The organism is Sphingomonas sp. TX0543, assembly GCF_048565505.1.
GTDB lineage: Bacteria > Pseudomonadota > Alphaproteobacteria > Sphingomonadales > Sphingomonadaceae > Sphingomonas.
The window spans coordinates 2,904,631-3,017,896 of record NZ_JBLZUS010000002.1; the positions used below are offsets into that span (position 1 = coordinate 2,904,631).

Annotated in this window: 111 protein-coding genes, 2 tRNA genes and 2 pseudogenes (2 of these 115 running past the window's edge); 53 read left to right on the forward strand and 62 right to left on the reverse strand. The window is 64.5% G+C overall.

Going from position 1 to position 113,266, the window contains the following annotated elements:
* The 22 genes from ACM61V_RS14555 to ACM61V_RS14660 all read right to left on the reverse strand — a co-directional run.
* On the reverse strand, positions 1-418 hold the 5' portion of the coding sequence (locus tag ACM61V_RS14555; RefSeq protein ID WP_137786379.1) for a type III pantothenate kinase. It extends 365 nt beyond the left edge of the window; 418 of the gene's 783 nt are visible here — the first part of the coding sequence; its start codon is at positions 416-418; the stop codon falls past the left edge of the window.
* A gap of 11 nt (positions 419-429) precedes the next feature.
* On the reverse strand, positions 430-1,125 hold the full coding sequence (locus ACM61V_RS14560) for a biotin--[acetyl-CoA-carboxylase] ligase (RefSeq protein WP_137786380.1): 696 nt from the start codon (positions 1,123-1,125) through the stop codon (positions 430-432).
* 5 nt (positions 1,126-1,130) lie between these two features.
* Complete coding sequence (nuoN, locus tag ACM61V_RS14565; protein WP_137786381.1) at positions 1,131-2,591, reverse strand: NADH-quinone oxidoreductase subunit NuoN; 1,461 nt, start codon at positions 2,589-2,591, stop codon at positions 1,131-1,133.
* Positions 2,591-4,132, reverse strand: coding sequence for an NADH-quinone oxidoreductase subunit M (locus ACM61V_RS14570; protein WP_137786382.1), 1,542 nt, complete (start codon positions 4,130-4,132; stop codon positions 2,591-2,593). Before ACM61V_RS14570 ends, nuoN begins: the two co-directional genes overlap by 1 nt.
* A gap of 10 nt (positions 4,133-4,142) precedes the next feature.
* On the reverse strand, positions 4,143-6,176 hold the full coding sequence (gene nuoL / locus ACM61V_RS14575; protein ID WP_137786383.1) for an NADH-quinone oxidoreductase subunit L: 2,034 nt from the start codon (positions 6,174-6,176) through the stop codon (positions 4,143-4,145).
* Between the two features lie 3 nt (positions 6,177-6,179).
* Entirely contained in the window at positions 6,180-6,482 is a 303-nt protein-coding gene (nuoK, locus tag ACM61V_RS14580; protein WP_137786492.1) for an NADH-quinone oxidoreductase subunit NuoK, read from the reverse strand.
* Between the two features lie 8 nt (positions 6,483-6,490).
* A complete protein-coding gene (locus ACM61V_RS14585) occupies positions 6,491-7,105 on the reverse strand; it encodes an NADH-quinone oxidoreductase subunit J (RefSeq protein ID WP_137786384.1) in 615 nt (204 codons plus the stop codon).
* Positions 7,106-7,153: 48 nt separating this feature from the next.
* On the reverse strand, positions 7,154-7,639 hold the full coding sequence (gene nuoI, locus ACM61V_RS14590; protein WP_137786385.1) for an NADH-quinone oxidoreductase subunit NuoI: 486 nt from the start codon (positions 7,637-7,639) through the stop codon (positions 7,154-7,156).
* 2 nt (positions 7,640-7,641) lie between these two features.
* The gene (gene nuoH / locus ACM61V_RS14595; protein WP_419714269.1) at positions 7,642-8,661 is read right to left on the reverse strand and encodes an NADH-quinone oxidoreductase subunit NuoH; all 1,020 of its coding nucleotides are present in this window, start codon (positions 8,659-8,661) and stop codon (positions 7,642-7,644) included.
* A 53-nt stretch (positions 8,662-8,714) separates the two neighbouring features.
* A complete protein-coding gene (nuoG, locus tag ACM61V_RS14600; RefSeq protein WP_137786387.1) occupies positions 8,715-10,715 on the reverse strand; it encodes an NADH-quinone oxidoreductase subunit NuoG in 2,001 nt (666 codons plus the stop codon).
* Complete coding sequence (gene nuoF / locus ACM61V_RS14605) at positions 10,715-12,034, reverse strand: NADH-quinone oxidoreductase subunit NuoF (RefSeq protein WP_137786388.1); 1,320 nt, start codon at positions 12,032-12,034, stop codon at positions 10,715-10,717. The genes nuoG and nuoF overlap by 1 nt, the downstream gene beginning before the upstream one ends.
* Complete coding sequence (locus ACM61V_RS14610) at positions 12,031-12,711, reverse strand: complex I 24 kDa subunit family protein (protein ID WP_419714088.1); 681 nt, start codon at positions 12,709-12,711, stop codon at positions 12,031-12,033. The genes nuoF and ACM61V_RS14610 overlap by 4 nt, the downstream gene beginning before the upstream one ends.
* Positions 12,711-13,925, reverse strand: a complete 1,215-nt coding sequence (locus ACM61V_RS14615) for an NADH-quinone oxidoreductase subunit D (RefSeq protein WP_137786493.1) — start codon at positions 13,923-13,925, stop codon at positions 12,711-12,713. Before ACM61V_RS14615 ends, ACM61V_RS14610 begins: the two co-directional genes overlap by 1 nt.
* Before the next feature lie 35 nt (positions 13,926-13,960).
* Positions 13,961-14,761 (reverse strand): NADH-quinone oxidoreductase subunit C, encoded by an 801-nt coding sequence (locus tag ACM61V_RS14620; RefSeq protein WP_419714089.1) that lies wholly within the window; start codon positions 14,759-14,761, stop codon positions 13,961-13,963.
* Positions 14,758-15,315 carry a NuoB/complex I 20 kDa subunit family protein gene (locus tag ACM61V_RS14625; protein WP_137786391.1) on the reverse strand — a complete coding sequence of 186 codons (558 nt, stop codon included), beginning with the start codon at positions 15,313-15,315 and terminating at the stop codon, positions 14,758-14,760. The genes ACM61V_RS14620 and ACM61V_RS14625 overlap by 4 nt, the downstream gene beginning before the upstream one ends.
* Positions 15,312-15,686 (reverse strand): NADH-quinone oxidoreductase subunit A, encoded by a 375-nt coding sequence (locus ACM61V_RS14630; protein ID WP_137786392.1) that lies wholly within the window; start codon positions 15,684-15,686, stop codon positions 15,312-15,314. The genes ACM61V_RS14625 and ACM61V_RS14630 overlap by 4 nt, the downstream gene beginning before the upstream one ends.
* A gap of 156 nt (positions 15,687-15,842) precedes the next feature.
* Positions 15,843-16,655, reverse strand: a complete 813-nt coding sequence (locus tag ACM61V_RS14635) for an inositol monophosphatase family protein (protein WP_419714090.1) — start codon at positions 16,653-16,655, stop codon at positions 15,843-15,845.
* 46 nt (positions 16,656-16,701) lie between these two features.
* Positions 16,702-17,265: an elongation factor P gene (gene efp, locus ACM61V_RS14640; RefSeq protein ID WP_137786394.1), complete on the reverse strand. Its 564-nt coding sequence runs from the start codon at positions 17,263-17,265 to the stop codon at positions 16,702-16,704.
* Between the two features lie 97 nt (positions 17,266-17,362).
* Positions 17,363-18,049, reverse strand: a complete 687-nt coding sequence (gene thiE / locus ACM61V_RS14645) for a thiamine phosphate synthase (protein ID WP_137786395.1) — start codon at positions 18,047-18,049, stop codon at positions 17,363-17,365.
* Between the two features lie 124 nt (positions 18,050-18,173).
* Positions 18,174-18,836 (reverse strand): DsbA family oxidoreductase, encoded by a 663-nt coding sequence (locus ACM61V_RS14650; protein ID WP_137786396.1) that lies wholly within the window; start codon positions 18,834-18,836, stop codon positions 18,174-18,176.
* Positions 18,833-19,279 (reverse strand): DUF488 family protein, encoded by a 447-nt coding sequence (locus ACM61V_RS14655; RefSeq protein WP_137786397.1) that lies wholly within the window; start codon positions 19,277-19,279, stop codon positions 18,833-18,835. Before ACM61V_RS14655 ends, ACM61V_RS14650 begins: the two co-directional genes overlap by 4 nt.
* A complete protein-coding gene (locus tag ACM61V_RS14660) occupies positions 19,251-19,880 on the reverse strand; it encodes a lysoplasmalogenase family protein (protein ID WP_137786398.1) in 630 nt (209 codons plus the stop codon). The genes ACM61V_RS14655 and ACM61V_RS14660 overlap by 29 nt, the downstream gene beginning before the upstream one ends.
* A 74-nt stretch (positions 19,881-19,954) precedes the next feature.
* Here ACM61V_RS14660 and trmFO point away from each other — a divergent pair, with 74 nt between their 5' ends.
* A complete protein-coding gene (gene trmFO / locus ACM61V_RS14665) occupies positions 19,955-21,262 on the forward strand; it encodes a methylenetetrahydrofolate--tRNA-(uracil(54)-C(5))-methyltransferase (FADH(2)-oxidizing) TrmFO (protein WP_137786399.1) in 1,308 nt (435 codons plus the stop codon).
* Here trmFO and ACM61V_RS14670 read toward each other — a convergent pair.
* A complete protein-coding gene (locus ACM61V_RS14670; RefSeq protein WP_137786494.1) occupies positions 21,259-21,717 on the reverse strand; it encodes an EF-hand domain-containing protein in 459 nt (152 codons plus the stop codon). The genes trmFO and ACM61V_RS14670 overlap by 4 nt on opposite strands.
* Before the next feature lie 68 nt (positions 21,718-21,785).
* Positions 21,786-22,430, reverse strand: a complete 645-nt coding sequence (locus tag ACM61V_RS14675; protein WP_137786400.1) for a hypothetical protein — start codon at positions 22,428-22,430, stop codon at positions 21,786-21,788.
* Positions 22,431-22,510: 80 nt separating this feature from the next.
* Between ACM61V_RS14675 and ACM61V_RS14680 the strand changes: the two genes are divergently transcribed.
* Genes ACM61V_RS14680 through ACM61V_RS14690 form a run of 3 tightly spaced genes read left to right on the forward strand, consistent with a single transcriptional unit; the run spans position 22,511 to position 25,694 of the window.
* Positions 22,511-24,385 (forward strand): TadE/TadG family type IV pilus assembly protein, encoded by a 1,875-nt coding sequence (locus ACM61V_RS14680; RefSeq protein ID WP_137786401.1) that lies wholly within the window; start codon positions 22,511-22,513, stop codon positions 24,383-24,385.
* Positions 24,382-24,969: a TadE/TadG family type IV pilus assembly protein gene (locus tag ACM61V_RS14685; RefSeq protein WP_137786402.1), complete on the forward strand. Its 588-nt coding sequence runs from the start codon at positions 24,382-24,384 to the stop codon at positions 24,967-24,969. Before ACM61V_RS14680 ends, ACM61V_RS14685 begins: the two co-directional genes overlap by 4 nt.
* Positions 24,960-25,694, forward strand: a complete 735-nt coding sequence (locus tag ACM61V_RS14690; protein ID WP_137786403.1) for a TadE/TadG family type IV pilus assembly protein — start codon at positions 24,960-24,962, stop codon at positions 25,692-25,694. The genes ACM61V_RS14685 and ACM61V_RS14690 overlap by 10 nt, the downstream gene beginning before the upstream one ends.
* A 31-nt stretch (positions 25,695-25,725) precedes the next feature.
* Here the strand turns inward: ACM61V_RS14690 and ACM61V_RS14695 are convergent, their stop codons facing one another.
* The 3 genes from ACM61V_RS14695 to ACM61V_RS14705 are packed head-to-tail and all read right to left on the reverse strand — an operon-like array spanning position 25,726 to position 29,176.
* On the reverse strand, positions 25,726-26,961 hold the full coding sequence (locus ACM61V_RS14695; RefSeq protein ID WP_137786404.1) for a cell wall hydrolase: 1,236 nt from the start codon (positions 26,959-26,961) through the stop codon (positions 25,726-25,728).
* An 11-nt stretch (positions 26,962-26,972) separates the two neighbouring features.
* Positions 26,973-27,893, reverse strand: coding sequence for a cysteine synthase A (gene cysK / locus ACM61V_RS14700; protein ID WP_137786405.1), 921 nt, complete (start codon positions 27,891-27,893; stop codon positions 26,973-26,975).
* Positions 27,890-29,176: an MFS transporter gene (locus tag ACM61V_RS14705; RefSeq protein ID WP_137786406.1), complete on the reverse strand. Its 1,287-nt coding sequence runs from the start codon at positions 29,174-29,176 to the stop codon at positions 27,890-27,892. Before ACM61V_RS14705 ends, cysK begins: the two co-directional genes overlap by 4 nt.
* Before the next feature lie 179 nt (positions 29,177-29,355).
* On the opposite strand from ACM61V_RS14705, the gene pdhA reads away from it, so the two are divergent.
* Together pdhA and ACM61V_RS14715 are read left to right on the forward strand one after the other, a co-directional pair.
* On the forward strand, positions 29,356-30,387 hold the full coding sequence (gene pdhA, locus ACM61V_RS14710; protein WP_137786407.1) for a pyruvate dehydrogenase (acetyl-transferring) E1 component subunit alpha: 1,032 nt from the start codon (positions 29,356-29,358) through the stop codon (positions 30,385-30,387).
* Position 30,388: 1 nt separating this feature from the next.
* On the forward strand, positions 30,389-31,831 hold the full coding sequence (locus ACM61V_RS14715; RefSeq protein WP_137786408.1) for a pyruvate dehydrogenase complex E1 component subunit beta: 1,443 nt from the start codon (positions 30,389-30,391) through the stop codon (positions 31,829-31,831).
* Between the two features lie 179 nt (positions 31,832-32,010).
* Here the strand turns inward: ACM61V_RS14715 and ACM61V_RS14720 are convergent.
* The 8 genes and pseudogenes from ACM61V_RS14720 to ACM61V_RS14755 form a co-directional block, all read right to left on the reverse strand.
* Positions 32,011-32,364 (reverse strand): annotated as a pseudogene (locus tag ACM61V_RS14720) (glutathione binding-like protein); the annotation flags it as partial.
* Positions 32,365-32,377: 13 nt separating this feature from the next.
* A protein-coding gene (locus tag ACM61V_RS14725; RefSeq protein WP_419714091.1) for an IS5 family transposase occupies positions 32,378-33,135 on the reverse strand; the annotation gives its coding sequence in 2 pieces (ribosomal slippage) (positions 32,378-32,793 and positions 32,793-33,135; 759 coding nt in all).
* A 78-nt stretch (positions 33,136-33,213) separates the two neighbouring features.
* Positions 33,214-33,498 (reverse strand): annotated as a pseudogene (locus ACM61V_RS14730) (glutathione S-transferase N-terminal domain-containing protein); the annotation flags it as partial.
* Entirely contained in the window at positions 33,495-34,406 is a 912-nt protein-coding gene (locus ACM61V_RS14735) for a class I SAM-dependent methyltransferase (RefSeq protein ID WP_137786410.1), read from the reverse strand. The gene ACM61V_RS14735 and the pseudogene ACM61V_RS14730, both read right to left, overlap by 4 nt.
* Positions 34,407-34,711: 305 nt before the next feature.
* Complete coding sequence (recA, locus tag ACM61V_RS14740; RefSeq protein ID WP_137786411.1) at positions 34,712-35,785, reverse strand: recombinase RecA; 1,074 nt, start codon at positions 35,783-35,785, stop codon at positions 34,712-34,714.
* Between the two features lie 109 nt (positions 35,786-35,894).
* Positions 35,895-36,734, reverse strand: a complete 840-nt coding sequence (locus ACM61V_RS14745; RefSeq protein ID WP_249341503.1) for a 4-(cytidine 5'-diphospho)-2-C-methyl-D-erythritol kinase — start codon at positions 36,732-36,734, stop codon at positions 35,895-35,897.
* Positions 36,731-38,302 (reverse strand): tetratricopeptide repeat protein, encoded by a 1,572-nt coding sequence (locus ACM61V_RS14750; RefSeq protein ID WP_171007544.1) that lies wholly within the window; start codon positions 38,300-38,302, stop codon positions 36,731-36,733. Before ACM61V_RS14750 ends, ACM61V_RS14745 begins: the two co-directional genes overlap by 4 nt.
* A gap of 22 nt (positions 38,303-38,324) precedes the next feature.
* The gene (locus ACM61V_RS14755) at positions 38,325-39,986 is read right to left on the reverse strand and encodes an electron transfer flavoprotein-ubiquinone oxidoreductase (RefSeq protein WP_137786413.1); all 1,662 of its coding nucleotides are present in this window, start codon (positions 39,984-39,986) and stop codon (positions 38,325-38,327) included.
* A 108-nt stretch (positions 39,987-40,094) separates the two neighbouring features.
* Between ACM61V_RS14755 and ACM61V_RS14760 the strand changes: the two genes are divergently transcribed.
* Both ACM61V_RS14760 and ACM61V_RS14765 read left to right on the forward strand, forming a co-directional pair.
* On the forward strand, positions 40,095-40,856 hold the full coding sequence (locus ACM61V_RS14760) for a uracil-DNA glycosylase family protein (protein ID WP_137786414.1): 762 nt from the start codon (positions 40,095-40,097) through the stop codon (positions 40,854-40,856).
* Complete coding sequence (locus ACM61V_RS14765; RefSeq protein WP_249341504.1) at positions 40,853-42,688, forward strand: lytic transglycosylase domain-containing protein; 1,836 nt, start codon at positions 40,853-40,855, stop codon at positions 42,686-42,688. Before ACM61V_RS14760 ends, ACM61V_RS14765 begins: the two co-directional genes overlap by 4 nt.
* A 78-nt stretch (positions 42,689-42,766) precedes the next feature.
* Here the strand turns inward: ACM61V_RS14765 and ACM61V_RS14770 are convergent, their stop codons facing one another.
* The 7 genes from ACM61V_RS14770 to ACM61V_RS14800 form a co-directional block, all read right to left on the reverse strand.
* A complete protein-coding gene (locus ACM61V_RS14770) occupies positions 42,767-43,873 on the reverse strand; it encodes a helix-turn-helix transcriptional regulator (protein ID WP_419714092.1) in 1,107 nt (368 codons plus the stop codon).
* A 186-nt stretch (positions 43,874-44,059) separates the two neighbouring features.
* Positions 44,060-44,200 carry an entericidin A/B family lipoprotein gene (locus ACM61V_RS14775; protein WP_137786416.1) on the reverse strand — a complete coding sequence of 47 codons (141 nt, stop codon included), beginning with the start codon at positions 44,198-44,200 and terminating at the stop codon, positions 44,060-44,062.
* A 62-nt stretch (positions 44,201-44,262) separates the two neighbouring features.
* Complete coding sequence (locus tag ACM61V_RS14780; protein WP_137786417.1) at positions 44,263-45,144, reverse strand: hypothetical protein; 882 nt, start codon at positions 45,142-45,144, stop codon at positions 44,263-44,265.
* Positions 45,145-45,180: 36 nt separating this feature from the next.
* Positions 45,181-45,375 (reverse strand): CsbD family protein, encoded by a 195-nt coding sequence (locus ACM61V_RS14785; protein ID WP_137786418.1) that lies wholly within the window; start codon positions 45,373-45,375, stop codon positions 45,181-45,183.
* Positions 45,372-46,892, reverse strand: a complete 1,521-nt coding sequence (locus ACM61V_RS14790) for a PAS domain S-box protein (RefSeq protein ID WP_137786419.1) — start codon at positions 46,890-46,892, stop codon at positions 45,372-45,374. The genes ACM61V_RS14785 and ACM61V_RS14790 overlap by 4 nt, the downstream gene beginning before the upstream one ends.
* 10 nt (positions 46,893-46,902) lie before the next feature.
* Positions 46,903-47,268 (reverse strand): CsbD family protein, encoded by a 366-nt coding sequence (locus tag ACM61V_RS14795; protein ID WP_137786420.1) that lies wholly within the window; start codon positions 47,266-47,268, stop codon positions 46,903-46,905.
* A 171-nt stretch (positions 47,269-47,439) separates the two neighbouring features.
* The gene (locus tag ACM61V_RS14800) at positions 47,440-47,631 is read right to left on the reverse strand and encodes a hypothetical protein (RefSeq protein WP_137786421.1); all 192 of its coding nucleotides are present in this window, start codon (positions 47,629-47,631) and stop codon (positions 47,440-47,442) included.
* Between the two features lie 265 nt (positions 47,632-47,896).
* Here ACM61V_RS14800 and moaB point away from each other — a divergent pair, with 265 nt between their 5' ends.
* Positions 47,897-48,424: a molybdenum cofactor biosynthesis protein B gene (gene moaB / locus ACM61V_RS14805; RefSeq protein ID WP_419714093.1), complete on the forward strand. Its 528-nt coding sequence runs from the start codon at positions 47,897-47,899 to the stop codon at positions 48,422-48,424.
* Positions 48,425-48,431: 7 nt separating this feature from the next.
* Here moaB and gatB read toward each other — a convergent pair whose 3' ends face one another.
* Genes gatB through gatC form a run of 3 tightly spaced genes read right to left on the reverse strand, consistent with a single transcriptional unit; the run spans position 48,432 to position 51,672 of the window.
* The gene (gene gatB / locus ACM61V_RS14810) at positions 48,432-49,889 is read right to left on the reverse strand and encodes an Asp-tRNA(Asn)/Glu-tRNA(Gln) amidotransferase subunit GatB (protein WP_137786423.1); all 1,458 of its coding nucleotides are present in this window, start codon (positions 49,887-49,889) and stop codon (positions 48,432-48,434) included.
* Between the two features lie 11 nt (positions 49,890-49,900).
* Positions 49,901-51,385, reverse strand: coding sequence for an Asp-tRNA(Asn)/Glu-tRNA(Gln) amidotransferase subunit GatA (gene gatA / locus ACM61V_RS14815; protein WP_137786424.1), 1,485 nt, complete (start codon positions 51,383-51,385; stop codon positions 49,901-49,903).
* A complete protein-coding gene (gene gatC, locus ACM61V_RS14820; protein ID WP_137786425.1) occupies positions 51,385-51,672 on the reverse strand; it encodes an Asp-tRNA(Asn)/Glu-tRNA(Gln) amidotransferase subunit GatC in 288 nt (95 codons plus the stop codon). Before gatC ends, gatA begins: the two co-directional genes overlap by 1 nt.
* Before the next feature lie 82 nt (positions 51,673-51,754).
* On the opposite strand from gatC, the gene ACM61V_RS14825 reads away from it, so the two are divergent.
* The 5 genes from ACM61V_RS14825 to ACM61V_RS14845 all read left to right on the forward strand — a co-directional run bounded on the left by ACM61V_RS14825 (position 51,755) and on the right by ACM61V_RS14845 (position 56,349).
* Positions 51,755-52,849, forward strand: a complete 1,095-nt coding sequence (locus ACM61V_RS14825; RefSeq protein ID WP_137786426.1) for a DUF3089 domain-containing protein — start codon at positions 51,755-51,757, stop codon at positions 52,847-52,849.
* Positions 52,846-53,304 (forward strand): Holliday junction resolvase RuvX, encoded by a 459-nt coding sequence (ruvX, locus tag ACM61V_RS14830; RefSeq protein ID WP_137786427.1) that lies wholly within the window; start codon positions 52,846-52,848, stop codon positions 53,302-53,304. Before ACM61V_RS14825 ends, ruvX begins: the two co-directional genes overlap by 4 nt.
* Positions 53,305-53,421: 117 nt before the next feature.
* Positions 53,422-54,093: a DUF4893 domain-containing protein gene (locus ACM61V_RS14835; protein WP_137786428.1), complete on the forward strand. Its 672-nt coding sequence runs from the start codon at positions 53,422-53,424 to the stop codon at positions 54,091-54,093.
* Positions 54,094-54,145: 52 nt separating this feature from the next.
* Complete coding sequence (locus ACM61V_RS14840; protein WP_137786429.1) at positions 54,146-55,138, forward strand: aspartate carbamoyltransferase catalytic subunit; 993 nt, start codon at positions 54,146-54,148, stop codon at positions 55,136-55,138.
* Entirely contained in the window at positions 55,135-56,349 is a 1,215-nt protein-coding gene (locus ACM61V_RS14845) for a dihydroorotase (protein WP_137786430.1), read from the forward strand. The genes ACM61V_RS14840 and ACM61V_RS14845 overlap by 4 nt, the downstream gene beginning before the upstream one ends.
* Positions 56,350-56,376: 27 nt before the next feature.
* On the opposite strand, the gene ACM61V_RS14850 is transcribed toward ACM61V_RS14845, so the two are convergent.
* From ACM61V_RS14850 to ACM61V_RS14860, 3 genes are read right to left on the reverse strand one after another with little or no spacing between them, the layout of a single operon-like run.
* The gene (locus ACM61V_RS14850; protein WP_137786431.1) at positions 56,377-57,735 is read right to left on the reverse strand and encodes an SPOR domain-containing protein; all 1,359 of its coding nucleotides are present in this window, start codon (positions 57,733-57,735) and stop codon (positions 56,377-56,379) included.
* Between the two features lie 22 nt (positions 57,736-57,757).
* Positions 57,758-58,306, reverse strand: a complete 549-nt coding sequence (locus ACM61V_RS14855) for a hypothetical protein (RefSeq protein WP_137786432.1) — start codon at positions 58,304-58,306, stop codon at positions 57,758-57,760.
* A complete protein-coding gene (locus ACM61V_RS14860) occupies positions 58,306-59,022 on the reverse strand; it encodes a ParA family protein (RefSeq protein WP_137786433.1) in 717 nt (238 codons plus the stop codon). The genes ACM61V_RS14855 and ACM61V_RS14860 overlap by 1 nt, the downstream gene beginning before the upstream one ends.
* A gap of 213 nt (positions 59,023-59,235) precedes the next feature.
* Between ACM61V_RS14860 and ACM61V_RS14865 the strand changes: the two genes are divergently transcribed.
* Positions 59,236-60,243, forward strand: coding sequence for an SPOR domain-containing protein (locus ACM61V_RS14865; RefSeq protein ID WP_137786434.1), 1,008 nt, complete (start codon positions 59,236-59,238; stop codon positions 60,241-60,243).
* A 592-nt stretch (positions 60,244-60,835) separates the two neighbouring features.
* Here the strand turns inward: ACM61V_RS14865 and serB are convergent.
* Entirely contained in the window at positions 60,836-61,717 is an 882-nt protein-coding gene (gene serB / locus ACM61V_RS14870; protein WP_137786497.1) for a phosphoserine phosphatase SerB, read from the reverse strand.
* A gap of 65 nt (positions 61,718-61,782) precedes the next feature.
* Between serB and miaA the strand changes: the two genes are divergently transcribed.
* The 11 genes from miaA to ACM61V_RS14925 all read left to right on the forward strand — a co-directional run bounded on the left by miaA (position 61,783) and on the right by ACM61V_RS14925 (position 72,450).
* Positions 61,783-62,706: a tRNA (adenosine(37)-N6)-dimethylallyltransferase MiaA gene (gene miaA / locus ACM61V_RS14875; protein ID WP_137786435.1), complete on the forward strand. Its 924-nt coding sequence runs from the start codon at positions 61,783-61,785 to the stop codon at positions 62,704-62,706.
* Between the two features lie 78 nt (positions 62,707-62,784).
* Entirely contained in the window at positions 62,785-64,530 is a 1,746-nt protein-coding gene (locus ACM61V_RS14880) for an acetolactate synthase 3 large subunit (protein WP_137786436.1), read from the forward strand.
* 64 nt (positions 64,531-64,594) lie between these two features.
* Entirely contained in the window at positions 64,595-65,110 is a 516-nt protein-coding gene (gene ilvN, locus ACM61V_RS14885; RefSeq protein WP_137786437.1) for an acetolactate synthase small subunit, read from the forward strand.
* Between the two features lie 69 nt (positions 65,111-65,179).
* The gene (ilvC, locus tag ACM61V_RS14890) at positions 65,180-66,199 is read left to right on the forward strand and encodes a ketol-acid reductoisomerase (protein WP_137786438.1); all 1,020 of its coding nucleotides are present in this window, start codon (positions 65,180-65,182) and stop codon (positions 66,197-66,199) included.
* 92 nt (positions 66,200-66,291) lie between these two features.
* Complete coding sequence (locus tag ACM61V_RS14895) at positions 66,292-67,065, forward strand: hypothetical protein (protein WP_249341505.1); 774 nt, start codon at positions 66,292-66,294, stop codon at positions 67,063-67,065.
* Positions 66,966-67,775: a YceI family protein gene (locus ACM61V_RS14900; protein WP_349290318.1), complete on the forward strand. Its 810-nt coding sequence runs from the start codon at positions 66,966-66,968 to the stop codon at positions 67,773-67,775. The genes ACM61V_RS14895 and ACM61V_RS14900 overlap by 100 nt, the downstream gene beginning before the upstream one ends.
* Before the next feature lie 7 nt (positions 67,776-67,782).
* Positions 67,783-68,394 carry a TMEM175 family protein gene (locus ACM61V_RS14905; RefSeq protein ID WP_249341506.1) on the forward strand — a complete coding sequence of 204 codons (612 nt, stop codon included), beginning with the start codon at positions 67,783-67,785 and terminating at the stop codon, positions 68,392-68,394.
* Between the two features lie 168 nt (positions 68,395-68,562).
* Positions 68,563-70,221, forward strand: coding sequence for a 2-isopropylmalate synthase (gene leuA, locus ACM61V_RS14910; protein ID WP_137786439.1), 1,659 nt, complete (start codon positions 68,563-68,565; stop codon positions 70,219-70,221).
* 81 nt (positions 70,222-70,302) lie between these two features.
* The gene (locus tag ACM61V_RS14915; RefSeq protein ID WP_137786440.1) at positions 70,303-71,709 is read left to right on the forward strand and encodes a M20/M25/M40 family metallo-hydrolase; all 1,407 of its coding nucleotides are present in this window, start codon (positions 70,303-70,305) and stop codon (positions 71,707-71,709) included.
* 135 nt (positions 71,710-71,844) lie between these two features.
* Positions 71,845-72,093 (forward strand): hypothetical protein, encoded by a 249-nt coding sequence (locus ACM61V_RS14920; protein WP_137786441.1) that lies wholly within the window; start codon positions 71,845-71,847, stop codon positions 72,091-72,093.
* Positions 72,094-72,374: 281 nt separating this feature from the next.
* Positions 72,375-72,450 (forward strand) — tRNA-Ile (locus ACM61V_RS14925).
* Between the two features lie 99 nt (positions 72,451-72,549).
* Here ACM61V_RS14925 and ACM61V_RS14930 read toward each other — a convergent pair.
* The 3 genes from ACM61V_RS14930 to ACM61V_RS14940 are packed head-to-tail and all read right to left on the reverse strand — an operon-like array spanning position 72,550 to position 75,070.
* Complete coding sequence (locus ACM61V_RS14930; protein WP_137786442.1) at positions 72,550-72,927, reverse strand: reverse transcriptase-like protein; 378 nt, start codon at positions 72,925-72,927, stop codon at positions 72,550-72,552.
* Positions 72,912-73,460, reverse strand: coding sequence for an rRNA large subunit pseudouridine synthase E (locus ACM61V_RS14935; protein ID WP_137786443.1), 549 nt, complete (start codon positions 73,458-73,460; stop codon positions 72,912-72,914). Before ACM61V_RS14935 ends, ACM61V_RS14930 begins: the two co-directional genes overlap by 16 nt.
* A complete protein-coding gene (locus ACM61V_RS14940) occupies positions 73,457-75,070 on the reverse strand; it encodes an NAD(P)/FAD-dependent oxidoreductase (RefSeq protein WP_419714094.1) in 1,614 nt (537 codons plus the stop codon). The genes ACM61V_RS14935 and ACM61V_RS14940 overlap by 4 nt, the downstream gene beginning before the upstream one ends.
* Positions 75,071-75,279: 209 nt before the next feature.
* Between ACM61V_RS14940 and kynU the strand changes: the two genes are divergently transcribed.
* The 9 genes from kynU (at position 75,280) to ACM61V_RS14985 (ending at position 85,663) form a co-directional block, all read left to right on the forward strand.
* A complete protein-coding gene (gene kynU, locus ACM61V_RS14945) occupies positions 75,280-76,473 on the forward strand; it encodes a kynureninase (protein WP_137786445.1) in 1,194 nt (397 codons plus the stop codon).
* A complete protein-coding gene (gene kynA, locus ACM61V_RS14950; protein WP_137786446.1) occupies positions 76,470-77,288 on the forward strand; it encodes a tryptophan 2,3-dioxygenase in 819 nt (272 codons plus the stop codon). Before kynU ends, kynA begins: the two co-directional genes overlap by 4 nt.
* A 159-nt stretch (positions 77,289-77,447) precedes the next feature.
* On the forward strand, positions 77,448-79,688 hold the full coding sequence (locus tag ACM61V_RS14955) for a TonB-dependent receptor (protein WP_137786447.1): 2,241 nt from the start codon (positions 77,448-77,450) through the stop codon (positions 79,686-79,688).
* A complete protein-coding gene (locus ACM61V_RS14960) occupies positions 79,688-80,917 on the forward strand; it encodes a cytochrome P450 (RefSeq protein ID WP_137786448.1) in 1,230 nt (409 codons plus the stop codon). The genes ACM61V_RS14955 and ACM61V_RS14960 overlap by 1 nt, the downstream gene beginning before the upstream one ends.
* 13 nt (positions 80,918-80,930) lie before the next feature.
* Positions 80,931-81,797: a helix-turn-helix transcriptional regulator gene (locus tag ACM61V_RS14965; protein ID WP_137786449.1), complete on the forward strand. Its 867-nt coding sequence runs from the start codon at positions 80,931-80,933 to the stop codon at positions 81,795-81,797.
* Positions 81,798-81,946: 149 nt separating this feature from the next.
* The gene (locus ACM61V_RS14970) at positions 81,947-82,600 is read left to right on the forward strand and encodes a hypothetical protein (protein ID WP_137786450.1); all 654 of its coding nucleotides are present in this window, start codon (positions 81,947-81,949) and stop codon (positions 82,598-82,600) included.
* Positions 82,601-82,775: 175 nt separating this feature from the next.
* Positions 82,776-83,096 (forward strand): DMT family transporter, encoded by a 321-nt coding sequence (locus ACM61V_RS14975; protein ID WP_137786451.1) that lies wholly within the window; start codon positions 82,776-82,778, stop codon positions 83,094-83,096.
* Between the two features lie 282 nt (positions 83,097-83,378).
* Positions 83,379-84,824 carry a glycosyltransferase gene (locus tag ACM61V_RS14980; RefSeq protein WP_137786452.1) on the forward strand — a complete coding sequence of 482 codons (1,446 nt, stop codon included), beginning with the start codon at positions 83,379-83,381 and terminating at the stop codon, positions 84,822-84,824.
* A gap of 32 nt (positions 84,825-84,856) precedes the next feature.
* Entirely contained in the window at positions 84,857-85,663 is an 807-nt protein-coding gene (locus ACM61V_RS14985) for a transporter (protein ID WP_137786453.1), read from the forward strand.
* 148 nt (positions 85,664-85,811) lie between these two features.
* On the opposite strand, the gene ACM61V_RS14990 is transcribed toward ACM61V_RS14985, so the two are convergent.
* Positions 85,812-85,885 (reverse strand) — tRNA-Gly (locus ACM61V_RS14990).
* Positions 85,886-85,954: 69 nt separating this feature from the next.
* Between ACM61V_RS14990 and ACM61V_RS14995 the strand changes: the two genes are divergently transcribed.
* Complete coding sequence (locus tag ACM61V_RS14995; RefSeq protein WP_137786454.1) at positions 85,955-87,091, forward strand: epoxide hydrolase family protein; 1,137 nt, start codon at positions 85,955-85,957, stop codon at positions 87,089-87,091.
* A 56-nt stretch (positions 87,092-87,147) separates the two neighbouring features.
* A complete protein-coding gene (locus tag ACM61V_RS15000; protein ID WP_137786455.1) occupies positions 87,148-88,425 on the forward strand; it encodes a methyltransferase family protein in 1,278 nt (425 codons plus the stop codon).
* Here the strand turns inward: ACM61V_RS15000 and ACM61V_RS15005 are convergent.
* The 3 genes from ACM61V_RS15005 to ACM61V_RS15015 all read right to left on the reverse strand — a co-directional run bounded on the left by ACM61V_RS15005 (position 88,422) and on the right by ACM61V_RS15015 (position 91,151).
* On the reverse strand, positions 88,422-89,795 hold the full coding sequence (locus ACM61V_RS15005; protein ID WP_137786456.1) for a glutamate--cysteine ligase: 1,374 nt from the start codon (positions 89,793-89,795) through the stop codon (positions 88,422-88,424). The genes ACM61V_RS15000 and ACM61V_RS15005 overlap by 4 nt on opposite strands.
* Positions 89,796-89,851: 56 nt before the next feature.
* Positions 89,852-90,589 carry a 16S rRNA (uracil(1498)-N(3))-methyltransferase gene (locus ACM61V_RS15010; RefSeq protein WP_137786457.1) on the reverse strand — a complete coding sequence of 246 codons (738 nt, stop codon included), beginning with the start codon at positions 90,587-90,589 and terminating at the stop codon, positions 89,852-89,854.
* Between the two features lie 154 nt (positions 90,590-90,743).
* Positions 90,744-91,151, reverse strand: coding sequence for a DUF2147 domain-containing protein (locus ACM61V_RS15015; protein WP_171007545.1), 408 nt, complete (start codon positions 91,149-91,151; stop codon positions 90,744-90,746).
* Between the two features lie 109 nt (positions 91,152-91,260).
* Between ACM61V_RS15015 and ubiA the strand changes: the two genes are divergently transcribed.
* Positions 91,261-92,175, forward strand: coding sequence for a 4-hydroxybenzoate octaprenyltransferase (gene ubiA, locus ACM61V_RS15020; RefSeq protein ID WP_249341507.1), 915 nt, complete (start codon positions 91,261-91,263; stop codon positions 92,173-92,175).
* A gap of 9 nt (positions 92,176-92,184) precedes the next feature.
* On the opposite strand, the gene ACM61V_RS15025 is transcribed toward ubiA, so the two are convergent.
* The gene (locus ACM61V_RS15025; protein ID WP_137786460.1) at positions 92,185-94,185 is read right to left on the reverse strand and encodes a TonB-dependent receptor; all 2,001 of its coding nucleotides are present in this window, start codon (positions 94,183-94,185) and stop codon (positions 92,185-92,187) included.
* A gap of 131 nt (positions 94,186-94,316) precedes the next feature.
* Between ACM61V_RS15025 and ACM61V_RS15030 the strand changes: the two genes are divergently transcribed.
* Entirely contained in the window at positions 94,317-95,240 is a 924-nt protein-coding gene (locus ACM61V_RS15030) for a pirin family protein (RefSeq protein ID WP_249341508.1), read from the forward strand.
* A 431-nt stretch (positions 95,241-95,671) separates the two neighbouring features.
* Here the strand turns inward: ACM61V_RS15030 and ACM61V_RS15035 are convergent, their stop codons facing one another.
* The 4 genes from ACM61V_RS15035 to ACM61V_RS15050 form a co-directional block, all read right to left on the reverse strand.
* The gene (locus ACM61V_RS15035) at positions 95,672-95,938 is read right to left on the reverse strand and encodes a hypothetical protein (RefSeq protein ID WP_419714095.1); all 267 of its coding nucleotides are present in this window, start codon (positions 95,936-95,938) and stop codon (positions 95,672-95,674) included.
* Positions 95,939-96,008: 70 nt separating this feature from the next.
* Positions 96,009-97,442, reverse strand: a complete 1,434-nt coding sequence (locus ACM61V_RS15040; RefSeq protein WP_137786463.1) for an efflux transporter outer membrane subunit — start codon at positions 97,440-97,442, stop codon at positions 96,009-96,011.
* Entirely contained in the window at positions 97,439-100,606 is a 3,168-nt protein-coding gene (locus ACM61V_RS15045; protein WP_137786464.1) for an efflux RND transporter permease subunit, read from the reverse strand. Before ACM61V_RS15045 ends, ACM61V_RS15040 begins: the two co-directional genes overlap by 4 nt.
* Before the next feature lie 6 nt (positions 100,607-100,612).
* Complete coding sequence (locus tag ACM61V_RS15050) at positions 100,613-101,776, reverse strand: efflux RND transporter periplasmic adaptor subunit (RefSeq protein WP_137786465.1); 1,164 nt, start codon at positions 101,774-101,776, stop codon at positions 100,613-100,615.
* Between the two features lie 95 nt (positions 101,777-101,871).
* Here ACM61V_RS15050 and ACM61V_RS15055 point away from each other — a divergent pair, with 95 nt between their 5' ends.
* The 10 genes from ACM61V_RS15055 (at position 101,872) to pal (ending at position 110,227) form a co-directional block, all read left to right on the forward strand.
* Complete coding sequence (locus ACM61V_RS15055) at positions 101,872-102,543, forward strand: TetR/AcrR family transcriptional regulator (protein ID WP_137786466.1); 672 nt, start codon at positions 101,872-101,874, stop codon at positions 102,541-102,543.
* Positions 102,544-102,658: 115 nt separating this feature from the next.
* Positions 102,659-103,654 carry a threonine aldolase family protein gene (locus tag ACM61V_RS15060; protein WP_137786467.1) on the forward strand — a complete coding sequence of 332 codons (996 nt, stop codon included), beginning with the start codon at positions 102,659-102,661 and terminating at the stop codon, positions 103,652-103,654.
* Positions 103,655-103,734: 80 nt separating this feature from the next.
* Complete coding sequence (locus ACM61V_RS15065; RefSeq protein WP_137786501.1) at positions 103,735-104,721, forward strand: NAD(P)H-dependent flavin oxidoreductase; 987 nt, start codon at positions 103,735-103,737, stop codon at positions 104,719-104,721.
* A 108-nt stretch (positions 104,722-104,829) separates the two neighbouring features.
* Positions 104,830-105,603 (forward strand): hypothetical protein, encoded by a 774-nt coding sequence (locus ACM61V_RS15070; protein ID WP_137786468.1) that lies wholly within the window; start codon positions 104,830-104,832, stop codon positions 105,601-105,603.
* Between the two features lie 54 nt (positions 105,604-105,657).
* Complete coding sequence (gene ybgC, locus ACM61V_RS15075) at positions 105,658-106,125, forward strand: tol-pal system-associated acyl-CoA thioesterase (protein WP_137786469.1); 468 nt, start codon at positions 105,658-105,660, stop codon at positions 106,123-106,125.
* A complete protein-coding gene (tolQ, locus tag ACM61V_RS15080; RefSeq protein ID WP_137786470.1) occupies positions 106,122-106,814 on the forward strand; it encodes a protein TolQ in 693 nt (230 codons plus the stop codon). The genes ybgC and tolQ overlap by 4 nt, the downstream gene beginning before the upstream one ends.
* A 4-nt stretch (positions 106,815-106,818) precedes the next feature.
* Entirely contained in the window at positions 106,819-107,253 is a 435-nt protein-coding gene (tolR, locus tag ACM61V_RS15085; protein WP_137786471.1) for a protein TolR, read from the forward strand.
* Between the two features lie 4 nt (positions 107,254-107,257).
* Positions 107,258-108,202, forward strand: a complete 945-nt coding sequence (locus ACM61V_RS15090; protein ID WP_137786472.1) for a cell envelope biogenesis protein TolA — start codon at positions 107,258-107,260, stop codon at positions 108,200-108,202.
* A gap of 128 nt (positions 108,203-108,330) precedes the next feature.
* On the forward strand, positions 108,331-109,659 hold the full coding sequence (tolB, locus tag ACM61V_RS15095) for a Tol-Pal system beta propeller repeat protein TolB (RefSeq protein ID WP_137786502.1): 1,329 nt from the start codon (positions 108,331-108,333) through the stop codon (positions 109,657-109,659).
* A 43-nt stretch (positions 109,660-109,702) separates the two neighbouring features.
* Positions 109,703-110,227, forward strand: coding sequence for a peptidoglycan-associated lipoprotein Pal (gene pal / locus ACM61V_RS15100; protein WP_137786473.1), 525 nt, complete (start codon positions 109,703-109,705; stop codon positions 110,225-110,227).
* A 730-nt stretch (positions 110,228-110,957) separates the two neighbouring features.
* Here pal and ACM61V_RS15105 read toward each other — a convergent pair.
* A complete protein-coding gene (locus tag ACM61V_RS15105; protein ID WP_137786474.1) occupies positions 110,958-111,251 on the reverse strand; it encodes a 4a-hydroxytetrahydrobiopterin dehydratase in 294 nt (97 codons plus the stop codon).
* Between the two features lie 47 nt (positions 111,252-111,298).
* Between ACM61V_RS15105 and ACM61V_RS15110 the strand changes: the two genes are divergently transcribed.
* The 4 genes in view from ACM61V_RS15110 to ACM61V_RS15125 are tightly spaced (each overlapping or abutting the next) and all read left to right on the forward strand, a layout consistent with a single transcriptional unit that may run on beyond the window.
* Positions 111,299-111,709 (forward strand): metallopeptidase family protein, encoded by a 411-nt coding sequence (locus tag ACM61V_RS15110; RefSeq protein ID WP_419714096.1) that lies wholly within the window; start codon positions 111,299-111,301, stop codon positions 111,707-111,709.
* Positions 111,706-112,284, forward strand: coding sequence for a heme ABC exporter ATP-binding protein CcmA (gene ccmA / locus ACM61V_RS15115; protein WP_137787431.1), 579 nt, complete (start codon positions 111,706-111,708; stop codon positions 112,282-112,284). Before ACM61V_RS15110 ends, ccmA begins: the two co-directional genes overlap by 4 nt.
* Positions 112,281-112,916, forward strand: a complete 636-nt coding sequence (locus ACM61V_RS15120) for a heme exporter protein CcmB (RefSeq protein WP_137787432.1) — start codon at positions 112,281-112,283, stop codon at positions 112,914-112,916. The genes ccmA and ACM61V_RS15120 overlap by 4 nt, the downstream gene beginning before the upstream one ends.
* A protein-coding gene (locus ACM61V_RS15125) for a sulfite exporter TauE/SafE family protein (protein ID WP_137787433.1) crosses the window boundary here: on the forward strand, positions 112,913-113,266 show its 5' end (the start). Its footprint extends 405 nt past the window's final position; only the first 354 of its 759 coding nucleotides appear in the window; it begins with the start codon at positions 112,913-112,915; its stop codon lies off the right edge, out of view. The genes ACM61V_RS15120 and ACM61V_RS15125 overlap by 4 nt, the downstream gene beginning before the upstream one ends.

Consider the following 113,266-nt stretch of genomic DNA (forward strand, 5'->3'; position numbering starts at 1 on the left):
AATAGTCGAAAGTAGTAGCGGTACCGAAATCGATGACGATCAGGTCACCCTGATGCAATGCATGGGCCGCGATCGTATTCACCGCGCGATCCGCACCCAGCGACTGGGGTTCGTCAACGTCGATCGCGATACCCCATTCTACCGGGGGACGGCCGGCGATCATCGCCTCACGCCCGAAATACTTTGTCGACAGCACCTGAAGGTTATGAAGCGCGCGCGGAACCACAGTGGAGATGATGACCGCGTCGATCACCTTGCGGTCATAACCCTCAAGCATCAGCAACTGATTGAGCCATACAGCATATTCGTCTGCCGTTCGGCGGGCATCGGTGGCGATCCGCCAGCGAGCTCTGATCGCGCGATCCTCGACCAGGGCGAACACGACATTGGTGTTCCCGGCATCGATCGCGAGCAGCATCCTCTTTCCTTTCAAACCAGAAACACGTCGCCGGCGTGGATGACACGGGTCGAGCCATCCGCCAAGCGCAGGACGAGCGCGCCGTCGCTTGCCATGGTCTCGAACGTGCCATCCATGGCAGAACCATCTGCCAGCCGCGCGATCAGCGGCGTGCCGGTCGCGTGCGCGCGTTCCAGCCACCGCGTGACAACCGGCGCCAGCCCCTGCGCGCGCCAGATGCCGAGCCACGCGGCAAACATCCCCGTCAGACGCTCCAGCAGTGCCATCGGCGTGATCGCCACCCCCTCTGCCGCAAGACTGGTGGCGGCGCGGTCGGCAAGATCGGGATGGTGCGCGACATTCACACCGATCCCCACCACCACATTATCGCCCATCCGCTCCAGCAGAATACCGGAAAGCTTCGCACCGGAAACGAGCAGGTCGTTCGGCCATTTTAGCATGGTGACACGTGGCGCAAGCCGCGCAATCACCTCTTCCAGTGCCACGGCCGCGACCAAAGCCAGCGAGGCGGCCGCAGGATCGCCGGGGCGAAGCCTGACCAGCGAGGACGCGTAAAGATTGCCAACCGGGGATTCCCATGACCGCCCCTGACGCCCGCGGCCGGCGAGTTGCCGCTCTGCACGAAGCCAAAGGCCCTCCTCAGCCCCGTTCGCGGCGAGATCGAGGAGGTCGGTGTTGGTGGACCCCGTTTCAGAAACGGTAATGATATGCGTCAGAACAGCGCCTTCGCCGCCGCCGTCGTCCAGCCGCCGAGTAGCGGGATGGCGAGATACCCGAGCGGCGATACCAGCGCGGCCGTTAGCGCGATTAGCCCGCCCTCCAATCTGTCGCCGGGGCCGAACTCACCGACGGGCTCGTCGAAATACATCGTCTTGACGACGCGCAGATAATAATAAGCGCCGATCACGCTCATCGCGATGCCGACCACAGCCAACGGGAACAGGCCAGCGGCCACCGCCGCGTAGAATACCGCGAACTTCGCGTAGAAGCCGAATAGCGGCGGAATGCCCGCCAGGCTAAACATGAACACGGCGAGCGCAAACGCGAGGCCAGGCCGTGTTCGTGACAGACCAGCCAGCGATGCGATCGTCTCGACCGGCTGGCCGTCCGCATCCCGCATCTGGAGCACGACGAGGAAGGAGCCGAGCGTCATGACGATATAGATCGCCATGTAGGTAAGCACGGCGGAAACGCCTTCGGGCGTACCGGCGGCCAGGCCGACAAGCGCGAAACCGACGTTGTTGATCGAGGAGTACGCCAGCAGCCGCTTGATGTTCTTCTGTCCGATCGCCGCTACCGCCCCGAGCAGGATCGAGAGAAGCGCGGCGACGATCACGATCTGGCGCCACTGCGTATCCGCGGGGCCCATCGCCTCCACCGCAACGCGCACGGCAAGGCTCATGCCGGCCACTTTCGGTGCGGAGGCGAAGAAAGCCGTAACCGGCGTTGGCGCGCCCTCATACACGTCGGGCGTCCACATGTGGAACGGCACCGCGGATATCTTGAAGGCCAGACCCGAGAATACAAATACCAACCCGAACAGCAGCCCCAATGACTTGCCGCTGCCGGTGAGCGGCGCAGCCGCATATGCGCCCGCAATCTCATCGAACAGGGTCGATCCGGTGAAGCCGTAGACCAGGCTGATGCCATACAATAGAATGCCGCTCGCCAGCGCGCCGAGCACGAAATACTTGAGCCCAGCTTCGGCCGATCGTGCATCGCGCCGCATGAAACTGGCCAGAACATAAGCCGCCAGGCTCTGCAATTCGAGGCCGACGTACAGGGTAAGCATATCCGCGGCGGATACCATGATACCCATCCCGACCGCCGAAAGCAGGATCAGCACCGGATATTCTGGCCGCAAGTCGTCCCCGACCGTCCTCTGGAAGAAGCCCGGCGCAAGCAGGATCGCGACAGCGGCCGCCACGTAGATCAGCGCCTTGGAGAAGGCCGCGAAAGCATCAGCGCGATACATGCCGTCGAACGCGCTGCCCCCCGCCGAGGCGGGCCCGACCAGCGCAATGCCCGCGCCTGCGAGCACCGCCACCGCGGTCCACGAGATCGCGCGCGTCGCGTTCGGACCTGTCCAGGCGGCGACCATCATCAGCGCGAGGGCGCCCAGCGACAGCACCACCTCCGGCAATGTCATCGAGAGTTGAGCGGCGTAATTCATCAGTGCGCCTCCCCACGCGCGGCGGATTCGGCATGAGCGGCGGGAATTGCAACCTTCCCCCTGGTCGGCAGTGAGTCACCGGCGGGCCTAGCACGATCGATCCGCGCAAGCAGGGCCTGCGTGTCCTTGCGCATCGGCGCGAGGAAGCTTTCCGGATAGACGCCCATCCACATCACCACCGCCGCTATTGGCGCCAGCAACCACAGCTCGCGCTTCGACAGATCCGGCATGGCGCGCACATCATCAGACTTGATCTCGCCAAACACTACGCGGCGATAGAGATAGAGCATGTAGGCAGCGCCCAGAATGATGCCGGTGGTGCAGAGCAGCGTGATCGTGGTGGATACCTGATAGGTGCCCATAAGGCTGAGCAACTCGCCGACGAAGTTCGAAGTGCCCGGCAAACCGATCGACGCCATGGTGAACAGCAGGAACAGTACCGCATACCGCGGCATGTTGATCGCAAGCCCACCGTAGCGGGAGATCTCTCGCGTATGCAGCCGATCGTAGATCACGCCGACGCAGAGGAAGAGCGCGCCGGAAACCAGGCCGTGGCCCAGCATCACCATCATGGCGCCTTCGATGCCCTGCGCGTTGAACGCGAACAGACCGATCGTGACGATCGCCATATGCGCCACCGACGAATAGGCGATCAGCTTCTTCATGTCCGACTGCACCAGCGCCACCAGGCTCGTGTAGATCACCGCCACCGCGGACAATCCGAAAACAAGCCAGACGAGCTGCGCCGATGCCTCCGGAAACATCGGCAGGGAGAAACGCAAAAAGCCGTATCCGCCGAGCTTCAATAGCACACCGGCCAGGATCACCGACCCGGCGGTGGGCGCCTGAACGTGCGCATCGGGCAACCAGGTGTGAACGGGCCACATCGGCATTTTCACCGCAAAGGATGCGAAGAAGGCCAGCCACAACCAGGTCTGTATATGCGGCGGGAAATCATATGCCATCAGCGCCGGGATCGAAGTCGTGCCCGCGGTGATGCTCATGTAGAGCATCGCGATGAACATCACGACCGAGCCAAGCAGCGTATACAGAAAGAACTTGTACGACGCGTAGATCCGGTTCGCGCCCCCCCAGATCCCGATGATCAGATACATCGGGATCAGGCCCGCCTCGAAGAAGATGTAGAACAGGAACAGATCCTGCGCCGCGAAAGTGCCGATCATCAGCACTTCGGTGAACAGGAACAGGCTCATATATTCCGGGACGCGCTTTTCGATCGCCTCCCACGACGCTCCGATGCAGATCGGCATCAGAAAAACCGAAAGTTCGATCAGCAGCAGCGCGAAGCCGTCGATACCAAGCGACCAGCCAAACCGGCCGAACACCTGCGCATGCTCGACAAACTGCCACTGCGCCCCACCGACATCAAAGTTCAGCCAAAGCAGCACGCCCAGTGCGAGATTGACGAGCGTTGCCCCCAGCGCAAGCAGACGCGCCTGCGGTGCGGACAGGAACAGGCACGCGACCGCCGCCAGCGCGGGCACCAGCAGCATAACGGAGAGGATTGGAAAGCCGTTCATCTGCCCCACCTCAACCCGCAACGACCCAGGTGACCGCGGCGGTAAGCCCGATCAGCATGACGAACGCATAAGTATACAAATACCCTGTCTGAACACGGGAGGCGACGCGACTTCCTATCTGAACCACCCATGCCGAGCCATTCGGCCCGAAGCGATCGATCGTTCCCTCATCGCCCTTGTGCCACAGCAGGCGGCCGATGGCGAAAGCGGGGCGGACGAAAAGCAGATTGTACAGCTCGTCGAAATACCATTTGTGATAGATGAAATCGTACAGCACCTCGAACGTGGCGGTGAAGCGCGCCGGGATGTCCGTGCGGACGATGTACGCCAGGAGCGCGCCCGAGAAGCCGAGCAGCATCACAACCGTGGCCGCCAGCTTCACCCAGATTGGCACGCCATGCATCGCGTGCATCAGATGCTCGTTGAACGCGATCGCGCCGCGCCAGAAATGCTCGCCAGCCGTCGGCTCGATGAACCAGCCGTGGAACACGAAGCCCGCCGCCACCGCGCCCATCGACAGCACGATCAGCGGGATAAGCATGTTGAGGGGGCTTTCATGCGGGTGATAGCCGGCCGTGCCGTCGCCGTCGCTGTGGACATGCGCATCGTGGTGGGCATGATTGTGGCCATGCCCGTGCCCGTGCGCATCATGCACCGCGTGCTGGATATGCTCCGACTGCGCCCAGCGCGGCTTGCCCCAGAAGGTCAGGAACATCAGCCGCCACGAATAGAAACTGGTCAGCAGCGCCGCGAAGATTCCAGTCCAGAATGCACCCGGCTGGCCGGCCGCCCAGGCAGCTTCAAGGATACCGTCCTTGGAATGATAGCCGGCGAACCCGCCTACGCCGTAGATACCGACCCCGGTTATCGCCAGCGTACCCAGCAGCATCGCCAAGAAAGTAACCGGAATGTGCCTGCGCAGCCCACCGTAATAGCGCATGTCCTGCTCATGGTGCATCGCGTGGATCACCGAGCCAGCGCCGAGGAACAGCAGCGCCTTGAAGAAAGCATGCGTGAACAGGTGAAACATCGCCGCACCGTAGGCGCCGACGCCAGCCGCGAAGAACATGTAGCCGAGCTGAGAGCAGGTCGAGTAAGCGATGACGCGCTTGATGTCGGTCTGCGTCGTGCCGATCGTCGCAGCGAAGATACAGGTCGCGGCTCCAACAGCGGTGACCACATGCAGCGCAGTCTGCGACGTTTCGAACATCGGCGACAGGCGGCAAACCATGAACACGCCCGCCGTCACCATCGTTGCGGCATGGATCAGCGCGGAGACCGGCGTCGGGCCTTCCATCGCGTCCGGCAGCCAGGTGTGCAGGCCGAGCTGCGCCGACTTGCCCATCGCACCAACGAACAGCAACAGGCAGAGCACTGTCATCGTATCGAAGCGGTGCCCCAGAAAGCCGATCGTCGAACCGGCCATGCCAGGCGCGGCGTGGAGAATTTCCGGGATCGAGACGGTGTTGAACACCAGATAGGTGCCAAAGATACCGAGCATGAAACCCAGATCGCCCACCCTGTTCACGACAAACGCCTTGATCGCCGCGGCATTGGCGCTGGGCTTCTTGAACCAGAAGCCGATAAGCAGGTAGCTGGCGAGACCTACGCCTTCCCAGCCGAAGAACATCTGGATCAGATTGTCCGCGGTCACGAGCATGAGCATCGCGAAGGTGAACAGCGAGAGATAAGCGAAAAAGCGCGGCTGATCCGGGTCATCCGCCATATAGCCCCAGCTATACAGGTGGACGAGTGCCGACACGGTTGTGATGACGACCAGCATCACCGCCGTCAGCGCGTCCACGCGCAGCGCCCAGCTCGCATCGAACGAACCGGAAGTAATGAAGTGCAACACCGGGGTGACGCTCGCGCTCAGGCCGCCGGTCATGAAGCCGATGAAAATCGGCCAAGACAAAGCGCACGAGGCAAAAAGCGCGCCCGTCGTCAGCGATTTGGCGACGGTGTTGCCGAGCGCACGGTTGCCCAGCCCGGCAATCGCCGCCGCCAGCAGCGGCAGGAAAACGATGAAGAGGATCGAAGTCACGCTTTATCCCTTCATCCGGCTGGGATCATCGACCGAGATCGACCCGCGGCCGCGGAAGAAGATGACGAGGATCGCCAGACCGATCGCGGCTTCGCCAGCAGCGACGGTCAGCACGAACATCGCGAACACCTGCCCGACAAGATCGTGCAACGCTGCAGAAAAAGCCACGAGATTGATGTTCACCGCGAGCAGTATCAGCTCGATCGCCATCAGGATGACGATGATGTTCTTGCGGTTGAGAAAAATGCCCAGCACGCCCATCGTGAAAAGGATAGCCGCCACGACAAGATAGTGGATGAGGCCGATAGAGCCGCTCACAATTGCACCCCCCGCCCCACGTCGGGCCGAACATTACGCGTCGCTTCGTCTGGCCGTCGCGCGATCTGGCGCGCGACATTCTGCACCCTCACGCCCTTGCGCTCGCGATGGGTCAGCACGATCGCACCGATCATCGCTACCAACAGCACCAGGCCGGCGCCCTCGAACACGAACAGATAGCGCGTGTACAGCAGATTGCCGATTGCCTGGATGTTGGGGATCGTCGATCCCTCCACCGGCGCAGCGCGGCGTGCGAGATCGATCCCCCCGGCGCTCCACGCGCCGATGCCGATCAGTATCTCGCAAACCAGCGCCACCGCGAGCGCCAGCCCGATCGCCGCATAACGGACGAACCCGGCGCGCAGCTCGGTGAAATCGATATCGAGCATCATCACGACGAACAGGAACAGCACCGCGACCGCGCCGACATAGACGATGACGAGCAGCATCGCGATAAACTCGGCGCCGACCAGCACCATCAGCCCCGCCGCGTTGAAGAACGCGAGGATCAGCCAGAGCACCGAATGGACCGGGTTGCGCGACGAGATCGTCATCGCGCCCGAAAGCAGCACGACGATCGCAAAAAGATAGAAGGCGAAGGCCTGTATCACCGGCCGTTCTCCGTCAGAATCATGAAAGCCCCCGAATGCACTGCGCGCCTACCTGTATGCCGCATCGGCGGCAAGATTGGCCGCGATCGCGCGCTCCCAACGGTCACCGTTGTCGAGCAGCTTGGCCTTGTCGTAGATCAGTTCCTCGCGCGTCTCGGTCGCGAACTCATAGTTCGGCCCCTCGACGATCGCGTCGACCGGGCACGCCTCCTGGCAGAGGCCGCAATAGATGCACTTCGTCATATCGATGTCGTAGCGCGTGGTGCGGCGGCTGCCGTCGTCGCGCGGCTCGGCCTCGATGGTGATCGCCTGCGCGGGGCAGACCGCCTCGCACAATTTGCACGCGATGCAACGCTCCTCGCCGTTCGGATAGCGGCGCAGCGCATGTTCGCCACGGAAGCGCGGGGAAACCGGATTGCGCTCGAACGGATAGTTGATCGTGGCCTTCGCCTTGAAAAAATACCTCAAGGTCAAGGCGTGCGCCTTCACGAACTCCCAGAGCGTGAAGGCCTTGATCGTCGACGCGATACCCATCGTCAAAACCCTACCCGCTGCCACATCAGGACACCGGAAACGAGGAACACCCAGAACAGCGAAACCGGCAGGAAAACCTTCCAGCCCAGCCGCATCAGCTGGTCGTAGCGATAGCGCGGAACCGTCGCCTTCACCCAGCTGAACACGAAGAAGAAGAACAGGATCTTGGCGAACAACCAGATGATCCCCGGCACGGCATATAGCGGCGCCCAATCCAGCGGCGGCAGATACCCGCCCCAGAACAGGGTGGCGTTCAGCGTGCACATCAGGATCACGTTGGCATATTCACCGAGCCAATAGAGCGCGAAGCTCATCGACGAATATTCGGTCTGATAGCCTGCGACCAGTTCGCTTTCCGCCTCGGTCAGATCGAACGGCGCGCGCTGCGTCTCCGCCAGCGAGGAGATGAGGAACATCACCGCCATCGGGAACAGCAAGGGATTGAGGAAGAAGCCGTTGATCGGCGTCCCCAATACGCCTCGCTGCGCCTCAACGATGCCGGTCAGGTTGAACGTACCCGCCCACATCACGATCGAGATCAGGATAAAGCCGATTGCGACTTCGTAGCTAACCATCTGCGCCGCCGCGCGGATCGCCGAGAAGAACGGATATTTCGAGTTGGACGACCAGCCGGCCAGGATGATGCCGTATACCCCCAGCGACGACGCTGCGAGCACATAGAGCAATCCGACATTGATATCGGCCAGCACCACGCCAACCTGAAACGGCACCACCGCCCACACGATCAGCGCCACCGTGAACGTGATGATCGGCGCCAGAATGAATAGGCCGCGATTGGCCGCCGCCGGAACGATCGTTTCCTGAAGGAAGACTTTCAACCCGTCCGCGAACGACTGGAGCAGACCGAACGGCCCCACCACGTTCGGGCCACGCCGCAGCGCCATCGCCGCCCAGATCTTGCGATCGGCGTAGATGATCATCGCCACGGCCAACATCAGCGGAAGCGCGATGACGAGAATTCCGATGATGGTCGCGAGAAACCATGCCCACTCGTAGCTCATCGCCACGTGCAATGCCGGGATTCCGAGAAAATTGAAGTTCTGGAAAAACTCGGTCACTCCGCCGCCTCCGCGAAGGTCTCGCCATGCACAAGCTCGGCCGAGCAGCGCTGCATCGTCGGTGACGCCCGGCAGATGGCGTTGGTGAGGTAGAAATCCTTTATCGGATAACCGGCCAGCACGCCTTCCGCCTGTGCCGTCAGCGCGGGCGGGTTCCACGGGAATGTCACCAGGCCAGTGTTCGCCAGATCGGGGCAGTCCACGGCCATCGCCGCCCGAAGTTCTTCCAGCGTGTCAAACGGCAGTGTCTTGCCGAGCTTCTCGGAAAGAGCGCGCAGGATCGTCCAATCCTCACGCGCATCGCCGGGCGGAAACACCGCACGCTCGCCGCGCTGCACGCGACCTTCGAGGTTAACCCAAGTACCCGACTTCTCGGCGTAGCTTGCGCCCGGCAGCACGACATCCGCATGATGCGCACCGGCGTCACCATGGTGACCGATATAGACCTTGAACCCCCCGAACCTGCCGAAGTCGCACTCATCCGCACCGAGGAAGAAGGAGAGCTTCGCGCCATAAAGGTCGGAGATTCCGCCCTTCTGCGCATAACCAAGCATCAGCCCGCCCATCCGGCTGGCTGCCATATGGACGACGTTGAAACCATTCCAGCCATCCTTGATGAGACCAAGCGGCTCGATCAACGCCAGCGCGGCGCCATGCGCGCCCTTCATCGCGCCGCCGCCAACGATTACCATCGGCCGAGCGGCCTTCGCGAACGTCTGGGTCAGTGTTTCGGGCAACTTGCCCAGCACACCCAGATCATCTCCCAGCCATTCGACCTTGTAGGTAAGGTCGGTTTCAGGCCCGACCGCAAACACCTTCGCGCCTTTCTTGATCGCCTTGCGAACACGGGTGTTCACGAGGCTGGCTTCCCAGCGCAGGTTGGTGCCGACCAGCAGGATCGCGTCCGCCGTCTCGACTCCCGCGATCGTGCTGTTGAAATTCACCGCCGCGAGGCTGGACGTATCGTAGTCCATTCCCGTTTGTCGGCCTTCGAGCAGCGACGAACCCAACGACTTCGCCAGCGCCTTGGCCGCGAACATCGTCTCGCAATCGATCAGATCGCCGGCAACGATCGCTATGCTGTCGCCTGCTTCCTTCGTCACGTCTGCGATTGCCGCGAACGCCTGGTCCCAGCTCGCCTCCACGAGCTTGCCGTCGCGCCGCACGAACGGGCGATCGAGCCGGCGACGCACAAGCCCATCGACCGCATGGCGCGTCTTGTCGGTCGCCCACTCCTCGTTCACGTCCTCGTTGATACGCGGCACGCAGCGCAGCACCTGCCGGCCACGGCTGTCGAGGCGGACGTTGGTGCCGACCGCATCCATGACGTCGATGGTAAGCGTCTTCCTCAGTTCCCAAGGGCGCGCCTCGAACGCGTAGGGCTTCGAGGTGAGCGCGCCGACAGGGCACAGATCGACCACATTGCCGGAAAGCTCGCTGGTGACAGCCTCCTCCAGATAGGAGGTGATCTGCATGTTTTCGCCGCGGTAAAGCGCGCCGATTTCCTCGACGCCGGCCACTTCCTCCGCAAAACGGATGCAGCGTGTGCACTGGATACAACGGGTCATCACCGTCTTGACGATCGGCCCCATGTATTTCTCAGTAACCGCGCGCTTGTTTTCATGAAAGCGCGAGGATCCACGGCCATAAGCGATCGATTGATCCTGCAGATCGCACTCGCCGCCCTGATCGCAGATCGGGCAATCGAGCGGGTGGTTGATAAGCAGAAATTCCATCACGCCCTCGCGGGCGTTCTTCACCATCGGCGTGTTGGTGAAAATTTCCTGATTGTCCGCCGCCGGCAGCGCGCAAGAGGCCTGCGGCTTGGGCGGCCCGGGCTTCACCTCGACCAGGCACATGCGACAATTGCCCGCGATCGAGAGCCGTTCATGATAGCAGAAGCGCGGGATCTCCTTGCCGGCAAGCTCACACGCCTGCAGCACGGTGGCGCCCTGCGGCACCTCGATCTCTACGCCGTCGACTTTGACCTTGGGCATTATTCGGCAGCTTCCTGCATGCGGACGGCATCGCCGCCCTTACGCTCGTTGATGCGACGTTCCAGTTCGGGGCGGAAATGGCGGATAAGACCTTGGATCGGCCACGCGGCAGCATCGCCCAGCGCGCAGATCGTGTGGCCCTCCACCTGCTTGGTCACTTGCTGAAGCATGTCGATTTCGCCGATGTCGGCATCGCCGGTGCGCAGGCGCTCCATCACGCGCCACATCCAGCCGGTCCCTTCACGGCACGGCGTGCACTGGCCGCAGCTTTCATGCTTGTAGAAATACGAAAGCCGGCTGATCGCGCGAATCACGTCGGTGGATTTGTCCATGACGATGATAGCGGCGGTGCCGAGGCCGGAGCCGACCGCTTTCAGCCCATCGAAATCCATCGGGCAGTCCATGATCTCCTTCGCCGGCACCAACGGCACCGAGGAGCCGCCGGGGATCACCGCGAGAAGATTATCCCACCCGCCGCGGATGCCGCCGCAATGCTTCTCGATCAGTTCGCGGAAGGAGACGCTCATCGCCTCCTCCACCACGCATGGCTTTTCGACATGGCCGCTGATCTGGAAGAGCTTGGTGCCCTTGTTGTTCTCGTTTCCGAAACTGGAGAACCATTCCGCCCCGCGTCGCAGGATCGTCGGCGCGACCGCGATGCTCTCCACGTTATTCACCGTTGTGGGGCAGCCATAAAGGCCCGCGCCGGCCGGGAACGGCGGCTTCAGGCGAGGCTGGCCCTTCTTGCCCTCCAGGCTTTCCAGCATCGCGGTTTCCTCACCGCAGATATAGGCGCCTGCACCGCGATGGACGAACACGTCGAAATCATAGCCGGAGCCGGCCGCGTTCTTGCCGATCAGCCCGGCGTCATAAGCCTCTGCCACGGCGGCGAACAGCGTCTCAGCCTCGCGGATATATTCGCCGCGGATGTAGATATAGGCCGCCCGCGCGCGCATCGCGAAGCCAGCGACCAATGCGCCCTCGATCAGCTTGTGCGGATCGTGGCGGATGATTTCGCGATCCTTGCACGATCCAGGCTCGGATTCGTCGGCGTTGATGACGAGGAAACTCGGGCGATCGGCGCGCGGCTCCTTTGGCATGAACGACCATTTCATGCCCGTGGGGAAGCCCGCCCCGCCGCGCCCGCGCAGGCCGGACGCCTTGATGACGTCGATGATCTTGTCCTGCCCGAGGTCGAGCAGCGCCTTGGTATTGTCCCAATCCCCACGCACCCGCGCGGCATCGAGCCGCCACGACTGATAGCCGTAGAGATTGGTGAAGATGCGATCCTTGTCGGTCAGCGAGGTGATCGCGCTCATGCGGCATTCCCCCACTCGGGCCGGTAATCGTGGTTCTCGCTCACCATCGCGGTCAGCGTGGTCGGGCCGCCCAGCGGCTCCACGGTATGGCGGCCCGGCTCCTGCGTTCCGGTCTTTGGCTGTTCGCCACGCTCCAGCGCCTCGAGAATGGCGATCGTGCGATCGTAATCCAGATCTTCGTAATTGTCGTCATTGACCTGCACCATCGGGGCGGACGAGCAATTGCCCATGCATTCCACCTCGGTTAGCGTGAACAGGCCATCGGGCGTGGTCTTGCCCTTGATGAGCCCCTTGTTCTTGCAAGCCCCAAACACATCGTCCGAGCCACGCAACATGCAGGGCGTAGTGCCGCACACCTGCACATGGAACCGGCCAACCGGCGCCAGGTTGAACATCGTGTAGAAGCTGGCGACCTCCAGCACGCGCATGTAAGGCACGCCGATCTCGCGCGCGACGAACTCGATCACCGGGATCGGCAGCCACCCTTGCGTATCAGTCTCCGCGCCGACCTGTCGCTGAGCGAGATCGAGCAGCGGGATCGAGCCGGATTGTTCGCGCCCCTTGGGGTAGCGCGCGAGGATCTCGTCCCGCTTCTTCGCATTCTCCTCGGTCCAGGCGAACGCGCCCCAGCGCGCGCGGACCTCTGCCTCATCTGGAATTTCTGGTGCGTCAGCCATTAACGATCACATTCACCAAAGACGATATCCATCGCGCCGAGAATGGCGGTCGTATCCGCAAGCATGTGGCCCTTGCACATCATGTCCATCGCCTGGAGATGGCTGAACGCGGTCGGGCGGATCTTGCAGCGATAGGGTTTGTTCGATCCGTCGGAAACGAGATATACGCCGAACTCGCCCTTCGGGCTTTCGGTCGCGACATACACTTCGCCGGCGGGGACGTGATAGCCCTCGGTATAGAGCTTGAAGTGGTGGATGAGCGCTTCCATCGAGCTTTTCATCTCGGCGCGCTTCGGCGGCACCACTTTGCGATCCAAACTCGCGACCGGCCCGTCCGGCATATCGTTGAGGCACTGCCGCATGATCCGCGCGGACTGGCGCACTTCCTCAACACGGACCATGAACCGGTCATAGCAATCGCCGCGCGTGCCGACCGGCACCTCGAAATCCATCTTCGCATAGGCATCGTAGGGCTGCGACTTGCGCAGATCCCACGGGATGCCGGAGCCCCGGATCATCGGGCCGGAGAAGCCCCATTTGATCGCATCGTCACGGCTGACCGTCGCGATATCGACGTTGCGCTGCTTGAAGATGCGATTGTCCGCGACGAGGCTGATCGCATCCTCGAACAGGCGCGGCAGGCGCGTGTCGAGCCAGTCCGCGATGTCGGTCAGCAGCTTGAGCGGCACATCCTGATGGACGCCGCCGGGCCGGAAATAGTTCGAGTGCATCCGGGCGCCGGACGCTCGCTCGAAGAAGTTCAGGCAATCCTCGCGGATTTCGAACAGCCACAGGTTCGGCGTCATCGCGCCGACGTCCATCACATGCGAACCCAGGTTCAGCATATGGTTAGAGATGCGGGTCAGTTCGGCGAAGAAGGTCCGCAGATACTGCGCGCGGGCCGGCACCTCCAGATCGAGCAGCTTTTCTACCGCGAGCACGAAGCTGTGCTCCATGCCCAGCGGGGAGCAATAATCGAGCCGGTCGAAATAAGGCAGCGCCTGGGCGTAAGTCTTGTATTCGATCAGCTTTTCCGTGCCGCGATGGAGCAGACCGATATGCGGATCGACACGTTCGACGATCTCGCCGTCCAGTTCCATGACAAGACGCAGCACGCCGTGCGCCGCCGGATGCTGTGGGCCGAAGTTGATCGTGTAATTCTGGATCGCGACATCGCCCGCGTCGGGGTGCGCGGCATCCGTTTCGTGCAGCATCTTTTCGAGCGCGGGATCGGTCGTCAGGGTGTCGGTCACTTCTCCGCTCCCTTGTCTTCGGCCGCATTCGGATGCGGCTTGCCTGCCCCCGTTTCGGCGGGCCACTGGGTGGATTTCGGCGTGGCCGCCGGTTGCGCCTTGCCGGATTCGGCGGCGTCAGCCTTGGCGATCTGGTCGGCATTCAGCGCCGTGGGCGCGCCCTTGGCTTCTGGCAGCCTGCCCTTCTCGTCGCCCGGCAGCACATATTCCGCGCCCTCCCATGGGCTCATGAAATCGAACGTCCGGAAATCCTGCGCCAGTTGAACGGGCTCATAGACGACGCGCTTCGCCTCTTCGGAATATCGCAGCTCGACGAAGCCCGAGAGCGGAAAATCCTTGCGCTGGGGATGGCCACGGAAACCATAGTCGGTAAGGATGCGGCGCAGATCGCGATTCCCCGCGAACAGCACACCGTACATGTCGTACACTTCCCGCTCGAGCCAGCCGGCGACCGGCCAGATGTCGGTGACCGACGGCACAGGCGCGTCTTCGGTCGCTGAAACATGTATTTGGATGCGGTGATTGCGCGTCAGCGAGAGCAGGCAGTAGACGACTTCGAACCGCTCCTCACGGTCCGGAAAATCAACCCCGGCGATTTCCATGAGCTGCTGATATTCTAGCCCCGTCGTGTCGCGCAGCGCGATCATTGCGTCGACAAGCCCCTCGCGTGTCACGAAAAGCGAAACCTCGCCCACCGCGTCGCGCGCATCGAGCAGCGCGGAACCGAGCGCCGCCCGCGCCGCATCAATCGTCGCGCCGTTCAGATCGGCCGCAAATGCCGGCGCCGGCGCCCTCATCGCTCGATGCTCCCGCTGCGGCGGATCTTCCGCTGGAGCTGCATGATGCCATAGAGCAGCGCTTCAGCGGTCGGCGGGCAGCCGGGGACATATATGTCCACCGGCACGATCCTGTCGCAGCCGCGGACTACGCTGTAGCTGTAGTGATAATAGCCGCCGCCGTTGGCGCAGCTGCCCATCGAGATGACGTATTTCGGCTCCGACATCTGATCGTAGACCTTGCGGAGCGCCGGCGCCATCTTGTTGCAGAGCGTGCCCGCCACGATCATCACGTCCGACTGGCGCGGCGACGCGCGCGGCGCGGCGCCGAACCGCTCCAGATCGTAACGCGGCATGTTGACATGGATCATCTCGACCGCGCAGCACGCGAGGCCGAACGTCATCCACCACAGGCTGCCGGTCCGCGCCCACTGGAACAGCTCCTCCGTCGAGGTGACGAGAAACCCCTTGTCGGTGAGTTCGCCGTTCAGGCCATCGAAGAACCCCTGATCGGGCGGCACGACGGCCTGCCCGCTGGGATCACGCAGCAGTTCGACCGGGCTGGAGATGCTCATTCCCAATCCAACGCCCCCTTCTTCCAGGCATAGGCAAGGCCGAGCGCAAGCTCGCCAATGAAGATCATCATGCTGATCCACGCCGTCCAGCCGAGCGAGAACACGCTCACCGCCCACGGATAGAGGAACGCGGCCTCCAGATCGAAGATGATGAACAGGATCGCGACGAGATAGAAACGCACGTCGAACTGCGCGCGCGAATCCTCAAACGCAGGAAAGCCGCACTCATATTCCGAAAGCTTTTCGGGCGTCGGATTATGCGCGCCCGTCAGGCGTGCGACGATCATCGGCAGGAACACGAACGCGCTGGAAAGCACGAGCGCGACGCCGAGAAACAGAAGGATCGGCAGATATTGTGACAGGTCGACCACGGGCATCTCGCATGTGCGAAAACTAATGGAGGCGCTTTAGGCGGATGGGTTCGCCCCGGCAAGCGCCGCAGCGGTGAGAATGAATCGCAACTACACGGTTTTCCCGCGATTTCCGCCACATGCTCCGCGCACGGAACGAAAAATTCGCGACCGATCCTAGCGCAGCGCGCCGGCAACCAGCTTGTGCAGCTTCGAATGAAGCGCATCATTGGCGGCAAGATATTCGTTGCGTTCGATCGGGCGATCACCCCCGCGGAAATCCGTGACGAAGCCGCCCGCTTCCTTCACCAGCAACATCCCGGCGGCGACATCCCAGATATTGAGATCACTTTCCCAATAAGCGTCGAACCGCCCGGCCGCCACCCAGGCAAGATCCAGCGCGGCCGAGCCGAGCCGGCGGATGCCGGCCACCTGCGGCGCGACCGCGCCGAAGATGCGCGTCCACTGGACGAAATCGCCATGCCCCATGAACGGGATGCCGGTGGCGACCAGCGCGTCGGACAGATCCCGCCGCGCCGAAACGCGCAGCCGCTCGGACTGCACCCAGGCGCCGCGCCCCTTCTCCGCCCAGAAGCTCTCATCGGTCAGCGGCTGATAGACGAGCGCCGTCGTCACCTCCCGCTTGCCATTCGTTATCGGCTCCTCGACCGCGATCGAGATGGCGAAATGCGGGATGCCGTGGAGAAAGTTAGAGGTGCCGTCGAGCGGATCGACGATGAAGCGCGGCTTGTTCGGATCGCCGGCGATCTCGCCGCGCTCCTCCATCACGAAGCCCCAGTCGGGCCGCGCCTTGGACAGCTCCTCATAAATGGTCTGCTCGGCACGCTGATCGGCCATCGAGACGAAGTCGGCCGGCCCTTTGCGGCTCACCTGAAGCTGCTGCACCTCGTTGAAATCGCGGCGCAGGCGCGGCGCGGCCTTGCGCGCGGCGCGCTCGACCACAGTGAACAGACCGGAATGGGATGGCATTGTAACTTACTCCCCCCTCCCGCCGGCGGGAGGGGCAAACTTCAAATCAGTCGGCGCGGCGGACGTAGGTCTGCTCGTACACGTCGACCACGATGCGGGTGCCGCTGGCGATATGCGGCGGCACCATGATGCGCACGCCATTGTCGAGGATCGCGGGCTTGTAGCTGGACGAGGCGGTCTGCCCCTTCACCACCGCATCGGCCTCGACGATCGTCGCCTCGATCGTATCGGGCAATTGCACGCTGATCGGCTCTTCGTCGTAAAGCTCCATCACCACGTCCATCCCGTCCTGCAGGAAGGCGGCGGCATCGCCGAGCAGATCACGCGGCAGCGTCACCTGATCGTAGGTGTCCTTGTCCATGAAGACGAGCCCGTCGCCCTCGGCGAACAGGAACTGGAAATCCTTGGTATCGAGCCGCACGCGCTCGACCGTCTCGGCGGAGCGGAAGCGGACGTTGTTCTTGCGCCCGTCGCGCAGGTTTTTCAGCTCCACCTGCATATAGGCGCCGCCCTTGCCGGGCTGGGTGTGCTGAATCTTCACGGCGCGCCAGATGCCGCCTTCATATTCGATGATATTGCCGGGACGGATGTCCACGCCGCTGATCTTCATGGATCTTGACCTGTTTGAAAGAGCGCGAGGAGCCGTTGCCGGCTCCGATGCCGCGCGATCTAGCGTGACAAGCGTCGTCCGGCAAGACGGCGGAAGGTCAGGCCGCGCCCAGCACCCCGGCGAACGCGCGCACCGCCGCCGCCTCGTCTCCGCCCCATATGGCGTTGCTGACCGCCACGAAGTCAGCGCCCGCCGCCACCAGCGGCGCCGCGTTCGCCGGGGTGATCCCGCCGATCGCGACGCATGGCAGCTCGAACAGGGCGGACCACCAGGAGAGGATCACCGGCTCCGGGTGATGCCGGACCTCCTTGGTATTCGTGGGATAGAAGGCGCCGAACGCCACATAATCGGCCCCCGCCTCGCCCGCCTCCATCGCGAGATGGCGACTGTCGTGGCAGGTCACGCCGATCTGCGCATTCGGGCCAAGTGCCGTGCGCGCCTCACGCGGATCGCCATCGTCCTGCCCGAGATGCACCCCGTCCGCGCCCAGCCGCCTGGCGAGGCTGATCGAATCGTTGACGATGAACGCCACCTCCCGATCCGCGCAGATGCGCTGAAGCGGCTCGGCCAGCTTCGCCGCCTGATGCTGGTCCACGTCCTTCACGCGGAACTGGAAGGCCGCCACCGGCCCGGCATCTAGCGCGCGCGCCAGCCGGTCGCCGAACCCGCCCGACACATCGGGCGGCGAGATGAGGTAAAGCTGGCATGGCGGCCGGCGCAGATCGCGCACGAACGCGGCGGCGAAATCGGGGTCGAGCGGGCCGAGCGGGTCTTCTTCGTCCATGCGCACGCCCTAGGGTCAGCGCGGCGCGGCTGCAACCACGCGGCGCATCGGCCCGCACCGCGCGCGGCTTCCAGCTGACCGGGGCCGAACGTCCCGAGCGCGATCGGGACAATCCCGCAGCTCCTCAGCCAACCGGCGTCGGCTGCTCCGCCGCGATGCGACGAATGGCGCGCTCATAGGCGGCGGGCTCCTGCGCGCCCTGGATGACATAGCGTTTGTCGACGATGATCGTCGGCACCGAGGTGATGCCGTTGTCGCGCCACTCATCCTCGGCGATGCGCACCTCGGCGGCATAGGTGCCGCTTTCGATCACCCCGCGCGCGGCGCCCGCGTCCAGCCCCGCCGTGCGCGCCGCATCCATCAGTACCGACGGGTCGCCCGGATCACGGCCCTCGGTGAAATACGCGCGGAACAGCAGGTGCGCGACCGCCAACCCGTGGCCCTCGCGCTGCGCATGCTCGATCAGGCGATGCGCGTCGAACGTGTTGTAGATACGCGCGCCCGGCCGCCGGACCATCTCGAACCCCAGCGCGGCGGCCATCGAGCGGATACGCTCCCGCACCTCGCCGCCACCGTCCGCGCGCGGGCCATATTTCTCGCGCAGATGCTCGCCGATATCCTGGCCGCCCGGCGGCATGTGCGGGTTCAGCTCGAACGGCTGGAGACGGATCACCGGCGCCACGACGTCGCCGGTCGCGTCGAGCGCGCGCTCCAGCCCCAGCAGCCCGATCACGCACCACGGGCAGACCACGTCGGAGATCACGTCGAAGGTCATCGTGCGGGTCATTGCATCACTCCGGGAACGAGGTGGACCACGGCGAAATCCCTTCCCTCGGCAGCGAGGAGCAAGGTGCGGTGGCAATGGCATGGATCGCGTTCAAAGCACAGCAGTGCGGACGGCGCTTCCCGAATCAGCGCGCGCATCTGCGCCGCGGCGGCTTGCGCTTCGGGCAGGGCGAGCTGGCCTTCATAGACCTCGCGCAGTGTTTCCACGTCACCCCTCTTCGCCGCATCGCGGCCGCGCTTGGGCGTGCCCAGCGCCTTCAGATGCACATAGCCGATCCCGACGCCCGCCAGTTCGGCGCTCAGCGGGGATTTCGAGAAACCGGGCCGGCGGGACAGCGGCAGCGCGCGCACGTCGATAACCCGCCGCACGCCGGCGCCTTGCAGGGCGGCGAGGAATTCGGCCATGGTCGTGGCCTCATAGCCGATGGTGAACGCGGTGGTCATGTCGATCACCCGTCAAGGTCGTGACGACGCCCCAGGCGATCAATGCCTGCCCGGCGAAATAGGTCGGCCAGACCAGCAGATGCGGCAGCATGCTGTGCGCCAGCACGCCCCGCCGCGCAAAGATCAGCAGATCGGACACGACGAACAGCCACGCGCCCAGCGCGACGATGGCGCGAGGGAAACGCGCGCTGCTCGCGCCGCCGGCCATCGCGCCAAGGCCAAGCGCATAGGCCACGACGCCCGGATCGGGCAGGATCATCGACGCCGCGCCCGCCACCGCGATTCCGCCCGCGAGGATCGCAAGCCACGGCGCACCGTTGCGGCGATAGAGAACGACTGCGATCAGATGCCCCGCGAGGAAGGCGAGCGCGCCCGTCTCCAGCCCCGCGACCTCCAGCAGCACGTCCCCCGCCGCGCCGAGCGCCATGACCGCGGCGATCAGGCGGCCGTCGGGGCCGGCGGCCCGGCGCGCTGCCCATAAGGCGAGCAGGGCGACGCCCGCCCCCTTCCACGCCACGATCGCCGGCCCGCTCCATCCCATGAGCACCGGCACCATGAAGCTGACACCGGCGACCAGCGCCGCGGCGAATCCTCTCCCCATAGCGATGTTGTAACGCGCAGCGACCGAAGCGCCAGCGGCTGGCGATCCGAGCCGTGCGGCGCTAACGCGCCCCGATGACCCACGACATTCACATCATCGGCGGCGGCCTCGCCGGATCGGAAGCGGCATGGCAGCTCGCCGAAGCCGGCTTGCGCGTCCGCCTGTCCGAAATGCGCGGCGGCGGCGACATGACCCCGGCGCATCAGGGCGACGCGCTGGCCGAGCTCGTCTGTTCGAACAGCTTCCGTTCCGACGATGCCGAGAGCAACGCGGTGGGGCTGCTGCATCAGGAGATGCGCGCGCTCGGCTCGCTCGTGATGCGTGAGGGCGATGCGCATCGTGTTCCCGCCGGGTCCGCGCTGGCGGTGGACCGCGACGGCTTTTCCGCCGGCGTCACCGCCGCGCTCGAGGCGCATGACAACATCACGATCGTGCGCGAGCGCATCGATACCCTGCCGGACGGACCGGCGATCATCGCCACCGGGCCGCTCACCGCACCGGCACTCGCCGAGGCGATCGGCGCGGAAACGGGCAAGGACGCGCTCGCTTTCTTCGACGCGATCGCGCCGATCGTCCACCGCGACTCGATCGACATGGACGTGGCATGGTTCCAGAGCCGCTGGGACAAGGGCGACGGCAAGGATTACATCAACTGCCCGCTCGACAAGGAGCAGTATGAAGCCTTCGTCGCCGGGCTGATCGCGGGCGAGAAGACGGAATATCGCGGCTGGGAGAACGTCCCCTATTTCGAGGGCTGCATGCCGATCGAGGTGATGGCCGAACGCGGGGCGGAAACGCTGCGCTTCGGCCCGATGAAGCCGGTCGGCCTCGATGATCCGCGCACCGGGCGCTGGCCCTATGCCGTCGTCCAGCTCCGGCAGGACAATGCCAGCGGAACATTGTGGAACATCGTCGGCTTTCAGACCAAGCTGAAGCACGCCGAGCAGGTGCGCCTGTTCCGCACCATCCCGGGCCTGGAACAGGCCGAGTTCGCGCGGCTGGGCGGGCTGCACCGCAACACCTTCCTGCGCTCGCCCGAATTGCTCGATGGCGAGCTGCGGCTGAAATCGCGCCCGAACATCCGCTTCGCCGGGCAGGTGACAGGCTGCGAGGGCTATATCGAGAGCGCGAGCATCGGGCTGCTCGCGGGGCGGTTCGCGGCGGCGGAACTGCGCGGGCGGCCGATCGCCGCGCCGCCGGTTGAAACCGCGCTCGGCGCGCTGCTGCATCACATCACCGGCGCCGCGGTCGCGGAGACCTATCAGCCGATGAACGTCAACTTCGGCCTGTTCCCGCCGATCGAGGGCCGGACCAAAAAAGCCGATCGCAAGCGCCTCTACACCGGGCGCGCCCGCACCGCGCTGGCGGACTGGCTGGCCTAGTCCTCGGGCGGGGCAGCAGGCGCCGCCGCGCACACGCACTTCGGCTTCGGATGGCGTTTGGGCGCGGTGGTGGCGAATTCGGCGCGATCGAGCGCGCCGGACCGATCACGATCCGCGCCGCCGAACCGGGTCGTCGTCTTGATCGCCCATTCGTCGAACGAGAGCTTGCCGTCGCCATTGGTGTCGAGCCTGGCGAAGGCCTTGCGACGCGAGGCGAGATATTCCTCCCGCGTGACCTTGCCGTCGCGATCCTTGTCGTAGCGATCGAAGCGCTTCTGCTCGCGCGTGCGCGCGCTGGCCTCCGGCACATCGGGCAAGGCATCGTCCTGCGGCAATGCCGCCAGCGCAGGCTGCGGCGGCAGCACCGCCTCGCGCGCCGCATCACCATGAAAGAGCACCCAGCCCGCCGCGACCATCAACAACGCCGCCACGCCGCCCACCGCATATCGCCACATATCGAAACCCCCCGGTGCCGGGGATGGTAAAGCCTCGCGCGCCAGACGCAACGGGCGGCGGCCTGCGATCAGCGCCCGGTCAGCCGATGCCACGCAAGCCGGGCGACACGCCTCGCGCCACCTTCGTGGGGCGGCACATCGAGATCGATACGCGCGAGATGCGCCAGCGCGCCAAGCGCACGGCCGCTGGCGCTCCAGTGCTGCGCTGTCGCCTGCGCCAGCAACGGTGCCGCCGCCGCGCGCGCGCGGCGCGCCAGCGCGGGATCGGCGGTGAGCAGCGCGAGATCGGCGAGCGCCCAGCCGCGGCCCGCCGCATCCACCGGGTCGTCGGCATGGATCGCGGCGGCGGCCAGCACGAACAGGCCACCGCGCGCGTGCGCAAACCCGGCGAGCGCGGCATCGTCGGGAGCATCGAGCAACAGCTGCCAGCCATCGACCATCGCCGCCGCCCGCGCGCCGTCCACCGCCGAAAGCGCGCGCAGGATCGGATTCGCGGGTGGCTGCGCCGATCGCAGCGCATCGTGCCACCAGGTGAGCCGCATCTGCGCCACCAGCGGCTCCTTCGTGCCGAGCGCGAGCCGCGCCAGCGTCACGTCCAGCGCGAACAGCGCGTGAAGCGTCTCGCCGCCCGTGCGGGCGTAGCCGAGCGCGAGCGCGCGATCGGGGCGATCGGCGGCAGGGTTAACGCCAAAGATTTCTGTCGCGTTTACCATTTCATTTGAGCCGCCATTAGCCGTGCCCGGTCCATGGCGTCGGTCCCGGATACCGGGAGGGACAGCTTAAGGTCGGGCGAATGCGTGCTGAAGAAGCAGATCGAGGGACATTTCTCAACCGCTTACGGCGTGATCGACGCGGCAACACGCTCGCGTTGATGGCGGCGATGCTGGTGCCGATGGCGGGCCTCGCAGGCTCCGCGGTCGATACCGCGCGGCTCTATCTCGTCAAGGTCCGGCTCCAGCAGGCATGCGATGCGGGGGTGCTCGCCGGGCGCAAGGCGATGATCTCGTCCCCGAACAATCTCTATGATAGCAACGCGCAGGCGCAGGCGGCCTCATTCTTCACGAATAATTTCACGTCCGGCTGGATGACGACGAACAATGTCTCCTTCAGCGCATCGCCGACCAGCGACAACCAGCTTGCCGGCACCGCCTCCGCGACGGTGCCGATGGCGCTGATGGGCATGTTCGGCATTGCGCCTTCCGCCCTGACGGTGAACTGCACCGCCCGCTACGACACCGCCGATACCGACGTGATGTTCGTGCTCGACAACACCGGATCGATGGCGTGTCCGCCGAACCAGCCCGATTCCTGCGGCCAGCCCACCCTTTCCTATACGCGGCCTGACGGCACGACCGGCTATTACGTTCAGCCGGCGAGCGGATCGCGCATCGCCGCGCTGCAAAGCGCGGTGATGACCTTCTACGATACGGTGGCGTCGACCATGGATCCGTCGAGCCACATCCGATATGGCTTCGTCACATACACTTCCACGGTGAATGCGGGCGGCGCGGTGACCTCGCTGTCGCCCGATTATATCGTGAACAACTGGACGTACGACACGCGGACGCCCGCACCGTCGCCATCCGGTGATGTGAACAACGGCAGCTCTTCGTCGGTCACGACGAGCGGCGTGTCGCAAACGACGTGCAACAACCAGGCGGGCCGCAGCCCGGCAAGCGGCTACAACGCCGGCACCGCGACCGTCTATACCACCTCCTGGAACAGCAACGGCAGCAAGTGCACCGTAACGACCCAGCCGGTCCGCATGTCGTGGATCTATGGCTATCAGTCGCTGGATACGAGCCAGTTGAAGCTCGGGAACACGATCACCGATCCGACGAAGATCACCGGCGCGCAGGTGAAATGGCAGGGCTGCCTGGAAGAACGTGACACGACCGTGTCGTCCACCTTCGACCCGACCAACCCGACGCCCGACATCGATCCGGATCTCGTCCCCACCAGCGACAGCACGCGCTGGCGGCCGATGTGGCCCGACGTGATCTATGCCCGCAACGGCGTGAGCGGAAACATCACCAAAAGCGGCAGCGGCCCGCCGGTGGGCGATACGGCCGCGCCCGGCAACAGCAGCACGGGTTATTATGCCTATGCCGACACGAAGCTGACCTACCTGTCGAGCGGCTTCATGGTCTGCGGCAAGCCTGTGTCGCGCATCAAGCCGATGAGCCGCAGCGATGTATCCAATTACGTCTATGCGTCGGATTTCGTGCCGTGGGGCGGCACGTATCACGATACCGGCATGATCTGGGGCCTGCGCCTGATATCACCGACCGGCCTGTTCGCGTCGGACACCACCGCATGGCCGAACCGCAATCCGCCGAACCGCTACATCGTGTTCATGACGGACGGCAACATGGCGACCAATTCCAGCATCTACGGGATGTGGGGATGGGAGCAATATGACAAGCGGACGACCGGCGGCACGCTGAACGGCGATACCGTTCACAACGCGCGCTTCCTTGCCACGTGTCAGGAGGCGAAGAACCGCAACGTCACGATCTTCGTCGTCAGCGTGAAGACGGCGCCCGATGCGAACCTCAATGCCTGCGCCTCGTCCGGCTCCGCCTATTTCGCCACCGATGCGGCGTCGCTGACGGCGGCGTTCCAGACCATCGCCAAGCAGGTGGCCATGCTGAGGCTTTCGCAATGATCGCGCTGTTCCGCCGCCTGAGCCGGGACCGGCGCGGCGTGACCATCGTGGAATTCGCGCTGGTCGCGCCGGTCATGCTGATCCTGCTGATGGGCCTGGGGGACATGCTCTATCAGGGCTACGTCCAGTCGGTGCTGACCGGCGCGGTACAGAAGGCCGCGCGTGACGCGACGATCCAGGGCAATGCGCAGAACACCGCCGCGCTCGATGCCAAAGTGACGTCGATGGTGCAATATATCGCGCCCGCGGCGACATTCGCCTCGTCCCGCAAGAGCTACGCCTATTTCGGCGCAGCGGCGCCTGAGCCGTTCATCGACACGAACGGCAACGGCGTGCGCGATCCCGGCGAATGCTATACCGACATCAACGGCAACAAGGCGTGGGATGCCGATCCCGGCGCGACGGGCCAGGGCGGCGCGAACGACGCCACGATGTATACGATGACCGTCACCTATCCACGGCTGTTTCCGGTCGCTTCGCTGATCGGCTGGCCGTCTACGCTGACGATCAGCGCGATGACGTTCCTGAAGAACCAGCCCTACGCCACCCAGGTTCAACCGACACAGGCCACCATATGCATCTGACCGCTCCCCGACCGCGCGGCGCCCGCGCGCTGCTTCACCGCCTTGCCAGCGATACCAGCGGGCTGGCGCTGCTCGAGTTCGCATTTTCGATGCCGCTCGTTCTCGGCATGGGGATGTATGCGCTCGAGGCGGGGAATCTCGCGCTGGCGAACCTGCGGGTCAACCAGATCGCACTGAATCTGGCGGACAACGCCTCACGCGTCGGCCTTACCAGCCCGCTCTCGATCCAGCAGATCCGCGAGTGGGACATCAACGACGTGCTGCAGGCGGCACGCGTGCAGGGCTCCGGCATCGGCCTGACGAGCAACGGGCGGATCATCATCTCCAGCCTCGAAAACGTCCAGCAGAGCTATGATAGCGCCCCCACGCAGCGTATCCACTGGCAACGCTGTGTCGGGTTAATGAGCGGCACCGGATACGATTCATCCTACGGCACCACCTCGGCCGCCGCCGGGACCGATGCGACGAGCGGCAACCAGGGAACACCGGCGCCCTCCGGGATGGGCGATCCCACCGCGCTGGTCAACGCGCCGTCCGGCGCCGGCGTGATGTTCGTCGAGCTGAATTTCAAATACAAGCCGCTCGTCACCGCGTATTTCGTCGGCATCCCGCGTATCCATTATGTCGCTTCATTCGTCGTGCGCAGCGACAAGCGCGATTATGCGCAGATCTACAACCCGACACCGGCCGCGCCGCGCTCTACCTGCGACAAATATTCCGCCTGAACGCCCGCGGGGGGGCTTCCCGATCGGGCGCTCAATGCTGGTTGGCAAGCGCGCCGTCGTCGATCGCTGGCGCCTTGCGCCGGACGCCGCTCAACTCCGCCACTCCCCATAGCGGTGGCGCGGCCTCCGCTGGCGCGACCGCGGGCAGCCGCAGCGACTGCCGCTTCATGCACGGCGTACGGCCCTCGAACTCCTCACAATTCCACAGCGCGCGATCAAGCCCGGAGGGCGTGTCCCGGATATAACTGAAAGACATCGCCGCTATTTCCGCAAGTGTCAGCGGCAACGCATGACCCGCCTTGGCCGGATCGGTCCACAGCATTACGCGGCATTTCGCCCGATCGCCGCAGGCCGCGCGCGCGATCACGGGGAATTGCGCTGACTGGTCCGCCGCGAACCGCACAAGGAACACGTCAGGATCGTCGGCGAGCGGCGGCGGAATGCGGCCGGTGTAGCGCGCGGCATCCCCCGCCGCCCCGTCTTCAGGCGGCCCCGCTCCCGCGCGGTGCGCCTCGGACAAATCCGCGAGCTTTATGATAAGTGGTTCGTTGCCGCTCCAGGCGCGGCCGAACGCCGGGGGTGTGCCCCACCAGCCGGTCCAGCGGAAGAACAGGTGAGTGTGTACGGCGGCGATCTTGTCCAGGCTGGCACTCCAGTAAGGGACCACCCAGTCAGTGTGATAATGCGTGGCATATCCGACCGGACGATAGACCGCGCCGTGCAGCGCGGCGGTCGCCAGTTGCCGCGCCCGGCGCCACGCACTTTCAGACGGCACGCGCCCCAGCGCGCCATCGCAGGTGAAGGTGAACTGGCAGCCGGTCGAACGCTCCGCTCCCTGGAAGACGACGCCGCAGACCGTCTTTGGAAAGGCGGGATGGCGCAGCCGGTTGAGCACCACCTGCACCACCGCGCGCTCGCCGACGGCATCGTCGCCCGCCTCGTAATAGGCGGCGGCGGCGAGGCAATCGGTCGCGCGCGCAAGATCGGCGGCAAGGCCGACGAACGCGAAGGGGCGCGCCGCGGGCTTCGGCCCGCTGGCGAACGGAATAGCCGAGTTATAGGCGCGCGCGTCGTCTGGCGAGAGCGCCTGCAGCTTTACCGGCTCGACCGGAGGCAATTCGGTCGGAGTCATCACGCGACGCGGGGCCTTCGCATGACGACAGGAAGCTGGCGCACGCGTGCCGATCACCACCGCCAGCGGCAGCACGAGCGCCCCCACCGCGATCAGCGCCAGGATCGCGTGAAGCAGCGGTGGGCGGCGGGTCATGGAGGCTGGCGTCAGGCTTCCGGCAGGAAATCCGGCACGGAAAGATAGCGCTCGCCGGTATCGTAGTTGAAGCCGAGCACGCGCGATCCTGCGGGCAGCTCGGTCAGTTTCTGCGCGATCGCCGCCAGCGTCGCGCCCGAGGAAATGCCGACCAGCAGGCCTTCCTCGCGCGCGGAGCGACGAGCCATGTTCTTCGCGGCATCCGCCTCCACCGCGATCACCCCATCGATCGACTGGGTATGGAGGTTGGTGGGAATGAAGCCGGCCCCGATGCCCTGGATCGGGTGCGGCCCCGGCTGACCGCCGCCGATCACCGGCGAGGCGCTCGGCTCGACCGCGAACACCTTCAGCTTCGGCCATGTTTTCTTCAGCGTTTCCGCAACGCCGGTGATGTGGCCGCCCGTGCCGACGCCCGTGACGATCACGTCGATCGGCGCATCGGCAAAATCCTTCAGGATTTCCTGGGCGGTGGTGCGGACGTGCACGTCGATGTTCGCCGGATTGTCGAACTGTTGCGGCATCCACGCGCCAGGTGTCTGCTGGACGAGTTCCAGCGCGCGCTCGATCGCCCCCTTCATGCCCTTTTCGCGCGGGGTGAGATCGAACGTCGCGCCGTAGGCAAGCATCAGGCGGCGGCGCTCGATGCTCATGCTCTCCGGCATCACCAGCACCAGCTTGTAGCCCTTGACCGCCGCAACCATCGCCAGCCCGATACCAGTGTTGCCGCTGGTCGGCTCGATGATCGTGCCGCCAGGCTTGAGCAGCCCGTCCTGCTCGGCCGCCTCGATCATCGCGAGCGCGATACGATCCTTGATCGAGCCGCCGGGGTTGGAGCGTTCGGACTTGATCCACACCTCGGCATCCGGGAACAGCCGCTGCATGCGGACATGCGGAGTGTTGCCGATCGTCTCCAGGATCGTATTGGCTTTCATGACTGCGCTACTCCATGGGGCCGCGGCACATCCTGTCCCGCAGCGTCAGGTGGATCAAACGTCTTGGCGAGCTTCAGTTCCGGATACAGCCGGGACCATAACAGGGTGATGACTATCGCGCTGATACCGCCGAACACCACGGCACCAACCGGCCCGAGGATAGAAGCCATCAGCCCGCTCTCCGCCTCCCCAAGCTCGTTAGACGCCGAGATCGTGAGTTGGCTGACCGCATTCACCCGCCCACGCATCGCATCCGGCGTGTGGAGCTGGATCAGCGACGAGCGGACATAGACCGACACCATATCCGCACCCCCGGCGACGATCAGCGCGAGGAAGCTGATGATGAAGCTCGTCGAGATGCCGAAGATCAGGATCGCCAGCGCGAACACCATAACGGCCAACAGCATCTTTCGGCCGACATCATGGCGCATCGGGCGGAAAGAGAACCAGATCGCCGTCACCGCCGCGCCGATGCCCATTCCCGCCGCAAGCACGCCCAGACCGGTTGCGCCGACGTGCAGGATATCGCGAGCGTAGATCGGCAGCAGCGCCGTCGCTCCAGCCAGCAGCACGACGAAGAGATCGAGCGTGATCGTCGCCTGAACCAGCCGATTGCGCTTCACATAGGCGAAGCCGTCCAGCACGCGCGCGATCGGGTGCCGATCGGTCTGCGCCGGCGGTTGCGGGACGCGGCCGATCAGGAAGATGCCGATCAGCGCCACGAGGTACAGGATCGAGACGCAGCCATAGGCGACATCAGGATGGATCGCATAAAGCAGGCCGCCAAGGCTCGGGCCCGCGATCGTGCCCACCTGCCATGCGATCGAGGAAATCGCGATCGCGGTGGGCAGGGTTTCTCGCGGCACGAGGTTCGGGGCGAGCGCCGAATAGGCCGGCCCCGAAAAGGCGCGCGCCACGCCCAGCAGCACGGCGGCAAAGAACAGCGCTGGCAGTGTCAGCGCCCCCAGCCAGGTCAGCATACCCAGCATCGCCGAAACGAAGATCAGCAGCAATGTGGTGAAGCGCACGACCCAGCGCCGGTCGAACGTATCGGCGACCAGCCCTACCACCGGCGTGAGGAAGAACAGCGGCAGAAACTGTGCCAACCCCATCATTCCGAGCAGGAACGCGGCCCGCTTGATATCCATGGTTTCACGCGCGATGCCATAGACTTGCCAGCCGATGATGATCGCCTGCGCACTGGTGCCGATCGTGCCGGCGAGGCGCGAACACCAATAAGCGCGAAAATTGGCGATGCGCAGCGGATGGGTCGGGACGGCCATTACCTGTCGATTAAGGCGCACGATCCCGCCGCGCAACGATGCTTCGCCTGAACCGGGCGATAGCCAACCTTCTCGGCACGGCGCGGATTGCGCGCGCGGGGCCTGCGAGACTATAGGCGTCGCTCTTCCCCAAGGAAAACGAGGTCTTTTCAAACGTGGCAAAAGCCCCCGCACGGAGCATGAAAGCCCGCAGCGCCCCGCCCGCGACGCCGAACCGCGAACGCCCGGCAGAGCCGCAGCCATACAAGGCTTCGAAGGACGAACTGCTCCAATTCTATCACGACATGCTGCTGATCCGCCGGTTCGAGGAGAAGGCCGGGCAGCTTTACGGCCTCGGCCTGATCGGTGGTTTCTGCCACCTGTATATCGGCCAGGAGGCGGTCGCCGTCGGGCTGCAATCGGCGCTGACCGACAAGGACAGCGTCATCACCGGCTACCGCGATCATGGCCACATGCTGTTGTGCGGCATCCCGCCAAAGGATGTGATGGCCGAGCTTACCGGTCGTGCCGCCGGCATTTCCAAGGGCAAGGGCGGCTCGATGCACATGTTCAGCGTGGAGCATAAGTTCTACGGCGGGCACGGCATCGTGGGCGCGCAGGTGTCGCTCGGCGCCGGCCTTGGCTTCGCGCACAAATATAATGACGACGGCGGCGTCTGCCTTGCCTATTTCGGTGACGGCGCGGCAAATCAGGGCCAGGTTTACGAAGCCTTCAACATGGCCGAGCTGTGGAAGCTGCCGGTGATCTTCGTGATCGAAAACAACCAATATGCCATGGGCACCTCGGTCAACCGCGCTTCATCCGAGGACCAACTCTTCCGCCGCGGCGAAAGCTTCCGCATCCCCGGTCTCCAGATCGACGGAATGGACGTGCTAGCCGCACGCGGGGCGGCGGAGGAAGCGCTCGCCTGGGTGCGCGCGGGCAAGGGGCCGATCATCCTCGAAATGAAGACCTATCGCTATCGTGGTCATTCCATGTCCGATCCGGCCAAGTATCGCAGCCGCGAGGAAGTGCAGTCGGTGCGGGACAAGTCCGACCCGATCGAACACGTCAAGAAGCTGCTCGAGGCGGAGGGGGTGAAGGAAGACGAGCTGAAGGCGGTCGAGAGCGAGATCCGCCGGCAGGTGAACGAGGCGGCCGATTTCGCCGAGAACACACCCGAACCCGAACCCGAAGAGCTTTATACCGACGTGCTGGTGGAGAAATATTGAGATGGCGATCGACATCAAGATGCCGGCGCTGTCGCCCACGATGGAAGAAGGCACGCTGGCCAAGTGGCTGGTCAAGGAAGGCGACACCGTGAAGTCCGGCGACATCCTCGCCGAGATCGAGACGGACAAGGCAACGATGGAATTCGAGGCGGTCGATGAAGGCACCGTCGCGCACATCCTGGTCGCCGAAGGAACCGATGGCGTAAAGGTCGGCACCGTCATCATGCAGATCGCTGGCGAAGGCGAGGACGTATCTTCCACGACCAAGCCTCGGGCTGAGCCGAAGCCGGCGCCGGAATCGAAGCCGGTCGCCTCCGCCGAGCAGCCCGAGACTCAGGAACAGGCCGCCGAAAGCGAGGCACCCACGCCGCACAAGGTGGAAACCGGGGCGCGCCAGATGTTCGAGGCGGCGAAACATGACGCCGAGATCAGCGACCCGGCTGTGCCCGAAGGCACCGAGATGGTGAAGGTTACGCTGCGCGAGGCGCTGCGCGACGCCATGGCCGAGGAAATGCGCGCCGATGATCGTGTCTTCGTGATGGGCGAGGAGGTTGCGCAATATCAGGGCGCATACAAGGTGACGCAGGGATTGCTCGACGAATTCGGCGAGCGCCGCGTGATCGATACGCCGATCACCGAATATGGCTTTGCCGGCGTTGGCACGGGCGCGGCGATGGGCGGGCTGCGCCCGATCGTCGAGTTCATGACGTTCAATTTCGCGATGCAGGCGATCGACCATATCGTGAACTCAGCCGCCAAGACGAACTATATGTCCGGCGGCCAGATGCGCTGCCCGATCGTATTTCGCGGCCCCAACGGCGCCGCGAGCCGCGTCGCGGCGCAGCACAGCCAGAATTACGGCCCGTGGTACGCCAGTGTCCCCGGCCTGATCGTTATCGCGCCGTATGATGCGGCCGATGCGAAGGGCCTTTTGAAGGCGGCGATCCGCTCGAACGATCCGGTGGTGTTCCTCGAGAACGAGCTGCTTTATGGCCGCTCGTTCGAGGTGCCGAAGCTGGACGATTGGGTACTTCCCATCGGCAAGGCGCGGATCATGCGTGAGGGCAAGGATGTCACGATCGTCAGCTATTCGATCGGCGTCGGCCTGGCGCTCGAAGCTGCCGACAAGCTGGCCGAAGAAGGCGTGGACGCCGAGGTGATCGATCTGCGCACGCTGCGCCCGCTCGACAAGCAGGCGGTGTTGACGTCGCTCGCGAAGACCAATCGACTGGTGGTGGCCGAGGAAGGCTGGCCGACCTGCTCGATCGCCAGCGAGATCGTCGCGATCTGCATGGAGGAAGGGTTCGACGATCTCGACGCGCCGGTCGTGCGCGTGTGCAACGAGGATGTGCCCCTCCCTTATGCGGCTAACCTCGAGAAGCTGGCACTGATCTCAGCGGACAAGATCATCGCCGCGGTGAAAAAGGTCACCTACCGCGCGTGATCCAGACGAGCGGTTGAAACGGGGCGCGCCGATCGGATCGGATCGTCCCGTTTCTGCTGAAAAACGGATCGGCGCGGCCGCTGCGCGATTACTGTCCGCCCTCCGCGTGCTCCGCAACGAAGGCTTGCGATTATGATCGTCGGGGACCGCGTTCAGGCCGAACACCGCCCTCCCCATTGTCACGCATAGGCATAGGGTCCGCCCGCCTCCAGCGCGCGGCGATAGGCGGGGCGAGCATGGACCCGATCAAGCCACGCGATCGTATGTGGCCGGCTCTCATCCAGCCCAGCGCGCGCTCGGGCGGCCTCCAGCGGGAAGCTCATCATGATATCCGCGGCGCTGATCACATCGCCCGCGAACCATTGGCTGCCAGCGAGCGTCCGCTCGACATAGTCGAGATGGATGTCGATCATCGGCTGGAGCCGCTTCGCCACCCGTCCCCCGATCAGCGGTATCCGCGTCAGGACGAGCTTTACGAGCAGCGGCGGCATCATCGATCCCTCCGCGTAATGCAGCCAGAAACGATACGCTAGGACGGATCGACATTCATCGTAGCCATATCATGGCGGCGGCGAGGTGTATGAAGCCTGCGAAGTGGGCGGTGCGTCGGTCATAGCGCGTGGCGAAGCGCCGGAAGTGCTTGAGGCGGGCAAAACATCGCTCGATGCAGTTGCGGTGTTTGTAGATGGTGGCGTTGTGAGGGATGGCGACCTTGCGGTGGCGGTTCGATGGGATGACCGCTTCAGCCCCCATGTCGGCGATGATGGCCCGTAAGGCATTGCTGTCATAGGCTTTGTCGGCGAGTACGGCGCCGCCCTCCTGGCCGTGGAGCAGGGCCGGCGCCTGGGTGATATCTCCGGTCTGGCCGGGCGTGACGATGAAGCGCAGCGGCCGGCCGAGCGCGTCCGCCAGCATGTGGACCTTGGTGGTCAGTCCGCCTCGGGAACGCCCCAGCGCCTGATCGCACGCCCCCCTTTTCCAGTCGCCGCCTGCTGGTGCGCCCGAACGATGGTACTGTCGATCATCAGATATTGGTTATTCCGGTCGATCGTCAGCGCTGCGAACACCCGCTCCCAGACACCGGCATGGCACCAGCGACTGAAGCGGCGATGCACGGTCTTCCACTTGCCGTAGCGCTCCGGCAGGTCGCTCCAATGCGCCCCAGACCGCAGCACCCACAAACATCCGTTCACGAACAAGCGGTTATCGGATCCAGTTCGCCCCGGATCCGTCGCCTTGCCCGGCAACAGCAGCGCGATCCTCGACCACTGTGCATCATTCAGTTCATACCGCTTGGCCACCATCATCCGCTCCGCGTCTCAACACGGATACCTATGAATCAGCGATCACTCCCCTTGGGAATCCTGAATGTCGATCCGTCCTAGGGCACGATCGCGGTTGGCAGGCGGACCAAACCGGCCGTCCGCTTTGTCGACCAGATATTCGACGATCGCGCCCGTCTCCGCGATGACGCGGCCGGGTTCGTCTGTATCTTCGATAACGGGGGACTTGCCGAGCGGATGGATCGCGCGCAATGCAGGCGGTGCAAGCATGGTGCGGGGGTCGCGCTGATACCGGCGAATTTCGTACGGAAGCTCCACCTCCTCCAGCATCCACAGGATGCGCTGCGACCGCGAGTTTTCCAGATGGTGTACGATGATCGTCATTGTGCCTCCGCCCTTGCCGTCCATATCCAGGCCGCAGCCGGAAATTCCACCGCTCCTTCGCGCGCCCGATGCGCGAGCAGCGCACGAAGCCGCTCAAGCGCGGCTGTCCGCGCCGCCGGTTCGATCATCGCAAGCGCCCGCGCCGCCGGCCCGATGCGCTGAAAAAAATGCAGTGCCTGCGCCACTGCGTCCGCCCCCTCGCCCGCGCGATAGCGGTAGTTCACAAGTTCCGGCTTACCCGGAACGAAGCCGCTCCGCTCCAGCACGCCCCGGACGAATGCCGGGTCGCCAAATCCGAACGGACCAGGAACGTACGACAGCGCGCGCGATTCCGCCGGGCCGGCCTCCGCCATCGGCATGGTATCGGGGGACGTGCCGGCGCCCGGGGGGATGACCTCCGAGGTGCCCGCGATGACGTTGACGAGTTGAGCGGCCCAGGGATTGCGGTCGACATCCGCGAAGCAGGAGAAGACAAGCCTTGCTTCATCGGCAAGCAAGCGTCGAATGGCGCGAAATCCCGCGACCGGATCATCGAAGAACATCACGCCGTGCCGCGAAAACGCGAGGTCAAAACGGGCGGCGGGCATCGCGCTGTCCGTCATTTTCGTGACGTCTGCCACGAAGAAACGAAGATTCGGCGACTGCTTGCCACGAGAATTTGCCACGTCGACGAGGCTCTGAGAAAGATCCACCCCGGTTATCTCAAGATCCGGGCGAGCAGCGGCCAGCGCGAGGCTGGTGACCCCCGCCCCGCACCCGATATCCAGGGCCGCGCCTTGCGCGGGCGCAGCCTCCACGATCGCGGCATCAAACGGCGCAGCAAGGCCCGCGAAGCTCATATCGGTAAGGCGCCAGTCCTGCGCCCATGCGTTGCCCACCGACCCCTGCCACTCGAACGACCCAGTCATCCGGGAACCCCTTTCGTGGCGCGAGCGGTTCGCTTCGACGCCCTCGCGAGAATACACATCGACGCGTAAACGGAAATACGAACCTTCCGAATCCAACGGTGTCAACACGCGTGCAGACGCGCCCCGCGCGCACCGTCACCTTGCCCAACGACCCACAGCGCTCGTCGGATTCGACATATCACCGGACGATGATGTGAATTGAACGCGCAGAACATAACGAAAGGCCCGCTCCTTTACGGAACGGGCCTTCGCGATTGTTGCGACGGTCGCCCCGCCGCATTGAAACGAATGCACCGGGCTAACGATCAAAGATCGTCCTGCTCCGATTCGCCGACCATCAGTTCCTCGCTCAGCCCTTCCGTGCGGGCACGAATCGCGCGCTCCAGTCGCTCGGCCAGCTCGGGATTGTCGCGCAAAAACTGCTTAGCATTCTCGCGTCCCTGGCCGATCCGAACGCTATCGTAGCTGAACCACGAGCCCGATTTCTCGACCAGCCCGGCCTTCACGCCCAGATCGATCATCTCGCCGAGCTTCGAAATGCCCTGTCCGAACATGATGTCGAATTCGACCTGTTTGAACGGCGGCGCGACCTTGTTTTTCACCACCTTCACTCGCACGGTATTGCCGATTGCCTCGTCGCGATCCTTGATCGAGCCGGTCCGCCGGATATCGAGCCGGACCGAGGCGTAGAACTTCAACGCATTGCCGCCCGTCGTCGTCTCCGGCGATCCATACATCACGCCGATCTTCATGCGGATCTGGTTGATGAAGATGACGAGGCAGCGCGAGCGGCTGATCGTGCCGGTCAGCTTGCGCAGCGCCTGGCTCATCAACCGCGCCTGCAGGCCGACGTGGCTGTCGCCCATTTCCCCCTCGATCTCCGCGCGGGGGACCAGCGCCGCAACCGAATCCACGACCAGCACATCGATCGCGTTTGAGCGGACCAACGTATCAACGATCTCAAGTGCCTGCTCGCCCGTATCGGGCTGCGAAATAATCAAATCGTTGATGTCGACGCCGAGCTTCTTGGCATAGACCGGATCGAGGGCGTGTTCGGCATCGACGAAAGCCGCGGTGCCACCGACCCGCTGCGCCTCCGCGATGGCATGAAGCGCCAGCGTCGTCTTACCCGAGCTTTCCGGCCCGTAAATCTCGACGATGCGTCCGCGCGGCAATCCACCAACGCCGAGCGCTATATCCAGCCCGAGGCTGCCGGTGGAGACAGTTTCCACCTTCATCGTCTCGCGCTGCCCAAGCTTCATCGCCGAGCCTTTGCCGAAAGCCCGGTCGATCTGTGCCAATGCGGCGTCAAGCGCCTTCTGACGGTCTGCGTTCGCGATTGCCATGCCGTTATCGATCACCTTGAGGTTGGCGGCCATTGTCTGCCCTCGTCGCTAGACCATGCGCGTGAACCATTCAACGCGTTCCGCCGTAAGTATCCCATTTGTTCTCATCGAACAAGAGGGGAACAAAATTTCCATGCACTCGTCACGTCAGAGAGGTGGCCAGCGTCCACCAGTCTGGATATCTGGCCGTTATCGCGGCGGCTGAGGACTGTGCGGCGCTGGCGGTGTCAAACAATCCAAAGCACGTCGCGCCCGAGCCTGACATGCGGGCAAGCGAAACGCCGGGCTGGCGATCGAGCACCGCCAGCACCTCTGCGATCATCGGCACGGCGGCGATCGCAGGGAGAGAGAGATCGTTGCGGTCATCGGCGGGATCGCCGGAAATCGGCCCGCGATCCTCGCCGTCCCAACCGGAAAAAACCCGCGCGGTCGAAATTGCGACGCCAGGGTTTACCAGCAGCACCGGCGTTCCGGCATAGCCTGTGACCTGATGCAGATCGTCGCCCCGACCATGGCCAACGGCGCTCATGCCCAGCAGACACGCAGGAACGTCAGCACCGAGGCCGGCCGCGATTTCGAACAGGCGCGCATCATCGGCCGCGATGCCATGCAACCGCGCGAGCGCGCGCAACGTCGCCGCCGCATCGGCAGAGCCCCCGCCGATCCCCGAGGCCACCGGCAGATTTTTTTCAAGCACGATTGCGCATGGCGTCGGTAAATCGAAAGCGGCGCGGAAGTGGTCACGCGCGCGCGTGACGAGATTGTCTTTCTCGCCAGACAAGGTGGCACCGAAAGGCCCCTCGATCGCAAAACTATCCTGCGCCGCTGGGGACAGGGAGATCAGATCGCCATCACGACAGAATACGAACAATGTCTCGATATCGTGATAGCCGTCCGGCCGCCGGCGCCGGACATGCAGCGCTAGATTGAGTTTGGCGGGCGCGTGCTCGACGATCACGGCGCCATTTTCCGCAGTCGTCACAGGCCGTCAGTAACCTTCTTTGCGAGGCGATCGCGATCCTTCGCATCCGCCGCCACCTGAGCCGCGCGCCATGCGTAGCGCGCTTCGTAACGGCGGCCGGCACGCCAATAGGCATCGCCAAGATGTTCGCCGATTTCGGGATTTTCCGGCGCCGCCTGCGCCGCTCGCTCCAGCAGCGGCAGGGCGTTCGCTAGATCGCCGTTACGGAAATAGGCCCAGCCAAGCGAATCAACGATCGCCGGATCATCCGGGCGCAGCATCATCGCACGCTGCAGCATCGCCAGCGCCTTTGGCACATCACCACCATGGGTTATATCACCATAACCGAGATAGTTGAGGACAGACGGCTCGTCGGGCGCGATAGCCAGGGCGCGCAACAGTGCCTCGCGCGCTGCCGGCCAGTCGTCGCCCTGATCGAGCGCAGCCGCATAATGCAGCCACACGTCCCATTTCGCGGCGCCTGAGGGTCGCTCTACCAAGCGGCGATAGACTGGCACCGCCAGTTTCGCGCGGTTCGCGGTGAATAGCAGGTCGCCGAGCGTCGCCAGCGATTGGTCCGACGCATCGCGCGACTGCGCGAGCGGAGCGGCAATGGCAATCGCTTCGTCATATCGCTCCGCGCTCGCCAGGATCGCGATCCGCGCCGACGCCACCGTCGCGCCGTAGGGGCCAGCCTTGTCGACGCCCGCCAAAACGACCAGCGCACGATCGGTGCGATCGAGCCGCGCGAGCGTTCCGGCGAGCAGCAACCGTGCACGATCGTTGCCCGGCTCCGCACGTAACGCCCCGCGGGTCAACGTGATCGATAGCGGCCCGGGATCGCCCGCCGCAAGATCATCCGCCAGCCGAACGAAAAGGCGCGTGGCGCCGAACGCCAGCGTAGGCTTCATTCCCTGCGGCCGCTCGCGGAGGGCAACCACTGGCGCGATATCGCCGTCCAGCAATGCCCGGGCGCGCTCGACCTGCCCCGCTCCGATCAACAATTGCGCCGCCGCGATGCGCAGATCGACGGCCGCCTGATCGTTGCCCAGAACAGCGCGTAACGCGGCCAGGCCGTCGTCGTAGCGCCCCCGCGCGATCAGGATCAGCGCGCGGGTTTCATCGTTCAGGCGCTTCGCCACGGCATCGCGGGGACGCTGCGCGAGAATGGCGAGCGGATCGCCGCCCCGCTCCTGCGCGGCCCAGGCCCGGAGCGGCCCGGCCAGGATCGCGAGCTGCCCGCTGGAAAGCCGCGCGATCGCAGCGTCGGCGGTGGTGAAATCACGCGCGTGCGCTGCCGAGGCGACCGAGATCAAGGCGCTGTCCGGTGGCGCGTCGCCGATCGCGAGCAGGGCCGCGATCGCACGATCCGTAAGCGCGTCGTCGCCAACGATCAGCGCCTCGCGATAGGCGCTTTGGGCAACCTCGGCATTGCCCGGCGCATCGGCAAGCGCGGCGACATAACGGCGCACGGACTCGTCACCACTGCCGTTCGCGGCATCGGCGCGCGCAGCGAGATAGGCAAGCAGCGCCGACGATGCCGTCGCGCGGCTGGCGGCGGCCACGGGCGCCGCCAGCGTCAGGCTCACACCGCTTATCAGCAGTATTGCCTTACATATTGGGATAATTCGGCCCACCGCCACCTTCCGGCACGACCCAGGTGATATTCTGGGTCGGATCCTTGATATCACACGTCTTGCAATGGACGCAGTTCTGCGCGTTGATGACGAAGCGCGGATTGCCTTCCTCCTCACCGACGATCTCATACACACCGGCCGGGCAATAACGCTGCGCCGGCTCGTCGAACATCGGCAGGTCGTAATCCACCGGGATCGACGGATCCTTGAGCGTGAGATGGACCGGCTGATCTTCCTCATGATTGGTGTTCGAAAGGAACACAGACGAAAGCCGGTCGAACGTCAGCACGCCGTCCGGTTTGGGATAGTCGATCTTCCTGACGAGATCCTTGCGCCACAGCGTTTCGTTATCCGGGTGATGGTGCAGCGTGAAGGGCACCTTGATGCCTAGATGCTCCAGCCACATCGTGATGCCGGCGAGGCCGGAACCGAGGAAATCGCCGAACTTCTTCACAAGCGGAACGACATTGCGGACGACCGACAATTCTTTCTTCACCCAGCCTGCTTCGAATGCAGCCGGATATGCCGCGAGTTCATCGCCCTCGCGCTGCGACAGGATCGCATCGACCGCCGCTTCCGCCGCCATCATGCCGGATTTCATCGCTGTGTGCGTGCCCTTGATACGCGGCACGTTAAGGAAGCCCGCCGTGTCGCCTATCAGCGCCCCGCCCGGGAACACCAGCTTCGGGATCGACTGCAATCCGCCATCGCTGATCGCGCGCGCGCCATAGCTGACGCGATTGCCGCCCTTTAACAGCTTCGCGATCTCAGGGTGCGTCTTCCACCGCTGCATCTCCTGAAACGGCGAGAGATGCGGATTGGTATAGTTGAGCCAGGTGACGAAGCCGATGCTGACCTGCCCGTTCGCCTGATGATAGATCCAGCCGCCGCCGTTCGATCCGTCCGTCTCCGAAAGCGGCCACCCCTGCGTATGGATTACACGGCCGGGCTCGTGCAATTCGGGATCGATATCCCACAATTCCTTGACACCGATACCATAGACCTGCGGATCGCTTTCCGCATCAAGATCGAATTGGCGGATAAGCTGTTTTGTCAAATGTCCGCGACACCCCTCTGAAAAGAAAGTGTATTTCGCATGCAGCTCCAGCCCCGGCTGATAATCGGGCTTGCGCGTGCCATCCCGCGCGACGCCCATGTCGCCGGTCGCCACGCCCTTCACCCGACCCTGATCGTCATAGAGAATTTCCGCAGCTGCAAAGCCAGGGAAAATCTCCACGCCGAGTTCGCCCGCCTTCTCCGCCAGCCAGCGACACAGGTTCCCCAGCGAGCCGGTGTAGGTGCCCTTGTTGTGCATGAAAGGCGGCGTGAGGAAATGCGGCATGTCGAACTTGCCGCCGCGCGACAGCACCCAATGCTCGTTCTTCTTCACCGGCACTTCCGCCAGCGGGCAGCCATCGTCGCGCCACGTGGGCAGCAGTTCATCAAGACTGCGCGGATCGATCACCGCGCCCGACAGGATGTGCGCGCCGACTTCTGAGCCCTTTTCGAGCACACATACCGAAATCTCCGCCTCTTTTTCAGCGGCGAGTTGCTTCAGACGGATCGCCGCGCCAAGGCCTGCGGGGCCGGCGCCGACGATCACCACGTCATAGGGCATCGATTCGCGTTCGCTCATTATTCTCTCCCGAGCCGCTCGCATCCGGCCGCGATCCGGCAACGTCCTGTCCGTGACCGGCTCTCAAGGGAATTGACCCGCGCGTCAACGCCAATCCTTATACGCGCGATGGGGGCAGAACAGATTTTCGATTGGGCCGGAGCCGCGGCAAGCACGCTGGAATGGTGGGAAACCGCCGGCGCGGACGTGGTGGTGGGCGACGAGGCATTCGACTGGCTCGCCACTGCTGAGCCGGAAGTCGTGGCAGCGCAAACGAACCGCTCCGCGCCACAATTCGAGGCGCATGGCGCCCTCGTCACCGTTCCGCCGCGTCCGCTCGTGATCCCGCCGACGCTGGAGGCGTTCCTCGCCTGGCGAGTCGGCCCGGATGCACCGGAAGCCGCGTGGGGAGCGCCGCTGTTCCCGGCAAGCGGCCCGTCGACCGCCGATCTGATGATCCTTATCGATTGCCCCGACCGCGAGGATCGTGACGGCCTGCTGACGGGCGAAACCGCGCGCCTGTTCGACCGGATGCTTGCGGCGATCGGGCGCAGCCGCGCGGACGTTCATCTCGCCACGATCGCCGCCGCGCGTCCCAGCGCCGGCCGCTTACCGCGCGAACAGCAGGACGAGTTATTCGCCATCGCCCGCCACCACGTGGCGCTGCTCGCCCCAAAAAGACTGCTTATGCTTGGAAATGCGGCGAGTCGTGCGCTGCTTTCGGCGGATGTCGCCGATGCCCGTGGGCGTTTGCACTCCCTTGACCATAAGGGTGGAAAGAGGACCGAAGCCGTGGCGAGCTATCATCCGCGCCTGTTGCGCGAGCGGCCCATCGCCAAGGCCGAGGCCTGGAGGGATCTTCAATTGCTGGTGAGGGGGATGCAGGCGTGATCGCGAAGCTGGTAGCGGCAGCGGGAATTGGCGCGCTGTCGGCAGGTTTCGCCTCGGCCGACCCGCTGCCCTCCGCGAGCGCCGTTGGCACGACAGGTGCAACCGCCATCAGCGCCACAGCCTACGCGCCTGTACCGGCGCAACTCTCCCCCGAGCAACGCATCGGCTATCGCGCGGTGCTCACTGCAATCCGCGAGCAGCGATGGCAGGACGCACAAATCGGATTGGCGAGCATGGCGCCGGGGCCGCTCCATTCCTATGCCCTCGCCGAGCTATACACGGCCAAGGGCTCACCGCGCGTCGAGCTTGAGCCGCTGGTGAAGCTGCTCACCGAGGCACCCGAATTGCCGCAGGCCGACGCGCTGGCGCGGCTGGCGCGCGCGCGCGGCGGGACCGATCTTCCTCCGCTACCCGGCACGCAGCGACTCATCTGGCAGGATGGCGCCCCTAACCGCGTCCGCGCCAAGGCGACCCGCAGCGACCTGGTGGCAGCCGATCTCGCGGTGCGGATGCAACCGTATGTGAAGGGCGACATGGGGCGCGAGGCAGAAACGCTGCTCGAATCCACCAGCGGCCTATCCTCGGAGGCGCAAACCGAATGGACTGCGCGGGTCGCGTGGATCTACTTCCTCCAGGGGCTGGATGCCGACGCACGCCGATTGGGCGAGCGCGGCGCGATGGGCGTCGGCGAATGGGCGGTTCAGGCACGCTGGACGGCAGCGCTCTCCGCCTGGCGGGTCGGCGATTGCGTCGCTGCCGGCAGCGGTTTCGAAGGGGTGTCGAGCCGTGCGGGCGACACCGATCTGCGCGCGGCTGGCCTTTACTGGGCGGCGCGCGCTGATATGCGTTGCGGGCGACCCGACCGGGTGGAACGCCGGCTCAAGAACGCCGCCCAGTTCGGCGAGGCGTTTTACGGGCAGCTTGCGCGCCAGGCGTTGGGGATCTCGCGACAGATCGTCCAGCCGCAGCGCGTGACAGCGGACTGGGCGTTGCTGGAGCGGCGCCCGAACGTTCGCGTCGCGGCCGCACTGGTTGAGATCGGGGAGAATGACGCCGCCGATCAGGTGGTTCGCCAGCAGGCACGCATCGGCGCGCCCGAAGAATTCGCCGCGCTCATCCGTCTGACCGAGCAGATGGATCTGCCGGCGAGCGTGGTGTGGCTCGCCCATAACTGCCCAGCGGGCGTCACCGCGACCGCCGAGGCGCGCTACCCGACACCGAACTGGACGCCCGACACCGGCTGGCGCGTCGACAAGGCCTTGGTGTGGGCCCACACGCTGCAGGAATCGGGCTTCCGCAACAAAGTAGTCAGCCCGGCCGGGGCCTATGGCCTGATGCAGATTATGCCGGCGGCCGCTACGGACTATATGCGCGAGCGCGGCGTATCGGTTGATCGCACCGCCCTCACCCGGCCCTCCACCAACATGGATATCGGCCAGCGCCATCTGGAAAAGCTGCGCGACATGGGGCTGACGCAAGGCCTGCTGCCCAAGGTGATCGCGGCCTATAACGCCGGCCCGAAGCCGGTGCAGGACTGGAATGCGATCGTTCAGGATGGCGGCGATCCACTGCTTTACATCGAAAGCATCCCTTATTGGGAAACGCGCGGATATGTGACGACCGTGTTGCGCAATTACTGGATGTACGAGGCTCAGACCGGTCGCGCTACGTCGGCGAGCCGCACCGCGCTGGCGCAAGGGATGTGGCCGCGTTTTCCCGGCCTGCCCGGCCCGAGCGCGGTGAGAATCAAGCGTCTCGCGACGCAAACCGCGATAGCGGTTGATGGCCGTGTCAGCGCGGCCTCCTCAACCGTGAGTACCGGCGGTCGCTAAGCTGATTGGGCGCCGCGAGCTCAATGACGGTGTGCTCCAATCGGAGATGTTGTACCGGCCATACGCGTCGTTACCGCTTCAATGCATAAGCGGCGCCAATCCCCTGATCAGATCCCCTTCGCCAGACAGACCCATCTTGTCGTAAATCCGCTTGATCTGGCTCTTCAGCGTTTCGCTTGTCACGGCGCGTTCCTCCGCGATCAATCCGCGCGATTTGCCCTCATACAAACGCATTGCGACATCAGCCTCCGCCTGTGTCAGGCCGTAGATCGCACCGAGAAAGGCCCCGATACCCGCGCGGTCCCGAGCTGGCTTCCTGCAAACCAGGATCGCAAAGGGCAGCTTGCCCAGCGACCAGGGCCGGACTGGCAGGCGAAACCCTTCGAGATGGATCGGCGGGCGTCCGCCCGGGGAATCGATGGCGAAACGCACATGCGCCATACCTGGGTCGCTGGTCAGGGCGGAGACCGCCTGCGCCAGGGAGAAAGGACGACCCGATGCCTCGAGCAAGCCGTGCTGCACGCGGATGTCGCCCTGCCGCAGGTGGGCCTCCGCACCTGTTGTATGGGATAGCAACTGGCCACGCGCATCGAGGATGAAAGCAGCTATTCCGATCCCTTCGAAGGCGCCGGCCAGCAGCTTAGCTTGCTGACCCTCTAATCGCTCCTGCAACCGCACGGCGCGCCGTGCGGCTTGCGCCGCCTTGGCGAAAACGCGCCGCTGGGTCGCCGTCGTCCTGCCGTCTTTACGCCCACGCAGCGTCGCAAAACCAATGAGCCCGACGCGATCCACTACAAGGTTTGTCTGGCATCCGAATGGAATGTCGAGATCTTCGCACCATTGCTCGTAGCGGTCGGAGGCCAGCCGGGATTTTACGTCGTCATAATGTTTCTCATGCACGATCGGATCGTAGAAACCGCGCGCGCACAGCTCCTCGTTCGCCGCCACGCGAAAGTTAACGATCGGCGATCCGCCGTCGATCTCGATGAATTCCTGGATATGGTCCGCATCGAAGTTCGATACGAGATTGAACGGAATGTTCCGCGCGCCGCCAATGCCGATGAGTTGGCCGCAGCGAGCGCCGGTGTGGCGCGCCAGCATGTCCAGCGATTCAAGCCAGCGATCCGGCTCCAGCGCGGCCGTCAGAAAGATATCGTCCCAGTCAACGGATGCGTCACGCGTCATTCTTCGGCCGCCACCTCATAGCGGGCTGTCCCAAACAGATGAGGGCGATCGGGGGAAGGGGAAATCTGCTTATCTCGCAGATCGGCATAGCAATTTTGGCAGATGCCATTTCATTCGACGAAATGGAGCGACAAAATCCGCAGGCCGCCGGGGCATCGGCCTGAGGCTGAGGCCCCGGCGCGCCCTTTACTTCTTTTGCTTGCCCGAGGCGTCGGAAATCGCCGTTCCGGCAGACTTCACGTCCTTGCCCGCACCATTAACGGTGTTGCACGCAGCGAGCGCGACGATCATCGAGAGCGCGATCCCCGTGCCGATCTTCCTGGTCATGATAATCTCCTTGTTTGTTCATGGGGTGCGGCGGGCCGGATACGCTGGCCCGCCGCTTACTGTCAGCGCAAACGCCGGCGTGCCGCCGCCGTTGCACCGAGCCCTGCCGCCGCCGCGCCAACCAGCAACGCCAATACTAGCACGAACGACGTGCCCGCAGCAGCGCCCGCTGCCTTGTCGGCGGCGGATTTCGCGGTGGCGATGGTATCGTTCTTCGCGGTTACGAAACGTTCTTTTGCGCGGGTTACCTGTGCCTGCGCTTCTGGCCGGCTGATCTTGCGCTGTGCCGCGACGATATCGACGATCCGGCTTTCGGCCTGCCGGCCATCAGCGCCGCCTCGCGCCAGCGCGGGAAGGTTCTTCGCGATCTCTTTCTGGGCCTGCTCGGGCGTCATCTGCGCGGGATCGCCTGGCGCGTCCGAAAGATAAGCCGCTGCCTCGTTACGCACATCGTTTTCATCAATGCCGGCAATCGAGGCGACCTTGGGCGCTGCGGCGCCAACGCCCGAACCTGCAGCGCCCGCGACCGCCCCTACCGTCCGGAAGGCGCCACCGATGATCCCGCCGACCGCCGACGTCAGCAGATACAAGGTGAGAATAAGCGTGACGCCCCACACGACAAGCCCGTGGACCAGCGCGTCAAACCGCCCGTTCACTCCCGCAACACGCGCCGCGGCATAGCCGCCGGCCCCGAGCGCGATGATCGTGGTGACGAGCCAGTACAGCCCCGCTCCGATGCCAAAGCCTGCCGCGCCGGGCGTCGTGCCGTCAACCGGATCCACCATCGTCAGGCCGATGCCGGTGCCGAGGATGCCGAGCACCAATTGAATCGCGATTGCGATGATGACGCCGCCAAACACCGCGCCCCACGACAACCTTGTCGGCGCTTTTCCGACATACAGCTCTTCCGCCGGCACAACGCCGGTTTCCACTATGGTCGCCATATTCACTCCTGTTGAAAAAGAAGGGTGTGTTCCGCGTCAGGGGCGCGCGGAGGTCTTGCCTGACGAAACCGCCACGCTGCGAGCGCGCTTCTCGGCACGACCTTCAGCACGAACTGCGTCGTCGCCGATCAACGTGCCAATCGCTTCCTTGACCGATCCCTTGGCGGCGCGAGTGGTGGCAGACCTTTCTCTTGCCACGCGTTGACGACGGGTTTCAGCTTCCTTGGTCATGCTTCGATCTCCCGATCCGGTTCGCCGATCACAACGCCCTCGCCGTCGAAACCGCGCGCCCGCGCCCAGGCGACGGCAGCGATCCGGCGATTGACACCGATCTTGGCGTAAATACGCGCGACATGATTACGCACGGTATTGCCCGCGACATTCAGCGTACGCGCGATCCGCTTGTCGTCGTAGCCGCGACAGATGAGCGCCAGTACGTCGCGTTCGCGTGCGGTTAGATCGTCCAGGCCCGGCCCCGACACATCGGTTTGCGGCGCCCGCAACCGGGCCAGCTTGTCCATGATCGAGCGGCTGAACCAGCTCGTATCCTTCATCACCGCCTCGATCGCCTCGACGAGTTCGAGTTCGGTCGCCTTGCGCTGTGTGATGTCCTGAAAGGCCCACAGAACACAGTCATCGTCGCCGAGCCTTATCGACTCGGTCGACACGAGGCAGTCGATCGTCGCCCCGTCGCGGGCATGAATACGCGCCTCGTGCCCGCGCAGATCGCGCCCATGCGCGATACCCGCTTCGATCTCGCGACGGACGGTGCTGCTTTCCCACAGTTCGACCTCCCCGAGCGGACGGCCCATGATCTCCGTAGGGGCATAGCCGGTCATCTGGGTGAAACTGGTGTTGACCTCGCACAGCAGATGGCCGTCGCGCGCGCCGATCGCCATCGGCACGGGCGCCATCTCGAACGTGCGAGTGAATCGTTCCTCGCTGTGGCGCAGCGCGCTTTCGGCTTTGCGCCGGGGCTCCAGGTCCGCAAATGTGAACAGCATGCAGGGCTGTTCATCCATCTCGATCGGCTGACCAGCGACGATGACGAGCTTGGCCCCGCCGTCGGGGATATCGAGCTCTGCCTCCATCTGCGGGATGGTGCGCCCTTCCGCGAGGCGCTCTTTGGCGAGATCGCGTCGATCAGCAGCGCGCAAGACGTCGATATCGTAAACCGTTTTGCAAAGCACTTGCTCGCGCTGATACCCGGTCATCTCAAGAAAGCCCTGGTTGACCTTTACGAATCGCAAGTCGCTCAGCCGGCAAATCACCGCCGGAGCCGGATTCGCGTTGAACGACTGTTCGAATCGATCCTCCGCCTCGTAGCGCGCCGATACGTCCTGGATGACGAGCACGAGGCAAGCAGGTTCTCCATCATCGGCGTCGTTCAGCACGAGGCTGCGAACCTGATGCACCCACCGCGGCTGATCCTCGCCCGCGACGATGACTTCAACCACCACCTCGGAAAAGGAGTCACCCGCTACGACACGCTCGATCGGATAGTCGTCCGCTTCCAGTCGATGGTTGTTGCGATACCGCAACTGGAAGCGGGCGCGATAATCATTCACGGTCGCGCCAAGATCGGCGATCGTGTCGACACCGTGCATGGTTAGCGCCGAATCGTTCGCCCAGAGCAGGCTCTGGTCCGGATCGATCAGGATCACACCCTCGTCCAGCCCCGCGATGATCTGGCGCAAGTGGCGCAGATCCGCGGTCTCGCGCAGAGTTTTGAACGACGCGGCTTTCATCGCAGGTCTCTCAGGCGCGGCGCCCATGGATCGCCCACGCGATCGCATAGCCACCCACAGCCGCCACGAGCGCCCAAAGCGCCGGAGCCTCACCCATGGAAGCATTGGCGGCCTTACCGCTCTTGCGCGCCAGATCGGCGGCACGGTCGCCTGCAGCCTTCAGGCGATCGCGCGCCTCTTCCGCCAGCGCCGGTGCAGCGTCGATCGCGTTTTCCGCGACAGACTTTGCGCGGCCATAGGCATGCTCGGCGCTGCCCGCGACCTGATCAACAACCCCGTCAACCTGCCAGTCGCGGCTATCGACGGCATCGCCCACCGCCTTCTCGACCTTGCCGGTTACATAGCGCGCATTACCCTTGAACTCGTGCTTGTTCATCATGGTTTCCTCTCGGGAAGAAGATACGGTCCCGGTACAGCATCCTGGATGACACGCTTGCCGAAACCATCGCGGTCTCGACTCAAGCAATGTACATCGGAGGAGTGCTGCCGGTTCGGGCGCATCAACCATCGATCAGGCGGCACGTTCCTAGTATTTTTGCGCTTCGGCCTAGTCGCCTTGCACTACGGTAAAGCTGTCCGCATGCGCATCGTATAGTCGCTGCAAGTCCAGATGAAGCGCTATGGAGGCGGGACTATCCGCCTTTTCAGCAAGTTGGCCATGCTGAGCCGCACGTCTGCGCCAATAATCGCGTTCTTTTTGCAGATCGCGAAGGGCGATTTCGTGTGCGGCTTTGGTCATCGATAGTAGCTAACACCCCTGCGCCGCATTCGATATAATGCAAAAGTACCTTCGGCTGGGTAGATTTGCCCGCCGTGCGGAGCGCCGCGCAGCTGAACGGCGGCAGGAGCATGCTCGCGGCGCGATCGCTTAGTCGACGCGGCTCAACGGAGATGGAAAATTCGAGAAAGTCTTGCCCAACTTATCCCAAACCGCTGCCTCGCAACACGAAGCAGTCCGCTGACTCTTGCGCGGCAAAGCCCTCGCACCCTAAGGCATCCGCCCAATGGCCATTGACGAGAACCGCCCGTTCATCCCCGTCCGCATCGCTGTGCTGACGGTATCCGATACCCGCACGCTTGCCGAGGACCGCTCCGGCGACGCGCTTGTCGAGCGCCTCACCCGTGCCGGGCACGTTCTTGCTCAACGCGCGGTACTGCGCGACGACGCCGACGATCTGGTTGCGCAGCTTCATCTATGGGTCGATGACGAGAGCATTGACTGTATCATCACGACCGGCGGCACCGGCGTTACCGGGCGCGACGTCACCCCGGAAGCGGTGGAGCGCATCGCGGACAAGATGATCCCCGGGTTCGGGGAGCTGTTCCGCTGGCTGAGCTACCAGACAATCGGCACATCGACCGTTCAATCCCGCGCCTGCGCGTGCGTGGCGCGCGGTACGTACATCTTCGCGCTGCCGGGATCGACGGGCGCGGTTAAGGATGCTTGGGACGGCATCCTCCGGGATCAGCTCGACAGCCGACACCGCACCTGCAACTTCGTCGAACTGATGCCGCGGCTGAGCGAGCGCTGATCGCGCGTCAGGCCAGCGCCTTTTTCAGCAGGTCGTTCACCACCTGCGGATTGGCTTTGCCCGCCATGGCTTTCATTGTCTGGCCCACGAAGAAGCCGAACAATGCTTCCTTGCCGGCGCGATATTGTTCGAGCTGGTTGGGATTTTTCGAGAGCACGTCCGCGATCACCGCCTCGATCGCGCCAGTGTCGGAGGTCTGCTTCAACCCCCGCTCCTCGACAATCTTGCCGGGCGCGTCGGCAGTTTCAAGCATCACCTCGAACACCTGCTTGGCAAGGCTGCCCGATAGCGTGCCATCGGCAACCAGCGCGAGCAGCTCGGCCGCCTGCTTCGGCCCGACCGGCGATTCCTCGATGCCCTTGCCGATCCGGTTCAATGCGCCAAACAGCTCCCCGGTGACCCAATTGGATGCAGCAACAGGGGCCGCCCCTGCCTCCAGCAAAGCATCGAACCAGCGCGCTGTTTCCACCTCTGCGGTCAGCACTTCGCCATTATAGGCGGTGATGCCCAGCGCCTCGTAACGCTTGCGCTTCGCGTTCGGCAGTTCGGGCAGAGAGGCGCGGCACGCGTCGAGGAAGACGTCGTCCAGCTCCAGCGGCAACAGGTCAGGGTCCGGGAAGTAGCGGTAATCATGCGCATCTTCTTTGGAGCGCATCGATCGCGTCGTGCCGCTGTCCGGATTGAACAGACGCGTTTCCTGAACGATCGCGCCGCCAGATTCGAGCACCTCAACCTGCCGCTTCGCCTCGTGCTCGATCGCGGCCATCACGAAGCGTATCGAATTGACGTTTTTCGTTTCGGTCCGCGTGCCGAATTCGTCGCCCGGCTTGCGTACGCTGACGTTCACGTCGGCGCGCATCGATCCCTCTTCCATGTTCCCGTCACACGAGCCGACATAGCGCAGGATCGCGCGCAGCTTCCGCAGATAGGCGCCCGCCTCTTCCGGCGAGCGCATGTCCGGTCGACTGACGATCTCCATAAGCGCCACGCCGGAGCGGTTGAGATCGACATAGGAGCGTGTCGGATGCTGATCGTGCATCAGCTTGCCGGCATCCTGCTCGACATGGATACGTTCCACACCGATTGTCTTGATGCGCCCCCCATCCTCGATATCTATCGAACCTTCGCCTACAAGGGGATGGTAAAGCTGGGAAATCTGATATCCCTGCGGCAGATCGGCGTAGAAATAATTCTTGCGATCGAAACGCGACCATTTGTTGATCCGCGCATCGATCGCCATGCCGGTGCGCACCGCCTGACGGATGCACTCGCGGTTCGGCACCGGGAGCATGCCGGGCATGGCGGCATCGACCAGGCTGACCTGCGTGTTCGGCTCCGCGCCGAACGCTGTCGCCGCACCGGAAAACAGTTTAGCGTTCGATGTGACCTGTGCATGAACTTCGAGGCCGATCACGACCTCCCAGTCCCCGGTGGCGCCCGTGATGCGATAGGTGGATTCAGTCATCGTTCAATTCCTTACCACCACGCCTGCGGGCGGGCCGTGAAGCCGGCCCGCTCCTCGATCGCCAGCGCGGCGTTGAGCACGCCCTGCTCGTCCAGCGGTTTGCCGATGATCTGGAGGCCGAGCGGCAGGCCCGCAGGATCAAGCCCGCCGGGCACGCTCATCGCGGGCAGGCCGGCGAGGCTCGCGGGCACGGTGAACACGTCGTTGAGATACATCGCGAGCGGATCGGCCTGCTTCTCGCCCAACGCGAAGGCGGCGGACGGCGCGGTCGGAGTCAGCAACACGTCGCACTTTTCCCATGCCGCCTCGAAATCACGCGCGATCAGCGCGCGGACCCGTTGCGCCTGGGTGTAATATGCGTCGTAGAAACCGGCCGAGAGCACATAGGTGCCGATGAGGATGCGGCGCTTCACCTCTTCGCCGAAACCGGCGGCGCGCGTCGCGGCATACATCTGCTGCAAGTTCGCCCCATCTGGCAGTTCACGCTCGCCATATCTCACGCCGTCATAGCGCGCTAGGTTAGACGAGGCTTCCGCCGGCGCGATGATATAATAAGCCGGCAGCGCATATTTCGTATGCGGCAGCGAAACCTCGACCACCTCGGCGCCCGCGTCCTTCAGCCAGGCGATGCCCTGCTGCCAGAGCAGCTCGATCTCGACCGGCATGCCATCGACACGATATTCCTTCGGCACGCCCACGCGCTTGCCGACGAGGCTGGCGTCCAGCTCCGCTTCCCATTGGGGCACCGCCAGCTCCAGCGAGGTCGCGTCCTTCGGGTCGAAGCCCGCCATCGCCTCCAGCATGATCGTGCAATCGCGGACGTCGCGCGCCATCGGACCGGCCTGATCTAGTGACGAGGCGAAGGCGATAGTTCCCCACCGTGAGCAGCGGCCGTAGGTCGGCTTGATCCCGGCGATGCCCGTGAACGACGCGGGCTGACGGATCGAGCCACCGGTATCCGTTCCGGTTGCGCCGGGCGCGATTCGCGCGGCCACCGCCGCCGACGAACCACCCGACGAACCACCCGGCGCAAGCGCGGCATTGCCGCCATCATTACGCCGCCACGGCGAGATCACATTGCCGAACGCGCTCGTCTCGTTCGACGAACCCATCGCGAACTGATCCATGTTGAGCTTACCCAGCATCCCCGCGCCCGCATCCCACAGGTTCTGCGAGACCGTGGACTCATATGTCGGGGTGAAACCTTCGAGGATGTGGCTCGCCGCCGTGCTGGTCACGCCTTTCGTGCAGAACAGATCCTTCATGCCGATCGGCACACCGGCGAGCGGCTTCGGTGGCTCGCCCGCCGCACGCGCGGCATCGGCAGCATCGGCAGCGGCAAGCGCGTGATCGGGAGTCTCCACCAGAAATGCGTTGAGCGGCCTGGCCGCGCTGACCGCCGCGTTGAAGGCTTCGGCCACTTCGCGCGCCGAGAAGCTGCCGGCGCGTACGCCGTCGCGGATTTCGCGGATGCCGAGATCGGTAAGGTCGGACACTATTCGATCACCTTCGGAACCGTGAAGAAGCCATGCTCGGCCGCCGGCGCATTCGCCAGCACAGCGTCGCGGATGCCGCCATCGGTGACGACATCATCGCGCAGACGCAGCGTGTTCGGGATCACCGCCGTCATCGGCTCGATCCCGTGCGTATCGACCTCCCCGAGTTGCTCGATCCAGCCGAGGATATTGTTGAGTTCGGGCACGAGCCGCTCGGCTGCGGCATCGTCGATCGCGATGCGCGCAAGGCTCGCGACTTTCTTCACTGTGGCGGTGTCTACGGACATGCTCCGCCGCTACCATTGTGCATCGCGGGAAAGCAATGCCCGGCATTGCGCGCGCCGGTCTGCTCGGGCAGTCACACGCGTGATGGCTCGCAAATTTCTCTACATCATTGCCTTTCTGACAGCATTGGTGATCGTCGCCGCGATCGTTTTCCGCGTCTGGGGCAACGAGCTGATCCGCTGGCGTTTCGTGCCCGGCGTTGCGTTTGAGGCGCGCGCGCCATTGCCGGACAACGCCTACGCCCTGCCGAAAATGTGGTTCGCGCGGCCGGGCGTGAAGGAAAAAGCGGCATCGTGGACCCCCGCCGGCTACAAGACGGCGGCAGGGCCTGCATCGATCTTTTTCATTCACCCCACGTCCTATCTCCAGCGCGACGGCTGGAATGCGCCGCTGGGCGACAAGGAAGCGAACGAACGCACCGCATTATACCTTCGGGGGCAGGCTAGCGTGTTCAACGCGGCCGGAGATATCTGGGCACCGCGTTATCGGCAGGCGACCTTCGGCTCGTTCCTGACGACCAGCCCGGACGCCGCTCGTGCACTGGATGTCGCCTATCGCGACATAACGCAGGCATTCGATGTATTTTTGCGTGAGATCGGGCCGGATCGACCGATCATCCTCGCCGGGCACAGCCAGGGCGCGCTGCATCTTATGCGCCTGCTCAAGGAGCGCGTCGCCGGCACGCCGCTAGCGCATCGGATCGTTGCGGCCTATGTGATCGGCTGGCCGATCAGCCGCAGCGCCGACCTTCCGGCACTCGGCCTGCCCGAATGTACCGCGCCGGATCAGCGCGGCTGCGTGCTTTCATGGGAGACGTTCGCCGAACCGGCCGATCCCACGCTGATCCTCGATATTTTCGACCGCACCACTGGCCTCACCGGCCGGCCGCGACGCGGCACGCGAATCGTCTGCACCAATCCCCTGACCGGCACCGCCGACGCCGACGCTCCCGCCAGTGCCAACAAAGGCACGCTGTTTCCTTCACAAGACATGTCGGGGGCGGTGATCGATCCGGGCAAGGTGCCGGCGCGCTGCGCCGGGCGAGGCTTGCTGCTGATTGGCACCGCGCCGCAGCTTGGACCCTATGTGCTGCCCGGCAACAACTACCACGTCTATGATTATGCCCTGTTCTGGGGTAGCATCCGGGCGGATGTGGCGCGCCGACTGTACGCGCGATGATAACCACCATCGTCTCCGATTTCCGCGATACCCTGCCCGGCGGCGGCCGGCTGATCGGGCTGGATGTCGGCACCAAGACGATCGGCACGGCGCTGTGCGACGCGCAATGGACCTTCGCCAGCCCCGCCCTGCTCGTCCGGCGCAACAAGTTCACCAGGGACAAGGAAATGTTGCGGGCGCTAATCGTGGAACAGGCGGTTGTCGGCCTCGTTATCGGTCTGCCTATCAACCTCGACGGCAGCGAGAGCCCGCGCAGCCAGTCCACCCGCGCCTTCGCCCGTAATGTCGCCGATCTCGGCCCGATATTGCTGTGGGACGAACGCTGGTCAACGCAGGCGGTGACACGCACGCTGATCGAGCAGGATGCGAGCCGCGCGAAACGCGCCGAGCTGGTCGATAAAATGGCCGCCGCCTACATCCTGCAGGGCGCGATAGATGCGCTGGTGCGCGCCTGATAGATCCTCGGACGCGGCGAGCCGATCGGCGCGCGTTTACCTTTCGTTAACCACGAAGTTTTACTGTTTGTTAACGCGGTCGCTGTCCGGTGGCCGCCGGTTTGCGTGGAGAGATTGATGGTTCGCGGATGGCTTCTGGCCGGGATGGCCGGCGTCGCACTTGCGGGATGCGCCACGCGGGATTCGGCAATGCGCCCTCATGCGACCGTCGATACCAGCACGCCGACCCCGGAATGGATGCGGATCGCAACGCCCGCCGGGATGCGATCGCTAGAAACGCTGGATGCGCATTTCGCGCGCGCAGTCCGCGCCCTGCCCCGCGCCGCAGTCTCCAAGGCCCGGGCTGAGGGCCCCCTGCTCGATCCGGACGCGGCTCAACTCGCGCCACAGGTATCACCGGGGCCATATCATTGCCGGCTGATCAGGCTGGGCGGCGCGCGGGGCTTCCAATCGTTCGCGCCCGATATCTGCTATATCCTCGCCGATACCGGCAGCCTGTCCTTCGCAAAAGCGTCGGGCGAGAACCGACCGGACGGGCGCCTCTATGCCGATGGCGACAAGCGGATGGTGCTGCTCGGCACCGCGCGGCGAGAGGGCGAGAAGACGCAGCACCGTTATGGCGATGATCCCTCGCGCGATATCGTCGGCCTGATCGAGCGCGTCTCATCGTTTCGCTGGCGAGTGATCCTCGATCGCTCGGCAGCACCCGGCGGCGTGCTGGATGTGTACGAAATGGTCCCCGTGCCACCGGAGGTTAAAGGTGCGAAGCCGATGGTGCCCAACGACTAACGGGAAAACACCGTTGCGCCCACCCGCCCCGATCACTATCCGCTGACCTTCGATGCCTGATCCGTCGGACCACCGCCCCGCCACTCTCATTCCGGGCGGCGCTGTTTTCCCTCATCGCCACCTCACCGGCATCGAGGGCCTGCAACCGCATGAGATTATGTTTTTGCTCGACGAGGCGGAACGCTGGATCGCATCGAACGCCGAGCACGCGCCGCCGGACAAGCGACTCGCCGGCCTGACACAGATCAACGCCTTCTTCGAGAATTCGACCCGGACGTTGCTGTCGTTCGAGATCGCCGGGAAACGTCTGGGAGCCGACGTGGTGAACATGCACGCTGCACAATCGAGCGTGAAGAAGGGTGAGACGCTGATCGATACCGCGATGACGCTCAACGCGATGCGCGCGGATGTGATCGTCATCCGCCATATGTCCTCCGGCGCGGTGCGGTTGATCGCGGACAAGGTTGACTGTCCCGTGCTAAACGCCGGCGACGGCCGACACGAACATCCCACACAGGCGCTGCTGGATGCCCTGACGATCCGGCGGCGGCGCGGCGGAATCGCGCACCAGCGCGTCGTGATTTGCGGCGATCTGATGCACAGCCGCGTCGCGCGCTCGAATATTTTGGCGCTCACCGCGCTCGCCGCCGAGGTCCGCGTCTGTGCGCCGACCACGCTGATGCCGGCCGCGATCGAACGGATGGGCGTGACCGCCTTCACTGATTTCGATGCCGCGCTTGAAGGTGCGGATGTAGTGATGATGCTCCGGCTCCAGACAGAGCGGATGTCAGGGGGCTATGTCCCATCGCCCCGCGAATATCACCTGCGTTACGGCCTGACGCTGGAGCGACTGGCTCGCGCCAAGCCCGACGCGCTGGTGATGCATCCCGGCCCGATGAATCGCGGCGTGGAGATCGATTCGAACGTTGCCGATCACGTCGAGCGTTCTGCGATCACGGAGCAGGTGGCGATGGGCGTGGCGGTGCGCATGGCCTGCCTGGACGTGCTCACGAGGCGCGCACGCGGCGTAAAGGGATGGGCATGACCCCGGCGCTCCATTTCCAGAATGCCCGGATCGTCTGCCCCGATGGCGGTGAGCGGCCGGGCGACCTGTGCATCGCGAACGGCGTGATTACGGATCGCCCGGCGGACGGGGCGGCGATCATCGATTGCAATGGGCTGATCCTTGCGCCCGGCATCGTCGATCTCGGCGTCGCGACGATCGATGACGCCGCCTTTCGCGCTGGCGGGATCACGCGCGTCGGGCTGATGCCGGATCAGACGCCGGTGCTGGACGAGCCCGGGATCGTCCAGCGCTCCGCATTGATCGGCAAGCCCGACCTTTGGATTCATCCAATCGCGGCCGCAACGCGCGGACTTCAGGGCGAGGAACTGGCAGAGATGGCAATCTGCCAGTCAGCCGGCGCGCGCGCGATAGGCACCGGCCGCGGGTGGATCGCCGATTCCGGCGTGATGCGGCGCGTGCTCGATTATGCGCGCGATCTCGGCCTCACGCTCGTCACCCACGCCGAGGATGGTGGACTCACGGGCGAGGCAGTGGCGACCACCGGCGAAACGGCGACGCGGCTCGGCCTCCCCGCCGCGCCCGCCGTGGCGGAAGCGCTGGCGATCGCGCGCGATTTGATGTTGGCGGAGGATGCGGAAGCGGCGATCCATGTTCGTCAGGTCACGACGGCGCAGGGCTTCGATCTCGTGCGCGCAGCCAAGCGTCGCGGGGTAAATGTGACGTGTGGCATAACACCTGCTCATCTTCTGCTGTCGGATATTGCGATAAGTGATTTCCGATCCTTCGCGCATCTGTCGCCACCGCTGCGTTGCGAGGACGATCGCCGCGCCGCGTTGAAGGCTTTGTCCGACGGCACGATCGACGTGTTATGCTCCGGCCATGACCCGCGGGGGCCGGAAGAAAAGCGCCTGCCTTATGCGGATGCCAGCGCCGGCGCATCGGGCGCGGAAACGCTGCTACCGCTCGCACTTGGCCTCGCACGGGACAACGGCATCGCCATCGACCGGCTGTTCGCCCTGCTCGCCCGCAATCCGGCCGCCATTCTTGGGGTGGAAGCCGGGTCGCTACGGATTGGAGCACCCGGCGATGTCATTCTGATCGACGATCAGGCACCGTGGCAGATCGATGCCGAAAAGATGGCTGGCAAGGCTGGAAACACGCCGTTCGACGGTCTGCCGGTTCAAGGGCGTGTACGCAGGGTGTTCAAGGGCGGCCGCGAGATCCACTGATATCGGGCGGCGCCAGTTTCCAGCGGATCAGCGCGAGGCGAGTTGCACCCCGCCTTTGGTCCATTGGGCAACCTGATCACCTGCTCCCGCCCGGACGAAGCAGACCCCGCCCTTCGCACGATAGGAACGGCACGTCGCGTCCGCATCGGCGCGCGTGAAGCCGCCGATCGATAGGCGATAGAATTCCTGGCTCGATGTTTTGAAGGTCATGCCAGCCGGCGCCTTGCCCGAAAACCCGGCGAAGCGATGCTGTGCGCGTGCCCAAGCATCCTTGGCAACCCCGGCGGACGAGAATGCGCCGATCTGGACATACCAGTCGCCCTTTTCCTTTCCGCGCACGATCGCGCGGCGCGCCGCATCGTTCTTTGCTACCATCGCCTTCGCAGCCGCGAAGGTGCTCGCCGGCAGCGCCTGCACAAATTCCTGGCGCGGCGCGAACGTTACTTTAGCGAAGGCGGGAGCAATGGTCGCCGTTGCGGTGGCCGGGGCGGGTACAGCAACCGAAGGGGGCGCCCCGGCGGTTTCGGCGGTGGCGAGCTGCGTGGGCTTCGGCTCCGGCTTCGGCGCGGTCATTACCGACGCGCCTGCATCCACCGGCGCAGTTTTCGCCACGGCAACGGGCGCTACCGGAACGGACGCGTTTAGCGCGAGCGCGACCGGCTGGCCCGGATCCTGCGCCGGCGTGACGCCCAGTAACGCCGCGACCTGATCCGCGGCGTGATTCGGCTTGGCGAACGTCGCCCATTGCATAATCCGCTGGTCGGCCTCCGCCGGCGGCAAATCTATGCCCGCGATGTTGCGCGCTTCCTGCCACTGTCCGGCGAGCGCCATTGCGAGTGCCAGATTCTGCCGGGTCTTGGGCGTAGCACTTGGCGAACGGGTCGCCGCGATCAATATGCTGACGCCCTTCGCCGGATTGCCCGCCAGCGCAAGCGCTAGCCCCAGATCGGTTACGTCGATCCGTTCGCCATGGATGTCGAGGGTCTTCTGTGCGAGTTCCCAATGCCCGCCGGCGATCTGCGCGAGCGCCAGATTCAGCGCGGCGCGCGAATCGGTGGGAGAGAGCGTCAGCACGTCACCATATGCGGTTTCCGCCGATGTGAAGCGGCCCGCCTTGAGATAGCTTTGCCCCAACAGCACGCGATAGCCCGCGTCACGCGGCTGCATCGCCACCGCCGACTCCGCAAAGGAAACGGCCTGCCCGATACGCCCACTTGCCAGCGCCTTGCGCGCCTTGTCTGCGTTGGTTGCGGCCTGCTTTGCCATGGCCGCATCGTTGCGGCTGCCGGCGGAGGCAACGCCTGTGCCGCCCTGTGCACAACCGACCATTGTCCCGCCGAATGCCAGCGCCGAAAGGCTGAGGGTGGCGAGCGCACGAATATTCATGACCATGTTCCTGTCTTCCCGATCAGCGCCGTTTGCGCGGCGGGAGCTGCCCGACGAGCGTCTCCACTTCCGGCAGGGTGGCGATGAAGGCGTCCAGCGCCTCGGTTACGAGCTGCTGCGCAGAGCGATTTCGGGTCGCCGTAGCGAGCCTCAGGCGCAGGTGACGCTCCTCATCCAGCCGCAGCGTGAAGGCGGATTTGCGCCGATGCGCTGTCTCGCGGCGAATACGGGCCGCCGTGGCGACCGACACATCGATCGCCGCAGGCAGCGGGGTCGAAACCATTTGCTGGATTTCGGGCGTATCCGTAGCGGTTTCGAGCTGCGGTTCGGCTATCGCTTCGGGATGGGCGACGGGCTGAACCGCCACGCTTTCCTGCAACGCCTCGCGCTCGATCAGAACCGGCGGTACCGGTGGAGCCGGTGCGGGCTCCCCCATGTCGTTCCAGCCGAGTTCGTCGCCGGCACTGACGAGACTGGCGAAACCTTGCGGACGCATCGCGGGGCGTGCCTGCCCCTTGCGGGCGAGGAGGCCCGACGAAAGCGACGCGAGCGGCTTTGGCGCCCCCAGCATCAGCCCATCACCCGCCGACCGAAGCCGGCCGCTGCTGGCCGCGCGGGCGTGAAGCCATTGACGGCGCTGGGCGCCGAAAAGACGGTGCGGCGGAAGTTCTTTTCCAACCGATCCGAGATATAGCTCCACAGCGCGATCACTTCGCCTGCGGATTTACCATTTGGATCTGTTTCCATAACCGTCCGTCCGTCGATCATCGACGCGGCGAAATCGGTGCGCTGATGGATCGTGATCGGCGCGACCGTGCCGTGCTGCGACAGCGCGACCGCCGCCTCGCTGGTGATTCGCGCTTTCGGCGTTGCAGCGTTTACCACGAAGATCAGCGGCTTGCCGGCACGCTCGCACAGATCGACTGTAGCGCCAACGGCGCGCAGATCGTGCGGGCTGGGTCGGGTCGGAATCACTATCAGTTCGGCGACTTGGATCACGCTCTGAATTGCCATCGTGATCGCCGGCGGCGTATCGATGACCGCGAGCTTGAAGCCCTGCTGGCGCAGCACTTCCAGATCAGCTGCAAGCCGTGCGACCGTTGTCTGCGCGAACGCGGGATACTCCGCCGTCCGCTCGTTCCACCAGTCCGCGAGCGAGCCTTGCGGATCGATATCGATGAGCACGACCGGCCCGGCTCCTGCGAGCTGCGCCTGCACAGCGAGATGGCCGGACAGGGTCGTCTTGCCCGACCCTCCCTTTTGTGATGCCATTGCGAGAACGCGCATGAGTTCCTCAAATCCACCTGTTCGGGCAGAGAAATGACACGCGGGAGGATAAGGAAAGGTAAATGCCACGGAAGGGCGCGTGTTTACTCTTCGCCCTGCGCGACGGCACTGAACGATCGCTCCACCGCGGACTATACGGGAAGGAATGGTTAATTGCTGGAGTGTAAACCATCGGGCATGGTGCGTGAAAAGAAGCGGGATGAGGGCTCGGCGATGAGGATTGCTTACCTCGGCGCAGTCGCGCTGTTGTTGACGACGATGCCAGCGCTGGCCGAAGTGAAGGCGGGCGTCGACGCCTGGGGGCGGGGCGACTATGACAAGGCGATTGCCGAATGGCGCAAGCCCGCGATCGCTGGTGATGCGGATGCCCAGTTCAACATGGGCCAGGCATACAAGCTGGGGCGCGGTGTGCCCGCCGATCAGAATCAGGCGATAGACTGGTTCCGTAAGGCTGCGCTCCAGGGCCATCCGCAAGCGGAGGACAATTACGCGCTGATCCTGTTTCAGGAAGGCCGCAAGACAGAGGCGTTGCCCTGGCTCGAAAAGTCGGTCGCGCGCGACGAGAAGCGAACCGAGCTTGTTCTGGGAACGATGCTGTTCAACGGCGACGCGGTGACGAAAGACTGGGCACGCGCCTTCGCCCTGGTCACGCGCTCGTCTCAACAGGGTTTGCCGCAGGCATCGCAGACGCTCGCGCAGATGGACGGTTACATCGCACCTGAGCAGCGTCAACAGGGGCTGGCACTCGCGAAACGGATCGAAAACGACGGCCGCAGCGCGCGCCTGGCCGCAGCGAGCAGGCCGTCGTCAGCGTTGCAGCACACCGCCGCGCTTGATCTGCCGCGTCCTTCGGCGGCCAAGTCGACCGGCCAAGGCTATCTACCACCGGCCAAGCAACCAGCCCCCGCTCCTAAGCCAGAGAATGCCGAAAAGGCAGAGCCGGCGCAGCATTCCATGCCGGCGAAATCGAAGGCACCCAAGCCCACCCTCGCCCAGGCCACATCGACGGGTGGCACCTGGCGCATCCAGCTCGGCGCATTCCGCGATGAGAACAATGCGCGCGCGCTCTGGGGCAAGGTCGGCGGCAAGACCGGCGGCCGCGTAAGCTACGTCAAGGCGGGGGATATTACCAAGGTGCAGGCAAGCGGCTTCGCGAGCAAGGCAGCGGCGCAGGCGGCTTGCGGTAAGGCCGGAGTCGCCTGTGTAGTGGTCGGGCCATAGTGTGAGTATTGGTCGAACGCTGTCAATTTACGTACCACCCCCGGCTGCGATATCCGATAAGCGTTGCAATCGGGCGGGTCGCAACGCCTTGAGCCTACACGTATAAGACACCCTCCTTTTGGGGAGTAGCTTCCGGCCGTAGCCGGGTTCACGTCAACATATTTGTCCGGGTAGTTATTTTGGACATTGCGTGATCAGCGGGTACAATTCGCATAGCGAGACCAGCGAATCCCACTGCCGAGCCGGCCGGTGTGGGGACATGTCTTGTGCGGCGGGTCTCAATGCCCCCCAGTGCTGTTGCCCTGCTTTCGATGAGCATGTCGACCAACGCTTTTGCGGCAAGGGTTGGTCGCGGCGCGTCGAACCGCTTGTCCTTCTTCAGGCCGTCCGCGCAGGGGATGTGTTTGGCGTGATCGAAGCGCTGACCCTAATCATCGGTTGGGAATTGAGCATGGTGGCGGCAAGGTGCGTTCGGCAGCTCGACCATCGATCGCCTTCTCGTTGCTGAGCATCGTTGACCGGAAATGGTTTTCGAGGCTGCGCGCCGGAACGATGGAGGCTCCGGTCATCAGAAATTGTGCGAACCCTGCCCTTACCCCCTTATCCAGTCATCGCGCGCAATCCCCTGCGCCCATAGCAGCGCGGTGAGATCGCCATAGTCAATCCGCGCCGCCGCCGCCGTCGCGACGATCGGCTTGGCGTGATAGGCGACGCCCAGTCCGGCGATACCGATCATGGCCAGGTCGTTCGCGCCGTCGCCCACCGCAAGCGTCTCGTGATCGCCGAGGTCGAGTTCGGCGCGCATCGCGCGCAATGTGTGTTCCTTGGTGGAGGCATCGACGATCGGCTTGGCCACCGTGCCGGTCAGCCGGCCATCGCTCACGCCCAGGCGGTTTGCGATCACGCGATCAAACCCGATCTCCTTCCCGACCGGCTCGGCGAAGGCGGTGAAGCCGCCAGAGACGAGCACGGCGTTCGCGCCACGCGCGCGCATCGTGCGCACCAGTTCGACCGCGCCCGGCATGATCTTCACCCGCTCGGCGCGGCAGCGATCAATCGCGTCGGCGCCAAGCCCCTCAAGCAGTGCGACACGCGCATCGAGCGCCGCCGCGAAATCAAGTTCACCGCGCATCGCGGCATCGGTGATCTCTGCGATCCGTGGCTTGAGCCCGGCGTAATCGGCGAGTTCATCGATACACTCGACGGTTATCATCGTCGAATCCATGTCAGCAACGATCAACTTCTTCTCTCGCCCGTCGGTCCGCTGGACGATCGCATCTACGCGATCGAACCGCCCCTCAAGCGCCATACGCGCAGCAGCGGGATCATGCGCAAACGAGATATCCGCGGCATCGCCCTCATCCAGCCAGACCGCCTCGCCCGGCGCGCACCGGGCGGCAGTCAGCCGTTCAGTGGCGTCGGCGAGGATGTGGGCGGAAAGCCTTCCCGTTGCTATCAACGTCGCCGTGAACATGCCCAATACGAAATCCCTTATGCTCCCGTCGATCCGCACAGCCGCTCAGGATATCGGCCGTCGCCATGACTGAACCGCGCAAGCCGACGGTCGCGCTCATTGCAGGGCCGACGGCGAGCGGCAAGTCCGCGCTGGCGATTGCTCTGGCGGAAAGCGCAAATGGCGTCGTCATCAACGCCGATGCGAGCCAGGTGTATCGCGATCTGCGCGTTATTTCCGCCCGGCCCGACGCGGCGGATGAGGCGCGCGTGCCGCATCGTCTCTTCGGTTACATCGATGGTGCGGTCGCCTGTTCGGCGGCGCAATGGGCGGCGGACGCGCGGCTTGAGATCGCGGCGGCGCATAGTGCGGATCGCCTGCCTGTGCTGGTCGGCGGGACCGGGCTATACCTGCGTACGCTGCTCGACGGTATTGCGCCTGTGCCGGAGATCGACGCTACGATCCGGGCCGAGGTGCGCGCCATGCCGGTTACGGAAACCTATGCGGCACTGACGCGGGAGGATCCGGCAGCCGCAACGCGGCTCAACTCTGGCGACACCACCCGGATCGCCCGCGCGCTTGAAGTGGTGCGGTCCACGGGTCGTTCGCTCGCCGATTGGCAGGTCGAGCGCGCTGGTGGAATCGGCGACGCGATCGAGTTGCGCCCGCTGATCCTGCTTCCCGACCGGGACACGCTGGTGGCCCGATGTGACGCCCGGCTGGTCCAAATGTTCGATCATGGCGCCGTCGAGGAAGTCGCAGCGCTGGTGGCCCGCACAGATCTCCCCGACGATGCGCCGGTACGGCGGGCGATAGGCGTGCCGGAGATCACGAAAATGCTGATGGGCGATCTTACGCGGGAAGAGGCGCTGCTTGCCGCCCAGTTATCCACGCGACGTTATGCCAAGCGGCAATACACCTGGTTCCGAAATCAGCCCCCGCCGATTTGGCCTCGGCGATCAGCCCTCGCGAACGGCAGTTTGAAACAATATTTCCTCAATATTCCTTGACGAGTAATTTTCGATGCCCTAGCGCCCGCCGTCCGCACCCGCTATTCGCTGGCGCAGCATGATAGAGGAGTGATCGAAGTGACCGAGAAGAGCGGAGCAGACATCCTTGTCGAGGCGCTGTGCGATCTCGGCGTGGAAGTCATCTTCGGCTATCCTGGCGGAGCGGTTCTCCCGATTTACGACGCGATTTTCCGCGCCAAGCGCATCCGCCACGTCCTTGTTCGCCACGAACAGGCGGCCACGCATGCGGCGGAGGGTTACGCGCGGTCCACGGGCAAGCCTGGCGTGGTGCTCGTGACCTCCGGCCCCGGCGCGACCAATGCGGTCACCGGCATCACCGACGCGCTGATGGACTCGATCCCGATGGTTGTCATCACCGGTCAGGTGCCGACGACCCTTATTGGAACGGACGCTTTCCAGGAGGCGGATACCGTCGGCATTACGCGTCACTGCACCAAGCATAATTATCTGGTGAAAGATCCGGCCCGGCTTGGCGACGTTATTCACGAAGCTTTCCACATCGCCACCTCCGGCCGCCCCGGCCCCGTGGTTATCGACATTCCCAAGGACGTGCAGGTCGCCACCGCTAACTATACCAAGCCTGGCCCGATTCAGCACAAGAGCTATCGCCCGCCGGTGAAGGCGGATCGGCGCAGTATCGAGCAGGTCATCGATATGCTGGCGGCCGCCGAGCGGCCGATCTTTTACACTGGCGGCGGCGTCATCAATTCGGGGCCAGGGGCAAGCCAGTTGCTGCGCGAACTGGCGAAGATCACAGGTGCGCCGGTCACATCCACGTTGATGGGTCTCGGCGCCTATCCCGCCTCCGGCCCGCAATGGCTGGGGATGCTGGGCATGCACGGCACTTATGAAGCCAATATGGCGATGAATCAGGCGGACCTGATCGTCGCGATCGGCGCGCGCTTCGACGATCGCGTGACCGGCCGACTCGATGCTTTCAGCCCGAACAGCCGCAAGGTTCATATCGACGTGGATCGATCGTCGATGAACAAGACAGTGCGGATCGACCTGCCCATCCTGGCCGACGCAGGCCATGCGATGGAGGACATGATCCGCATCTGGAAATCGCGCCAGCATCCAAAGCCAGACATCACCGAATGGTGGCGCCGGATCGATGGCTGGCGAGCGGTGAACAGCCTCGATTTCCCCGATGGCGGCGACGAGATCATGCCGCAACGCGCCATAAGGGCGTTGTGGGACGCGACGCATGCAAGAGCGCCAATCATCAGCACCGAGGTTGGCCAGCATCAGATGTGGGCGGCGCAGCATTTCGGCTTTGAAAGTCCGAACAAGTGGCTCACGTCCGGCGGCCTTGGCACAATGGGATACGGGCTGCCAGCCGCGATCGGGGCGCAGCTCGGCAACCCAAAGGCGCTTGTGATCGATATCGCCGGTGAAGCCTCGATCCAGATGAACATCCAGGAGCTTGGCACCGCCACGCAATATCGCCTCCCGGTGAAGATTTTCATTCTCAACAACGAATATATGGGAATGGTCCGACAGTGGCAGGAACTGACCTATGAAAGCCGCTATGCCGAAAGCTATTCGGATGCGCTGCCCGATTTCGTGAGGCTCGCGGAAGCTTATGGCTGGAAAGGCATCCTTATCGAACGGCCCGACCAGCTCGACAGCGGCATTGCGGAAATGCTCGCGCATGACGGCCCGGTGATGGTTGATTGCCGGGTGGCGAAGCTCGCCAACTGCTTTCCCATGATCCCCAGCGGCGCGGCGCACACCGATATGATCCTGCAGGCCAACGAGGTTTCGGGCACGATGAACGACGAGGCGAAAGCGCTCGTCTAATCTGTAACGTTGCGAGAAGCTTCCACCATTTCAGGGAGGTCCCGGCGCTGGCCGGGATGATGACATGCATATCAGGGAAGAAAAGGCCGAGCGTCACACGCTGGCGGTGATCGTCAACAACGAACCGGGCATCCTCGCCCGGATCGCGGGGCTGTTCACTGCGCGCGGCTACAATATCGAAAGCCTGACGGTGAGCGAGATAACGGCGGACAAGTCCGTCAGCCGCATCACGATCGTCACCTCGGCTTCCCCGCCGGTGCTGGAGCAGATCGTCGCGCAGCTCGATCGGCTGGTGCCGGTCCATCGTGTTCATGACCTCACGGCGGATGGCGCGCATGTCGAGCGCGAGCTGGCGCTGGTGAAGGTACGCGGCACCGGCGATCACCGGATCGAGGCGCTGCGCCTGGCCGACGTCTATCGCGCCCGCGTGGTCGACGCCACCACCTCCAGCTTCGTGTTCGAGGTGACTGGCGGCATCGACAAGATTGACAAGTTTGTTGAGCTGATGGGCGAAGTCGGCCTGATAGAGGTCGCGCGCACCGGGATCGTCGCCATCTCGCGCGGAAACGAGGCAGCCTGACCCTTTTCTATCCATCGCCCACCGACACGTGGGCTGCACCTATATGCTTTGCACGAAAGGATTGATGACATGCGTGTCTATTACGATCGCGACGCCGATCTGAACCTCATCACCGACAAGAAAGTCGTAATCCTCGGTTATGGCTCGCAGGGCCACGCCCATGCGCAGAACCTGCGCGATTCGGGGGTGAAGGACGTCGCCATCGCCCTGCGCGAGGGCTCGATGACCGCGAAGAAGGCGGAAGGTGCCGGCTTCAAGGTGTTGTCGAACAAGGAAGCGGCGCAATGGGCCGACATCCTGATGATCCTCGCTCCTGACGAGCATCAGGCGGAGATCTGGGAGCGCGATCTCAAGGGGAATATGAAACCCGGCAGTGCGATCGCGTTTGCGCACGGCCTCAACGTGCATTTCGGTCTGATCGAGCCGCCCGCGGATATCGACGTCATTATGATCGCGCCGAAAGGCCCCGGTCACACGGTGCGAAGCGAATATGCGCGCGGCGGCGGAGTGCCTTGCCTGATCGCCATCCACCAGGACGCAAGCGGCAACGCGCATGATATTGCGCTCGCTTATGCCTCTGGCGTCGGCGGCGGCCGCTCCGGTATCATCGAGACGAACTTCCGCGAGGAATGCGAAACCGATCTTTTTGGCGAGCAGGCCGTGCTGTGCGGCGGCGCGACGGCTCTCGTGCAAGCCGGTTTCGAAACGCTGGTAGAGGCCGGCTACGCCCCCGAGATGGCGTATTTCGAATGCCTTCACGAACTCAAGCTGATCGTTGATCTGATGTATGAAGGCGGGATCGCCAACATGCGCTATTCTATCAGCAACACCGCCGAGTATGGCGATATCACCACCGGCCCGCGCATCATCACTGACGAAACCAAGAAAGAGATGAAGCGGGTGCTGGCGGATATCCAGTCCGGCCGTTTCGTGAAGAATTTCGTGCTGGACAATCGAGCCGGCCAGCCCGAGCTGAAGGCTGCGCGCAAGGCAGCCGCTGTTCATCCGATCGAGCAGGTCGGCAGCAAGCTACGGGCGATGATGCCGTGGATCAGCGCCAACAAGTTGGTGGACAAGGAGCGCAACTGATCGTTCCGTAATCCATCTGTAATCCGAAAACCGCGACGAACCGTTTTCGTCGGCAGGTGCAATGACGCCCTCGCCTCGCTAGAGGCGTGGGCGTGATTCGGACGGCGTCCTATCGATCATCGTCGTACCAATCCCAGGTCGGCGTGCGCGGTCGCGCCGGCTCGTTGTTGCTGGCGCTTGGCATTGGCGTGCTTGTCGTCCTCGCACTTATCACCGTTGGTGCGATCACCGGCACGCCCGTTTTGGTGGATATGCGGCCGCTCTCCACCTTCAACGTATCCCAGACCAAGGGGCAGCAGCCGACCAAGACAAAGGAGATCGCGCCGCGGCCAAAGGTCTCGAAGCAAGATAAGGAAGAGCATCGCGCCGCGCCACCGAAGCGATCGACCCCCATCCCTACGCCGCCCATAACGCTGCCCGGCGTCATCAACCTGTCGCGTGCCGATTATGTCGCCTCCGATATCGGGCGGATCAAATCGAAGCGTGATCAGGTCGCTTCTTCTGACGGGGAGGATGGCGACAAGGCTACGCCGAACGGCGCGCGCGTCGCGGTCGCAGGCGGCGCGCCGGGCGGCGCCGATCTCTATTACGCAGAATGGTATCGTGAGCCGTCACGCGCGGAAATGGCAACCTATCTGCCCGCCAACGCGCGTGAAGGATGGGGCATGGTGATCTGCCGGATTGCCGAGCGTTATCATGTCGAGGATTGCCGCGAGATTGGCGAGACGCCTGGTTCGGGCATCTCGCGCGCGCTTCGGCAGGCTTCATGGCAGTTCCTGGTCCGTCCGCCGCGCATCGGCGACAAGCCGATGATCGGCGCCTGGGTCAGGATCAAATTCGATCTGATTCACGGCCCGGTGAAGTAAGTTCCGCCGAAACGGCCCGTTTCGATATTACACGCTTCCGCAACGGGCGCGCATGTGGTTCTATCGCGATGAATAAAAAGGGAGCCGCCCCAATGCGTTTCGCCGCTTTTGCCATCATCGCCCTCGCATCCGCCTCGGTCATCGCGCAAATGCCGACCACACCGCCCGGCAAGCCGGACACCGCCGCCATTGTCGCTGGCACCTACAAGGTCGATCCAAATCACACGCTGATCGAGTGGACGGTCGATCACCTCGGCTTCACGCCATATTTCGGGCTGTTCGGCGATACGACCGGCACGCTTGCGCTAGATCCGGCCAAGCCGAACGAGGCAAAGGTCGATGTCACAATCCCGGTGAGCAAGGTGCTCACCACCAGCGCCGGCCTGACCGCGCATCTGCTGAAAGCGCCCGCGCCCGGCGCGAAACCGGATTTCTTCGGCCCGAATCCATCCGATGCGCATTTCGTTTCAACGAAGGTCACTACCAGCGGCCAGACCGCAAAGATCGATGGCAATCTAACGCTTAATGGCGTGACCAGGCCGGTGACGCTCGACACCAAGTTCTTTGGGGCTGGCAAGATGATGGGCAAGGATAACGTCGGCTTCACCGCGAAAACGACGATCCGGCGCAGTGAATTCGGTATTGGTTTCGGCGTGCCGATCATTTCTGACGAAGTGGAACTGAAAATCAGCGCTGCGTTCCAGAAGTAGGCGCGCAATGGCGGGCGAAGGGGATGGCAAGGACCAGGGTATCGGCCGGATAGAGGCATTCTCCGATGGTGTGATCGCGATCATTATCACGATTATGGTGCTTGAACTGAAAGTACCGGCCCAGGACGGCATCAGCCACATCCTGTCGATGTGGCACCTCTTCCTCGCCTACTTCGTGAGTTACATCTACGTTGGGCTTTACTGGGGCAATCACCACCGGCTGCTCGGTCATGCCCGCACCGTCAGCAACGCGCTGATCTGGTCTAACCTTGCACTACTTTTTGGATTGAGCCTCGTGCCGTTCGGCACCGCCTATCTCGGCGAGCATGAATTCAGCCAGACGGCGACGCGGGTCTATCTCATAACGTTGCTCCTGCCCGCGATCGGCTACGCGTGGCTGCAGCGCATCATCGCGCGCACCGGTGCGCAGCATGATCGCGCGCGCGATTATCATCTGCGCACCACGCGGAAGGGCTATTTCGCGGTACTCGTCTATTCGGCCGGTTTCGTGCTGACCTTGGTGTCGCCGTGGCTGGGCATCGTCTGCGCGGGTGTGGTGGCGTTGTTCTGGATTCTGCCACAGACACCTTTCGACCGCTTGTTCGCGCGCCGGGGCTAGACAGGAGTGCACCAAGGACGCTACCGCACGTGTCGATGACGCGGGCACTCGGCCTTCTCCTTCGACTTACGCGCCCTTAGGCGCGAACTCTGCCGCGTGCCCGGCACGCCGACGCGCCTAAGGGCCAAGCCGAACGACCCGAACGCCCTCCCGCACAAGAGAGCCGTCATGCTGCGCGATCCCTCCATGAAATACCGCCCATTTCCGACCATCCAGATCCCGGACCGCACCTGGCCGTCCAAGACGATCACGAGGGCGCCGCGCTGGCTCTCCACCGATCTGCGTGACGGTAATCAGGCGCTGATCGATCCAATGAATGCGGAGAAGAAGACGCGCTTCTTCGATCTGCTGGTGAAGGTGGGGATCAAGGAAATAGAGGTTGGCTTTCCCAGCGCGGGAGCAACCGAATTTGATTTCATCTCCGGGCTGGTGAGTTCGGGCCAAATTCCCGACGACGTGACGATCCAGGTGTTGACGCAATCACGCCGTGACCTGATCGAGACCAGTTTTCAGAGCCTTAAAGGCGCGAAGCAGGCGATCGTTCATCTCTACAACGCTGTCTCGCCTGCTTGGCGGAAGATCGTGTTCGGCATGTCCCGCGACGAGGTTCGCCAGATCGCTATCGAGGGGGCTAAGGTTCTGCGAGACGAAGCGGCCAAGCAACCGGATACCAGCTGGACCTTCGAATACAGCCCCGAAACCTTTTCAACTGCCGAACTCGATTTTTCGGTCGAAGTGTGCGCCGCAGTCATGGATATCCTGCGCCCGACGCGGGAAAACCCTATCATCCTCAATCTGCCCGCCACAGTCGAGTGCGCGACGCCAAATGTCTATGCGGATCAGATCGAATGGTTCGCGCGCAATATTCCGAACCGAGACAGCGTGGTGATCTCGCTGCACACGCATAATGATCGCGGTACTGGCGTCGCCGCTGCGGAGCTCGGATTGATGGCGGGCGCGGATCGGGTCGAGGGCTGCCTGCTTGGAAATGGCGAGCGCACCGGCAACTGCGATCTCGTGACCGTCGCACTAAACATGTACACGCAGGGCGTCGATCCGAAGCTGGACCTGTCGGACATCGACGAGGTTGTAAAGACGGTGGAATATGCCACGAACATTCCAGTCCATCCGCGCACCCCTTATGCTGGCGAACTGGTGTTCACCGCTTTCTCCGGCAGCCATCAGGACGCGATCAGAAAGGGCTTTGCCACGCAGGCGGCCCGCAACGACGACTATTGGGAAGTACCCTACCTACCGATCGACCCGGCGGACCTTGGCCGCAGCTACGAGGCGGTGATCCGGGTCAACTCGCAATCCGGCAAGGGTGGCGTCGCCTGGGTGATCGAGCAGGATAAGGGGCTGAAACTGCCCAAACGGATGCAGGCCGATTTCAGCCGTGTGGTGCAGGCGCTGGCGGATCAGACAAGCCGTGAACTCAACGCTGCCGATATCTGGGATGCGTTCGACAGCACTTATCTGCCCGCGGCGCGGGACCGCTTCGTGTTGCTCGACTACGAGGAAACCGGCGCGACCGGCGATCGCCGATTCGTGGGGCGCGTGGCTATCGATGGCGAAGAGCGCTCGCTGTCGGGGCGCGGCAACGGCCTCATCTCCAGCGTTATCGCCGCGCTCGCAGAATCGGCGGGACCGGCACTTGAGGTGGTGGATTACAGCGAGCATGCGATCGGTCACGGCGCGGACGCGCAAGCGGCGACGTATCTTGAATGCCGCACCGGCGACGGACGCACCGTCTGGGGTGTTGGCATCGATACCGATATCGCCACCGCCAGCGTTCGCGCGGTGCTGAGCGCCGCAAACCGCGCCTGAGGCCGTTGCGATCTTCGGCAAGCGTGATTGTCACAATCGCGATCGCTTGCGAGGCGGGCGCCCGCGCCTTACCGCAGACGCATGAAGAACCGTTTCCTCGCCGCCATGCTGGCGCTCACCCTGCCTTTCCCCGTAGTGGCGCAGCGCGTCGCACCAGTAACCCCGGCCCCCGTCGATCCCGGCGTCGCCGCGCTTCGAGATGCCGCGCTTAAGGATGATATCGCCTATAGTATCGTGGAGGGGCTAACGACAGAAGTGGGGCAGCGCCTTGCCGGCACCGAGGCGGAAGCGCGCGCGCGAAACTGGGCAGTGGCGAAGCTGAAGGAACTGGGATTCGATAACGTACGCAGCGAGCCTTACCGCATGCCCGTCTGGGTGCGCGGCGATGAGAGGGCGGAGATCGTCGCGCCTTTCCCGCAGAAGCTCGTGCTCACCGCGCTCGGCAATTCGGGCGCAACGCCAGCCAATGGCCTCACTGCGGAAGTGGCGGTGTTCAAGACATTCGGCGATTTTATGAATGCGCCCGATAGCGTGATCAAGGGCAAGATCGTCTATGTCGGCAACGCCATGGCACCCACGCAGGACGGGTCCAGCTACGGGCAGTCCGGCATCGCGCGCTTCTCAGGGCCCGGGATCGCTGCGCGGCGGGGGGCGGCGGCCATGCTGATCCGCTCGATCGGGACCGACACGCATCGCACGCCGCACACCGGCGTCACCAATTTCCCCGATGGCGTGAAAGCGATTCCGGCCGCCGCACTATCCGTTCCTGACGCGAAGCTGATCGAGGCCATGGCAGCGCGCGGCAAGCCGCTCGTGTTGAAACTGGTCCTGACGCCGCGTCAGATCGGCGAGCGCGAATCGGGCAATGTCATCGCCGAGGTTCCCGGCAGTGATCCTAACGCGGGGATCGTCCTGATCGGCGGGCACCTAGACAGCTGGGATCTCGCCACCGGAGCGATTGACGATGCTTCCGGTGTGGCGATCACGGCGGCCGCTGCGAAGCGAATCCTGGATTCCGGCAAACAACCGCGTCGCACGATCAGGGTCGTCTGGTTCGGCTCTGAGGAGGTCGGCGGCTTCGGCGCCAAGGCCTATGAAAAGCGTCACGGAACGGAGAAGCACGTCGTCGCAGCGGAAAGCGATCTCGGCGCAGATCGAATCTGGCGGTTTCAAGCGTCGCTGCCCGCAACCGCCGCAGCGGTGGTGGATCGGATCACCAGTGCGGTCGCGCCGCTCGGAATAGTGCATGGCCAAGGCGAGGGGGGCGATGGCGCCGATATCGGCCCGATCGTGGCCAAGGGCGTCGCGGGAATCGACTTCAATCAGTCCGCTCTGCACTATTTCGACACGCATCATACTGCCGACGACACGCTAGATCGCATCGATCCCGAGGCACTGCGCCAGAATGTCGCGGCTTGGACAGCGATGCTCGCGATTATCGCCAATGCGCCGGAAGAAATCGGACCGGTGGAGCGCAAATCGCGCTGAAAAATCGTGGTTCGATCCGTCGCATCCTTTCTGTTTCGTGAATTTCCTCATTGACCCACCGAAACGGTTCGGTATTCCGGGGTTTCGCGACGGCGAGGGTCGGCCGCGATGATTGTTATGCTTGGGAGCATCCGAATGAAGAAGTTTGCCTTTGTTCTTGCTGCCGCCGGCCTGATGTCCGTTGCGGCCTGCTCGAAGCCGGAGACCCCGGCCGAGAACAACGCCGATGTTGTGGCGGACAACCTCCAGAGCGCTGCGGACAACCTGGACGCGGTTGCTGACAACACGTCTAACGCTGTTGCCGCTGGTGCGCTGGCGAATGCCGCCGACAACCTGAACGCGACTGCGGACAACGTCCGCGACGCGGCGTCGAACGCACATTGATCGGCTGACGAGCCGAAAGGCTCGTCATATCGGTACAGGGAGGGGGTGCTCTTTAGAGAGCGCCCCTTTTCTATGAATGGCCGTTTGGGCTGTCGAGCGCAGAGCCGAGGCCGCGCTTGTCACGCAGTGGCTGGGCGAATCACTGTCGGAAATGGTGGGTCTGGCGCGATCCAGCTACGGCGCCGATCGCCTGCGGAAGCGCGGTCTAAGGCGAGACCACTCCGCCGGATATTGAAGCGGGGTTGCGCCGTCGGATAGCGATGCTAGTCACGAGCGCGCGTGGGCCTGTAGCTCAATGGTTAGAGCTGGCCGCTCATAACGGCTAGGTTGCGGGTTCGAGTCCTGCCGGGCCCACCAATCCCCGTTCTCCTGCACGAACTGACGGGCGTGAAAGCAGGCACTTTATCGGCAGCGCGTGCCCGCGCGATCTCACAAGCGACTGAAAATATCGGCATGTCAGCGCGCGATCCCGGCCAGCGCAATGCCAGCAAGATTCTGAGCGCGACGCACATAGCGAGTATGCAGCGGAAGGAGTGCAGTGCCTATCTCCGTCAACTTCACGAAATGCTGGGCCGCCGCGCGCCTGCATTTCGCTGCTCCGCCAGCCTGACGGACAACGGCAAGCGAATCACCAAGGAAGACCGGGTCGGAGAGGCCAAGGTCCAGCGTGATCTCTACTGCGCGGATCAGCGCCAGCCATTCGGCGTCCATGCTTGTTCCGGGGCCGAGATCGCGCTGGATATATGTTTGTCCCCTAACCACCACAGCCGTCTCCATGCCGGCGGGCGCGGGGCGACAGCCGCCGTCGAAATAGACCTTCACGCTGCGTGGCATCGCCACTCGCCCGGCGAGATGTCGTCGATCGCCCAGTCGCCAATGCTCCAGCGGATCAGGCGCAAGGTCGGATGGCCCACGGCCGCCGTCATGCGGCGCACCTGGCGATTGCGCCCTTCGCGGATCGTCAGACTGATCCAGCAATCCGGTACGTTCTTGCGGACGCGGATCGGCGGGGTCCGCGGCCACAATTGCGGATCGTCCAGCCGCCCCGCCTCAGCGGGTCGCGTCAGGCCGTCCTTCAGGCGCACACCGCCGCGCAGCGCGTCCAGTGCCGCGTCGGTCACCTCGCCTTCGATCTGCACCAGATAGGTCTTTGGCAGTTTGAAGCGGGGATCGGCGATGCGCGCCTGCAACCGCCCGTCGTCAGTCAACAACAACAACCCCTCGCTATCCCGATCGAGCCGCCCTGCCGGATAAACACCCGGCACATCGATAAAATCCGAAAGCGTACGGCGCGTTGATCCGGCGGCAGCGCGATCGGTGAACTGGCTCAGCACATCATAGGGCTTGTTGAATAAAATCAGCGTCACGGCATCATGCTCAACGCGACCGCCTCAGCGACTTTGATACCATCGACCGCCGCCGAAAGGATGCCACCCGCATAACCCGCGCCCTCACCTGCCGGAAAAAGGCCTCGCGTATTGAGGCTCTGGAAATCCTCGCCGCGCGTAAACCGCACGGGCGAGGATGTTCGCGTCTCAACGCCGGTCATCACGACGTCCGGGTGGTCGTAGCCCGCGATCTGACGTCCGAAGACCGGTATAGCCTCACGCATGGCTTCCACCGCAAAATCAGGCAGGCATTGCGCAAGATCGGCCGGCGTTACACCCGGTCGGTAAGATGGAACGACGCTGCCCAGCGATTCCGATGCCCGACCCGCGAGGAAATCGCCGACGCGCTGGGCGGGCGCGCGATAGTTTGATCCGCCCGCAACATAGGCGAGCGACTCCCAGTGCCGCTGGAACGCGATGCCGGCGAGCGGATCGCCGGGGTAATCGCGGGCCGGATCGATCGCGACGACGAAGCCCGAATTGGCGTTACGCTCGTTACGCGAATACTGGCTCATTCCGTTGGTCGCGACGCGCCCTTCTTCCGATGTGGCGGCAACGACCGTGCCGCCCGGGCACATGCAGAAGCTGTAGACGGTGCGCCCGTTCCTGCAGTGATGGGAGATATGATATTCGGCAGCGCCCAGAATCGGATTGCCTGCATCCGCGCCAAAGCGCGAGCGATCGATCCACGATTGCGGATGCTCGATGCGCACCCCGATCGAGAAGGGCTTGGCCTCCACATGCACGCCTGCCGAATGGAGCATGGCGAACGTGTCTCGCGCGCTGTGCCCTATCGCCAGTTCAACGTGATCCGCCTCCAGATAAGTGCCATCACGAAGGTGCAGCCCCCGCACCCGCCGTTCGCCAGCGGCATCGGTCGCGATATCGATGCCGTCCACCTTGTTCTGCCAGCGATATTCGCCGCCAAGCCCCTCTATCGTCTCGCGCAGGCTTTCGACCATCGTCACCAGCCGGAAGGTGCCGATATGTGGATGAGCCTCGGTGAGGATCTCAGGCGGTGCGCCGGCCTTCACGAATTCGGTCAGCACCTTTCGATCCAGATGACGTGGGTCTTTGATCCGGCTGTAGAGCTTGCCATCGGAAAAGGTACCCGCACCACCCTCCCCGAACTGCACGTTTGACTCGGGGTTCAGAACGCTCTTCCGCCAAAGCCCCCAGGTGTCCTTGGTCCGCTCGCGCACCACTTTGCCGCGATCGACGATGATTGGCCGGAACCCCATCTGCGCGAGGATGAGGCCAGCGAACAGCCCACACGGCCCCGCACCGATTACCACCGGGCGCTTCGCGCCAACGGGCGCCTGGCCGACGAACCTGTAGCTGGTGTTGGGCGTCGGCTGGACATTGCGATCCTTGCGGAAGCGCGCGAGGACCGCAGTCTCGTCCTTCACATTCACGTCGATCGAGTAGACGAGCTGAATATCGGTCTTATCGCGAGCATCGTGCGCTCGACGGGCGATGACGTGCCGCACCAGTTCGCGTGGAGTAATGCGAAGCCGCTTGCATATCGCGGCGGGCAGCGCCTCCGGCGGATGGTGCAGCGGCAGCCTCAGTTCGGTCAGGCGGAGCATTCGATCGCCTCTAGCCCGGCGGCGGCGGCGCGCCAATCACCTGCGGTGACAACCTGGATTTGCAGGCTATCACCGCAAACTCCTTACCCCTATTGGGCTTGACGCGAGGATGAAAAAGCGGCTTCCCGATCTTCTGAACGCCGCGATCGGTACGCCTGGACGCCCATTCGGCGCCATCGGCGCTTCCGCCGGCACGACAAGGGCCATGCATGACCGATTTCACCGCTACGAAAGCGCGTTTCCGGCTGCCCGAGGGCGTGATCTATCTCGACGGCAATTCGCTCGGGCCATTAGCGATTGGCGTCGAGGAACGTCTTGGACGAGTAGTTGCGGAGGAATGGGGCGGCGAGTTGATCCGGGCCTGGAACAGCGCCGGCTGGATGACACAGCCCACCCGCGTCGGCGATCGCATCGCAAGGCTGATCGGCGCGGAAAAAGGCAGCGTCGTGATGGGCGATACGCTTTCGATCAAGGTCTATCAAGCACTGGCCGCGGCGCTCGCAATGGTCCCGGATCGCCGCATCGTCCTGTCCGACAACGGGAATTTCCCCAGCGATCTTTATATCGCCGAGGGATTGCTGCGCTCACTTGGCCCTGATTACGTGTTGCAGATCGTAGAGCCCGAGGAAGTTGTCGATGCTATTGACGAGCGCGTCGCGGTGGTGATGCTGACCGAGGTGGATTACCGCACCGGGCGGCGTCACGACATGCCCGCGCTCACTCGGCAAGCGCATGCGAGCGGGGCGCGGGCGATATGGGATCTTGCACACTCGGCCGGCGCGCTGCCGGTGAACGTGGCTGCGGGTCGCGCGGATTTCGCGGTCGGCTGCACGTACAAATATCTCAACGGTGGCCCCGGGGCGCCGGCTTTCATCTATGTCGCTCCGCGCCACGCCGATGCTGCGCTTCCCGCCTTGTCGGGATGGATGGGCCACGCCGCGCCCTTTGCGTTCGAACAGGGTTACAGGCCCGGTCCTGGCATTGAGCGAATGCGCGTCGGCACTCCACCGATCCTTGCCCTGGCCGCGCTAGATGCGGCGCTCGACGTTTGGGACGAGGTTCAGATAGCGGACGTCCGCTCCGCCTCGATTCGGCTGAGTGAGCGCTTCATCGCCGAGGTAGAATCGCGCTGCCCGGCGCTGTCGCTAGCCTCCCCCCGCGATCCGGCCCAGCGCGGTAGCCAGGTATCGTTCCGCCATCCCGACGGCTACGCAATTATGGGAGCCCTGATCGCGCGCGGCGTGATCGGCGATTTTCGCGCGCCGGATATACTGCGCTTCGGCTTCGCGCCGCTCTATCTGGGCGAGGATGAGGTGATCGCGGCGGCGCGCGTCCTCGTCGATGTGCTCAATTCCAGGGCGTGGGACACATCCGACTTCAGAAGCAAAGGGCTCGTGACATGACCGATTCAGCGCCGGGCGCTCGAACAGATTTCACCGCCACCATGGCCTACGGCGATTATCTGCGCCTCGATCGGTTGCTCGACGCGCAGACCCCCCTGTCGAACGCGCACGACGAACTGCTGTTCATCATTCAGCACCAGACATCCGAGCTGTGGATGAAGCTGGCGATCGCTGAAATTCGCGCCGCGATTGAGGCGCTCAGAGCGGATCGCCTGCCCGTGGCTTTCAAGATGCTGACCCGCGTTGCGCGCATATTCGAGCAGCTCAATGGTGCCTGGGACGTACTGCGCACGATGACGCCCAGCGAATATACCGAATTTCGCGAAACGCTGGGTGCGTCGTCCGGCTTCCAGTCCTTTCAGTACCGCGCGATAGAGTTCCTCGTCGGCAACCGCAACGCGGCCATGCTGAAGCCTCACGCGCATCGCGCCGAAGCGGTCGCCGCGCTCGATGCGATCCTGGGGGGGGCGAGTTTGTATGACGAAGCGATAATAGCGCTGGAACGCCACGGCATCGCGACCGGCGAGCCGCGACGTGACTGGCGCCAGCAACGCGTGGAGAGCGACAGCGTCACCGCCGCATGGAAGGTCGTCTATCAGAATCCCGAAGCACATTGGCAGCTTTACGAACTCGCCGAGAAGCTGGTCGATTTCGAGGATTATTTCCGCCGCTGGCGGTTCAATCACGTCACGACGGTAGAGCGGGTCATCGGCTTCAAGCGCGGCACCGGCGGCACTGCCGGGGTCAGCTATCTGCGCAAGATGCTCGACGTGCAGCTATTCCCGGAATTATGGCGGGTGCGGACCGAATTGTAGAGCCGGATCCCGGGCCTGAAACGGCCTTTCAATCACAACCGCCGCGCAAGATTTGTGAAAAACCCCGGCAAGGGGAGGCAAAGCCATCGATGCCAGCCGCGTGTACCACTTCCGTGACGGCAGGAGGCGAAAACAGCCTCGCCAGCGAGAGGAGGAACCATGAGGGCCCATACCAAGAGGCTGCTGCTTGCCACGGCGATGATCGCCCCGTCGGCCGGATACGCCCAGACCAATCCCGCCCCCGCGACGGATCAATCCACAGCGGCGCAGGATGCGAGCACCGACATCGTCGTCACGGCGCTGCGCCGCGAGCAATCGATCATGACGGTGCCGCTCGCGATATCGGCGGTTTCGGGCGACGCGCTGACGACCAAGGGCGTCACCAACTCGGCGGACCTCGCCAGTGCGGTCCCCAATCTTCAGGTCAGCAGCCCCTATGGCAACACACAGCCGAATTTCTCGCTGCGCGGGATTTCGGTCGCGAACGAATATAATTCCAATCAGGCGTCACCGATCGGGGTCTATATCGACGACGTCTATATCGCGAACCGGACCGCCCACGGCATGGGCCTGTTCGATCTCGATCGCGTCGAGGTGCTGCGCGGGCCGCAGGGCACATTGTTTGGCCGGAACACCACCGGCGGAGCGATCAACTTCATCACCAAGGGGCCGTCGCTTTCCGGCAATCAGGGCTATGCCGAGGCGGGTTACGGCAATTTCAACACCTGGACCGCGCAGGCCGCGATCGAAACCACCATGGTCGACGACCAGCTGGGCCTGCGGCTGGCGGGAAATTTCGCGCATGGCGACGGGCAGATTAAGAACGTCTATCCCGGTGGCCTCGATCCGAACTCGCGCGATACGTTGCAGGGACGCGCGACGTTGCGGCTGCGCCCCGGGAACGGCCCGCTGGACATCAAGATAAAGATCTATGGCGGCCGCGATCGCGGCACCCAGGCCGCGGTCCAGGGCTTGTTGCCCTATCGCAGCGGGCTGGATTTCTTCCAGGTCAACGAGAACCGGATCGGCCGCAACCGCACCGACGCCTATGGCATCTCCGCGAACATCGCCTACACGCTGTCCGACACGCTCACATTCACCTCGATCACGTCGCGCGACGGTGGCAGCCAGAACCTGCAACAGGCGGCGGACGGCTCCCCGCTCGACGTGCTCGATATCAACTGGCGCTCGAAATACGACCAGTTCAGCGAGGAGGCGCGGTTCAACTACGCCAGCGGCGGCCTGACGCTGGTGGGCGGCGGCTTTTACGGCTGGGACAAGGTGGTCACCGACAACACGTTCAACATCGGCTCGGCGCTCGGGCCGGGGGTGAACGGCGGCTTCTTCCAGCACTATCGACAGGAGCGGCGATCCTATGCGCTGTTCACGCAGGGCGATTACAAGCTGACGCCACAACTCACGCTGACGCTCGGCGCACGCTACACCTGGGATCGGGCGCGATATGACGACGGCTATGCCTATCTGTTCGCCGGGAATGTCGGCGGCCCATTCCTGCCGCTCGCCACGACGGTGCCGTGCGCCGGCGTCGCCGGCACCTGCGCCTATGACCCGACCGCACGATACGCCATTCCGGGGCGCAACAACGCGCTGACCGGCCGCGTTTCGCTCAGCTATCAGGCGGGCCGCACCTTGTTCTACGCCAGTTACAATCGCGGCTATCGTTCCGGCGCATTCAACGGCGGCGGATATACCTCGTCCGCCGGCATCACCTTTATCAAGCCGGAGCGGATCAACGCCTATGAGATCGGCCTGAAGGGCCGTTATTTCGGCGCGCTCACGCTGTCTGCGGCCGGTTTCTATTACGACTATCAGAACCAGCAGGTGCAGGACACGCGCGCCGGGCCGGTATCCTTCCTCGTCAACGCGCCGAAATCGGAGGTTTATGGCGGCGAGGTTGAGGCGGTGCTCAAGGTCTCGCCGGCGCTGAACCTGAACGCGGCGCTGGGTTATCTCCACGCCAAATACAAGCAACTGACGCTTCAGGGCACCGTTCTCGACGGGAACGACCTGCCCTTCGCGCCGCGCTGGACAGCGCAGGGCGGCTTCGACCTGACCCTGCTGAACGACGGCAACAGCCGCCTGACGCTATCGCCAAACGTCGCTTATTTCTCGCGCCAGTATTTCAGCCCGTTCAACGCGGTAAACGCCGTCGGCTCGGCACAGGTGAACAGCGAGCTGCAACAGCCGGGCTATGCGAAAGTCAACGCGACCGTCGCCTGGACGCTCGACAGGTTCACCATCAAGGCCTTCGCCAACAACATCTTCAACGCCCGCACCTATGCCTATGGCCTCGATCTGCGCGGCGCCGGCTTCCCGTACAATTTCCTCGTCCCCGCGGCGCCGCGGACCTACGGCGCTTCGGTACGGGTGAATTTCTGATGAGCCTGCGGGATATTCCCGATCTGAAGGACCCCGCGCTTTACGAGCGCGGGGTGCCGTGGGAGGCATTCGCGAGGCTTCGCCGCGATGCGCCGGTACATTGGAACCCCGAGGCGGACGGGCCGGGCTTCTGGGCGCTGACGCGGCAGGCCGATATCGTCCAGGTATCGCGCCAGCCCCAGCTGTTCTCATCCGCGCACGAGAACGGTGGCCACCGGATTTTCAACGAGAACGAGGTGGGGCTGACCGGCGCGGGAGAAAGCGCGATCGGCATCCCGTTCATCTCGCGCGATCCGCCGATCCACACCCGCTATCGCAAGTTCGTGATGCCGGCGCTTTCGCCGGTTCGCATGGAGGGGTTGGAGGCGCGTATCCGCGCGCGGGTCGAGAAGCTGGTCGATGCGATACCGCTCGGCGAGAAGGTCGATCTGGTGCCGGTGCTGGCGGCGCCGCTGCCGCTGCTGACGCTGGCGGAATTGCTCGGCATACCGGCCGACCTGTGGATCAAGCTCTACGACTGGACGAATGCCTTCGTCGGCGAGGACGATCCCGATTTCCGCCAGAGCCCCGCGGCGATGGCGCAGACGCTTGGCGAGTTCTTCGAATTCGCGCGCGGCCTGTTCGATGCCCGCCGCGCCGCGCCCTCACAGGACATCGCCTCGCTGCTCGTCAACGCCGAGATCGACGGAGCGCCGGTGCCGTTCGCGGATTTCGTGGGCAATCTGATCCTCGTGCTGGTCGGCGGCAACGAGACGACGCGCAATTCCCTGTCGCATACGGTCCGGGCGTTCGCCGAGCATCCCGATCAATGGCAACGGGTCCGTGCCGAGCGCGATGTGCTGCGCAAGGGCACGGCAGAAATGGTCAGGCACGCCAGCCCCGTGATGCACATGCGCCGGACCGCGACCGCCGACACCGAAATCGCCGGCCAGCCGATCGCAAGGGGCGACAAAATAGTCCTGTGGTATATCGCGGCGAACCGCGACGAGGCCGTCTACGATCATCCCGATGCGTTCGATATCGCGCGTGGCGGGATCGCGCATGTCGGCTTCGGCAGCGGCCAGCATGTCTGCGTGGGATCGCGGCTGGCGGAGATGCAGTTGCGGGTGGCGTTCGACATTCTCGCCGAGCGTGTTACCTCGTTCGAAGTGACAGCGCCGCCGCGACGGTTCCGGTCGAACTTCATCAACGGCCTGAAGAACCTCGACGTCATCATGCGGCCTGCCTGAGAGGAGACGGCGGATGGGCGAGACCTGGTCGAACGAGGCGATCATCTCCGACGTGCTGGGGCGCGGCGCGGATATCGAGCTTGGCGCCGCCGACAATGGCTGGCGGCTATCGCGCTGGCGGCAGTTCGTCGGCAGCTATGAGTTGCCGGCGCTGCCCGATCCCACGTTCGTCGTCCATATCGCCGGCAAGCCCAGGGTACACACCTGGGAACGCGACGGCTGGAGCGAAACCTCTTCGATCCCGGGCTGCGCGACGATCGTGCCGGCGGGCCGCCCGACCGGATGGCTGGTGGATGGCGAGCTTGACGTGGTGACGCTCAGCATCTCGTCACGCGATCTGGATGCCGTGCCGATGCGCGATCAGTTTCAGCGGCTACGGTTCGCGTTCGCCGATCCACTCGGCGTGGCGCTTACCCGCCAGGTGCTGTCGGAACTCTATGCGCCGCAGACACCGGAGCGAAAGGTATATGTCTCCACGCTGGTGGATGCGCTGAAGGCTCATATGCTGCACGGCCCCGTGGCGGCCACCGGCGCGAGCTTTCCGACCTCCGACTTCTCCGCCTACCGCATCCACCACATCATGAACGCCGTGCTGGAGCAACCCGAGGCGGAGCACTCCCTGGAGGCGATGTCCGCCGAGGCGGGGCTGACGCCCTCGCACTTCTGCCGGATATTCAAGCGCGCCGTGGGCATCAGCCCGCACCAATATGTCATGAAGGCACGGCTCGATCGTGCGCAGGAACTGCTTACGGCCAGTGGCATGTCCGTCGCGCAGATCGCGGAGGCGCTCGGCTTTACCAGCCAGAGCCATTTCACGCGCGCTTTCCGCGCCTATTCCGGCCAGACACCCACGGCGTGGCGATCCGCGACGATGCAGTAACCACGCCAGCGAACAGCGGAAGCCACGCTTTTTCAAACGCGCGCAGATACTTAGCCCGACCCGCGCTCCACGACCCGGGACATGCCCGGAACAACGCCGAGATCGCGTTCGTTCTGCGCCTCGATCCGGGGGATGTCGAGGAGTAGAACATGCGTCAATTCATGACGATCAATGCCGCCGCGCTGACGGCGCTCGCAATGATTTCAAGCGCGCCCGCCGCCGCCGAGGGCAAAGGTGATCGAGCCAAGATGGCGATCGCCGAGGCCCAGGGGAAGATCGATGCGCTCAACGCGATGGGCGCGAGCGGAGAAGTGCCACGGATGACGGCGGACGCCGCAGCGGCATTGCGCTCGGCCCAGGATGAACTGAGCGCGGGCCACAAGCAGGAAGCGATCGAGGCCGCGCACCGCGCCTCGCACACAGCCGACACGGCGATGGGCGTCGCACAGAAGGCGCGCGACCAGGCGGCCGCCGCGCGCCAGGCAGACACGGCCATCGCTGCGCAAGGCCAGATCGCGGCGGCACAGGATCAGGCCGCGGTAGCGCAGCAGCAGGCCGAAGTGGCGAATGCGCGCGCGGCCGGCGCAGAGCAGGCCGCCGCTTCCGCGGCCGCGGACGCCGCAGCGGCCCGCGCTGCTGCGACCGCGCCGCAACCCACGACGACGGTAACCACCGAAACCTCGCGCACGACCGCGGCGGCGCCGGCGAAGAAGCGTATCGTCCATCGCACCGTTCACCGCAGCACCGCCGCGCGACCGACGACGGTGACCGAAAAAACGACCACGACGGTCAGCCCGCAATAGCTCCATCGTTCAGGCCGGCGGCGTCCACCGCCGGCCTCTCCCGCGCTTTATCGACCCGCCCGCAGCGTCTGGACATAGACACGATCGCCGCCTATCGGCACTGCCCGGCGCGCGCCTCTTTCGGGTTTCCGGCTATCGCGCCTTCCCATTCGAGCCCGTAGATATGGAGCTTTCCATGGCGTGGCTTATCCTGGGCGTCGCGGTGATTACGGAAATCGTGTGGGCGTTAAGCCTGAAGTGGGCGGCCACGCAGGGAACATTGCTCGCCTCTGCCGTTCCGGTGACGCTTAGCTTCGTCAACATGGGCCTTCTCGCCCTCGCGATGCGCGGGTTGCCGGCGGGTACCGCCTATGCGGTTTGGACGGGGCTGGGCGCGGTAGGAGTCGTCATTTTCGGTGCGCTGCTGTTCGGCGAGAAGATCAATCCGGCGCAAATCTGCTTCATCGGGCTGACCATCGTCGGCGTGGTTGGAACCAAGCTGTTCGCGTCGGCATAAAGGCGGACGGCAGCGGGACGGACTGATAAACAGGCGCCCTGCCCGCGATCGTCGTAATTTGTCACACATCGAGCACGCACTGGCCCGTCAGCCGGCACAACAGCGGCTTCGCCGTGCGCGAATTGCAGGCTCAGGGTCGATGCCGCCAACCGGGCGCGAACTATCGAGGTCGCCGGCGCTGCTCGCGGTATCTGTGATCCGCAATGTTAACGGGTGACGATTGCGGTTTTGCGGGGGCCGACCTTAAACAGATCGACACGCTCGTCGCGTAGAACGCCGTCGATGGCGCTGGAACGGCCTTTACGCATCGGGCTGACAACCCTTTTCCTTCTGCTTGCCGCTTATGGCATCGCAAGCGCGCCTGCATTGGCCATGCAGCGGGGCACGGGAATCGAAGGGTGTGCGCTGTTTGGCGCGTGGATCGCGCTCGCGCTGTGGATCATCTCCACGATCTGGCGCCGGCCGCACCGATGGGAATGGCTGGTGTTCGCCGCATGCGCCCTGGCATTGCGCACCGGCAGTGCTCTGCTCGCGGATGGCCGCGTCTCGCCCGGTGATTCGCACTGGTATCTGGTAATCGCCCGCAATCTGCTGAGCGGCGATGGGCTCACCATGTTCGAGCCGTTCATGGGAAGCGAGACGCGCGCGTTGTTTCCTCCGGCCTATCCGCTGTTGCTCGCCGGTTGGGGCGCGGTGGCGGGGTTCTCCACCCTCTCGCTGACAACACTTTCGACGGTGATCGACCTGGCCGCGGCGGGCGCCATCCTGTTGCTCGCCAGCGCGCTTGGGGCGCGACCGGCCGGGAACGTCGCTGCCTGCCTCTATCTGATCTGGCCCGCGCAGATGCTCGATGCGCCGCTCGCGCAGAAGGAGAGCCTGGCGACGTTGCTTGCGCTGTTGCTGGCCTATGGCTGGACAACGGCCGATGCAGGGAAGCGACGTCGCGCCATCTTCATCGGCGCGACGACAGCATTGCTGGCGCTGACCCAGCCCGGCGAAACATTGCTGGGAGGACTGTTCGCGCTCGCCCAGCTGCCTCGCCTCGGGATGCGGCGACTGTTCGCGGTCGGGCTGCCGGCGCTGGGCGTCGCCATGCTCGTGATGCTCCCTTGGTGGATACGCAATTATCTCTGGTTCCACGCCTTCGTTCCGCTGACCAGCGGGAGCGGATACAGCTTGTGGATCGGCAACAATCCCGCCGCAACCGGCAATTGGGAAGAACCGCCGCGCGCGCTGTATGGCCAGCCTGAGCTTGCCTATAGCCGGGCGGCCGGCGCCATCGCCACGACGTGGATCGAAAGCCATCCGTTCGATTTCGTCCATGTCACGATCGCGAAGTTCCTGCGCGCCTGCGCGATTTCGGAGGCCGGCATCGTTCGGCTGGCCGCGATGCGCCCGCCGATCGGCCCACGGATAAGCGCGTTGCTGTTTCCGTCATCCTATGGCGCGCACCTGCTGCTGCTCAGCGCGAGTGCCGCTGCGCTGTGGGTGCGGCGCGATCCGGCCATGCGCGGGCTGATGCTGATGGTCGCTGCCTGCGTGGCGCAATTGCTGTTGTTCGGCGTCTGGTTCGAATTCGGTGAGCGCCACCGTGCCTTCCTGACGCCGTTTCTCCTGCTGGCCATCGCCCACTGGCTGACCAGCATCGGCGCACGCCGATCACGATCTCGCGCCGTGCCCGTGCTCTCGCGCAACATTGGGTTGGACGCGTCGGGCACGGGCGAGTAGGCCTGCAGCTAACGCAATTTCGGGGAGCGTCTATGTCGAGTGGCCTCAGCTACGCTCTGGGTGTGCTGATCCTGTTCGTGGCGACGCCCGCTTTCGCCCAGGATGACCCCCGGTTCTGCCCCACCAGACCAAGTATCGGTGGTTCGAGCTGCACGACAGAACCAGGCCGTGTGCACGTCGAACTTTCCGCCCTGGACTGGCAGCGCGACGATCAGGCCGACCAGCGCGAGGATCGCATCGTCACCGCGGATCTGCTTACCCGGGTCGGAATCGGGAAAGACACCGAGATACAGCTGGGATGGACGGCCTATGGCCAGGACCGAACCCGTGACAAAGCCACCGGCGCGATCGACACGGTGACAGGCACCGGGGACGTGACCTTTGCCGTCCGCCAGCATCTGGCCGGTGAAAAAGGCAAGGTCTTTTCGGCGGGCGTGCAGCTATTCGTTACAGCACCTACAGGGCGTTATCCGGTCGGCGCGGGCACCTGGTCCTCCGGCATCATCGTGCCCGTCCAATATGATCTGACCGACAAGGTCGCCATCGCGGTGACTGGCGAAGCCGATGCCGCCGCGAACCAATCCGGCGTGGGCCACCATCTGGCGTACAGCGAGATCACCGGGTTGCGCTACAAATTCAGCGACAGCGTGAGCGCCACTGCCGAACTATCGCTGGAGCGCGATAATGACCCCGGCCAGCACAATACGATTGCTCTGGCGGCATTGTCGGCCGCCTGGCGGCCAACCAAGATCGTGCAACTCGATATCCTTGCGGTTGCCGGCCTCAACCAGGCAGCCCCCTCGCTACGCCTCGTCACCGGGGGCGCGATCCTTTTTTAGCGTCCAGCCTCGTCATGTGCCCGGCAATTCACAGCAGCTCAGCGTGTGACGGCAAGGATCTGAAGCCTGATTGTCTTGGCCCAGGAGCGACCGGTGACACCATAATTCACCCTGCCGAATCGCCGTGGTTTGTGGCGACATCGGGAAATGGAGCGGGTAACGGGAATCGAACCCGTGTATTCAGCTTGGAAGGCTGCTGCACTACCATTGTGCTATACCCGCATACCGGGCGTCCGCCTGCCACAGCAATGCGGCGCCGGTCAACCGGGCGCGCGATATAAGGAGCGGATAATGAGCGAGGCGGTCATCCCATTTCATCTGAACGTCGCCGAGAGCGAACTGGACGCGCTGCGCGCCCGCCTCGCCGGCACGCGCTGGCCGGAGCGGGAGACGGTGGATGACTGGTCACAGGGCGTTCCGCTCGATCGCGCGCAGGCGCTCGCTGCGCATTGGCGCGAGCATTATGACTGGCGCGCATGTGAAGCCCGGCTCAATGCGCTGGGACAATATCGCACCAGCATCGACGGCACCGGCATCCATTTTCTTCATGTCCGTTCGCCGGAGCCAGGCGCCCTGCCGCTCGTGATGACGCACGGCTGGCCAGGATCCGTGATCGAATTCCTCAAGGTGATCGGGCCGCTCACCGATCCGGCGGCGCATGGCGGCGACCCGCGCGATGCGTTTCATGTCGTGGCGCCATCGCTGCCAGGATATGGCTTTTCGGACCGTCCGGCCGATCGCTGGCCGGTCGAGCGAATCGCGGCGGCGTGGATCACGCTGATGAAGCGGCTCGGCTACGATCGTTTCGTGGCGCAGGGCGGCGATTGGGGATCGGCAGTGTCCTCCGCGATCGGCGCGAGCGGCGACCCCGCGGTGGCTGGCATTCATGTGAACATGGTCGTTGCCCCGCCCGCTCGCGAGGATATCGCCGCCGCGACGCCGGAAGAGCAACGCGCGCTTGCGGCGATGCAGCGCTATATGACCGACGGCAACGGCTACGCCCGCCAGCAGGCTACACGCCCGCAGACGCTCGGCTACGGCCTTACCGATTCTCCGGTCGGTCAGGCGATGTGGATCTACGAGAAGTTCCGCGAGTGGAGCGATTGCGACGGCGATCCGCTCAACGTGCTGACGATCGATGAAATCCTCGACAATTTGATGCTTTACTGGCTGCCCGGCACCGCCGCCTCATCAGCACGGCTTTATTGGGAGAGCTTCGATCGCTTCTCCGCCAGCCGCGTCGAGGTGCCGGTGGCGTGCAGCGTGTTCCCCAAGGAAATCTTCAGCGCGTCCCGCCGCTGGGCCGAGCGGCGCTATCCCCATATCGTCCATTGGGGCGAGCCAGAATGTGGCGGCCATTTCGCCGCGTTCGAACGGCCGGCGCTGTTCATCGAAGAGGTTCGCGCGGGCTTCCGGCCGATGCGCTGATCGCGCCCGCGCACCCTTCACGCGATCCTTACCATTCCCGCGCTAGACGCGGGACGATGCTGCACGATCCCGCGCTTTCCACCACCGGCCGCACCGATCCGCGTCCAGGCTCGGCAGTGTCCCATGGGGTCGGGTTCGCCGGGCTTGGCGGGCTGATCGCATGGATCGCGCTGTCGCGGCATTTCGGCATGGATGGGCCTTATGCCGCGCTGGTGAATGTCGCCGCCTGCGCCGTGCCGATGATCCTGTGGTCGTTGCTGGTCGACAAGGTGCATCGCCATCCCTCCACCGGCATCGACTGGTCCTGCCGCACACCGCTGCGCGACACGCTGGACGTTTCGCTCGTCAAGCTGGCCGGGCTGTGGGTGACATGGGCGGCGATCGCGCTGATCTACGCGACCGGGCGCTTCTACTGGGATGGCAATTTCCAGTTCTCGATGTGGTGCTTCGAGCGCGCCGCGCCGGTGCTGTTCGCGTTATCCATCCCCTATGTGTTGTGGCTGGACCGGTATCTGATCGAGCCGCGCGACGGGGCGTGGTCACTCGGCGCCTGGCTGCTCGGGCAGGGCGCGCCCGACCGCGAGGCGATCTACAATCATTTGCGCTCCTGGGCGGTGAAGGGCTTCTTCCTCGCCTTCATGCTGGCGATCGTGCCGCCGGGATTCGGCGAATTCATTCGCGCGGACGATTCGGCCGTGCTCCACGATCCGGTGGCGCTGGCGAACTGGCTCATCACCTTCATGTTCGTGGTCGACGTGGCCTTCGCGACGGTCGGCTATCTGCTCACGATGCGGCCGCTCGACGCGCATATCCGAACGGCGAACCCATATGCGGCGGCGTGGATGGCGGCGCTGATGTGCTATCCGCCGTTCATTCTGATGGATGCCGGCGGCCCGCTCGATTACCATCCGGGCACCGCTGAATGGACATACTGGCTGGCGGGCCACCCGCTGTTGCTGATCCTCATCGGCACGGTGCTGGTGCTGCTCACCGCGATCTACGCCTGGGCGACCATGGCGTTCGGGATGCGCTTTTCGAACCTGACCCACCGCGGCATCCTGACTCACGGGCCATATGCCTGGTCGCGGCACCCGGCCTATCTCTCCAAGAACCTGTTCTGGTGGCTGTCGACGATCCCGGTGCTGTCAACCGGCAGCCTGGTGGACGCAACGCGCGCGACATTGCTGCTCGGCGTGGTCAGCGGCGTCTATTACTGGCGTGCCAAGACCGAAGAGCGACACCTTTCCGCCGACCCCGCCTATCGCGACTATAGCGAATGGATGGCGCGCAACGGACCCGTCCCGCGCCTGTTCGCCTGGATAGCAGGTCGTTAGAAACTAGCCTCGCCGTACACGCGGGACACATCCCCATTCCACGCGCCGTGATAGCGCTCCAGCAGCACTTCCGCCGGCACCTTCCCGCTGCGGACGATCTCGCGCAGCGGATCAAGGAAGCCGGTTTCATTGTCGCCCGAGCGATTCAGCCGTGCCCGCGCCGCGAGACCGGCATTGGCGATCTCCAGCACCTCGCCCGCGATATCCTGCAGCGTTCCGCCGCCGTGGATCGGCGCGGCGAGGCCAAGTCTTGGCGCAGCATTGCGAAGTGTCTCGCGGTCGTCCATCGACCAGTGCTTCACCAGATCCCACGCGGCATCTAGCGCACCCTGATCGTAAAGCAGCCCGACCCAGAATGCCGGCAGCGCGCAGATCCGGTTCCATGGACCGCCATCCGCGCCGCGCATTTCCAGAAACGTCTTAAGCCGCACCTCGGGAAAGGCCGTGGAGAGATGATCGTTCCAATCCTCCAGCGTCGGCAGTTCGCCGGGAAGAACCGATAGCTCGCCTTTCAGGAAATCGCGAAAGGAAAGCCCCGCCGCATCGATATAACGACCCTCGCGATAGACGAAGTACATCGGCACATCGAGCATGTACTCGGCATAACGCTCGTAGCCGAAGCCATCCTCGAACACGAACGGCAGCATCCCCGTCCGCGCGGGATCGGTATCGGACCAGATATGGCTGCGATAGGAAAGATAGCCGTTAGGTTTCCCCTCCATGAACGGCGAGTTCGCGAACAGCGCGGTCGCGAGCGGCTGGAGAGCGAGGCCGACGCGGAACTTCTGCACCATGTCGGCTTCGCTGGCGTAATCGAGATTTACCTGGATCGTGCAGGTGCGCAGCATCATGTCCAGCCCCATCGAGCCGACGCGCGGCATATGGCGGAGCATGATGCCATAGCGCCCCTTCGGCATGATCGGCAGGTTTTCGCGCGTCTTGTCCGGCCACATGCCGAGCCCGAGGAAGCCGATCCCCAGCTTCTCCCCGGCCGCCTTCACCTGTTCCAGATGACGGCCGGTCTCCGCGCACGTTTCGTGCAGGTTATCGAGCGGCGCGCCGGACAATTCGAACTGCCCCGCCGGCTCCAGGCTGACGCTGCCATCCGCGCCGGTCAGCGCGATCAGGTTTCCGCCCTCTTCCACCGGCTGCCAGCCATATTGTTCAAGTTCGGTCAGCAGCGCGCGGATGCCGTGCGGCTCCCCCCATGACGGCGCGTGATGATCGGCGACCGAATAGACGAATTTCTCGTGCTCGGTGCCGATGCGCCAGCGCTCCTTCGGCTTTTCGCCATGGGCAAAACTGGCGATGAGCTGATCGCGCGACTCGATTGCTGGCGAGTTGCTGTCTGAAACCGTCTTGGTCGTCATGCGCGCGCCTTACGCGGGGATGAACGGCTCCGCTAGTGGGCGCGGAACGCTTCGATTCATCCCCAGTCCCCGGCGCTTCCCATCCATATCGACACCGCCGCCGCCGCCGCCGTATCGGCGCGCAGGATCCGCGGGCCGAGCGAGATCGCCACTGCGCCCGGAGTCGCGCGAATCGCAGCGCGCTCGTCGTCGTCGAAGCCTCCTTCGGGGCCGATCAGGATCGCTGCGGGACCGGGCTTCATCACCTCACGCGCTGGCGCCCCACCCTGTTCATCGGCGAAATAGAGCGCGCGGTCCGCCGGCCAGTCGCGGAGAAGCGCGGCGAGCTTCAACGGCTCGGCGACCTCGGGCAATGCGGTGCGGCCGCACTGCTCCGCCGCCTCGATCATGTGCGCGCGCAACCGCTCCGTATTGGGCTTGTCCACCACGGTGCGCCGCGTGACTACCGGCACGAACCGCGCGACGCCAAGCTCGCACGCCTTTTCCGCCATCCAGTCCACCCGCCCCTTCTTGAGCGGCGCAGCGAGAAGCCACAGGTCGGGGACCGCCTCGCGCACGGCGAGGCGCTCTCGCACGTCGAGCATGAGATCGCGTCGGCTCACGCTTTCCACCACGGCGAGCCATTCGCCGGTCGCATCATCGAACAGCCTGACCGGATCGCCTGCCTTCAGCCGCATCACCGAGCCGAGATAATGCGCCGACGGCCCATCGATCCGCCGCGCGCCGGGAGCGAGCGTATCGGGCACGTAAAGGCGCGGCGTGGAGCGCGGCGGCCAGGCGGGGGTGGCGATCATTGCTTGCGGCCTCGGGTCAGTCGTCGCGCAAGCATCAACAGAAGGTAGGCCACAAACGCAATGCCGATCGCCGTCAGCGTAATCACCCCGGCCACGCGCAATATCGCGTAGAACAAAGCCTCGACGAACCGAGCGACCGCGACCGACAAATGGATCAGCGGACGCGCTTCCAGCTTTGCGTCTTGCAGCCGAAGCCGGCGAACAGGCAGCCCTTGCCCACGATCGTGTCTCGATCAACCAGTTCGAGCGTGCCGTCGAACGTCTTGTCGATATCGGGCACGTACACCTGGCCATACCACAGGCCATCTTCCTCCCGACGGAAATCGTGGAACAGTTCGGTGCCGATCAGCCGATCGGTGCCGCCTTGCGCGGCATCGGCCTTCGCCTTCTCGCTTGCGGCGACAACCCTGCCGCAAAGCCCGGGGCCGCACGGCGCGATGCGGATGCGCACACTGTCCGAATCGTTGCGCCAGATGCCGGCCAGCGCCGGCCCGCGCTGCGCCGCCGCTGGCGTGAAAGCCGAAATCAGCGCGGCCATCGCCGCGATCCGCAAGAAAGACATACGCTTACTCCTTGTACCGTGCCCACAATCTAGCGTCACGATACTTGAGACGACAAACCCTGATGACAGGCTGTGGCGGAAGCATGACGCCGACGATAATAAGCATGATGTGACAGACATTCCCGATATCGTCCCCGACAGCCAGCATCGCGGCATCGTTGCCGCACTGCCGCCGCGACTGCGGAATTTCGCGCTGCTCGCGCGATTCGACCGGCCGATTGGCTGGTGGCTGCTCTTCTGGCCCGGCGCATGGGCAATCGCGCTGGCGGGCGGCGCGATCGAGCGCTGGCCGCTGATCCTGTGGCTGCTGGCGGGCAGCATCGCGATGCGCGGCGCCGGATGCGTCTATAACGATATCGTCGATCGCGAGCTGGACGCCAGCGTAGCGCGCACCCGGTCCCGCCCGCTCGCGAGCGGCGCGGTGTCGCTGCGGGCGGCATGGGCATGGCTCGGGCTGCTCAGCCTGATCGGGCTGGTCGTGTTGCTGCAACTGCGCGTTGATACCGCGATCATCGCCGTTGCCAGCCTCGCGCTGGTGGCCGCCTATCCGTTCATGAAGAAGATCACCTGGTGGCCTCAGGCATGGCTTGGGCTGGTGTTCTCCTGGGCGGCGCTGGTCGGCTGGAACGAGACATGGGGGTGGCTCGCATTGCCAGGCTTGCTGCTTTACGCCGGATCAATCTGCTGGGTCATCGGCTATGACACGATCTATGCGCTGCAGGATCGGGAGGATGATGCGATCGTCGGCATCCGATCGTCCGCGCGCGCAATGGGTGCGGCGGTCGTGCCGGGCGTCGGCGGCTTCTATGGCGCGGCGCTGTTCTTGTGGGGCGGCGCGTTCTGGATGGTTCGCCCCGATCCGCTGGTGTTTGCCGCGCTGGCGCCGATCGCGATCCACCTTTGCTGGCAGGTCGCGACGCTCCGGCCCGACGACAATGACGGCGCGCTCACCCGTTTCCGCGCCAACCGCTTCGCCGGGCTGCTCATGTTCCTGGCCTGCATCGTCGTCGGAACGCGGCTATAGCGCCGCGCGTCACCCGCCGAAGCGCACACCGATCCACAGCGTTCGCGGCGTGCCCAGATCGATCGATCCGGCCTGATTGCGGGTCTCGACCTTCGCGTCGGACAGATTTTCGGCCCGCGCGATCAGCGCGACGCCGCGCCTGATCGGAAAGCGCGCGACGGCATCGAACGTCGTGGCGGCGGGCAGCACGTTGGTTTGCAGATCGTCCTCATATTGCGCGCCGACATAGCGCGCCGTCAGCGACAGCATCGGGCCGGCCTTTGGCGACCAGCCGATCGTCGCGCTGGCGGAATGGCGCGGGCTCTGCGCCGGAGCCAGCCCGTCAAATGCCTTCCCCGGCGCGCGCACCTTGCTGTCGCTCAGCGCATAGGAACCGGACAGCATCACCGCGCCCGTGTGCCATGTCAGCGTCGCCTCCACCCCCTTCGCCTCGATCGCGTTCACGTTGCCGCGACGGCGCAGCGTCGGGCTGATCGTGATATTCGCGATCGCATCGCCCAGACGATTGTAGAAGCCGGTTACGCCAAGATCGAGGCCGCGCATCGGATGCAGATCGATCCCCGCCTCGATCCCGCGCAACCGCTCCGGCGAGAGCGCAGCGTTCGCCTGCGTCAGAATCGGGAAAACCGTGAACGGCCGATATAGCTCGTTGAGAGTCGGCAGGCGGAAGCCGGTATAGGCCGCGGCGCGCAGGTCCGCCCAGGCGGCCGCGTGGAACACCGCACCGCCGCGCCCGGTCACCTCGGTGCCGTTGCGATCGGGGAAGCTGTTATCGACAGCGAGCGCTCCGGCGCCGTTGCGCTCGCGGAAGAAGCCGTTGGCGATCGTCCAATGGTCCGCGCGAACGCCGCCGGTGACGACGAGCTTCCCGATCGTCCAGTCGTCCTCGACGAACAGCCCCGCGACACTGATATTGCCCCCGGCGTTGCGCCGCGCTGTGACGATCCCCGCCCCGCTGTACGCATCCTCGAACATCTGCCCATCGGCGAAGCGAAGATCGCCTCCGAGCCGCAGAACGTGATCGTCGCCGATGGGCGGCCGCACTTCGATCTTGCCGCCGATGCCGGTGGAGGGCGTGTTGCGCTGGTCGAGCGTCAGCTTGAACGTCGTCGCGCTGATGACCCTGTTGGTGAAGTTTCGCGCCTGAAGATAGGCCAGCGCATCCACCTGCCAGTCGCCACGCGCGATGAAGCGGATGCTGGCGTCCTCACCCTCGGAACTCGAGTCGGCCCCCTTGAAGCGCAAGGTGCGGTTGTCGCCGAATAACAGGCCCCGAAACTGCAATTCCGATACCGCGCCAACCGGCACGACGGCACGGACGCCGGTCGACCAGTCACGATAGCGCGCGGGCACGGTTGCCGCGACGCGCTGGTTTTCAGGTGTCGTCTGGAAGCCATCGCCCCGCTCGAACCTAGCGGACAGGGTGGCGAACCCGCCGCCGAGACCGGGCGAGATATTGGCCGACACGCTTTCCGAGTTGCGGCTTCCGTAAAAAGCGTCGCCTGACGCAACAGGCAGATCGGCGCGGCCTGCGCTCGCCAGCTCGATCGTTCCCGCGACCGCGCCCGATCCAAAGGCCCCCGCCCCTCCTCCGCGGGTCACGCGGATGCCGGCCAGTCTATCGGGCGTCACCGCGTTGAACGGGATATACCCGAAAAAAGGGTCAGCGATCGGCACTCCATCCAGCAACACCAACGTTCGGCTCGATGCGTTACCGCCGAGCGCGCGCAATGTGACGCCCTGCGCGGATGGATTGGCGGAGCGACTGTCCGACCGGCGAAACTGCTGGAACCCCGCGACGTCTAGGAGAACATCCTCGACGCGGCCGGAGGCGTCGTTGGTCAGACGATCGCGATCGATCACGACCGAACCATAAGCTGGCGTGCCGGGCGGTACGACCAGCCCGGAGCCGAGAACGACGACCTCATCCGGGTCCGCCGCCTTTTGCGCGACCGCAGGGCTTGCGACAAGCGACGCAGTCAGAACGGCGGCGGCAAGGTATCTGGACATCGACCAATTCTCTTTACGGCATGTGCGCGCGTTACCGGGCTTTGCGGTCGCTATGCACATCTTCCGCAAACAGCGCTAGGATGAGAGGACGAACGGCGCTGTTCCCATGGCGCTGGACGAGGGAGAATATTGTGACGATCGAACGCATCATCGACAGGCGGACCCATGATCTGGGTGGCGGCTTCGTCGTCGGCAGAGTGCTGCCCTTCCACGCGCAGCGCATGGTGGGTCCGTTCATCTTCTTCGATCACATGGGCCCGCTCGAACTCGCACCGGGAATCCCGCGCGAACTGGACGTGCGGCCCCATCCGCATATCGGGCTGGCAACCGTCACCTATCTCTATGCCGGCCAGATCACACATCGCGACAGCCTTGGCTACGAACAGGAGATCAAGCCCGGCGAGGTGAACTGGATGGTCGCGGGCAGCGGCGTCACGCATAGCGAGCGGCTTGAGTATGCACGGAGGCACGGCGCGAACATGCACGGTATTCAGGCATGGGTCGCGCTGCCGACGGCGGACGAGGAAACTACCCCTTCGTTCGATCATCACGACGGCGCGGCACTGCCCGAGTGGGAGGAGAACGGCATAAAGGGCCGGCTGATCGCCGGCAGCGCCGATGGCCTGAAGGCGGGGGTACGGGTGCACTCGCCGATGTTCTATCAGCATTGGGAGATGGACGCGGGCGCGCGGCGCGCCGTCACCACCGCTTATCCCGAGCGCGCGGTCTATTGTGCGAGCGGAGAGATCGAGATTGGCGGCACGGTGCTCGTCACCGGGCAGATGGCGGTGCTGAACGGACGCGATGCGATCGACGTTCGCGCGCGGCAACCCTCAGCCGTCATGGTACTGGGCGGTGAGCCGGTCGGCGAGCGATTCCTGTTGTGGAATTTCGTCTCCTCTTCGAAAGAACGGTTGGCGCAAGCGGCGGAGGACTGGCGACAGCAGCGGATGAAGCTGCCCGTGGGCGACGATCGCGAGTTCACTCCGATGCCGGAGGCGCCCACCGGGCCGACACCGGATATCCCGCCGGTCGATCCGACCGACGCGCAGTAGAAATCGATGCCCGACATCGAAGTCGGCAGAGCGTATGGCGGCAGGCACCGGCACCACGTGGCGCGCGTGGCGGAGATCAATGCCGAGGCGGAACTTCGGGTCATGCGTGGCGGCCGGGCCTGATAAGCGCCGATAATGCCGGCGCGCCCGACGCGCCGCGCGTCTCCGGCGCTGCGGCCGCACTGGTGAACAAGCTGACTGCCGTTTCCCGCTTGTCGTCGCTTCGGCTCGTCCCGTCATGCCCCTAGGTGCGGCCTCGCTACGGGAAGCCTCCCGACTGTCATGAGGCGATGACCGTCACGCCCGGGGGGCAAAAGCTCAGGTCAGGTGCAACGCCAAATAAACGCGGGCAACACACGGCATCTCACAGCGCAAGACTGACCTCCATCCAAAGTGTCGCCGCGCGTCGATCGCGCTTCTACTCCGGGCGATCAGATGCGGCGGTGTTTGCCGCCGTAGCGATGCCCGATATATTGACCGAGGCGCTCCATCTCGTTGGCAGCGGCCACCGCGCCCTCGACACAGCACGGCAGCGGATCGCGGTCGTGATCGGCGACGCGGGCCTGCACCTTCTCGCACAATTCCTCGATATCGGCGCGCGACAGCAGGTTTTTCTCGCGCAGCAGGCACAACAGGCTCTGCAATATCACCAGGCTCTTGTCGCCGGGATCACCCGCGCCAAACTCGATTCGGCTCATCTGCATCTCTCCGTATTTTTCGAAGAGGATATGCCTGTTGCGCGAAAAGGCAAGCGATCGACTTAATCTTTCAATCGAGGCCCCCGCCGAACGCACGATACAGCTCGACCAGATTGCTGGCGCGGGCCAGCCGCGTCGTTTGCAATTGCTGGCGCGCGGCATAAGCGGTGCGCTCCGCATCAAGCGCGGTGAGGAACGAATCGATCCCGGCACGATAGCGCGCATCGGAAAGACGGGCAGCGACCTGTGCCGCCTCCACCCGCGCGGTTTGCGCCGCTATCTGCTCGCCGATCGTGCCACGCGTCGCCAGCGCGTCGGCCACTTCTCTGAATGCCGTCTGGATCGATTTCTCATAAGTGGCGACCGCCGCCTGCTGCGATGCCCTGGCATAAGCGAGATTGCCCGCGTTGCGACCGGCGTCGAACAACGGCAGCGTTGCGCTCGGCGCGCCAGTATAGGTGAAGCTGCCCCCGGCGAATAAGCCTGAAAGCGCTGTGGAAATCGTGCCGATCGTTGCGGTCAGCGAGATCCGGGGGAAGAACGCCGCTCGCGCCGCACCGATATTGGCGTTCTCGGCGATCAGCTGGTGCTCCGCCTGCAATACGTCCGGCCGGCGCAACAACACCTGTGAAGACAGATCACCCGGCAAGGCGTCGAGCGTGACCTGCCCCTGGTTCAGCCCCGCCGGAAGCTGATCGGCAGGAACGGCGGTGCCAGCAAGCAGGTTCAGCGCGTTGCGATCCTGCGCGATCCGCGTCTGCAACGTCGCAATGTCGTTACGCGCGCTCTGATAGTTCGTCTCCGCCTGCCGCGCTTCCAGTTCGGAGGCGACGCCGATGCGAAACTGCGCACGGGTGAGATCCAGCGTCTGTGCGAACGCCTTCAGCGTATCCTGCGCCAGCGCGAGCTGATCCTGATCCGATGCCAGCGTCAGCCACGCGGTCGCGATTTCTGCGATAAGGCTGATGCGGGTGGAGCGCTGCGCCTCCTCGCTTGCGAAATAACGCTCCTGCGCGGCGCGACTGAGATTGCGCACCCGGCCGAACAGGTCCAGCTCGAACGAGGAAAAGCCGGCGCTGACCGAATATATCTCCAGATTGCTCGACGTCGCGCCACCGCCGCCCGCCGCCGCGCCGCCGCCGAGGCTGGCGATATTATTGGTATAGGTCCCGCTACCGCTGATCGAGGTGGAGGGGACGAGATCGGCCCGCTGCACGCGATATTGCGCGCGCGCCTGCAACACATTGGCGGCGGCGACGCGCAGATCGCGGTTGTTGGCGAGCCCCGTCTCGATCACCTGCCGCAGCCGCGCATCGGTGAAGAAATCGCGCCAGCCGATCCGGGTGATCTCCGGCGCATCGCTCGCCGCCGCCGGATAGGGCCAGCCGCGCGGCAATTCGGCCGGCACCGCGCCGACGGGCCGCACATATTTCGGTGCGAGGTTGCACGCCGACAGCGCGGTGGCGGCGGTGAGCAATGCGAGGGTACGGAAACGGCGGGTCACGCGGAAACTCCCTGCGGCGCGGCGCCGCCTTCAGGCTCGGCATCACGGGGGGTGTCATGGTCGCGATGACCAAACATCCGCAGCACGACGACGAAGAACATCGGCACGAAGAAGATCGCTAGCGCCGTGGCGGAGAGCATCCCGCCAACGACCGCGCGGCCGATAGCGTTCTGCCCGCCCGCGCCGGCGCCGGTCGAAACCGCAAGCGGCAACACGCCGAACACGAACGCGAGACTGGTCATCAGAATCGGCCGCAGACGCAGCTTGGCTGCCTCGATCGCGGCGTCGAACGGGCGCATCCCCTCCACGATCCGCTCCTCGGCGAATTCGACGATCAGGATGGCGTTCTTCGCCGAAACGCCGATCGTGGTGATGAGGCCGACCTGAAGGTAGATGTCGTTGTTCAACCCGGTCAGCGTCGCCGCCAGCAGCGCGCCCAGAATGCCCAGCGGCACCACCAGCAGCACCGAGATCGGCACCGACCAGCTTTCATAAAGCGCGGCAAGGCACAGGAACACGATCACGAGCGACAGCGCATAGAGCGCGGGCGCCTGGCCGCTCGACAACCTTTCCTCATAGGAAAGACCGGTCCATTCGATCGCGGTTCCCGGCGGCAGCTTGGCGTGCATCTCCTCGATCGCCTGCATCGCGGTGCCGGTGCTGATGCCGGAACCCGCGCCGCCCTGAATCTGCGTCGCCGACTGGCCGTTGTAACGCGTGAGCTGGACTGGGCCTTTCGCCCATTCGAGCGTGGAGAAAGCGGTGAACGGCACCATCTGGCCATTGGACCCGCGGACGTAGAAGCTGCCGACGTCCTCCGGCCGCAACCGGAACGGCTCGTCCGCCTGCACGAACACGCGCTTCACGCGGCCACGATCGATGAAGTCATTGATATAGGAGCCGCCCCACGCGGTGGAGATCGTCGAGTTGACCGAGGCGATATCAAGGCCGAGCGCGCGGGCCTTATCCTGATCGACATTGATATTGAGCTGCGGCGCATCCTCGAGACTGACCGGTCGCACCTGCGCGACGCGCTTGTCCTGCGATGCCATGCCCAGCAGCATGTTGCGGGCCTGGGTCAGCTTCTCATGCCCGATATTGCCGGTATCGACGAGCTGCATGTCGAAGCCGGTCGCATTGCCGAGCTCGGAAACCGCCGGCGGCACCAGCGCGAAGATCATGCCGTCCTTATATTGCGAGAATGCCCCCATCGCGCGCCCGGCGATCGCCTGCGCCTTGTTTTTCGCGCCGGAACGATCGTCCCACGGCTTCAGGTTGACGAAGGCGAGACCCGCATTCTGCCCCTGCCCCGCGAAGCTGAACCCGTTGATCGTGAACACTGCTTCCACGCCCGGCTCGCTCAGGAAATGGCTGCGCACCAGCTCCAGCCCCTTTTCGGTGCGCGCGGTCGTCGCGCCGGACGGCCCCTGCACCAGCGCGATCACGGTGCCCTGGTCCTCGTCCGGCAGGAAGGCGCTCGGCAGACGCCAGAACAACAATCCCATCACCAGCACGATCACGACATAGATGGCGATCGAGCGCTTCCAGTTGCGCGCAGTGCTGCGCACGCCCTTCTCATATTTGCGCTGGCCGCGATCGAACGCATCGTTGAACCAGCGGAAAAAGCGCGCAAGCGGCCCGTTGCCTTCATGCTTGGAGGGGTCGTGCGGCTTGAGCAGGGTCGCGCAGAGCGCTGGCGTCAGGATCAGCGCGACCAGCACCGACAGCACCATCGCGGAGACGATCGTGATCGAGAACTGGCGATAGATCACCCCGGTCGAACCACCGAAGAACGCCATCGGCAGGAAAACCGCCGACAGCACCATGCCGATGCCGATCAGCGCGCCGCTGATCTCGTCCATCGATTTGCGCGCCGCGTCGCGTGGCTTGAGCCCCTCGGTCACGATCAGGCGCTCGACATTCTCGACAACCACGATCGCGTCATCGACGAGCAGGCCGATCGCCAGCACCATGCCGAACAATGTCAGCGTGTTGATCGTGAAACCCGCGACCGCCATTACCGCGAAGGTGCCCAGCAGCACCACCGGCACTGCGATCGTCGGCACCAGCGTGGCGCGCCAGTTCTGCAGGAACAGGAACATGACGAGGAAGACGAGCACCACCGCCTCAAACAGCGTGTGGACAACCTGCTTCACCGAAAGGCGCACGAACGGCGTGGTGTCGTAAGGATAGACAACCTGCACGTCGGCCGGCAGGCCCTTCGAGATTTCCGTGACCCGCGCCTTGACTGCCTCGACCGTCGCCAGCGCATTGGCGCCGGACGCGAGCTTCACCCCGAAGCCGGAGGCCGGCTTGCCATTATAGCGCGTATCGAAACCATAGTTTTCCGCACCCAGCTCGATCCGCGCCACATCAGACAATCGGACGACCGAGCCGTCAGCGCCGTTCTTCAGCCGGATCGCGCCGAACTGCTCGGGCGTCTGGAGGCGCGACTGTACCGATACGGTGGCGTTGAGCATCTGCTCCTTTGGCGCCGGCTGCGCCCCGATCTGCCCCGCGGAGACCTGCGCGTTCTGCGCCTGGATCGCGTTTGTCACGTCCGCGATGGTGAGCTGATAGGAATTGAGCTTCAGCGGATCGACCCACACGCGCATCGCATATTGAGCGCCGAACACCTGAATCTCGCCGACGCCGTTCACGCGGCTGACCGGATCCTGCATTCGTGACACGACCATGTCGGCAAGATCGGTCGCGCTGTGCGAGCCGTCTTTCGAGTAAAGCCCCACGATCACCAGGAAGTTGGCGGCGGACTTCTGCACCTGGAGCCCCTGGCGCTGCACTTCCTGCGGCAGCAACGGCGTCGCGGCCTGCAGCTTGTTCTGTACCTGCACCTGGGCGATATCGGGATTGGTGCCCTGCTCGAACGTCAGCGTGATCGTCACCGTGCCGGATGATGCGGACGACGAGGAGAAATAGCGCAGATGATCGATGCCCTTGAGCTGCTGTTCGATCACCTGGGTCGTCGTGCGCTCCAGCGTTTCCGCATCAGCCCCAGGATAGCTTGCGGCGATCGAGACGGTGGGCGGCGCGATCTCAGGGAATTGCGCCACAGGCAGCGACCTGATCGCGAGGCCGCCGGCAAGCATCAGGATGATCGCGATGACCCATGCGAAGATGGGGCGATCGATGAAATAACGGGCCATATGGGCTTACTTCGCCTGTGCCTGCGCGCCCGGCGTCGCCGCCGCCGCATTGTTTTTCGGTGAATAGGGAACCGCTTTCACGGGCATTCCGGGCCGCAGCATCATGCCACCCTCGACGACCACGCGATCGCCTTCGTTGAGGCCGCCGGTAACAAGCCAGGAATCGCCGACCGTCCGGGTCGTCTGGATCACCCGCTGCTCCAGCTTGTCGCCCTTGCCGACGACCATCACGGTCGCATGGCCGCGCTCGTCACGGCTTACGGTGCGCTGCGGCACAAGCAGCCCCTTCGCCTGGGTGCCCTCCACGAGTTGCGCGCGGACGTACATGCCCGGCAGCAACAGCCGGTTGGGATTGGCGAAGCGGATACGGATCGCCTGGCTGCCAGTGGTAGGGTCGACAGAAACGTCGGTGAACTTCAATTCGCCCTCGACCGGATAGGTGGTGCCGTCCTCCAGCTTCAGCCGGACCCGCGCCGCGCCGCCTTCCCGCGATACCTGCCCGGCGAGGATCTGCTGCCGCAGCTTGAGCACGTCGGCGCTCGACTGCTGAACATCCACATAGATCGGATCGAGCCGCTGGATTGTCGTCAAGGCATTCGCCTGCGACGCGGTGACGAGCGCGCCGGTGGTGAAATCGGATCGTCCGATCCGCCCCGCGATCGGCGCGCGAATGATGGTCCGCCCAAGATCGATCCGCGCGGAGCGCAGCGCCGCCTGTTGCGCTGCAACATCGGCGCGGGCCTGAGCCGCCTGCGTCTGCGCATTCTCATAATCCTGGCGGGCGATGGCGTTGATTTTGACCAGCTCGCCATATCGCCGCGCCAGCGCATTGGTGGAGGCGATCGCCGCATTGGCGCGCGCCAGCGCCGCCGCCGCGCTCGCCTCGCTCGCCTTATAGGGCTGCGGATCGATGCGATACAGCGGCTGCCCCTGACGCACCGAATCGCCTTCCTCGAACAGGCGTGCCTGGATCAGGCCGTTGACCTGCGGACGCACTTCCGATGTCTCGAAGGCGACGGTTCGTCCCGGCAGTTCGGTGGTCAACGTCACCGGCTGCGACCGCACCGCGATGACGCTGACCTGCGCCGGGCCCTGCTGCTGCGGCGGCGCGCCTTTCCCGCAGGCGGGTAGAAGGAGCGCGAGCGCGAGCGCGGGTGCGAATTTCTTCATGAACGTCCCTGGATTTTGTGCTAACACGTGAGTGATCGATCGCTCACGGTTTGAGCGGGGTTACGCCGGTCTTTAACTCAAGGCAAGATAGAAAGGTGCAGCAGCGGGTGAATTTTTTGCAGTGCAGCACGAGCGATCGCGCGGGTCGCGCGATGCAGCGGCGTGAGCATCTCCTCGAAATATCGCGTCGCCTGTTTATCGAAAACGGCTTCCACGGCACCGGCGTGGCGCAAATCGCCAGCGCCAGCGGGGTGAAGGTCGGGCAGATCTACCGCGATTTTTCCTCCAAGGAAGATATCATCGCCACGATCGCGTTGCGCGATTTCTCGCTGTTCCTGGACGAAGCGGGGCTCGATGAAGCCATCCTCACCGGCAACCGCATCGCCGTTCGGGAGTGGATCCTGAGCTTTACCAGTTATGACGAGGATATCGACGGCTACCGGCTGATGCCGGAGATCATGGCAGAATCCGCCCGCAACCCCCGCATCGCCAAATTGCAGGAAGAGATGCGCAATCGCGTGCGGGCCGCCCTGATCGCCGCCCTCGCCGCCTATGCGCCGCGCGAACATCCCGAGGCGCTCTCCGATCTGGCCGAGCTCATCGCCACGCTGGGCAGCGGCCTTTGCCAATGGGTCATCATGGCCGAGCGCAGCGGACGCGGACACCGCATATTATGTGCGCAACTGCGCTCCATCATCGAACGTGAGCTGGAGGCGCTGGATCAAGGCCATCGACCGGCTTCTTCATTCAACGTCGCCGATGCTTAGCGCAGGAGCGACATGGGACGACCGCTGATCGCGGGCCGGCGACGCAACGTTAACCAGCCAAGGTGGAGCGACGCAGCGATTTTCACCAAGCCCAGTTCCCGCTACGGGATACAACATGCATTTCTTTTCCGACAATGTGGCGCCGGTCCATCCGGCCGTGTTCGCTGCGATGCAAGCTGCCGATGCGATCGATTCCGGCTATGACGGCGATCGTCTGAGCAAGGCGCTCGACGCGCGCTTTTCCGATCTGTTCGGGCGTGAAGTGGCAGCATTGTGGATGCCGACAGGCACGGTCGCCAATGCGATTGCGCTGGCGACGATCTGCCAGCCCTATGGCGGCGTGATCTGCCATAGCGAGGCGCATATCCAGAACGATGAATGCGGCGCGCCCGAATTTTTCACACATGGCGCAAAACTGCTGCTCGCCAGTGGCGCGGACGCGAAAATGACGCCGGAAACGGCAGCGGCGGTCGCCGACGGAATAGCGAACGACGTCCACCGCGTGCAGCCGCACGCGCTTTCACTGACCAACGCGACCGAGCTTGGCACTGTCTATTCACCGGCGCAGGTGGGCGCGCTCGCTCAACTCGCCCGGGCGCGCGGCTGGCGCGTCCATATGGATGGGGCGCGGCTGGCCAACGCGATCGTTCATCTGGGCTGCACTCCTGCCGACATCGTAACTGGGGTGGATGTGCTGAGCTTCGGTTTCGTCAAGAACGGCGGCCTTTCGGCCGAAGCGCTGATATTCTTCGATCCTTCTCTGGCGGACGATGCGCGGCGACGGCGCAAGCGCGGCGGCCACCTGCTGTCCAAAGGGCGGTATCTCGCGGCACAGCTACACGCGATGCTCGATGGCGACCTGTGGCTCGATAACGCGCGCGCGGCGAATCGGGCAGCGACCGCGCTCGCGCAATCTGCTGGCGCGCGAGTGCTCCACCCGGTCGAGGCAAACGAGCTGTTCCTGCGCGTGACTGCGGCGGAGGCGCAGACGCTGCGTGACCAGGGGTTCGGCTTCTATGACTGGAGCGACGGCGTGATCCGCATCGTCACCCATTGGGCGAGCGAGCCAGCGGAAGTGGAGGCGCTGGCGACAGCGATCGCGGCGCTCTAGCTTGCGGGATGGGCCGCGCCGACGCTAGGGCAACGCGCATGACGACTGACAACACGGGCGCCGAGCGCCTTCAGCGACGCATGGCGCGCGGCGCCGCCTTTCTCGGGTCCGAGGTCGCGATCCTCGGCGGTGCGATGTCCTGGGTGTCGGAGCGCAATCTGGTCGCGGCGATATCGAATGCCGGGGGATTTGGCGTGATCGCTTGCGGCGCGATGACGCCGGAATTGCTCGACGCGGAGATTACCGCGACGAAGGCGCTGACCAGCAAGCCGTTCGGCGTGAACCTCATCACGATGCATCCGGCGCTGCCCGACTTGATCGGGATCTGCGCGAAGCATGAGGTCGGCCATGTGGTGCTTGCCGGCGGGCTGCCCCCGAAGGGATCGCTCGAGGCGATCAAGGCGTCCGGCGCGAGGTGCATCTGCTTCGCCCCCACGCTGGCGCTGGCGAAGAAGCTGATCCGCTCCGGCGTCGACGCGCTCGTGATCGAGGGGATGGAGGCGGGCGGCCACATCGGCCCGGTTTCGACAAGCGTGCTGGCGCAGGAGATTCTGCCGGCTATCGCCAGCGAGATCCCGGTGTTCATCGCGGGCGGGATCGGGCGCGGTGAAGCGATCGCGGGCTATCTCGATATGGGTGCAGCCGGGGTTCAGCTGGGCACGCGCTTCGTCTGCGCGACCGAGAGCATTGCGCACGCCAATTTCAAGAAGGCGTTCATCCGCGCTTCGGCCCGCGACGCGGTGGCTTCCGTGCAGATCGATCCACGGCTGCCGGTGATCCCGGTGCGCGCACTGAAGAATGCGGCCGGCGAACTCTTCTCGCAAAAGCAGCGCGAAGTGGCCCAGGCACTGGACGAAGGCAGTGTGGCGATGGCCGAGGCACAGCTGCAGATCGAGCATTACTGGGCGGGCGCGCTGCGGCGCGCGGTGATCGAGGGCGATGTGGAGCATGGCAGCGTGATGGCCGGTCAGTCGGTCGGCATGGTGAGCCGGGAAGAACCGGTCGCCGATATCATCGCGACGCTGATGGAAGAGGCGGCGCAAGCGCTGGAGAAACGCACGGCCTGACGAGCCTCCCTGTAAGCAGAGACCCAGCGCTCCCGAACGCTTCATCGCGCTGGTAACCTTTTGTTAACCATTTGAGCGCCGAATCACCGCGAACAGGGAGAAAGCGCCATGAAACGGGCAGCCATATCCATCGCGGTCGGGTGGGCCGCGGCATCTCTCGCAGGGTGTGCCGCGCATACAAAGAAGGTGGCGATCGCCACGCCGGCCCCGCCCGAGACTGCGACGGCATACGCGCCGATGCCTGCTGGCGCGCGCGCGGGAATGACGATCCCGACGCGGCTTTCCGACGGCACCTATCTCACGCCGAACCGCAATCTCAGCGCCGCCGCCGCCGTGTGGCATCTGCGCGCGGCGCTTAACGTCGCCGCGCTCGCCTGTCGCGGTCCGGCGCAGGAGACGATCGTCGCGCGCTACAACAGCCTGCTCACGCAACAGAAGGGCGCGTTCGCCGCAGCGCAGGCGACGCTCGCGGCGGAATTCCGCGCCGCCGGCACCGACTGGCAGTCCCGCGAGGATGAGGCGATGACGCGCCTCTACAATTATTTCTCGCAGGATTTTGCCCGCGAGGCATTTTGCGTGCGCGCCGCCGAGGTGCTTGCCCGGGCCGAAAGCGTTGCCCCCGCGATGCTCCAGACCTTCGCAACTACGCAATTACCGACATTGGACCAGCCCTTCATCCAGTTCTTCGACGCCTATGATGCCTGGCGGAAAGGACAGGCCGCCAATCCCGTGATCGCTTTCGCCGCGCCGGTCGCGATGCCCGTGGCGCCAGTGACTCTCAGAGGCCCGACGGCGAAATCCGAAACCGCAAAATCCGACAAGCCGCCGCGCCTGCACGTCGACATGGGCGCTTTGCAGGATCAATCGCTCGCGGGCGGCTGATCGCGCCGCCGGAGGGGTTACGCGCGCGGCTCGCTTCGGTTAACAGCATGAACGATGACGACTGGCCGGACCGACCAGCCCGTCGAGGGGCGCTTCGACGGGACGACACACCGCTTCCCCGTGCGGGTCTATTTCGAGGACACCGACCTGTCGGGCGTGGTCTATCACGCCAATTATCTCCGCTATATGGAGCGCGCGCGATCGGACATGCTGCGGCTTGCCGGCATCGACCAGCGGGCGGCGCATGAAGCGGGCGAAGGCGCCTATGCCGTCGCCAGCCTCGCGATCCGCTACGCCGCCCCGGCGCGGCTCGACGATGCGCTGATCGTGGAGACAAAAGTCACGCAAGTGCGCGCCGCAGCGGTTTTCATTCATCAAAGAGTCATGCGCGGCGCTATCTTGCTTGCCGAAGCCGATCTCGTCGCGGCACTGGTCGCCCCCACGGGCCGGCCGCGACGGCAGCCGGCCGCGTGGATCGATCGTTTCAACACTCTCCTGGCCAAGAAGGACCAGACGCCTTGAACCTGTTTTTCAATTCCGATGCCGCCACGCTATCGCCCGTCGCGCTCTTCATCCAGGCCGACTGGGTGGTGAAGCTGGTGATGCTCGGCCTGCTTGCGGCCAGCATTTGGACCTGGGCGATCATCTTCATGTTCTGGCGCAGGATCGGCCAGACGCGGCGCGAAACGGAGGCGTTCGAGCGCGATTTCTGGAAGGCGGACGATATCGATGCGTTCTTCAAGGCGCATCATGACGACGAGCGGCCCGCCGCGCGCGTGTTCATCGCCGGCGTTTCCGAATGGCGGCGCTCGACGCAAGGGGCATCAATAGACCGCGCCGGCACGCGCGAGCGCCTTGCCACCGCCATGGGCGCAGCGGTGGCGGCGGAGATCGATCGCCTTTCGGATCGGCTCAACATACTCGCCACCGTCGGCTCGGTCGCGCCGTTCGTCGGGCTCTTCGGCACGGTCTGGGGCATCATGCGCAGCTTCACCTCGATCGCGAGCCAGCAGAACACCAGCCTCGCCGTTGTGGCACCCGGCATCGCGGAGGCGCTGTTCGCCACCGCAATCGGCCTGTTCGCGGCGATTCCGGCAGTGATCGCGTACAATCGCTTCAGCCATGGCATCAACCGCATAGAGGCGCGGCTCAACCGCTTTGCCGACGGCTTCCACGCCACGCTCAGCCGCCAGCTCGATCGCGAGCGCTGACGCAATGGCGATGCAACTTCCCTCGCAGCGCAGCGGCCGGCGACGCGCGCCGATGGCCGACATCAACGTCACACCATTGGTGGACGTAATGCTGGTACTGCTCATCATCTTCATGGTTACCGCGCCGCTGCTGACGGCAGGCGTGCCGGTGAACCTGCCCGACAGCCGCGCCAAGCCGCTGGACCAGGATCAACAACCGACCGAGATTTCGATAGACTCGATGGGTCGCATCTTCGTCGCGAAGGAAGAAACAGCCGAGAATCAGTTGGCGCAGCGATTGAGCGCGATCGCGGCGAAGGCGCCGGCCGGCGGGCAGCCACCGCAGGTATTCCTGCGCGCGGACAAGTCTCTCGACTATGGCCATGTCATGCGCGTGATGGGCGAGCTGAACCGCGCCGGGCTGAACCGCGTTGCGCTGGTGACGATCGGCGAGGATTGATCGCGTGGAGCGGGCTGAGAAGATCGGGCTTGGACTGGCCCTTGCCGGACACGTGGTGCTGTTCGGCCTGCTGTCGGTGGGCTTCCTCGCCACCCCCAATCCGCTCAAGCTAAAGCAGCAGCCGGTGGAGGTGAGCCTCGTCAAGGAGGTCGGGCTGGAGGCGGCCGCGCCGCAGGCGGAAACGCCGCCCGCACAATCTGTCGCCCCCGATCAGGGCGAGCCGGAGGACGCCGCGCCGCCAGCGCCAGTCCCCGCGGCGCCCGAGCCGAAGCCCGAGCCAGTGCCCCAGCCCGCGCCGAAGCCGGAACCGAAACCAGCGCCGGTAAAGCCCGCGCCGAGGCCGGCTCCCGCGCCAAAACCGGCGCTGAAGCCGCAACCGAAACCAAAGAAAGAGCCGCCCGCCGCCGAGAAAGCAGCCGAAAAGCCCGCGCCGCCCAAAAAGGAAACGGCCGCTGCAGCGAAGCCGGAAAAGACGCCGCCCGCCAAGGCGCAAGGCACCGGCAAATCGGCCGAATCGAAAACCGCGCGGCCGCGCGGCAGCCGGCTTGGGCCTGATTTCCTCAAGGGGCTGACGAGCGACGAGAGCAAATCAACCAGCCAGGTGCCACGCGCCGCGAAGATCGATGGCGCTGCGCTCGCCTCGATCGTTCAGGCGATCGCGCGACAGATTCAGCCGTGCGCGGATCGCCAGGTCGATCCCGGCCCAGGCGCAAACGAGATCGTCACCACACTGAACCTGAAACTCAACGAGGACGGCACGCTGGCCGCAACACCGACAGTGGTGCGGCAGACCGGCATCAACGACGAGAACCAGCGTTACGCGCGCCGCGTGATCGATCTGGGCATCGCCGCGTTCAAGGGCTGTTCACCGCTGAAGTTGCCTCCGCAATTCTATTCCACCCCCAACGGCGGATGGAACAACATCAATTACCAGTGGAAGCTCCGGTGAACCCGGCGCGCCACGATCGGGCCGCGCCGGACGGAGCGGGGCTGCGAAACGAAAGGAAAGGCCCTGTCATGCGTAGCCTGGCCCTGCTCTCCGCGCTGTTGCTGGCATCCGCCGCTTCCGCGCAGGACATGCCCGCGACCCCGCTAAAGCTGCCGACGCAGCAGCCGGCCGCGCAGGCGCCCGGCGGCGCTCCGCCGCCGCTGGAAGTATCGGTGACGGGTGGGATTTCCGCCCCGATGCCGATCGCGATCCCGGCGATGCCGACCACCCAGGTGATGCAGACCCCGGCCGGTATGACTGACGCGCTCGGACGCCAGCTTGCAGATATCGTGACCAACGACCTGAAGAACTCCGGCCTGTTCAGCCCGCTGCAGCCGGCACAGCTGCGCGCGGTGATTTTCCCGGAAGTGACCGCGCCCGCTTTCTCCTATTGGGGCGGATCGGGCGCGCAGGCGCTGGTGCAGGGCTTCATACGCGCCAACGGCGATGGCACGCTGACGGTCGGCTGCTATCTTTACGACGTATCCGCGCAGACCGAACTGATGCGGCAGGGCTTTGTGGTGCCGCCGTCCGAATGGCGCCGCGCGGGGCATAAATGCGCCGACATGGTCTATACCCGGCTCACCGGCGAAGGGCCTTATTTTGACAGCCGGGTCGTCTATGTCTCTGAAACGGGGCCTAAGGCGCGGCGCACCAAGCGACTGGCGATCATGGATCAGGACGGGGCCAACCACCGCTTCCTGACCAACGGCCAGTCGATCGTGCTGACACCACGCTTCGCGCCGAACCAGCAGTCGATCGTTTACATGAGCTATCTCAACGAGAAGCCCGCGATCTACGTCTATAATATCGGGTCCGGCACGCAGCATCTGGTGACCACCACCGAGCGCCTGACATTCGCGCCGCGCTTCTCGCCAGACGGGCGCTGGATCGTTTTCTCGATGGCGATCGGCGGCAACACCAATATCTATCGTGTCCCTGCCAGCGGCGGCACGCCACAGCGGCTGACCAATACGCCCGGGATCAATACCGGCGGCAGCTACTCGCCGGACGGCTCCAGGATCGTGTTCGAGAGCGATCGTTCCGGTAGCCAGCAACTCTATGTGATGAACGCCGACGGATCAGGCCAGCAACGGATCAGCTTCGGCGGCGGGCGCTACGCGACGCCGGTGTGGAGCCCGCGCGGTGACCTGATCGCCTTCACCAAGATCGGCGGCGCGTTCCGCATCGGCATCATGAATACCAGCGGATCGGGCGAAAAGCTTCTGACCAACTCGTGGCAGGATGAGGGACCAAGCTGGTCCCCGAACGGCCGTGTGCTGATGTTTTTCCGCCAGGGCCAAGGCAACGCGGGCAAGGCCGATCTGTGGTCTGTCGACCTGACCGGCGTCAACGAGCGCCGCATCCCGACCCCGCTCGACGGATCCGATCCGGGCTGGGGACCGTTACGCCCCTGAACCTCGTTGGGGCACCCGATAGTGAATTAGTGGGAGACGACAAATGGCAAGACTGACGACAACGCTGCTGATGGCGACCGCCCTGGTGGCTACCGCCGCCTGCTCCAAGAAGCGCCCGGCCGAATTGCCGCCCGCCCCTGGCCCCGCGCCGACCCAGACCCAACCGACCGGCCCGCAAGGCCCGGTTGGAGACACCGTCGTTCCGGGCTCGTCGGCCGATTTCAAGCGCTCGGTGACGAGCGACACGGTGAATTTCGGGCTGGACCAATATGATATCGACGATCAGGCGCGCGCGATCCTCGACACTCAGGTGACGTGGTTGACGCGTTATCCGAACGTGCGCGTGACGATCGAGGGCCATTGCGATGAGCGCGGCACCCGCGAGTATAATCTCGCGCTGGGCGATCGACGCGCCAATGCGGCAAAGAACTATCTTGCCGGTCGTGGCATCGATGCCTCCCGCATCACGACGATCAGCTATGGCAAGGAGCGGCCACTGGCGCTTGGCTCGGATGACGCGGCCTATGCGCAGAACCGTCGTGCCGTCACGGTGGTGCTCAGCCAGTAATCGCGGGCGCGTGATCGGCGATGCGGTGTCGTCGCCCGTCGCCGATCGCGTCACGCGTGCCGATGCGAAATTCATCACTGGCGGCGCATCGGGCATTGGCCGCGCGATCGAAATACCGATACGCTCGACGTGCGCTACTTGGCGGCGTGGCGCAGGGCGCCCGCCGCCTTCATCGCCACGAGCAGCGGTCGGCCTGATGTGCGTTTGACAATGCGGGGATCGGCCATGGGCGGGCATTCGGTTAATTGACCAGCCCGGGCTGGATCGCGTGCCGCAGGATCGCATACTGCGCGCGCTTCGCCTTATCCCTTACCTGAAGGCGACGCCGGGACAATGCCCGCTCAATACCGCATCCGCTTCCGCGAATTACGGGCCGGCGGGTTTGGCGCTTTACTCCGCGACGAAATTCGCGGTGCGGGCTGACCAGGACGCTGGACAGCGAATGGGCCGTCGACGGGATCGAGATGCGCGATCTCATGCCCGGCTTCGTCGACACCGCGATCCGAAATATCGCCATACCAGACACGAACCGCACCGCGCGCGACGCCGGGTTCGGGTTGGCGTGCACGCCAGTGGAAGCGGTCGCGCAGTCGGCCTGCGATGCCGTGCAGGGTGATCGCGTCCACGCCGCGATAAGTAGTAACGCGTGTCGCCTTGCCTTCGCGGCCGGCTGGCTGCCCGGACGATTGCGACGGATGATGCGCGCCACGGCACTCAGCCGTGGCTCAGTTCAACCATCGAGAATCGAGTCGATCGCCTCGGCCAGTTCCACATCACGCCCGGAAAGGCCGCCTGCGTCATGCGTGGTGAGCAGGATTTCCACGCGATTCCAGACGTTGCTCCATTCGGGATGATGGTCCATCTTCTCCGCGATCAGCGCGACCTGCGTCATGAAGCCGAACGCCTCGGCGAAATCGGTGAACACAATCGAACGACGGATTGCATCGCGGCCCTCGTCATAATCCCATTCCGCAAGCCCATCGAGCGCATCCGCCCGCTCGGTTTCACTCAACGCCTCTACCATCACGCCCTCCTTGCCCGCCCTGCCCACCCCCGCGTATGGCGAAGCGCATGGACGGGCAAGAGGTGATGGGCGAAGCGCCCTCGGCGGATGCGATCGAGGCGCACGCGCGCGGCGTGATCGCGCGCCTTCCGGCCGAATTTCGCGCGCACGTGGGCGATATAGTCTTTGCGGTAGAAGAGCTCGCCGATAACGAGACGCTCGCCAATATGGGCATCGACCATCCGCTTGATCTGACGGGCCTGTATCATGGCCGGCCACTGGGCGAGAAATCCTCGCTCGATTCCGGCGCGATGCCCGATCGGATCCTGCTTTATCGTCAGGCCATCCTGGCCGAATGGTGCGAGACGGGGGTGCGGCTGGACGATCTGGTGGCGCATATCACGATCCATGAGATCGGGCATCATTTCGGCCTTTCCGACGACGACATGCACGCGCTGGAAGACGCGGTGGCGGATTGAGCGCGCGGCTGAATTTCAGCAACGTGCAGTGCGTGCGACGCGGGCGCACGCTGTTCGAGGGGTTGTCCTTCGCGCTTCAGGGGGGCGATGCGCTGATCCTCACGGGGCCTAACGGCGCCGGCAAATCGAGCCTGCTGCGCGTCGCCGCCGGCTTGCTGCCCGTCGCAGCCGGCAGCGTGCAGCATGAAGGCGACCGGGCCCTGCTCGCCGAAGCCACCGCGCTGGACGGGGCGCGCGAGGTCGCTGACGTGCTGCACTTCTGGGCGCGGCTGGATTCCCGGCCCGCACCAGCGGCGCGCGTCGCCGCCGCGCTCGACGCGCTCGATCTGGCAAACCTCGCAGACGTGCCGGTGCGCCTGCTCTCCACCGGGCAGCGGCGCCGCGTCGGGCTGGCGCGTGTGGCCGCGAGCGGCGCGCCGATCTGGCTGCTCGACGAACCCGCGACCGGTCTGGACGCCGCCGCCGTAACACGGCTGGAGGGGCTGATCGGGCGCCATCGCGCGCGCGGCGGGATTGCGCTTATCACCACGCATCAACCGCTTGCCGTGGTTGACGCGCTGGAGATAAGGCTGTGACCGCGCTGATCCTGCGCGACCTGCGCCGCGCCTATGCTTCTGGCGGGGCGACGCTGACCGTCACCTTCTTCCTGCTTGTTGCGATCCTTTTCCCGTTTGCGATCGGCCCGGATCAGAAGCTGCTCGCGCGGATCGGCAGCGGGGTGATCTGGGCGGCGGCGCTGGTGGCGGCACTGCTGCCGGTGGAGCGACTGATCGCGCCAGACCTCGATTCGGGAACGTTCGATCAGTTCGCGGTGCGCGGCCTATCCGCCACCACTGTTGCGACTGCCAAGATCGCCGCGCACTGGCTGGCTTTCGCGCCGCCGCTGATGGCCGCCGCGATCGCTGCCGCCGGGCTGCTCGATCTGTCGGCTGAGGTACTGGTGAAAGTGGAGATCGGGCTAGCGCTCGGCACCCCCGGCCTCGCCGCGCTGGCGGTGATGAGCGGGGCGCTGGTCGCCGGGCTGCGCGGTGCCGGCGCGATCGCTGGCCTTGTCATGCTGCCGCTCGCCATTCCGCTGCTGATCTTCGGCGCCGGGGCAATCGAGGGGGGCGCGGGCGGGCTGAAGCTGCTCGCGGCGACCAGCCTGCTGCTCGTCGCGGGCGCGCCATTCGTCGCGGGTGCCGCGATCCGCGCGGGGATGGAATGATCGCCCTCGCAGACATCGCCCTGGCCGCCGGAGCCGGGGTTGTCGGCGGGATGATGAATGCGCTGGCCGGCGGCGGCACCTTCGCCACACTTCCCGCGCTGCTGGCGCTCGGGGTGCCCGCCAATATCGCCAACGCCACCTCGAACGTCGCGCTGATGCCGGCGGCCGGCACGAGCGCATGGGCTTTTCGCGACGAACTGAAGCCGCTCGGGGACGTGAGCGTCCGCGTGCTGGCAGCGATCACGTTCGTGGGAGGGCTGATTGGCAGCGCGCTGCTGGTGCTGACGCCGAGCCACGCCTTCGATCTGATCGTACCCTGGCTGGTGCTCTATGCCTTCGTCCTGCTGGCG

Bases quoted from the DNA above. Each gene is read 5' to 3' on its own strand.
- ilvC (WP_137786438.1), top strand. From the start codon at position 65,180: ATGCGTGTCTATTACGATCGCGACGCCGATCTGAACCTCATCACCGAC.
- ACM61V_RS15070 (WP_137786468.1), top strand. From the start codon at position 104,830: ATGAAACGGGCAGCCATATCCATCGCGGTCGGGTGGGCCGCGGCATCT.
- ACM61V_RS14840 (WP_137786429.1), top strand. From the start codon at position 54,146: ATGCCTGATCCGTCGGACCACCGCCCCGCCACTCTCATTCCGGGCGGC.
- tolR (WP_137786471.1), top strand. From the start codon at position 106,819: ATGGCGATGCAACTTCCCTCGCAGCGCAGCGGCCGGCGACGCGCGCCG.
- ACM61V_RS14690 (WP_137786403.1), top strand. From the start codon at position 24,960: ATGCATCTGACCGCTCCCCGACCGCGCGGCGCCCGCGCGCTGCTTCAC.
- ACM61V_RS14930 (WP_137786442.1), bottom strand. From the start codon at position 72,927: ATGCCACGCAGCGTGAAGGTCTATTTCGACGGCGGCTGTCGCCCCGCG.
- ACM61V_RS15105 (WP_137786474.1), bottom strand. From the start codon at position 111,251: ATGGTAGAGGCGTTGAGTGAAACCGAGCGGGCGGATGCGCTCGATGGG.
- thiE (WP_137786395.1), bottom strand. From the start codon at position 18,049: ATGGACGAAGAAGACCCGCTCGGCCCGCTCGACCCCGATTTCGCCGCC.
- kynU (WP_137786445.1), top strand. From the start codon at position 75,280: ATGACCGATTTCACCGCTACGAAAGCGCGTTTCCGGCTGCCCGAGGGC.
- moaB (WP_419714093.1), top strand. From the start codon at position 47,897: ATGGCCATTGACGAGAACCGCCCGTTCATCCCCGTCCGCATCGCTGTG.
- leuA (WP_137786439.1), top strand. From the start codon at position 68,563: ATGCTGCGCGATCCCTCCATGAAATACCGCCCATTTCCGACCATCCAG.
- ACM61V_RS14715 (WP_137786408.1), top strand. From the start codon at position 30,389: ATGGCGATCGACATCAAGATGCCGGCGCTGTCGCCCACGATGGAAGAA.
- ACM61V_RS14660 (WP_137786398.1), bottom strand. From the start codon at position 19,880: ATGGGGAGAGGATTCGCCGCGGCGCTGGTCGCCGGTGTCAGCTTCATG.
- ACM61V_RS14900 (WP_349290318.1), top strand. From the start codon at position 66,966: ATGGCAGTTCCTGGTCCGTCCGCCGCGCATCGGCGACAAGCCGATGAT.
- efp (WP_137786394.1), bottom strand. From the start codon at position 17,265: ATGAAGATCAGCGGCGTGGACATCCGTCCCGGCAATATCATCGAATAT.
- ACM61V_RS14680 (WP_137786401.1), top strand. From the start codon at position 22,511: ATGCGTGCTGAAGAAGCAGATCGAGGGACATTTCTCAACCGCTTACGG.
- ACM61V_RS14845 (WP_137786430.1), top strand. From the start codon at position 55,135: ATGACCCCGGCGCTCCATTTCCAGAATGCCCGGATCGTCTGCCCCGAT.
- pdhA (WP_137786407.1), top strand. From the start codon at position 29,356: ATGAAAGCCCGCAGCGCCCCGCCCGCGACGCCGAACCGCGAACGCCCG.
- ACM61V_RS14620 (WP_419714089.1), bottom strand. From the start codon at position 14,761: ATGAGGGCGCCGGCGCCGGCATTTGCGGCCGATCTGAACGGCGCGACG.
- recA (WP_137786411.1), bottom strand. From the start codon at position 35,785: ATGGCCGCCAACCTCAAGGTGATCGATAACGGCATGGCAATCGCGAAC.
- ACM61V_RS14915 (WP_137786440.1), top strand. From the start codon at position 70,303: ATGAAGAACCGTTTCCTCGCCGCCATGCTGGCGCTCACCCTGCCTTTC.
- ACM61V_RS14920 (WP_137786441.1), top strand. From the start codon at position 71,845: ATGAAGAAGTTTGCCTTTGTTCTTGCTGCCGCCGGCCTGATGTCCGTT.
- serB (WP_137786497.1), bottom strand. From the start codon at position 61,717: ATGTTCACGGCGACGTTGATAGCAACGGGAAGGCTTTCCGCCCACATC.
- ACM61V_RS15065 (WP_137786501.1), top strand. From the start codon at position 103,735: ATGGCGCGCGGCGCCGCCTTTCTCGGGTCCGAGGTCGCGATCCTCGGC.
- ACM61V_RS14995 (WP_137786454.1), top strand. From the start codon at position 85,955: ATGAGCGAGGCGGTCATCCCATTTCATCTGAACGTCGCCGAGAGCGAA.
- nuoH (WP_419714269.1), bottom strand. From the start codon at position 8,661: ATGAGCTACGAGTGGGCATGGTTTCTCGCGACCATCATCGGAATTCTC.
- ACM61V_RS14955 (WP_137786447.1), top strand. From the start codon at position 77,448: ATGAGGGCCCATACCAAGAGGCTGCTGCTTGCCACGGCGATGATCGCC.
- ACM61V_RS14570 (WP_137786382.1), bottom strand. From the start codon at position 4,132: ATGAACGGCTTTCCAATCCTCTCCGTTATGCTGCTGGTGCCCGCGCTG.
- ACM61V_RS14615 (WP_137786493.1), bottom strand. From the start codon at position 13,925: ATGCTGCACGAAACGGATGCCGCGCACCCCGACGCGGGCGATGTCGCG.
- ACM61V_RS14780 (WP_137786417.1), bottom strand. From the start codon at position 45,144: ATGGCGACCATAGTGGAAACCGGCGTTGTGCCGGCGGAAGAGCTGTAT.
- ACM61V_RS14940 (WP_419714094.1), bottom strand. From the start codon at position 75,070: ATGCTCCGCCTGACCGAACTGAGGCTGCCGCTGCACCATCCGCCGGAG.
- pal (WP_137786473.1), top strand. From the start codon at position 109,703: ATGGCAAGACTGACGACAACGCTGCTGATGGCGACCGCCCTGGTGGCT.
- ACM61V_RS14855 (WP_137786432.1), bottom strand. From the start codon at position 58,306: ATGCTGGGGGCGCCAAAGCCGCTCGCGTCGCTTTCGTCGGGCCTCCTC.
- ACM61V_RS14610 (WP_419714088.1), bottom strand. From the start codon at position 12,711: ATGGCTGACGCACCAGAAATTCCAGATGAGGCAGAGGTCCGCGCGCGC.
- ACM61V_RS14975 (WP_137786451.1), top strand. From the start codon at position 82,776: ATGGCGTGGCTTATCCTGGGCGTCGCGGTGATTACGGAAATCGTGTGG.
- tolB (WP_137786502.1), top strand. From the start codon at position 108,331: ATGCCCGCGACCCCGCTAAAGCTGCCGACGCAGCAGCCGGCCGCGCAG.
- ACM61V_RS14760 (WP_137786414.1), top strand. From the start codon at position 40,095: ATGGGGGCAGAACAGATTTTCGATTGGGCCGGAGCCGCGGCAAGCACG.
- ACM61V_RS14755 (WP_137786413.1), bottom strand. From the start codon at position 39,986: ATGAGCGAACGCGAATCGATGCCCTATGACGTGGTGATCGTCGGCGCC.
- ACM61V_RS14655 (WP_137786397.1), bottom strand. From the start codon at position 19,279: ATGACCACCGCGTTCACCATCGGCTATGAGGCCACGACCATGGCCGAA.
- ACM61V_RS14785 (WP_137786418.1), bottom strand. From the start codon at position 45,375: ATGACCAAGGAAGCTGAAACCCGTCGTCAACGCGTGGCAAGAGAAAGG.
- ACM61V_RS15015 (WP_171007545.1), bottom strand. From the start codon at position 91,151: ATGTCTTTCTTGCGGATCGCGGCGATGGCCGCGCTGATTTCGGCTTTC.
- nuoN (WP_137786381.1), bottom strand. From the start codon at position 2,591: ATGAATTACGCCGCTCAACTCTCGATGACATTGCCGGAGGTGGTGCTG.
- ACM61V_RS15010 (WP_137786457.1), bottom strand. From the start codon at position 90,589: ATGATCGCCACCCCCGCCTGGCCGCCGCGCTCCACGCCGCGCCTTTAC.
- ACM61V_RS14905 (WP_249341506.1), top strand. From the start codon at position 67,783: ATGGCGGGCGAAGGGGATGGCAAGGACCAGGGTATCGGCCGGATAGAG.
- ACM61V_RS14850 (WP_137786431.1), bottom strand. From the start codon at position 57,735: ATGAATATTCGTGCGCTCGCCACCCTCAGCCTTTCGGCGCTGGCATTC.
- ACM61V_RS15025 (WP_137786460.1), bottom strand. From the start codon at position 94,185: ATGTCCAGATACCTTGCCGCCGCCGTTCTGACTGCGTCGCTTGTCGCA.
- ACM61V_RS14985 (WP_137786453.1), top strand. From the start codon at position 84,857: ATGTCGAGTGGCCTCAGCTACGCTCTGGGTGTGCTGATCCTGTTCGTG.
- ACM61V_RS14980 (WP_137786452.1), top strand. From the start codon at position 83,379: ATGGCGCTGGAACGGCCTTTACGCATCGGGCTGACAACCCTTTTCCTT.
- ACM61V_RS14670 (WP_137786494.1), bottom strand. From the start codon at position 21,717: ATGTGGCGATATGCGGTGGGCGGCGTGGCGGCGTTGTTGATGGTCGCG.
- ACM61V_RS14775 (WP_137786416.1), bottom strand. From the start codon at position 44,200: ATGACCAGGAAGATCGGCACGGGGATCGCGCTCTCGATGATCGTCGCG.
- gatC (WP_137786425.1), bottom strand. From the start codon at position 51,672: ATGTCCGTAGACACCGCCACAGTGAAGAAAGTCGCGAGCCTTGCGCGC.
- ACM61V_RS14735 (WP_137786410.1), bottom strand. From the start codon at position 34,406: ATGACTGGGTCGTTCGAGTGGCAGGGGTCGGTGGGCAACGCATGGGCG.
- ACM61V_RS14800 (WP_137786421.1), bottom strand. From the start codon at position 47,631: ATGACCAAAGCCGCACACGAAATCGCCCTTCGCGATCTGCAAAAAGAA.
- ACM61V_RS15000 (WP_137786455.1), top strand. From the start codon at position 87,148: ATGCTGCACGATCCCGCGCTTTCCACCACCGGCCGCACCGATCCGCGT.
- miaA (WP_137786435.1), top strand. From the start codon at position 61,783: ATGACTGAACCGCGCAAGCCGACGGTCGCGCTCATTGCAGGGCCGACG.
- cysK (WP_137786405.1), bottom strand. From the start codon at position 27,893: ATGAAAGCCAATACGATCCTGGAGACGATCGGCAACACTCCGCATGTC.
- ACM61V_RS14970 (WP_137786450.1), top strand. From the start codon at position 81,947: ATGCGTCAATTCATGACGATCAATGCCGCCGCGCTGACGGCGCTCGCA.
- nuoG (WP_137786387.1), bottom strand. From the start codon at position 10,715: ATGCCCAAGGTCAAAGTCGACGGCGTAGAGATCGAGGTGCCGCAGGGC.
- ACM61V_RS15045 (WP_137786464.1), bottom strand. From the start codon at position 100,606: ATGGCCCGTTATTTCATCGATCGCCCCATCTTCGCATGGGTCATCGCG.
- ACM61V_RS14835 (WP_137786428.1), top strand. From the start codon at position 53,422: ATGGTTCGCGGATGGCTTCTGGCCGGGATGGCCGGCGTCGCACTTGCG.
- trmFO (WP_137786399.1), top strand. From the start codon at position 19,955: ATGACCCACGACATTCACATCATCGGCGGCGGCCTCGCCGGATCGGAA.
- kynA (WP_137786446.1), top strand. From the start codon at position 76,470: ATGACCGATTCAGCGCCGGGCGCTCGAACAGATTTCACCGCCACCATG.
- ACM61V_RS14695 (WP_137786404.1), bottom strand. From the start codon at position 26,961: ATGACCCGCCGCCCACCGCTGCTTCACGCGATCCTGGCGCTGATCGCG.
- ybgC (WP_137786469.1), top strand. From the start codon at position 105,658: ATGACGACTGGCCGGACCGACCAGCCCGTCGAGGGGCGCTTCGACGGG.
- ilvN (WP_137786437.1), top strand. From the start codon at position 64,595: ATGCATATCAGGGAAGAAAAGGCCGAGCGTCACACGCTGGCGGTGATC.
- ACM61V_RS14625 (WP_137786391.1), bottom strand. From the start codon at position 15,315: ATGAGCATCTCCAGCCCGGTCGAACTGCTGCGTGATCCCAGCGGGCAG.
- ACM61V_RS15005 (WP_137786456.1), bottom strand. From the start codon at position 89,795: ATGACGACCAAGACGGTTTCAGACAGCAACTCGCCAGCAATCGAGTCG.
- ACM61V_RS15050 (WP_137786465.1), bottom strand. From the start codon at position 101,776: ATGAAGAAATTCGCACCCGCGCTCGCGCTCGCGCTCCTTCTACCCGCC.
- ACM61V_RS14825 (WP_137786426.1), top strand. From the start codon at position 51,755: ATGGCTCGCAAATTTCTCTACATCATTGCCTTTCTGACAGCATTGGTG.
- ACM61V_RS14705 (WP_137786406.1), bottom strand. From the start codon at position 29,176: ATGGCCGTCCCGACCCATCCGCTGCGCATCGCCAATTTTCGCGCTTAT.
- ACM61V_RS14770 (WP_419714092.1), bottom strand. From the start codon at position 43,873: ATGACGCGTGACGCATCCGTTGACTGGGACGATATCTTTCTGACGGCC.
- gatB (WP_137786423.1), bottom strand. From the start codon at position 49,889: ATGACTGAATCCACCTATCGCATCACGGGCGCCACCGGGGACTGGGAG.
- ACM61V_RS15060 (WP_137786467.1), top strand. From the start codon at position 102,659: ATGCATTTCTTTTCCGACAATGTGGCGCCGGTCCATCCGGCCGTGTTC.
- ACM61V_RS14650 (WP_137786396.1), bottom strand. From the start codon at position 18,836: ATGACCCGCACGATGACCTTCGACGTGATCTCCGACGTGGTCTGCCCG.
- nuoI (WP_137786385.1), bottom strand. From the start codon at position 7,639: ATGGGTATCGCGTCGACGATCAAGGCCTTCACGCTCTGGGAGTTCGTG.
- ruvX (WP_137786427.1), top strand. From the start codon at position 52,846: ATGATAACCACCATCGTCTCCGATTTCCGCGATACCCTGCCCGGCGGC.
- ACM61V_RS14965 (WP_137786449.1), top strand. From the start codon at position 80,931: ATGGGCGAGACCTGGTCGAACGAGGCGATCATCTCCGACGTGCTGGGG.
- ACM61V_RS14790 (WP_137786419.1), bottom strand. From the start codon at position 46,892: ATGAAAGCCGCGTCGTTCAAAACTCTGCGCGAGACCGCGGATCTGCGC.
- ACM61V_RS14795 (WP_137786420.1), bottom strand. From the start codon at position 47,268: ATGAACAAGCACGAGTTCAAGGGTAATGCGCGCTATGTAACCGGCAAG.
- ACM61V_RS14635 (WP_419714090.1), bottom strand. From the start codon at position 16,655: ATGCCATCCCATTCCGGTCTGTTCACTGTGGTCGAGCGCGCCGCGCGC.
- ACM61V_RS14860 (WP_137786433.1), bottom strand. From the start codon at position 59,022: ATGCGCGTTCTCGCAATGGCATCACAAAAGGGAGGGTCGGGCAAGACG.
- nuoF (WP_137786388.1), bottom strand. From the start codon at position 12,034: ATGAGCGCGATCACCTCGCTGACCGACAAGGATCGCATCTTCACCAAT.
- ACM61V_RS14865 (WP_137786434.1), top strand. From the start codon at position 59,236: ATGAGGATTGCTTACCTCGGCGCAGTCGCGCTGTTGTTGACGACGATG.
- ACM61V_RS14685 (WP_137786402.1), top strand. From the start codon at position 24,382: ATGATCGCGCTGTTCCGCCGCCTGAGCCGGGACCGGCGCGGCGTGACC.
- ACM61V_RS14675 (WP_137786400.1), bottom strand. From the start codon at position 22,430: ATGGTAAACGCGACAGAAATCTTTGGCGTTAACCCTGCCGCCGATCGC.
- ACM61V_RS15110 (WP_419714096.1), top strand. From the start codon at position 111,299: ATGGACGGGCAAGAGGTGATGGGCGAAGCGCCCTCGGCGGATGCGATC.
- ACM61V_RS15035 (WP_419714095.1), bottom strand. From the start codon at position 95,938: ATGAGCCGAATCGAGTTTGGCGCGGGTGATCCCGGCGACAAGAGCCTG.
- ACM61V_RS14960 (WP_137786448.1), top strand. From the start codon at position 79,688: ATGAGCCTGCGGGATATTCCCGATCTGAAGGACCCCGCGCTTTACGAG.